The organism is Psychrobacter sp. AOP7-B1-24, from assembly GCF_052376215.1.
Taxonomy (GTDB): Bacteria; Pseudomonadota; Gammaproteobacteria; order Pseudomonadales; family Moraxellaceae; genus Psychrobacter.
The window spans coordinates 1-87,511 of record NZ_JBQSVL010000007.1; the positions used below are offsets into that span (position 1 = coordinate 1).

The 87,511-nt window shown below is 41.9% G+C and carries 78 protein-coding genes and 3 tRNA genes; 39 read left to right on the plus strand and 42 right to left on the minus strand.

From position 1 onward, the window contains the following. Positions 1-149: 149 nt before the first annotated feature. The 10 genes from ACT3QP_RS02575 to ACT3QP_RS02620 all read right to left on the minus strand — a co-directional run bounded on the left by ACT3QP_RS02575 (position 150) and on the right by ACT3QP_RS02620 (position 9,495). Positions 150-566: a F0F1 ATP synthase subunit epsilon gene (locus tag ACT3QP_RS02575; protein ID WP_021812807.1), complete on the minus strand. Its 417-nt coding sequence runs from the start codon at positions 564-566 to the stop codon at positions 150-152. A gap of 105 nt (positions 567-671) precedes the next feature. After that, on the minus strand, positions 672-2,105 hold the full coding sequence (gene atpD, locus ACT3QP_RS02580; protein ID WP_444524361.1) for a F0F1 ATP synthase subunit beta: 1,434 nt from the start codon (positions 2,103-2,105) through the stop codon (positions 672-674). A 38-nt stretch (positions 2,106-2,143) separates the two neighbouring features. Then, positions 2,144-3,025, minus strand: a complete 882-nt coding sequence (gene atpG, locus ACT3QP_RS02585) for a F0F1 ATP synthase subunit gamma (protein WP_192518626.1) — start codon at positions 3,023-3,025, stop codon at positions 2,144-2,146. Between the two features lie 218 nt (positions 3,026-3,243). Then, the gene (gene atpA / locus ACT3QP_RS02590; protein ID WP_192518627.1) at positions 3,244-4,788 is read right to left on the minus strand and encodes a F0F1 ATP synthase subunit alpha; all 1,545 of its coding nucleotides are present in this window, start codon (positions 4,786-4,788) and stop codon (positions 3,244-3,246) included. A gap of 95 nt (positions 4,789-4,883) precedes the next feature. After that, positions 4,884-5,507 (minus strand): F0F1 ATP synthase subunit delta, encoded by a 624-nt coding sequence (locus ACT3QP_RS02595; RefSeq protein WP_444524362.1) that lies wholly within the window; start codon positions 5,505-5,507, stop codon positions 4,884-4,886. 13 nt (positions 5,508-5,520) lie between these two features. Next, on the minus strand, positions 5,521-5,991 hold the full coding sequence (locus tag ACT3QP_RS02600) for a F0F1 ATP synthase subunit B (RefSeq protein WP_192518629.1): 471 nt from the start codon (positions 5,989-5,991) through the stop codon (positions 5,521-5,523). 117 nt (positions 5,992-6,108) lie between these two features. Beyond that, the gene (gene atpE / locus ACT3QP_RS02605; protein ID WP_010197960.1) at positions 6,109-6,357 is read right to left on the minus strand and encodes a F0F1 ATP synthase subunit C; all 249 of its coding nucleotides are present in this window, start codon (positions 6,355-6,357) and stop codon (positions 6,109-6,111) included. Between the two features lie 36 nt (positions 6,358-6,393). Beyond that, positions 6,394-7,260: a F0F1 ATP synthase subunit A gene (gene atpB / locus ACT3QP_RS02610; protein ID WP_192518630.1), complete on the minus strand. Its 867-nt coding sequence runs from the start codon at positions 7,258-7,260 to the stop codon at positions 6,394-6,396. Between the two features lie 687 nt (positions 7,261-7,947). Beyond that, positions 7,948-8,346, minus strand: coding sequence for an ATP synthase subunit I (locus tag ACT3QP_RS02615; protein WP_444524363.1), 399 nt, complete (start codon positions 8,344-8,346; stop codon positions 7,948-7,950). A gap of 264 nt (positions 8,347-8,610) precedes the next feature. After that, the gene (locus ACT3QP_RS02620; protein ID WP_444524364.1) at positions 8,611-9,495 is read right to left on the minus strand and encodes a metal ABC transporter solute-binding protein, Zn/Mn family; all 885 of its coding nucleotides are present in this window, start codon (positions 9,493-9,495) and stop codon (positions 8,611-8,613) included. Positions 9,496-9,664: 169 nt separating this feature from the next. Between ACT3QP_RS02620 and ACT3QP_RS02625 the strand changes: the two genes are divergently transcribed. The 6 genes from ACT3QP_RS02625 (at position 9,665) to gluQRS (ending at position 15,606) form a co-directional block, all read left to right on the plus strand. After that, positions 9,665-10,228 (plus strand): transcriptional repressor, encoded by a 564-nt coding sequence (locus tag ACT3QP_RS02625; RefSeq protein WP_444524365.1) that lies wholly within the window; start codon positions 9,665-9,667, stop codon positions 10,226-10,228. 128 nt (positions 10,229-10,356) lie between these two features. Next, on the plus strand, positions 10,357-11,163 hold the full coding sequence (locus ACT3QP_RS02630; protein ID WP_444524366.1) for a metal ABC transporter ATP-binding protein: 807 nt from the start codon (positions 10,357-10,359) through the stop codon (positions 11,161-11,163). A 99-nt stretch (positions 11,164-11,262) separates the two neighbouring features. After that, positions 11,263-12,081: a metal ABC transporter permease gene (locus tag ACT3QP_RS02635; RefSeq protein WP_444524367.1), complete on the plus strand. Its 819-nt coding sequence runs from the start codon at positions 11,263-11,265 to the stop codon at positions 12,079-12,081. Positions 12,082-12,529: 448 nt separating this feature from the next. Continuing rightward, a complete protein-coding gene (locus tag ACT3QP_RS02640) occupies positions 12,530-13,378 on the plus strand; it encodes a metallophosphoesterase (protein WP_444524368.1) in 849 nt (282 codons plus the stop codon). 579 nt (positions 13,379-13,957) lie between these two features. Beyond that, positions 13,958-14,395, plus strand: a complete 438-nt coding sequence (dksA, locus tag ACT3QP_RS02645) for an RNA polymerase-binding protein DksA (RefSeq protein WP_444524369.1) — start codon at positions 13,958-13,960, stop codon at positions 14,393-14,395. Positions 14,396-14,664: 269 nt separating this feature from the next. Beyond that, positions 14,665-15,606: a tRNA glutamyl-Q(34) synthetase GluQRS gene (gene gluQRS, locus ACT3QP_RS02650; protein ID WP_444524370.1), complete on the plus strand. Its 942-nt coding sequence runs from the start codon at positions 14,665-14,667 to the stop codon at positions 15,604-15,606. A 104-nt stretch (positions 15,607-15,710) separates the two neighbouring features. On the opposite strand, the gene ftsW is transcribed toward gluQRS, so the two are convergent. Both ftsW and murD read right to left on the minus strand, forming a co-directional pair. Further along, entirely contained in the window at positions 15,711-16,907 is a 1,197-nt protein-coding gene (ftsW, locus tag ACT3QP_RS02655) for a putative lipid II flippase FtsW (protein ID WP_444524371.1), read from the minus strand. A 253-nt stretch (positions 16,908-17,160) separates the two neighbouring features. Beyond that, positions 17,161-18,582, minus strand: a complete 1,422-nt coding sequence (murD, locus tag ACT3QP_RS02660; RefSeq protein ID WP_444524372.1) for a UDP-N-acetylmuramoyl-L-alanine--D-glutamate ligase — start codon at positions 18,580-18,582, stop codon at positions 17,161-17,163. A 646-nt stretch (positions 18,583-19,228) separates the two neighbouring features. On the opposite strand from murD, the gene ACT3QP_RS02665 reads away from it, so the two are divergent. The 4 genes from ACT3QP_RS02665 (at position 19,229) to ACT3QP_RS02680 (ending at position 23,901) form a co-directional block, all read left to right on the plus strand. Then, the gene (locus ACT3QP_RS02665; protein WP_444524373.1) at positions 19,229-20,728 is read left to right on the plus strand and encodes a SulP family inorganic anion transporter; all 1,500 of its coding nucleotides are present in this window, start codon (positions 19,229-19,231) and stop codon (positions 20,726-20,728) included. Between the two features lie 153 nt (positions 20,729-20,881). After that, on the plus strand, positions 20,882-21,736 hold the full coding sequence (locus ACT3QP_RS02670) for a universal stress protein (protein WP_444524374.1): 855 nt from the start codon (positions 20,882-20,884) through the stop codon (positions 21,734-21,736). Positions 21,737-22,220: 484 nt separating this feature from the next. Beyond that, positions 22,221-22,559 carry a P-II family nitrogen regulator gene (locus tag ACT3QP_RS02675; RefSeq protein WP_010197981.1) on the plus strand — a complete coding sequence of 113 codons (339 nt, stop codon included), beginning with the start codon at positions 22,221-22,223 and terminating at the stop codon, positions 22,557-22,559. 79 nt (positions 22,560-22,638) lie between these two features. Beyond that, positions 22,639-23,901 carry an ammonium transporter gene (locus ACT3QP_RS02680; protein WP_444524375.1) on the plus strand — a complete coding sequence of 421 codons (1,263 nt, stop codon included), beginning with the start codon at positions 22,639-22,641 and terminating at the stop codon, positions 23,899-23,901. Between the two features lie 113 nt (positions 23,902-24,014). Here the strand turns inward: ACT3QP_RS02680 and ACT3QP_RS02685 are convergent, their stop codons facing one another. The 3 genes from ACT3QP_RS02685 to ACT3QP_RS02695 all read right to left on the minus strand — a co-directional run bounded on the left by ACT3QP_RS02685 (position 24,015) and on the right by ACT3QP_RS02695 (position 25,840). Further along, a complete protein-coding gene (locus ACT3QP_RS02685) occupies positions 24,015-24,398 on the minus strand; it encodes a DUF2147 domain-containing protein (protein ID WP_444524376.1) in 384 nt (127 codons plus the stop codon). A 266-nt stretch (positions 24,399-24,664) separates the two neighbouring features. Then, positions 24,665-24,928, minus strand: coding sequence for a hypothetical protein (locus tag ACT3QP_RS02690; RefSeq protein ID WP_444524377.1), 264 nt, complete (start codon positions 24,926-24,928; stop codon positions 24,665-24,667). Between the two features lie 63 nt (positions 24,929-24,991). Then, positions 24,992-25,840 carry a DNA/RNA non-specific endonuclease gene (locus ACT3QP_RS02695; RefSeq protein ID WP_444524378.1) on the minus strand — a complete coding sequence of 283 codons (849 nt, stop codon included), beginning with the start codon at positions 25,838-25,840 and terminating at the stop codon, positions 24,992-24,994. A 177-nt stretch (positions 25,841-26,017) separates the two neighbouring features. Between ACT3QP_RS02695 and ACT3QP_RS02700 the strand changes: the two genes are divergently transcribed. From ACT3QP_RS02700 to ACT3QP_RS02730, 7 genes are all read left to right on the plus strand, one after another. Then, a tRNA-Ser gene (locus ACT3QP_RS02700) sits at positions 26,018-26,108 on the plus strand. 253 nt (positions 26,109-26,361) lie between these two features. Next, complete coding sequence (locus ACT3QP_RS02705) at positions 26,362-26,736, plus strand: hypothetical protein (RefSeq protein WP_444524379.1); 375 nt, start codon at positions 26,362-26,364, stop codon at positions 26,734-26,736. A 135-nt stretch (positions 26,737-26,871) separates the two neighbouring features. Continuing rightward, positions 26,872-27,471, plus strand: coding sequence for a hypothetical protein (locus ACT3QP_RS02710; RefSeq protein WP_444524380.1), 600 nt, complete (start codon positions 26,872-26,874; stop codon positions 27,469-27,471). A 21-nt stretch (positions 27,472-27,492) separates the two neighbouring features. Beyond that, positions 27,493-28,482: a WG repeat-containing protein gene (locus tag ACT3QP_RS02715; protein WP_444524381.1), complete on the plus strand. Its 990-nt coding sequence runs from the start codon at positions 27,493-27,495 to the stop codon at positions 28,480-28,482. A 110-nt stretch (positions 28,483-28,592) separates the two neighbouring features. After that, complete coding sequence (locus tag ACT3QP_RS02720) at positions 28,593-29,306, plus strand: hypothetical protein (protein ID WP_444524382.1); 714 nt, start codon at positions 28,593-28,595, stop codon at positions 29,304-29,306. Between the two features lie 211 nt (positions 29,307-29,517). Then, complete coding sequence (locus tag ACT3QP_RS02725) at positions 29,518-30,060, plus strand: peroxiredoxin-like family protein (RefSeq protein WP_444524383.1); 543 nt, start codon at positions 29,518-29,520, stop codon at positions 30,058-30,060. Between the two features lie 226 nt (positions 30,061-30,286). Continuing rightward, positions 30,287-31,081, plus strand: coding sequence for a YdcF family protein (locus tag ACT3QP_RS02730; RefSeq protein WP_444524384.1), 795 nt, complete (start codon positions 30,287-30,289; stop codon positions 31,079-31,081). A 45-nt stretch (positions 31,082-31,126) separates the two neighbouring features. On the opposite strand, the gene ACT3QP_RS02735 is transcribed toward ACT3QP_RS02730, so the two are convergent. The 7 genes from ACT3QP_RS02735 to rsmH form a co-directional block, all read right to left on the minus strand. Beyond that, on the minus strand, positions 31,127-32,053 hold the full coding sequence (locus ACT3QP_RS02735; protein WP_444524385.1) for a putative RNA methyltransferase: 927 nt from the start codon (positions 32,051-32,053) through the stop codon (positions 31,127-31,129). Between the two features lie 210 nt (positions 32,054-32,263). Continuing rightward, positions 32,264-33,382 carry a phospho-N-acetylmuramoyl-pentapeptide-transferase gene (gene mraY, locus ACT3QP_RS02740; RefSeq protein ID WP_444524386.1) on the minus strand — a complete coding sequence of 373 codons (1,119 nt, stop codon included), beginning with the start codon at positions 33,380-33,382 and terminating at the stop codon, positions 32,264-32,266. Positions 33,383-33,385: 3 nt separating this feature from the next. Beyond that, positions 33,386-34,852: a UDP-N-acetylmuramoyl-tripeptide--D-alanyl-D-alanine ligase gene (locus ACT3QP_RS02745; RefSeq protein WP_444524387.1), complete on the minus strand. Its 1,467-nt coding sequence runs from the start codon at positions 34,850-34,852 to the stop codon at positions 33,386-33,388. Between the two features lie 97 nt (positions 34,853-34,949). Beyond that, complete coding sequence (locus ACT3QP_RS02750; RefSeq protein WP_444524388.1) at positions 34,950-36,614, minus strand: UDP-N-acetylmuramoyl-L-alanyl-D-glutamate--2,6-diaminopimelate ligase; 1,665 nt, start codon at positions 36,612-36,614, stop codon at positions 34,950-34,952. Positions 36,615-36,697: 83 nt separating this feature from the next. After that, positions 36,698-38,803, minus strand: a complete 2,106-nt coding sequence (locus tag ACT3QP_RS02755; protein ID WP_444524389.1) for a peptidoglycan D,D-transpeptidase FtsI family protein — start codon at positions 38,801-38,803, stop codon at positions 36,698-36,700. Next, a complete protein-coding gene (gene ftsL / locus ACT3QP_RS02760) occupies positions 38,800-39,300 on the minus strand; it encodes a cell division protein FtsL (protein ID WP_444524390.1) in 501 nt (166 codons plus the stop codon). The genes ACT3QP_RS02755 and ftsL overlap by 4 nt, the downstream gene beginning before the upstream one ends. 242 nt (positions 39,301-39,542) lie before the next feature. Continuing rightward, positions 39,543-40,619 (minus strand): 16S rRNA (cytosine(1402)-N(4))-methyltransferase RsmH, encoded by a 1,077-nt coding sequence (gene rsmH, locus ACT3QP_RS02765; RefSeq protein WP_444524391.1) that lies wholly within the window; start codon positions 40,617-40,619, stop codon positions 39,543-39,545. A 297-nt stretch (positions 40,620-40,916) separates the two neighbouring features. On the opposite strand from rsmH, the gene gltX reads away from it, so the two are divergent. From gltX to ACT3QP_RS02790, 5 genes are all read left to right on the plus strand, one after another. Continuing rightward, positions 40,917-42,443 carry a glutamate--tRNA ligase gene (gltX, locus tag ACT3QP_RS02770; RefSeq protein WP_444524392.1) on the plus strand — a complete coding sequence of 509 codons (1,527 nt, stop codon included), beginning with the start codon at positions 40,917-40,919 and terminating at the stop codon, positions 42,441-42,443. A 143-nt stretch (positions 42,444-42,586) separates the two neighbouring features. Continuing rightward, positions 42,587-42,964: a hypothetical protein gene (locus ACT3QP_RS02775; protein WP_444524393.1), complete on the plus strand. Its 378-nt coding sequence runs from the start codon at positions 42,587-42,589 to the stop codon at positions 42,962-42,964. A gap of 201 nt (positions 42,965-43,165) precedes the next feature. Further along, positions 43,166-45,151, plus strand: a complete 1,986-nt coding sequence (locus ACT3QP_RS02780; RefSeq protein ID WP_444524394.1) for an oleate hydratase — start codon at positions 43,166-43,168, stop codon at positions 45,149-45,151. A gap of 215 nt (positions 45,152-45,366) precedes the next feature. Further along, positions 45,367-45,442: transfer RNA gene (locus ACT3QP_RS02785), tRNA-Ala, on the plus strand. A 158-nt stretch (positions 45,443-45,600) separates the two neighbouring features. Beyond that, positions 45,601-45,676, plus strand: a tRNA-Glu gene (locus ACT3QP_RS02790). 131 nt (positions 45,677-45,807) lie between these two features. Here ACT3QP_RS02790 and ACT3QP_RS02795 read toward each other — a convergent pair. Together ACT3QP_RS02795 and ACT3QP_RS02800 are read right to left on the minus strand one after the other, a co-directional pair. Next, entirely contained in the window at positions 45,808-46,350 is a 543-nt protein-coding gene (locus ACT3QP_RS02795) for a hypothetical protein (RefSeq protein ID WP_444524395.1), read from the minus strand. A 96-nt stretch (positions 46,351-46,446) separates the two neighbouring features. Continuing rightward, positions 46,447-46,746, minus strand: coding sequence for a hypothetical protein (locus ACT3QP_RS02800; protein WP_444524396.1), 300 nt, complete (start codon positions 46,744-46,746; stop codon positions 46,447-46,449). Between the two features lie 284 nt (positions 46,747-47,030). On the opposite strand from ACT3QP_RS02800, the gene ACT3QP_RS02805 reads away from it, so the two are divergent. Together ACT3QP_RS02805 and ACT3QP_RS02810 are read left to right on the plus strand one after the other, a co-directional pair. Beyond that, on the plus strand, positions 47,031-47,684 hold the full coding sequence (locus ACT3QP_RS02805; RefSeq protein ID WP_444524397.1) for a LysE family translocator: 654 nt from the start codon (positions 47,031-47,033) through the stop codon (positions 47,682-47,684). Positions 47,685-48,099: 415 nt separating this feature from the next. Next, on the plus strand, positions 48,100-49,095 hold the full coding sequence (locus ACT3QP_RS02810) for a hypothetical protein (RefSeq protein ID WP_444524398.1): 996 nt from the start codon (positions 48,100-48,102) through the stop codon (positions 49,093-49,095). Positions 49,096-49,156: 61 nt separating this feature from the next. Here the strand turns inward: ACT3QP_RS02810 and acnA are convergent, their stop codons facing one another. Both acnA and ACT3QP_RS02820 read right to left on the minus strand, forming a co-directional pair. Then, the gene (gene acnA, locus ACT3QP_RS02815) at positions 49,157-51,985 is read right to left on the minus strand and encodes an aconitate hydratase AcnA (protein WP_444524399.1); all 2,829 of its coding nucleotides are present in this window, start codon (positions 51,983-51,985) and stop codon (positions 49,157-49,159) included. 325 nt (positions 51,986-52,310) lie between these two features. Beyond that, positions 52,311-53,321: a DUF3025 domain-containing protein gene (locus ACT3QP_RS02820; RefSeq protein WP_444524400.1), complete on the minus strand. Its 1,011-nt coding sequence runs from the start codon at positions 53,319-53,321 to the stop codon at positions 52,311-52,313. A gap of 127 nt (positions 53,322-53,448) precedes the next feature. Between ACT3QP_RS02820 and ACT3QP_RS02825 the strand changes: the two genes are divergently transcribed. Both ACT3QP_RS02825 and ACT3QP_RS02830 read left to right on the plus strand, forming a co-directional pair. Beyond that, entirely contained in the window at positions 53,449-54,165 is a 717-nt protein-coding gene (locus tag ACT3QP_RS02825) for a metal-dependent hydrolase (protein ID WP_444524401.1), read from the plus strand. 190 nt (positions 54,166-54,355) lie between these two features. Continuing rightward, positions 54,356-54,934, plus strand: a complete 579-nt coding sequence (locus ACT3QP_RS02830; RefSeq protein ID WP_444524402.1) for a YchJ family protein — start codon at positions 54,356-54,358, stop codon at positions 54,932-54,934. A gap of 9 nt (positions 54,935-54,943) precedes the next feature. On the opposite strand, the gene ACT3QP_RS02835 is transcribed toward ACT3QP_RS02830, so the two are convergent. The 4 genes from ACT3QP_RS02835 to ACT3QP_RS02850 all read right to left on the minus strand — a co-directional run bounded on the left by ACT3QP_RS02835 (position 54,944) and on the right by ACT3QP_RS02850 (position 58,039). Next, a complete protein-coding gene (locus ACT3QP_RS02835) occupies positions 54,944-55,852 on the minus strand; it encodes a class II glutamine amidotransferase (protein ID WP_444524403.1) in 909 nt (302 codons plus the stop codon). Then, positions 55,853-56,215: a hypothetical protein gene (locus ACT3QP_RS02840; protein WP_444524404.1), complete on the minus strand. Its 363-nt coding sequence runs from the start codon at positions 56,213-56,215 to the stop codon at positions 55,853-55,855. A 61-nt stretch (positions 56,216-56,276) separates the two neighbouring features. Next, positions 56,277-57,458: a homoserine kinase gene (locus tag ACT3QP_RS02845; RefSeq protein ID WP_444524405.1), complete on the minus strand. Its 1,182-nt coding sequence runs from the start codon at positions 57,456-57,458 to the stop codon at positions 56,277-56,279. 116 nt (positions 57,459-57,574) lie between these two features. After that, a complete protein-coding gene (locus ACT3QP_RS02850) occupies positions 57,575-58,039 on the minus strand; it encodes an HAD domain-containing protein (protein WP_444524406.1) in 465 nt (154 codons plus the stop codon). 129 nt (positions 58,040-58,168) lie between these two features. Here ACT3QP_RS02850 and hisF point away from each other — a divergent pair, with 129 nt between their 5' ends. The 7 genes from hisF to glmS all read left to right on the plus strand — a co-directional run bounded on the left by hisF (position 58,169) and on the right by glmS (position 66,223). Then, positions 58,169-58,951: an imidazole glycerol phosphate synthase subunit HisF gene (gene hisF / locus ACT3QP_RS02855; protein WP_444524407.1), complete on the plus strand. Its 783-nt coding sequence runs from the start codon at positions 58,169-58,171 to the stop codon at positions 58,949-58,951. A gap of 218 nt (positions 58,952-59,169) precedes the next feature. Beyond that, positions 59,170-59,691, plus strand: a complete 522-nt coding sequence (gene ribH, locus ACT3QP_RS02860) for a 6,7-dimethyl-8-ribityllumazine synthase (RefSeq protein WP_192519630.1) — start codon at positions 59,170-59,172, stop codon at positions 59,689-59,691. A gap of 306 nt (positions 59,692-59,997) precedes the next feature. Then, entirely contained in the window at positions 59,998-60,840 is an 843-nt protein-coding gene (nusB, locus tag ACT3QP_RS02865; protein ID WP_444524408.1) for a transcription antitermination factor NusB, read from the plus strand. Positions 60,841-60,842: 2 nt separating this feature from the next. After that, positions 60,843-61,883 (plus strand): thiamine-phosphate kinase, encoded by a 1,041-nt coding sequence (thiL, locus tag ACT3QP_RS02870; RefSeq protein ID WP_444524409.1) that lies wholly within the window; start codon positions 60,843-60,845, stop codon positions 61,881-61,883. Between the two features lie 3 nt (positions 61,884-61,886). Beyond that, a complete protein-coding gene (locus tag ACT3QP_RS02875) occupies positions 61,887-62,468 on the plus strand; it encodes a phosphatidylglycerophosphatase A family protein (protein ID WP_444524410.1) in 582 nt (193 codons plus the stop codon). 189 nt (positions 62,469-62,657) lie between these two features. Beyond that, entirely contained in the window at positions 62,658-64,034 is a 1,377-nt protein-coding gene (gene glmU / locus ACT3QP_RS02880; RefSeq protein ID WP_444524411.1) for a bifunctional UDP-N-acetylglucosamine diphosphorylase/glucosamine-1-phosphate N-acetyltransferase GlmU, read from the plus strand. Between the two features lie 344 nt (positions 64,035-64,378). Then, the gene (glmS, locus tag ACT3QP_RS02885; RefSeq protein WP_444524412.1) at positions 64,379-66,223 is read left to right on the plus strand and encodes a glutamine--fructose-6-phosphate transaminase (isomerizing); all 1,845 of its coding nucleotides are present in this window, start codon (positions 64,379-64,381) and stop codon (positions 66,221-66,223) included. A 233-nt stretch (positions 66,224-66,456) separates the two neighbouring features. Here glmS and ACT3QP_RS02890 read toward each other — a convergent pair whose 3' ends face one another. Beyond that, a complete protein-coding gene (locus tag ACT3QP_RS02890) occupies positions 66,457-67,275 on the minus strand; it encodes a hypothetical protein (RefSeq protein ID WP_444524413.1) in 819 nt (272 codons plus the stop codon). Between the two features lie 539 nt (positions 67,276-67,814). Further along, positions 67,815-68,732 carry a LysR family transcriptional regulator gene (locus tag ACT3QP_RS02895; protein WP_444524414.1) on the minus strand — a complete coding sequence of 306 codons (918 nt, stop codon included), beginning with the start codon at positions 68,730-68,732 and terminating at the stop codon, positions 67,815-67,817. Positions 68,733-68,836: 104 nt separating this feature from the next. Here ACT3QP_RS02895 and ACT3QP_RS02900 point away from each other — a divergent pair, with 104 nt between their 5' ends. The 3 genes from ACT3QP_RS02900 to ACT3QP_RS02910 all read left to right on the plus strand — a co-directional run bounded on the left by ACT3QP_RS02900 (position 68,837) and on the right by ACT3QP_RS02910 (position 70,544). Beyond that, complete coding sequence (locus ACT3QP_RS02900; protein WP_444524415.1) at positions 68,837-69,283, plus strand: VOC family protein; 447 nt, start codon at positions 68,837-68,839, stop codon at positions 69,281-69,283. Then, positions 69,270-69,863: a glutathione S-transferase family protein gene (locus ACT3QP_RS02905; RefSeq protein WP_444524416.1), complete on the plus strand. Its 594-nt coding sequence runs from the start codon at positions 69,270-69,272 to the stop codon at positions 69,861-69,863. The genes ACT3QP_RS02900 and ACT3QP_RS02905 overlap by 14 nt, the downstream gene beginning before the upstream one ends. Positions 69,864-70,313: 450 nt before the next feature. Then, positions 70,314-70,544 (plus strand): hypothetical protein, encoded by a 231-nt coding sequence (locus ACT3QP_RS02910; RefSeq protein ID WP_444524417.1) that lies wholly within the window; start codon positions 70,314-70,316, stop codon positions 70,542-70,544. A gap of 229 nt (positions 70,545-70,773) precedes the next feature. On the opposite strand, the gene ACT3QP_RS02915 is transcribed toward ACT3QP_RS02910, so the two are convergent. The 4 genes from ACT3QP_RS02915 to ACT3QP_RS02930 all read right to left on the minus strand — a co-directional run bounded on the left by ACT3QP_RS02915 (position 70,774) and on the right by ACT3QP_RS02930 (position 74,317). After that, positions 70,774-71,589 (minus strand): sulfite exporter TauE/SafE family protein, encoded by an 816-nt coding sequence (locus tag ACT3QP_RS02915; protein WP_444524418.1) that lies wholly within the window; start codon positions 71,587-71,589, stop codon positions 70,774-70,776. Between the two features lie 59 nt (positions 71,590-71,648). Beyond that, positions 71,649-72,152, minus strand: a complete 504-nt coding sequence (locus ACT3QP_RS02920; protein WP_444524430.1) for a flavin reductase — start codon at positions 72,150-72,152, stop codon at positions 71,649-71,651. An 82-nt stretch (positions 72,153-72,234) separates the two neighbouring features. After that, a complete protein-coding gene (locus ACT3QP_RS02925) occupies positions 72,235-73,266 on the minus strand; it encodes a methionine synthase (protein WP_444524419.1) in 1,032 nt (343 codons plus the stop codon). Positions 73,267-73,294: 28 nt separating this feature from the next. Further along, positions 73,295-74,317: a DUF1852 domain-containing protein gene (locus ACT3QP_RS02930; protein ID WP_444524420.1), complete on the minus strand. Its 1,023-nt coding sequence runs from the start codon at positions 74,315-74,317 to the stop codon at positions 73,295-73,297. A gap of 435 nt (positions 74,318-74,752) precedes the next feature. On the opposite strand from ACT3QP_RS02930, the gene ACT3QP_RS02935 reads away from it, so the two are divergent. Further along, the gene (locus tag ACT3QP_RS02935) at positions 74,753-76,081 is read left to right on the plus strand and encodes an esterase-like activity of phytase family protein (RefSeq protein ID WP_444524421.1); all 1,329 of its coding nucleotides are present in this window, start codon (positions 74,753-74,755) and stop codon (positions 76,079-76,081) included. Between the two features lie 394 nt (positions 76,082-76,475). Here the strand turns inward: ACT3QP_RS02935 and ACT3QP_RS02940 are convergent, their stop codons facing one another. Next, complete coding sequence (locus tag ACT3QP_RS02940; protein WP_444524422.1) at positions 76,476-78,653, minus strand: heavy metal translocating P-type ATPase; 2,178 nt, start codon at positions 78,651-78,653, stop codon at positions 76,476-76,478. Positions 78,654-78,809: 156 nt separating this feature from the next. Between ACT3QP_RS02940 and cadR the strand changes: the two genes are divergently transcribed. Further along, positions 78,810-79,223, plus strand: coding sequence for a Cd(II)/Pb(II)-responsive transcriptional regulator (gene cadR, locus ACT3QP_RS02945; protein WP_444524423.1), 414 nt, complete (start codon positions 78,810-78,812; stop codon positions 79,221-79,223). Positions 79,224-79,280: 57 nt separating this feature from the next. On the opposite strand, the gene ACT3QP_RS02950 is transcribed toward cadR, so the two are convergent. Together ACT3QP_RS02950 and ACT3QP_RS02955 are read right to left on the minus strand one after the other, a co-directional pair. After that, positions 79,281-79,826, minus strand: coding sequence for a rhodanese-like domain-containing protein (locus ACT3QP_RS02950; RefSeq protein ID WP_444524424.1), 546 nt, complete (start codon positions 79,824-79,826; stop codon positions 79,281-79,283). 191 nt (positions 79,827-80,017) lie between these two features. Then, entirely contained in the window at positions 80,018-80,710 is a 693-nt protein-coding gene (locus tag ACT3QP_RS02955) for a peroxiredoxin (RefSeq protein ID WP_444524425.1), read from the minus strand. Positions 80,711-81,085: 375 nt separating this feature from the next. Here ACT3QP_RS02955 and ACT3QP_RS02960 point away from each other — a divergent pair, with 375 nt between their 5' ends. Continuing rightward, a complete protein-coding gene (locus ACT3QP_RS02960; protein ID WP_444524426.1) occupies positions 81,086-83,464 on the plus strand; it encodes a TonB-dependent receptor in 2,379 nt (792 codons plus the stop codon). A 109-nt stretch (positions 83,465-83,573) separates the two neighbouring features. Here the strand turns inward: ACT3QP_RS02960 and ACT3QP_RS02965 are convergent, their stop codons facing one another. The 3 genes from ACT3QP_RS02965 to ACT3QP_RS02975 form a co-directional block, all read right to left on the minus strand. Beyond that, positions 83,574-85,412, minus strand: a complete 1,839-nt coding sequence (locus ACT3QP_RS02965) for an FAD-binding protein (protein ID WP_444524427.1) — start codon at positions 85,410-85,412, stop codon at positions 83,574-83,576. A gap of 44 nt (positions 85,413-85,456) precedes the next feature. After that, the gene (locus tag ACT3QP_RS02970; RefSeq protein WP_444524428.1) at positions 85,457-85,672 is read right to left on the minus strand and encodes a 4Fe-4S dicluster domain-containing protein; all 216 of its coding nucleotides are present in this window, start codon (positions 85,670-85,672) and stop codon (positions 85,457-85,459) included. A gap of 74 nt (positions 85,673-85,746) precedes the next feature. Then, positions 85,747-87,180, minus strand: a complete 1,434-nt coding sequence (locus tag ACT3QP_RS02975; protein WP_444524429.1) for a ferredoxin reductase family protein — start codon at positions 87,178-87,180, stop codon at positions 85,747-85,749. Positions 87,181-87,511: the final 331 nt, after the last annotated feature.

Below are 87,511 nucleotides of genomic sequence, written 5' to 3' on the forward strand. Positions count from 1 at the left end.
AGTCGTTCACTGAACAATACATGGTTATACACACTTGTATCAAAACCATATTGAACAAACTAATTATTTCAAGCACCATCAAATGATAAATATCAAGCATAAAAAAACAGCCCATGATGGACTGTTTCTTAATTATAAATAATATTAAATTAAGCGCGATTTTTGTACTTACGAATAGTCTGTAGCTGTGCAACAGACTCTGCCAATGAAGCCAAAGCAGCATTTGTCTGTACCGTATCAGACTGATTAACCAGCATTTGCTCAGCTTTTTTGCGTGCTTCAACGATTTTACTTTCATCAAGATTATGTGCACGCATAGCTGTATCAGCTAATACAGTAACCATCTTAGGTTGTACTTCTAAGACACCACCTGATACATAAATCACTTCTTCTTCACCATTTGGTGTTTGCACACGCATCGCACCCGGTTTTAGCAAAGTAATAAGCGGTGTGTGACCTGGCAATACACCAATCTCGCCTTCGGTACCCGTAGCTATTAACATGCTAATTTCGCCTGAATACAACTCTTCACGAGCACTTACGACGCGACATTGTAACGTTGCCATACTTAACTCCTTACCATCAAAATACAATCAAAACTGCGATGCGTAACTTAATGGCAAATAAGTTTATGATAACCTATTTACCTTTTAGAAAATGCTAACACAATTTTACGCTGCAGTAGATTTCATCTTCTCTGCTTTAGCAACAACTTCATCAATGCCACCAGCCATATAGAAGGCTTGTTCTGGTAGGTCATCGTATTCACCTGCAATGATCGCCTTGAAGCTAGCAATGGTATCGCGTAGAGCAACATATTTACCAGGTGCACCAGTGAATACTTCTGCTACATGGAATGGCTGTGACAAGAAGCGCTGAATCTTACGGGCACGGTAAACAACCAGCTTATCTTCTTCTGATAGCTCATCCATACCCAAGATAGCGATGATGTCTTTAAGCTCTTTATAACGCTGTAGAACTTCCTGAACACCACGAGCCACATTATAATGATCATCACCAATTACTTGTGGATCTAGCTGACGTGACGTTGAATCTAGTGGATCAACTGCAGGATAGATACCTTGTGATGCGATATCACGGCTTAGTACAACCGTTGCATCCAAGTGAGCAAACGTTGTCGCTGGTGATGGATCGGTCAAATCATCCGCAGGTACATAAACCGCTTGAACTGAAGTAATAGAACCTGACTGAGTTGAAGTAATACGTTCTTGTAGTAAGCCCATCTCTTCAGCAAGTGTCGGCTGATAACCAACTGCTGATGGCATACGACCAAGCAGTGCTGATACTTCAGTACCGGCTAGCGTATAACGGTAGATGTTATCAACAAACAGCAATACGTCACGACCTTTGCCAGTAGCAGGATCTTTAGTATCTCGGAAGTATTCAGCCATAGTCAAACCAGACAGTGCAACACGTAGACGGTTACCCGGTGGCTCATTCATCTGACCATACACCATTGCAACTTTAGATTTGCTAAAGTCTTCAGTGTTTACAACACCAGCTTCTTGCATTTCATGATAGAAATCGTTACCTTCACGAGTACGCTCACCAACACCAGCAAATACTGACAAACCTTCATGCTTTAGAGCGATGTTGTTGATCAGCTCCATCATGTTAACGGTTTTACCAACACCAGCACCACCGAACAGACCAACTTTACCACCTTTAGCAAACGGGCAAAGTAAATCAATTACTTTAATACCAGTTTCTAGTAGTTCAGTGCTGTTTGACTGATCAGCATAACTTGGCGCATCGCGATGGATAGACCATTTCTCGTCTGCTGCAACAGGACCTTCTTCATCAATAGGACGACCAAGAACATCCATAATGCGACCCAGTGTTCCTGTACCTACTGGTACAGAAATAGCTGCACCAGTATTGGTAACAGGTAGGTTACGCTTTAGGCCTTCAGTTGATCCCATAGCAATAGTACGTACGATACCATCACCTAGCTGTTGCTGTACTTCTAGGGTAGTTTCGGTACCATCTACTTGCAAGGCATCAAAAATCTGAGGAACTTCATTACGGTTGAACTCAACGTCAAGAACCGCGCCAATAATCTGTACAATACGACCGCTACTCATTGCGTTCTCCTTGAACTTCTATATATAGGTGTAGTCAATTATGAAACAGCAGCAGCACCGCCAACGATTTCCGAGATTTCTCGGGTAATCGCCGCTTGACGCAGCTTGTTATAAACCAACTGTAAATCGTTAATAAGGTCACCAGCATTATCTGTAGCCGCTTTCATAGCAACCATACGTGACGACTGCTCAGAAGCGATGTTTTCCATTACCGCTTGATAGACAATCGACTCAATATAACGGCCAAGTAATTCATCAATCAATGTCTTGATATCAGGCTCATAGATATAATCCCAGCTGAGCTCTGTTTGTAAGCCACTTTCGTCTTCATCAAATGACTGCTCTGGTAAAGGAACCAATTGATTGACAGTCGGCTTTTGAGTCATGGCATTAACGAATTTGTTATAGACCACATAGATGCGATCTATATTACCGTTACTATAATCCTCAAGCATGGCTTGAACAGGTGCGTTTATTTGCTCAAACGTTGGCTTATCACCATAATCGGTCACTGCCGAGGTAACATTACCACCAAAATTTTTGAAAAAGCTCACACCTTTAGCACCAATGGCTGCAAACTCAGTCTGTACAGACTGATCTTGATATTGCTGGATACTCTTAGATAAAGCTTTAAATAAATTGACGTTCAAACCGCCCGCTAGACCACGGTCAGAGGTAATGACAATATAGCCAACCTTATTGACAGGACGCGATACCATATACGGGTGTTTGTAGTCAGATGAAGCATGTACCAAATGTGAAATAACCCGACGCATACTATCAGCATACGGGCGACCCACTTCCATGCGTTCTTGTGCACGGCGCATTTTACTTGCTGCAACCATTTGCATTGCGCGAGTAATTTTTTGGGTGCTTTTAATACTGGTGACTTTGGCACGTATCTCTTTTAAGCTTGCCATAATGATTCCAATATGAGAGGGTTAAAAAGCATTGGCGCAAGCGACAATCATTTGATATATGAAATTAATCTGGCAGAATAACATTCTATATCTTGTGCATTACGCGATCTAATGCTGCTAGTGGTTAAAACAGTGGCGCAAGTATCTAATAAGACAATGTGCCACTTTTTATTGACTATCACAGATAGCCGTAACCAAATCCGGCTTAACCCGTGAAATTAATAACTGTGATTTTGTTTAAAGGTCTCTAGAGCTGACTTTAAACGACCTGCGATATCATCGTTGTAGTTCGCAGTGTCATCAATCTCACGCATCAATTCACTCTGCTCATCATGCATATAGCGTAAGTAAGCTTCTTCGAAAGAACCAATCTTTTCAACAGGCACATCCGATAAGAATCCTTCATTTGAAGCATAAATAACAGCTGCTTGCTCAGAGATAGACATTGGCTGATACTGCTTTTGCTTCATCAGTTCAGTCACACGCTCACCATGATCAAGCTGTTCGCGAGTTGCGTCATCAAGATCTGATGCAAACTGAGCAAATGCTGCTAGTTCACGATATTGAGCTAGAGCAGTACGAATACCACCAGATAGCTTTTTGATAATCTTAGTCTGTGCTGAACCACCAACACGAGATACCGAGATACCAGCATTTACTGCCGGACGGATACCTGAATTGAATAGGCTAGACTCTAAGAAGATCTGACCATCAGTAATTGAAATCACGTTAGTTGGTACGAATGCAGATACGTCACCAGCTTGTGTCTCAATGATTGGTAGCGCCGTTAAAGAACCGGTTTTACCTTTCACTTCACCGTTAGTGAACTTTTCTACATAGTCAGCATTTACACGTGATGCACGCTCAAGTAAACGTGAATGTAAATAGAATACGTCACCAGGATATGCTTCACGACCTGGCGGACGACGTAGCAATAGTGAAATCTGACGATAAGCTACTGCTTGCTTTGATAAGTCATCAAATACAATCAGTGCATCTTCGCCACGGTCACGGAAGTATTCACCCATCGTACAGCCTGAATATGGTGCAATATACTGTAGAGCTGCAGGCTCTGATGCTGAAGCAACCACAACAGTGGTATATTCTAGTGCGCCAGTTTGTTCAAGCTTACGTACTACGTTAGCGATAGTCGAACGTTTCTGTCCGATAGCGACGTATACACATTTAATGCCAGAAGCTTTCTGTGCAATGATCGCATCGATAGCCATCGCTGTTTTACCAGTCTGACGGTCACCAATGATAAGCTCACGCTGGCCACGACCGATTGGAATCATGGTATCAACGGCTTTATAACCAGTCATTACTGGCTGATCTACTGACTGACGATCGATAACGCCTGGAGCGATTTTTTCGACTTTATCAGTCATTTTGGCATCGATAGGACCTTTGCCATCAATAGGATTACCCAAGGCGTCAACAACACGACCTAGCAGCTCAGGACCTACTGGTACTTCAAGGATACGACCAGTACAATAGGCTTTTTGACCTTCTTGCAGCTTTAGGTAATCACCAAGTACTACCGCGCCGACAGAATCACGCTCTAAGTTAAGCGCCATTCCATAGATTTCGCCTTCAAACTCAATCATTTCGCCGTACATGGCATCTTCAAGACCATGAATCTGCACGATACCGTCAGATACTTTGACAATCGTGCCTTCATTCTTTGCAGTTGCACCCGCATCAAGGTCTTGAATACGCTGCTTAATCAGGTTACTGATTTCCGCTGGATTCAATTGTTGCATTGCCTTGTTTCCTTTAATTTATGATAACCCGCCCACTGACTTAAATGCTCTTACTATCATGCAGCTCTCATTATAGAGCTGCATGATAAATGGCACTAGGCAGTTAGCTGTGTTTTTAACTGTTGTAACTTGCCGCGCATCGAATCATCAATGACTTTGTCACCGACTTTTATCGTAGCGCCTGCCAATAGACTTGGATCGACCGACTCATGAATCACGACACTACCATTTAGTGATTCGGCAAGGCGCATCTTAATCGTTTCACGCTGAACGTCAGTCAATGGGTAGGCAGTAGTCACATATGCGTCAAGCTGCTTTAAGCTTATGGCCTTGTGATGACGATAATGCTCATAAACTTCAGGAAGCAGCGCTAGACGCTCTTGACCTGCCAGCTGCTTAATAAAATTATTGAGCGCTGGTGATACTTTAGGATAGCTAATATTATTGCCATAACGAGAGCCTTTGCTCTCACCTAATAGCTGTTTAAAAGCAGAACTATTATCACCAGCCACTTGTGAGTCATAAAGATCAACCAAAGTAGCTGACTTATGCTCAGCCGTAACAGCTGGATTTTCTAGCCAAGTACGAAAATCTTTGTCATTGACAACTGTACTGGCGATAAACAAGAAATTTTCCCACTCATCTACAGCACCGTTTTCATTGGCATAGTCAAACGCGGCTCTAGCGTAGGGTCGTGCTAAGGTTGATAAGTCAGCCATTATATCCTCACAGTTACAGCTTCGCCGCCAGTTGATCTAGCATACTGGCATGTTTTTGCACATCGACTTTGTCTTGCAAAATCTTTTCTGCACCAAGCACAGCCAGTTCAGCAACTTGAGCACGTAATGACTCACGTGCTTGATTGATTTCTTGGTCGATAGACGCTTGCGCCTGTTGACGAATGCGCTCGGCTTCCGTTTGGGCTTGCATTTTTGCATCTTCGACAAGCTGATTGGCACTCTTGTTTGCTTGCTCAATTAGAGCAGCAGCTTTAGTCTTTGCAAGATCAAGCTCCTGCTGGACATCTTGCTCCGCGGTCGCTAAATCTGCTTTTGCTTTTTCTGCGGCACTCAAGCCTTCAGCAATTTTACGCTGACGCTCATTAATGGCGCCGATAAGTGGTGGCCACACGAATTTCATGCAAAAAACCACAAATATTGCAAAAGCAATGGCTTGACCGACGAGTGTAAAATTGATATTCACGTGATCACCTCTTTGTTAATGAAAAATCAGTTTCATTGATCATGTTTGGTAGTCAAATCTTGACTATATTTGATAGAAAACTTCCGAATACCAAACATTTACAACTGAGCTTTCGGATTAACCTGCTAGAGGGTTAGCGAATAACAATAGCATAGCAATACCAACACCGATCATCGGAATAGCATCAAGAAGACCTGCTACGATGAACATACGAGTTTGCAATTGTGAGCCAAGTTCTGGCTGACGCGCAACACCTTCTAAGAACTTGCCACCTAGAATAGCAAAACCAATACCTGTGCCAAGTGCGCCAAGACCGATAAGTAGCGCTACTGCGATAACTGTGTAACCACCTAATACTGGATCCATTGATGTATCCTCATTTACCTATTGAATAATGTCTAATTAATGTTCAGTTGATGATGCAAGCGACATGTAAACTATCGTCAGCATCATAAATACGAACGCTTGAAGTGTAATAACTAAGATGTGGAAGATAGCCCACGGTACCGATAACGCCCATTGAATCCAAAACGGCATTAGAGCAATCAGTATAAAAATCAATTCCCCAGCATACATATTACCGAATAGACGCAAACCAAGTGATACTGGCTTAGCAATCAAAGTAACAGCTTCTAAAATGAAGTTGATGGGGATTAAAATAGCTTGGATAATTGGGTTTTTGGCACCAAATGGGTGTAGTGTTAACTCACCTATAAATCCGCCAAGACCTTTTTCTTTAATACTATAAAATATGATCAATGCAAAGACAGAAAATGACATGCCAAGCGTGATATTAGGATCGGTTGTTGGAACAATCTTGAAGAACACGTGATGAGGATCATGACCCATTGCAGCACCAACTTGTCCTGCAAGACCTGGAATGAAGTCAACGGGTATTAAATCCATCAAGTTCATTAAGAAGATCCACACAAAAATGGTCAACGCTAGTGGCGCAATCAGTTTTGAAGTACCACTGTACGAATCACGAACGTTGTTATCAACAAACTCAACGATCAATTCAATCGCTGCCTGAGTTTTGCTTGGCACGCCTGAAGTGACTTTTTTGGCAACCATCCAAAAGATGGCACAAAATAAAATACCCAGACCAACTGACCAAAGCATAGAATCAAGATGGATAGCATTAAAACCCATTGCCCCTGCTTCTTCAGCAGTATGGGCAACTTTCCAACCTTCGCCCGGCAAATAGCCATACGTCCAATTCGTTAAGTGGTGAGAGATATATTCTGATGATGTTTGCTCGGCTGCCATAATGTAAGCTTCTTATTAATCAACGATTTAATCAACTACCAAAAATATGGTTGTCATCTGATGAGGTTTTAGCGTGCTATCTAACATGCTGATAAGCCAGCAAATAACTGACACTAAAGCGCTCATGTAACCAATAACATCCAACCCATAGTTCTATTACTAATGTACGGATTTGATAGCCGCAAATGAATTTTAGCTATCAAAAAAGGGCTTATGATAATTCAGTAATAGCCCTTGCATATGTACGCAAAATTATTATATATGTGTTCACTTACTGTCGTATTTTGACGACTAACGCCTTGTATAGCGTTCATAAGCAAAATATTTAGCTGTCTATCTTAATGCAGCGTTGTATTCGTGTAAAGTCAATTATTAAATTTTTATTCGCTGTATGAATAAGTTAGCTATTGCTAATATTTTCTAACATAGCTTTGTGTCTATAATCTATCTGCAAAAAATTTCTGATAAATAATAACAGTAGCTTAATTTGCTCTACCCTATCACTATATTTTGACACACTACGTTCATTTCGAATAATTATACAAAATTTTTACGATCGCTAGCACTGTCTTAAGACAGACTTTTATGTTTTGACATTTTAGAACTAGTCATAGAGAAGTTGGACGGCAGGGTGGTTTTCATAAAAATATTAATCATATGACTATATCTATAGTTACATAGTTAACACTAACGTATATACCACAACATCCAACTGTGACTAATTTGCATTACCATAAAACCGATAAACAGCGCAGGCGCAGATAGGGGTTGTACGGTAATAAAAATTAGTGCGAAACCCAACATGGCTAATAGCCACTTGGCCATCTGTCCTCGATATAGCTGGCTAACAATATGTTGGCGCGCGCGATATCCAGTATACCAAAAAATAAACCCAGCAAATATAGATTGGCTAGAAAAGCTAAGTAACGCGCCGAGAGCAGCACTTTTTGTTACGGCAAGCTCACTATGCAACCAAACAGCATCTATGATCCAAGCAATAACTATGAGAATAAATAATATCCATGCTTGGCGTTTGATATAGATGCCAATCTTATCTTTTTGCGTGCGTTTAGCAGGCTTGGTCATCAGTATTCCTATAGCCTTACAACATTAGGATAATTTAGCATGCTTCTGATACTTTTATCCGTGAATCGTTTACCCTACAGGTATTACCTTTATAACCAAAATCAAACGCCACTTATTATAAGGAGCATGTGCGTGTTAAGCAAGTAAAATCTGAAACTTGTCAACTATTTAGCAGACACATGACTCAAGATAGATTATTCTGAAGTTCAAAGCACTATATTTGAGTCATGGTAATATTTATTTGGTGAACACTTATGCCTATTCTTAGTTACCATCAATACAATTATTAATTTGTTGCGCCATACTCATCCACCCTTCTACGAAGTCTTTGCTAGAGCTCATATCTTCGATTTGTATGGTTGTTTTCACAGGCTGTAGCTTGGCAAGTAGACCTTTCGGAACAGTGCCCTGATTGACCATACACATCTGATCAACAGGACGATTTTCATTCAACCAGCGTAACTGACTGGCTTTTGGAGAAAGGTGATGATCTGGGCTCAAACTACCTGCTAACTTTATATGAGCAGCTTTTTCGATATATTGATAGGCATCATGATAAACCCAGTAAGGACGGTTTTTCTGAGCGTCCTGTTGTATATCAGCAACAGCTTTATCCATGCGTTCAGCAAACTTTTTAACATTAGATTGATAGGTATCTGCATACTCTGGATTAGCGCGGCTATGTATCACTGCTAGTGCACGAGTGATGGCTTTGGCGTTTTCAGGATCTAACCAAATATGCGGATCAAGTGTACCCTCAATCGGTACGCCCTTCACATCACGCAGCGGATAACGATTAAAAGCATTAAAATCAAACATAGCAATCGCGTTGGGGGCGGTTTGTAAGCTACCCGTTAGACTGTTTTCTAATGATGGTCCAAACCAAACGACAAACTTACTGTCTTTAATGGCCTTGATATCGCTTGGGCTGACGCTCCCGTGATGCCCTACATCGCCTGCTTGTAGAATTCTATTGGCTGATGGTGTTCCTTCAGTCACCGCTTCACTGAGTAAGAACATCGGATAGTTGCTCACACTAACCGTTGCTGCTTGGGCATTTAGCGTTAAAAATCCTAGTACTGCTCCAGAAATTAGTAGACGTTTTATCTTGATAACTGGACGTAATAACTGATTGAAAGCTGATTTCATAATAGATGTCTTTGATATATGAGTAATGGTTTGTAAATATTATATTTGATGCAAACTAAAGGTATGACAGATACACTAAGGTCGCTTATCTGCCTTGCGTTTTATTATGTTATACTATAACAATAAAAAATATAATAAAACAGCCATTTTATTTTTAGGAGTTCGCACTATGTCTACCCATTCATCAGATTGTGAACATTTACATGATGCGCAAGATTTAACACAGCATGACGTTGTCGAGCGTTTAACCGCAGCAAAGGAACAATGTCAGTTAAGTGGTGCACGCTTTACTTCTTTACGTCAGCAAGTATATCAATTGGTATTAGAAGCCAATAAACCCATCGGTGCCTATGACTTGATCGCTCAATTACAGAACATGCGATTATCAGATACTGATAGTGTTGATGATACAAAAGAGGCTCACTCGCAAACACCATCACAAACAAAAAAAACCACAAAAAACGTCGCGCCACCAACAGTTTATCGCAGTTTAGAGTTTTTATTAAGCGAAGGTTTGATTCATCAATTAACATCTATCAACGCTTATATTCCTTGCTGTCATCCAAGAGCACAACATACAGCCGCTTTTCTAATCTGTGATCAGTGTCAGCGTGTGCAAGAGTGTAGTAGCCTACCAGTACAAGAGATGATGAGTTTTGCTGAGCAAGATGTTGGGTTTGTCGTAGAACATAGTGTCATTGAACTTAGCGGTCGGTGCAAAGCTTGCCAGTAATGCCTTAGCTCTCAAATCCTAATATTAACCCTTAAAGCTTCATATCTGGATTTCATATTTTTTTATTGGTTTGTTATGCCAGTATTCTGATTATTTTTATCTTTTACTTATTCATTCGTTGTCATATTATGAGCCACTCTTCTACCTTAATATCTAATCAGCCACTCTCTCCTAATGCTGATCACCCTACCACGAACGATACTAACCAACTGCTAAGTTTAAGCAATATCAACTACCGTGTCGGACCGCAACATATCCTCTCAAATATCAATATTGATATTAATATCAATGAGACGGTGAGCCTCGTTGGGCCTAATGGTGCTGGTAAATCAACGCTAGTCAAACTAATTTTGGGTTTAATTGAACCCACTCAGGGCAACATCACTGCGCATCAACCACTGCAACTTGGCTATGTGCCGCAACGATTTACCGTCCCACCAATCCTGCCATTACGCGTCAGTGACTTGCTAGGTCAAGCAAATAAAAACCGGTTAACCGCAGAGCAACGCCAGTTTATATTTGATAATTTAGCATTGTCGCATTTATTATCACGGCAACTGCTTCACCTATCAGGTGGCGAAACGCAGCGGGTTTTATTAGCCCGAGCCTTATTGGATAAGCCCAATTTATTGATTTTGGATGAGCCTATGCAAGGGCTTGACCCTGATACTGAGGTTTGGCTGTACCAATTCATTGATAAGCTCCCAGATTTCTTGCATTGTGCCATGCTAGTGATATCCCATGATTTACACTGGGTAATGAAAGGTAGTCGACGCGTTATTTGCCTCAACAAACATATTTGCTGTGAAGGTCAACCAAGCGATCTGGCTATTAGTACTGAATTCAAGAAACTATTTGGTCACTATTATGAGCAACCTTATGTGCATCAGCCACATGCTTGCCAGCATCACGCACCAAATGAGCTTGAGCCCTAATTGTCAAAATTAAATATATTATCGCTGTGTTTAGTAACGTGTTTTTGACATTTACTGATACTGTTTTGAGTGTTTTTAAAAATTTTACGGATATTTATTATGACCACTTGGTTAGCCATTATCGCTCCTGCTTGGATCGCTGGCAGTATTTTAGCATTATTATCAGCACCTTTAGGGTGTTTGGTATTGTGGCGCCGTATGGCCTTTTTTTCCGATGCTCTAGCACATGGTACTTTACTTGGTGTGGCTTTAGCCGCCTGGTGGCAATTACCGATGGGCATTGGTGTGCTGCTAGTCAGTTTTATGGTGGTGTTAGGACTGGTATTGATTGATGATGAGCGTCTACCTGCAGATGCCGTACTGGCGGTCGTAGCAGTATCCTTGCTGTGCTTGGGTTTGTTAACCTTGACACAGCTAACAGATCAACAATCTAACGTGTTGGGGTTCTTGTTTGGTAACCTATTAGAACTCGATTGGGCCGACTTACCTTTGCTAGCAGGTAGCGTACTAGTGGGTCTAGGTTTACTACGTTATATCTGGCCTGCACAAATTAAGCTGGCGACTCATGAAGCATTAGCACGTATCCAAGGTATCAACCCTACACGCCAGCGGCTGTTTTTTATGGGAATATTGGCAGGATTCTGTGCTGTTGCGCTACAAGCAGTTGGTAGTTTACTGATCAGTGGTTTGTTGGTATTGCCAGCACTAACTGCGCGCTTATGGGTGACCTCACCAAAACAAATGGTCGTCATATCGTTACTTATCGCGCAGCTTGGCGTCACGTTGGGCGTTTGGGGTAGTATTTGGCTAGATATTCAGACTGGACTCTCTATCGTATTAATATTAGCTATTTTGTTTTTTTTGGCTCTGATTCTGTCAAAGTTAATAGCCTCAAAATTTCGGGTAGCACGCCCTTAAAGGGTGTCCTCAGTTTAATTGATAGTCGTTTAAACAAGCCAAACATCGTTAAATAGCAGGGCAATATCCTGATAATATCGATTTATCCGTTCTATTTTCTTATGTGACGCTGGTTTATCTCATTTTTACCCCTACTTTTAAAATGGAGAATACGCTCTAGTTACTGAGTAAGTATCATAAAACCATTTTTTATTATATTATTCGACTTTATTTTATTAATATTGCTAGAGCTTTGATTCACTTTATGTTATAAACTTTCCCTAATATTATCAGTATCATAATGAATAGAAAGCTGCCTATAATGATGGTTGCAAATATAGTGTGGTAACTGCCATTAACTACCATGTCGAATGGGAAAAATAAGTAGTGAAAACAAATAACAGCGACTCATTTATTTACAGTGATTTTGGCAGTGTGAATTGTTCTGATTCAATAAGGAACTGGCCCAATGCCAAGCTATCCTGTCAATAAAATCAGCACGCCAGATAAGCAGGTCAATGTCTTACAGGTCACTGATTTGCACTTATCGACGCCTGTTGACTTTATGACTGACAATGATAGTAGTAATCTTGACGAATCTACTATTTATCAACATAGTTTTGAGAAAGTACTTCAACAAGCATTAAGCGCAGATATGCGCTGTGATTTAATCTTGGTAACTGGTGACTTAGTTAATGAAGTTAAGCCCGTCATTTATGATCATATCTTCAAAGTGTTGCAAGCAACCGATATTCCTTTTGCTTGTATTGCTGGCAATCATGATGTGACTGACGAGGTCGGCAGTCATTTGCCCTTCCTTCAGCGCACACTGGTCGGACGCTCTACCGATCCTCGTTTATTAAGTCAACATGTTATCGAAACCGATCATTGGCAGTTATTGTTATTAGACTCCTCTATTACGGGTGAAGTGGCAGGAGAAATAACCCCTGATGATATTGACTGGTTGTGCAAGAGACTCAGTGCCTGTGATAAACCCGCATTGATCGCCCTCCACCATCATGTCGTACCAGTAAACTCTGCATGGATTGATAACCATATGGTAGAAAACAGCGAGAGGTTTTGGCAATATATGGCAGCATTTGAGCATCTAAAAGTAATCATCAGCGGACATATTCATCAAGAGCAAGTTCGCTATCGTCAAGGCGTTACCGTCTATAGCACACCATCTACTTGCTATCAGTTTATGCCTAATGAAGATAGCTTTGCCTACGATAGTGACGCTCTACCTGGTTATCGTTGGTTGCAATTAGGCAACAATGGAAAGGTTGCAAGCTGGATTGAAAGACTAGATACTTGACCCCCAGATTTATTGCTCTAAATACCAATTAAATCTGTTTTATATCAATATTTTGGTTGATATTTCTTGATCAAATATATAATAATCAGCCAAGTAAAGTTGCTATTAAGATGAAAAATGACTTCATTATTATTAAAAACAATGATACAACTTATAAAATAAAGCGAAGACCACCTAATATTTGATATTAGGCAAAATCATAATAGCTAGGATGGCTAAGTTGAGTAAAGGGGGTCGTTTTTTCCGTCAGCAGTTGGTGACATATTTTAGGCATTGCGATATCTAGTCAGCTCCATGTAACTTAGATAGAAGGAAGGCGAGTGAACGCTCGGCAAGTAGGCTAAACAAGCCTGACAAAGTATATTTTTTATCTGGCACTGACTATACTTAAATAAAACAGGTACACGTATATGTCTGACTATCGATATATTCATACTATTAGATCAGCTGTGTTACTTGAGTTACCAAGTGGTGAAACGTTTTATAAATGGACCACATTACAACGTTCGTAAAATTAATAACGTACTATCTGTTGATACATCGTTTTATTGAATTAATTTGAAAAAGTAGGATACCCATATGAGCACCGTGACCACGAACCCGAGTGAAGTGAAGTTTACTCCTTATGTGCCAGCCAAAGACGAAGAGTATATGTCTGATGCTCAATTAGAGCATTTCAGGGCTATTCTGTTGGACTGGAAAAATCAATTGATTGGTGAAGCAGACCGTACCAAGACTTATATTCAAGATGAGTCAAGCGCCATGCCAGACATCAATGATCGTGCTACCCAAGAAGAAGAGTTTGCCTTAGCATTGCGTACACGTGACCGTGAACGTAAGCTCATTCGCAAAATCGATAAATCGATAGCAGAAATAGAAAATGATGACTATGGCTTTTGTGAGACTTGTGGTGTAGAGATTGGTCTTCGTCGCTTGGAAGCACGCCCAACAGCCACTCAATGTATTGACTGTAAGACATTATCTGAAATTAAAGAACGTCAAAACCAAGGCGCTTAAATAAGGTATTGTGCATGACTATCAATTATCAGTAGTAAACATTGACAGCAATAAAAAATCTAAACATAAAGATGAGCGACCATATATTGGTCGCTCGTTGCGTTTTAGGCTATCGCTTTTTTGGCCTATGGCTTATAGTAATCATTACAAATGTAAGCCCCAATAAAATTGATGCATTTAATAAATATCTTTTTTGACTCATCTTTATTATCCTAGTGGTATAACACTACTATCGATAACCCCTTATTTTGAAAAGTATCTAGACACCTATGTCCATTGCAACCGTATCCACTCAGCCTATTGGCCGATTTGCACCCTCACCTACTGGCGAACTACATCTTGGCTCTTTAACCACTGCTATTGCTAGCTTTTGCCATATAAAATCACTCGGTGGGCAGTGGTTGTTGCGTATCGAAGATACTGATACTGAACGCTGTGACAGGCAGTTTGCTGAGCAAATTTTGATCGATTTGGAAGCGCTTGGACTACAATGGGATGGCGATATCATTTATCAGTCTGAGCGTATCGACATCTATAATGACTATATCAATTCAGCCCTACGGCCGCTCACTTATGGCTGCCAATGCTCACGTAAAGACTTAGAGCAATATTGGTCACAAGAGCAACAACGCCCACATTGTACCCACAACCGATTACCACCAAATAGACATCGCTACCCACGTTGCTGTGTCACAGCAGATCTTGATAGACAACAACATAAGCTGCGCATACAGCTACCGAATTATAGGATTGGCTTTAATGATGGTATTCAAGGAATACAGTGGGACAATCCTCAGCAAACACTAGGTGATATGGTGGTACGTCGCCAAGACAATATGATCAATTACATTTTGGCAGCCAGTCTTGATGACGGGCTGCAACAGATTACACATATCATGCGAGGATTGGATATCTTACCCATGACCACCGCACAAATCAGTATCATGCAAGCAGCTGGTTTACCCGCTGTCGATCATTGGTATCATCTACCATTAATATGTAATCCTGATGGGCAAAAACTCTCCAAACAAAATCTCGCACAGCCAATTGATACACGCAATCCAAGTCAATTAATCGCTCATGCATTAAAACTATTGCAACAGCCAACTGTCGATAGAGATACACCTGAAAACATGCTCAAGCAAGCAATTACTCAATGGGACAATACACCGTTACAACACAAACACCAGTTAAACTTGCCTAACTTATAAGAAAAGATACTTAAAAACAGACAACAAAAAGCGCCACTAGCTAGCGGCGCTCTTTAAGAGAATCGCATGACACCAAACGTTTTTCGTTGAGTGCTCAATGCGTGCTAATAATAACGACATTGATTTTTTTCTATCTCAGGACTTTCTTTATATATTTTTAGCAACAGCGCAACCATGACTAAACTAATCAACATAGAGGAACCACCATAACTAAAGAATGGCATGGTCAAACCTTTGGTCGGAATCGCACCCATATTCATCGCCGCATTAATGATAGTCTGTGCAATAAATACCACACCAATACCAAAAGCTGTATAGCTCATACGCATCTGCCGACGTTTTAAAGCATTATAGCTAATACGCATCGCACTACCGATAATCAGTGCTTCAAGAATGAGTATCATAGTGACCCCCACAAAACCTAACTCTTCACCGGTAATAGCCAATAAAAAATCCGTATGCGCTTCTGGCAAATGCGATAATTTTTGTACACTCTCCCCATAACCCACACCCGTAAACTGGCCACGACCAAAGGCGATCAAACTACGTGCTAGCTGATAGTCTGTGTCTTGTACATCATCAAATGGATCTATAAATGACATCACACGTACCAATCGGTATTGCGCTGTTGTTACCATTAAAACTGCACCACCAACAGCAGCCGCAGCCAGTGCTAAAAAGTGCTTATAAGGCGCACCAGCAATATAAAAAATCGCAAAAATAGTACCCAAAATCACGACAAAAGAACCAAAATCCGGCTGTGACAATAGCAACATAGTAATGAGTGCGACCACCAGCATAATCCGTAAAAAGCCATCCAAGCCATTACGAACCTCAAACGAGCGACGCACCACAAAATCAGAGACAAAAACAATCATGACCAACTTGGCCAACTCTGCCACCTGAAAGTTAAACACGCCCAAATCTAACCAACGCTTAGAGCCATTAATCGGCGTACTAAACAAGGTTGCAACTAGCAACACGCCTGTAATACCTAATAAAATAAACTGCGTTTCGGTCTTATATAGCGTTCGTAAAGACACCGTATAGTAAGGAATAGCTGCGATAATTAGCCCGATTGTCATGTACAACAGCTGATTTTTAAAGAAATGCAGCTCGGTCATACCACGACTAAGCGCAAAAGGAATAGAAGCAGAAGCCACCATCAATAAACTGAGTACCAGCATACAGCCGACGCTTGATATTAAAACAGCGCGTGCGGATGGCATAGAAAGAATACCATCAGAGCCAGTAGCTTGTTTTGATTGAGAAGAGAAACGAAAAAAAGAAGAGATCGCCATAATTTTATATACACTAACGAACGAAAAACACGGCGTCTATAAAACGCCACCGTTTAAAAAAATATAAGATAGATCAAACCAAAGTAAATAATTTGGCATATTACATGATTAACTGGTTATGATTGACAGTAGCAGTAATCTATAATCAAAACAATCGTTTATACAGAAAATGCCTGCTTAAGATAAAGAACCGTTAAATAGCAGATCATCACGTCATTTAATTATTCATCAAAATACCTAGTGGACAATCATACTAACCTGTTCGCACATCTGCCAGTTGGCTAACCAATTGACTAAAATGCTCACCACGAGCCACAAAGCCACTATATTGATCAAAGCTCGCACAGGCGGGTGACAATAATACGGCTTGCACTTGCGATAAGCTACTCGATGTCACTTGCTGAATCACGGCAAAAGCATTTTCTAAGTTTTGGCATTGATGTAGTGCCACGTCAGCACTTATATCAGTGTCTCGAAGATGCTGCTCAATCAATTGCGAGTCTTCACCAATGAAGAGCACTTGGCTAACGTATTTATTAATAAAGGGAGTCAACTCACCAAATTGTTGACCTTTACCTTGTCCACCTAAAATCAATAATAGCTTACCGTCTTTTGGAGCATAAACAGCGCCTAAGCCTTCGATGGCGGCCATGGTTGAGCCAATATTAGTGCCTTTTGAATCATTAAAATAATCAATATCAGCAACCGTTGCCACATATTGACAACGGTGTTCAAGGCCTGTGAACTGCTGCAAGGTATTCAGCATACCATCAATGGGTAAGCCAACAAGCTCACCAAGTGCTAATGCTGCCTGTGCATTGAGTAAATTATGACGTCCTTTAATCAACAGTTTATCTGCCGATAGTAGCCTTTCTGTACCCTGAGCAAGATAAATTTGACCTTCAGGGTCAGTAATGAGTCCATAGTGCCCCTTATCAGGAGCATGAATACCGGTGCTCACTCTCGGTAAATTATCGGCAACCAATGGGCGCGTTAATGCATCTTCACGATTAACGACGACAGATTTAGCACCCTGGAAGATACGATGTTTGGCTTGGTGATAACCAAGCATATCACCATGACGATCTAGATGATCGGGTGACATATTCAGAACTGTCGCTACCTGTGCACCTAGATTGGTTACCGTCTCTAACTGAAAGCTAGACAACTCAAGTACTGCCAACTCCATATCAGGATTGTCCAATAATTTAAGTGCAGGTATACCAATATTACCGCCGACGCCAACATTGACGCCCGCATCCGCTGCCATCTGCCCAACCAATGTGGTCACGGTACTTTTGGCATTAGAGCCTGTAATAGCCACTATCGGTACTGTGCAAGCTTCACAAAATAGCTGGATATCACTAACCACTGGAATATGGGCTTGACGTGCCGCAGCAACAGCTGGCGTAGCAAGAGAGATACCGGGACTGATAATGATACGAGCCGCTTGCTGTAAAAGCTCAGCATCAATCTCGCCAAATTGGCGAATATCAATCTCAGCTGGTAATTGATCCGCTAATTTAGGAGCGGTCTGAGTATCAGTGACTGCTACCTGATAACCTTGATTGGCCAAATAACGTGCTACGGACAACCCGGATTGACCCAAGCCAACCACGACTTGTAGACCACTACCCTTATGAAGTAAAGCATCAGTTGCAGTATTAGCGGTCATATTTATTCCTTTTATTGGTCGGACAAAATAGCATTAAATAAATCGAGTTTATAAAAAAGCAAAAGATGCCATCGATATGAGAAACATGATAACGGCATCCTCCAGATTTCGGTACTGATTTTTGATAACTTTATGCTATTACTCGCCTGTTTTTATATTGAGTGGCTAATGCTATAATAACCGCCCTAATCTGTATGTGACTGGGTATTGAGCCAGGTCTTTTAGTTTAGCATGTTGTCATATTCAACATACAATTGTCACATCTCTTTTAGCAACTATTCGTACTGAGGTAATGCTATATCAGATAGCAATTTTTATTTAACAGATTGCTCATCACCCTCTACTGTGACAAGTCATTGCTCATTTCACCAGTTGTTATTGTAGGTATAATCTTCAATCACCTTACACTAAACAATCTGCCTTGAGTTATGGTCAAGTGTTTAATATACCCTAATTATTGGCAAGCGTATTTGTGACGCCAGTAATAAATCAGTAGACATAGTTCTTATCAATTTTTAATAATTCAATGCCCCCACATGATTCCATGCATGTCGTGGCATAAGAAAGATGGATAGCTACCTTTGTAGCGACGCGATCATTTTATTAATGATTACTTCTTTTGCCCCTAACCCTATGCAGTTTACTTATGACATCTTTTATTGATAATTTACGTGATGAATGGTTTTCCAATATTCGCGGTGACGTCTTATCAGGTTTGGTGGTCGCACTAGCACTCATCCCTGAAGCCATTGCCTTTTCTATTATTGCTGGTGTCGATCCAAAAGTTGGCTTATATGCCTCATTTTGTATCGCCGTCGTCATCAGTTTCGTCGGTGGTCGCCCAGGTATGATTTCGGCAGCGACTGGGGCGATGGCACTGGTGATGGTTGATTTAGTTGCCGATCATGGTTTGCAATATTTACTAGCCGCAACTTTATTATGTGGTGTGATTCAAGTTGTGATGGGTATATTAAAACTCGGCAACTTAATGCGTTTTGTCTCACGTTCAGTAGTCATTGGCTTCGTCAATGCACTAGCAATATTGATATTTGCCGCACAGCTGCCTGAGCTTAATCCGATGACTGAGCGTGTTGGTATGACGGTATATATCATGACAGCCGCAGGCTTAGCAGTTATTTATCTGTTTCCGCTCATTCCAAAGATTGGTCGCGTGATTCCTTCTCCGCTTGTCTGTATCGTTGGCTTGACCGCTGTTGCCATGTACATGAACCTCGATATTCGTAATGTTGGTAGTATGGGTGATTTACCAGATTCATTGCCAATGTTTTTACTGCCTGATATTCCATTGAATCTAAATACCTTGCTCATTATCGCGCCTTACTCTATCGCATTGGCTGTCGTTGGTTTATTAGAGTCCATGATGACTGCGACAATCGTCGATGAACTAACCGATACGCCAAGTGATAAAAATAAAGAGTGCCGTGGTCAAGGTATTGCCAACGTAGTATCAGGTTTCTTTGGCGGCATGGCAGGCTGCGCAATGATTGGGCAGTCGATGATCAACGTCAAATCTGGTGGACGTACGCGTTTGTCCACCTTGATTGCGGGTGTGGTCTTATTAATTATGGTGGTATTCCTAAGTGAGTGGGTCAGCCAAATTCCAATGGCAGCATTGGTTGCCGTCATGATTATGGTATCTATTGGTACCTTTAACTGGCAATCTCTTCGTGAATTCAAAACCCACCCAATGTCGTTTAACATTGTTATGCTAGCGACTGTATTGACCACAGTATTTACACACAACCTAGCTTATGGCGTGGGTGTCGGTGTCCTATTATCTGCTCTGGCCTTTGCTAACAAGATTGGTCAATTCTTAACCATTTTTAGTGAATATGACGAAAACTCTAATATCCGTTATTATTATGTACAGGGACAAGTATTCTTTGCATCTACCACACAGTTTTTGAATAGCTTTGATACTAAAGAAGCCTTAGATAATGTACAGATTGATGTTAGTCAGGCCCACTTTTGGGATGTTAGTGCGATTGATACATTAGACAAATTGGTCATGCGCTTGCAGCGTGAAGGGATTGATGTCAAAGTAGTAGGACTCAATAAAGCCAGCCGCACGATGATTGATCGCTTCTCTGTTCATGATCGACGAGATATTGGCCTATTAGATTAAGCAACGCTGCACTTACCTTATAAAGTCAGTGCTGACTAATTACTAAGTAATTTAAGAAACAGCTGTATTGGTTGATAGAGTTGGGTAAATATTGACACCCCATTCTGACACCAAACAGCTGTATTTTTATGACTAGAATGATTTGGTATTCTTATGAGTAATTTGAAACTAGATAGCGTAATCGCCTGCTTGGACTGCCCTGATCATGTACAAGCAGTACTAGAAGCTAGCATGTGGGCATCTACGCGCTTACAAGCACCTATTGGACTACTGCACTCTGTACCGAGCTTGCAACAAAAGGCGGCGGTAAATTATTCTGGCTGTTTAAATGTCGATGATGAAAACACCCTGCTCGAGCAATTTACAACCAAAGAGAACTTAGGTAACTATGAGCTAAAGTCACAAGGTAAATTACTCTTACATCAAGCCACTACCTACTGCGATCAGCAGCACCACAAGCTCACAACTTATACCTTACATCGGCATGAAAACCTCAACGAGAGTATCGATTATGTCGATGATAAGGCGCAACTCATCGTTATAGGTCACAATGTCACCTGTAAAGCAACTTTGAGCCAACTGATTCGAGTCAGTCACTGCCCCATTTTGGTGACTCATGCACCATTTTTGCCCCCTACTAATGCTTTGTTTGCCTTTGACAACAGCCCAACCTGTCATAAGCTGCTCAATTGGCTATGCAAAACAGCACTTATTCGTGCACTCACCGTTCACATTGTTATGGTAGGCAAAGAAAATTCTGAGAATTGTGATGCCCTGCGTGAAGCCTATGCAAGGCTCAAACAAGCAGGCATTAAAGCAAAAAAAGCATTGCTTGACTGCCGCGATGTCACTGCTGCTTTGAACTATTATCAAAATGAAAATAATATCGGCTTACTCATGACCGGAGCTTTCGGCCAGTCTCGTATTCGTGAGCTATTACAAGGTAGCGACACAAAAAAGCTACTGGGCAGCACCAAAACACCGTACCTCCTATTTCCTAAAGGCTAGGCACACATTAGCCTATCACTGAACTGCTAACTATCTTCGTCTTTTCAGGTACAGCGCATGAGTACATATATCAAGCGCTGCAACCTATTAATGTTACCTATCACTTGTACTCTCTAAAGCTTTTGCTAAGCCGAACTTTCAATGCATTTTTATATAGTGAATCAATTTAGCAAATCATCACATGAAATACATAGATCGTCTCCCCAAGCACCTAAAAAGTTAGTTATAATAAAGTTTTCGTTGATTCAACGCCAAAGGTTGATACACGCTATTTATGCTCATAACGATGGTGCTTACCGTGGTAGCATAGCTTGTACTCCCTGCCATAAAAATAAAAGTTTTTGAGCACAAATTTCCAATCTTACCTATCCCCCTTGAGTAAATTGGCACAGTTCTTGAATAACTTATTAGTAAGCATGGCAGCGAGACGATGTACCACAATGCCTCTATCAACCTGCAGCATCACACAAATAAGGAATATTTTATGAAGCTAATCACTGCGATCTTAAAACCGTTTAAGCTCGATGATGTACGTGAAGCGCTTTCTGACATCGGTGTCAAAGGTGTCACCGTAACTGAAGTTAAAGGTTTCGGTCGCCAAAAAGGTCATACAGAACTTTATCGTGGCGCAGAATACGTGGTGGACTTTTTACCTAAAGTGAAAGTCGAAGTGGCTGTTATCGATGAGATGGTCGAACCTGCTATCGAGGCGATCACTCGCATTGCTAGCACTGGCAAAATTGGTGACGGAAAAATCTTCGTTACCGCGCTTGAACAAGTCATTCGTATCCGTACGGGCGAGACAGGTCCTGATGCTATTTAAAGCATATGACTAACCTATAAATATAGAATTATAGAATCACACCGATAGCTATATTGCATCAATTCAAGGGGGAATTAATATGCAAAATCAAATCTTCGAGCTCCAGTACGCACTTGATACGTTTTATTTTTTGATATGTGGGGCGCTAGTCATGTGGATGGCAGCGGGCTTCACTATGCTAGAAGCTGGTCTAGTTCGTTCAAAGAACACCGTTGAAATCTTAACCAAAAACGTCGCACTTTTCTCTATCGCTTGTACTATGTACATGATATGTGGCTATGCCATTATGTACGGTGGTGACTTGTTTTTAAGTGGTATCGCAGGTGACGATACATTAGTAGCCAGTGCTTTAGCTACTTCAGCTGAAAACGGCTTTGATGGTGACTCTGTCTACTCTGCTGCATCTGACTTTTTCTTCCAAGTGGTATTTGTCGCAACTTGTATGTCAATTGTTTCAGGGGCTGTGGCTGAACGTATGAAGCTTTGGGCCTTTTTGCTATTCGCTGTGGTTATGACTGGTGTCATCTATCCATTAGAAGGTAGCTGGACTTGGGGTGGCAATGATGTGTTTGGCATGTTCAACTTAGGCGACATGGGCTTTTCTGATTTTGCAGGTTCTGGTATCGTTCACATGGCAGGTGCTGCTGCGGCATTAGCAGGCGTATTACTATTAGGAGCACGTAAAGGTAAATACGGTCCTAACGGCGAAATACGTGCTATTCCAGGTGCCAATCTACCATTAGCAGCACTTGGTACTCTCATCTTGTGGATGGGCTGGTTCGGATTTAACGGTGGTTCAGTACTCAAACTTGGCGATATCGCTAGCGCAAACTCGGTTGCTATGGTCTTTTTGAATACTAATGCAGCTGCGGCTGGTGGTGCAATTGGTGCTTTAATCATAGCGCGCATTATCTTTGGCAAAGCTGATCTAACAATGCTCTTAAATGGTGCACTTGCGGGACTGGTTGCTATTACAGCAGAACCATCTACTCCATCTGCATTACAAGCAACACTCTTTGGCATAATTGCTGGTGTTATCGTGGTACTATCTATTTTAGCCTTAGACAAAATAAAAATAGATGACCCAGTCGGTGCTATTTCAGTGCATGGTGTTGTTGGTCTATTCGGTTTACTTATCGTACCGATTACCAATCCAGCGGCTTCGTTCGTAGGTCAGATTGCTGGTGCTGCTACTATCTTTGTTTGGGTATTTGTTGCTAGCTTAATCACTTGGGCAATTATCAAAGCAGTCATGGGCATCCGTATCTCTGAAGAAGATGAGTATGAAGGTGCAGATATAGCAGAGTGTGGTATGGATGCATATCCAGAGTTTGTAAGATAAGAACTTTAAGCTTATCTTAAAATCTATACAATAAAAAATCCCGCATAACCAAAAGGTGTTGCGGGATTTTTTATTGCTCGAGCCTACTATCGATAAAAAGGCTCTAAGCTAGACTATTTCTTTTTCCATGTTTGACTGCGTGAAAATGGACCAAGATAACCTTTTAGACTTAGGGTACTACCCTTTAAGCTTGCAGTCATACGATAGTCTTTCCCTTTCTCAGGATCAGTGATTGTACCACCACTATATTTACCACCGCCATCAGCCTTCAACCCTTTAATGACTCTCGTACCAACATATTTTTTGCCTGTCGATGAATTAGTCGCGATAAGTGTACCAGTTAGTACGCCATTTGATTCAGTAATTTTTACGGTGCCTTTTGGCTTGCCTTCATCAAACGTTTGCCAAGTCGTATTGGCTAGCGGATCAGCGGCAAATGCCATACTGGCTAAACTAATACCTGCAACGGCTAATGTGGTTTTTGTAAAAAATTTCATAGATTGACTCCCTTCATACAATGATTGCTCGAAACATTATGTTCCTGCTATTCTACGCCTATCCTTTGCTAGAATCTTTTCTTACAAGCTTTGCGCTCTGAGATTAATTGAAAGCAAACAGCCATTATTACTTATTGAATTATATTTACTAAACAGCTTTTAGCAAAAATAAGCGCTGCCTTGCCTCATTATAAGCAATTTTTGTATTTTGCCTAGTAATTTTTTATAGTTTATAATTCCCATAAAAATAAAACTATATCAAATAGTTATAAAAAAGGATTGTCTATATCCTTATCTGATTGGTCATCATTTTCTTTTGACTTGTTCTCACTCTTACTATAAAAGCGATTGTCTTCAAAAGCTTGCATAATTTTAGTAGTCAGCTCATGTAACTGCTTCGCTTGTTGATATCCAGTGTCGTCGAAAGTCACATCGATATCACCGTAAATGATGATTTTGTCTTTTTGATTTTCTATGACAAGGTCACCAATTTGCATACTTTGGTGATTGTTAGCAAATGGTTCAATCATGTGGTCACCGCTCCTATTAATAGCATTTTATTGTTCAGTATGACACCCCTTCATTTAGGTGCTCTACGCTTGTAACTGTACCAGAAGCCATTTAATAATCTCCCAAATAAATAGCATCCAAGTAGGTTCTTCTTCTGGCTCAGCAGCAGGGAGAACCGAGCTATCACCAGCTTTTAATGGCAAATCAAAGGCTTGTGCTTTAGTTTGCGAGTCAAGCACGGGTAATACATCAATACCAATTTCACTAGCCAACTCATTAACACTGATAATTTCTATACGCTCTGATTCATCATTTGGTGCGTAGTACACACCTGCTTGATTGGTCGCTGGAATATAGACGGCCTTAAAAAAATGACTGGGTACAAGCACACGATCAGCGAGCTGCTTGGTTTTTTTGTCAGTAAAGGCAACCCCTGTAACCGTATACACTTCACCATATTGCTGGGTCATATAACGGGTCGCTGATTCGATATTGCGCCAGATATAACGATTGTTGCGCGGTGACTGCGGTGCAATATTGGCCAAACTAAAGCTGTCATATTGCTGACTGCGATTGGCCATGTCGGCATTGGGCGCTAAATGTCCACGATCATAGCCAGAGCCTGAGTAGTCTGATAACGAAGCACGTGCTGAATCTGGTAACTTACTTTCTTCGTGAAAGCTGTCTTCGCGGTCAATCTCTTCGGCTTGCTGTAGTCGCTTGCGGTCTAAATGCTCTGCCGACCACAGTGGTGTGCGTGATACCCCTGAATACATAACTGCAAAGCCGTCCATGCATAGCTCTTGTGTCTTGTTGCTGAGTTTATCATTGGTAAATTCGGGATAAACACCACCATAAAAAGACTCACTACACTGGGTAAAATCATCAGCATGTGCTGAAGCTATACTAACAGCAGCCGTCATCACGGCCATGATGACGCTGTTTTTAAAACTATATTTAAGCCTATCAAAACTTATCATTCAACTTTCAACCATCTGTGCTTGTTATTACGGATACGCTATCCTAGCAGGCGCTTGCAAATAAAGAAAGATAAGGTGTAAGTGATGACATTTTAAACAGTATCCGCTATACTGAGCCAGTCAAAAAACGGTGAAGTGGGTGAGTGGCTGAAACCGCACGCCTGGAAAGTGTGTATGCGTTAATAGCGTATCGAGGGTTCGAATCCCTCCTTCACCGCCAATCTTATTCTGCTTAATCAAAGCATCAGTTTTCCTATCTTGTACTACCCTGTCCTAAGTACCCATTAGACCTTTTAAAAGTAAGACTTTCAGTCTCTACTTATTATCTACTGCTGTCCAAAATATTCCCGTTCAATTTCTTTTACTGCCGTACACTTCACGTGTTGTGTTGATTTAGTATTTAATTATGGAATTCTCTTAAAATAGTGTAACATTTGTTGATTAGTTTTTCTAAAATAGAAAGAAGACCATTGATGATTAGAGATAACACAAAACTTATAAACGTGGAACAATTAATATCCAAAAAAGAGTTAGAGATCTGGCTAAATACCTACCAAGACTATCAAGAAAAAGAAAAACAGCTGCGGATTGTTGGGTTTACGGTTATGGCAGGTTATGGACTTACTCAAGCGTTCTTCAATTCATGGCAAACCAAAGAACTATTTATTGGATTAAGCTTAATATTGCTATGTGTCTTAATCTACCCTATTTTTATATCTATAAAATCATCCATATCTGTAAATAAAGTTATAAAAATCTTGGCAGAAGAGAAAGGACTTGATCATAAATTATTGCGTAAAAGTTTTAGTCAGTATGCAATAGATACCGTTGGTGGCAAAGGGATTTAGACCGAACATCAAATATTTTATGGTAAGGAGTCATAAGTGAAAATATTAGGATTATACATAGCAGTAGCATTAACGCTAACAGCATGTGCCACAAGTACGAATACGGAAATAACAAGTCATAGTGGCAGGCAAACTATGATTGAATTCCCCGTTGAGACCGCCCTGCTGAATATTTACACCAAAGCGCGTACTGATAAACTGATACAAGCTAATGACAATCAAAATACAGTGCTTGAAATAAAAGTCGTTCCCAAAGGGAAAATGACATTCAACAATCAGCAAGTACAAGGTGCCGAAACTACTTATACCACCAAATCAGATGGCACCACTGATCAGCAGCTAATATCCGTCAACTACTACACCCTAGACCCTGTAAAGTTCTATGGCTTTACCGACAATCTAGGGCTATATTCCGTAGCTAATCAAGCTGTTAGTATGCCTAAGATGGCTGCTGTAGGCGAGTCTAGTCAGTTTATTACTGAGAATGTCTATAACAGTAGCGAGCAAGACGCACTGGTCGATAGCTACACCCAGACATGGTCACTATCACGTGCCAGTATAGATACCGCATGGTTCTGCATAACCCTTTTAGCTAACCCAGTAACACGAGATCCTCATAGCAAAAGCTCAGACTGCTATCTAATCAATGCTCAAGGGGATCTATTGAGTAATAAGTTCATAGACACCTACCTATCAGATAACGGTATTGAGAAAATAAGTTATAACAGTCAATAATAGCGACTGACAAGGATTGATATGGAAGTCATAGGATTGTGTACATTATTAGCTTTCTTAATAAACTGTACAGAAGCAGAAGCCTCAAATAACCATTTACCGTTAGAAACTTCCAGTACCATAACAGATGGCTCATCCGCTTTCACAGGTGACAGAGCACGCGATGCAGATCTTAACTTGCCCATTACCTATTATAAATCGGTAGAAGACCATGATGATACCTGCGGATTCAAAGATCATACAGGACGTATCATCACCCCTGCTATCTATGATCACTGCGGTGAGTTCTATGACGGCATGGCTTATGTGACACACGGTTATGACACTGTCGGTTATGTCAACATGCAAGGTGAGGTCGCAATATCTGTTATTCACCCTATCTTTTTTGACTTCGTACCTGACATTCGGAACTTTAGCGAAGGTCTGGTTGCCACGTTTAAAGGTGACAAATGGGGCTATATGGACAAGCAAGGCAATCTGGTTATTCCTTATCTCTATAATCATGCAGGTGATTTTTCGAATGCACTAGCAACGGTGTTGAAGGACGGAAAATTTGGTGCAATTGATTATAATGGTGATACTGTTATTGATTTTCGCTATGAGAATCTAGGCAATTTCAAAGAAGGTTTAGCCACTTTTCGACTGACCGATGGTGATAAGGTTGGCTTTATAGATACTAAGGGCAAAACAGTCATTTTGCCTATATGGGATGCAGCATTAAGTTTCTCTGAAGGCTTATCAGCAATAGGTGTGGGAGAAAATGATAGTTTAAAATGGGGATTTATCGATAGCACTGGCAAAGTTATTATTGAACCGCAGTATGACGAAGTTCAGCCTGATGTGGGTGATGTATTTTTATATACAGATAACAGCTATTTCAACAATGGCTTGGCTACCGTTTACTTGGAAGGTAATAAGGTGACTGAGCTTATTATCGATAAAGAAGGCAATGAGAGACAACGCCAAGTTTATGACAGCTATGAGAATATACTTGGTGATAGTCTTTATTAGATAAGCTAATTGATAGCATAGGCTACTCTACATCGCAGATGTCATTGCTCAAAAATTCAATTATAGTAGACATCTATAATATTTGATAAGACAAACCGAGGAACTAGATTATGAAAACACTAGGATTATGTATTGCAGCAGGACTCAGCTTAAGCGCCTGTGTCACAATCAATACACCCATGGATAACACTGGTAATGATAACAACAGCGCTGAAAATACAGTCACACAATATCCTGTTGAAACTGCGATGCTCAATATCTATACCAAACAACGTAGTGAGCAATTGGTTGCCGTTGTAGGCAATCAAAACGTCTCAGTAAACATTCAAGTCATCCCTAAAGGCAGTATGCGGTTCAATGATAAAAGGGTACAAGGTGCCGAAGTTAATGCGATCAATAAAGTGAACAACCAAATTACTGATCAATCGGTGGCTATTAACTACTTTACTCTAAACCCATTAGTATTCCATGGCTTCACAGATAGTACGGGCCAATACTCACTATCAACCCAGACGGCCACCATTCCTAAGATGGCGACTGTGGGCGACTCAAGTAAGCTGGTTACTGAAAATGTTTATACTGATAGCAGTATGAATAACCAGATAGCGACGTATAACCAAGACTGGTCTCTCACTAAAGACACCAATAACACAGCATGGTTCTGCATAGAAACATCAGACAATCTATTATCAAGCGCTGATATTAACGGCACTTCATCAGAATGTTATAAGATCAATGCCAAAGGCGATATCTTAGCGAGTAAGGTGATATTGAGTCAGCCATCGGCTAACAGCACTCAAACCATAATATTTACTAATAAATAATGTGTGAATACATAGAATCTAGGACGCGTCATAATTTTGAGAAAAGATTAAACATAAAAAATATACCGACAGCCATAAAACCTTGCACTCACTAACAAAAAGCCAACTTCATTATTAAGCATTTATTTGTAGTATCGGTACTCATCATATTGAACGATCAATCAAATTCAATATGTACGGCTTTTTAATAAAAACGACAAGGATAAAAACAATGTCAACAGACTATACTCAAAAGCTTCATGCTGGCGTAAAATTCCCAGATATAAACGTAACCATGCTAAATGGTGAGGTTAAGCCATTAGGGACGCCTGAAAACGGTCATGACTGGAAACTGGTCGTCATTTATCGCGGTAAACATTGCCCAAAATGTACTCAATACCTCACTCAGCTTGAATCTATCAAAGAGTCGTTTGCTAAGGTAGGCGTTGATATTATCGCCGTATCGGGTGATAGCAAAGAGCAGTTAAACACGCATTTAGAAGAGCTCGATATTAACTTCCCTATCGCTTACGGTCTAACCGTTGAGCAAATGCACACGCTAGGTTTATACATCTCTGACCCACGCTCAGAGAAAGAAACCAACCATCCATTCGCTGAACCTGGTCTGTTCGTTATCAATGCAGAAGGGAATATTCAAATCCTCGATATCTCAAATGCCCCATTTGCCCGTCCAGACCTAGAAGTCCTCGCTGGTGGCTTGGAATTTATTAGAAACCCAGAAAACAACTATCCTGTCCGTGGTATGCATCGCTAGAGATTGCTTCAATAGTGGTTTATAAATATCGTTCAAAAAAAAAGCTCCCAATTTGGTGAGCTCTTTTTTTGCACTAATTGATGACACCCTGAAAAATTCAGGTGTAATGAACAAAATTCATAATCTATCCATCTATAGTAATATACGACTGTGCTAATCTAAGATTTGACACCTTTAAAACTATTATCCAATATATTGATTATCTACATACAAGCGTATTTTATCTATGTCCAAAATCCTACTTACCACTACTCGTACCGTTTTGACCGTTATTGGTCTCGTGATTATTGTTGATTGCGTGGCGTTAATGGCTGTCGGTAAAATCAATTTTGGCTCGGTAGTGCCTTTTTTAGTGGGTAGTGTATTTGTCGCTCATGGACTATTTTGGCAAGCCATTCGCAAGTTTTTTGGCCGAAGCCCTTGGTTAAATCGTTTATGGTATGCGCTGTGGGGATTATTCGTGATTTGGCTCATCAGCTTTATAGTATTTATCTACTCCTTACAGCAACAGATTAAACTCAGTCAGCAGCCTGCACCTAGCGTTGCAGCCATTATCGTATTGGGTTCAGGAACAGTCGCAGGCAAGCCCACACCAACCCTCGCCAAAAGATTGGATACGGCTGTACCGCTGATAGAGTCACAGCCAAATGCAGTGGTGATAACCAGCGGCGGCGTTGGTTTTCAGCGTACTCGTAGCGAGGCGGATATTATGGCAACGTACTTGCACGAAGTACACAACATCGAATTTGAACGCATATCACAAGAAGGCAAAAGCACCAGTACAGAGGAAAACTTAGCCAATAGCCAAAGTATATTAGAAGAAAAAGGGCTATCTATCGCTGAGCCTATCGCTATCGTTACTAGTGACTTTCATACCATTCGTGCAGCCAGTATTGCTAAGCATCAAGGTTATCAGCAACCTATCACCGTCGCTAGCCCTACGCCTTTGTCCATTCGCTATAATGCGTGGTTCCGCGAGTATTTTGCCTTTGTGAGTGGTTGGCTATTGGGAGAGTACTAATGCTAACTGCATTATCAGTACGGTATGTTTGTATATGATAAGCGCCTATTTATCGGCTATTTTTCGCAAAACATAAACCACAAATTTTGCCTCAGTATTAAATGCGTTCTCCTTCACTGCTATCAGAAGCGCTTGTCTTTTTTCGCTACGCGCACGATACGCATAAGGGGTCATGGTCATTAAATCAGCCAAATCACCTGCTGATAGCGTCAGTTCTGTATTGATACGATGAGTATCTAATAGCGTGAAATACGGTGACAACTCTGTCAGAAATTTATCAGAGTCATGCTCACGCACATCATCAAACAGTGCATCACGCATCGTTGCTAGGTGCCCGACATCAGGTTTGGCAATGATCAGATAGCCATCATCAGCCAACACTTCAGCAAAAGCCTCTGGCAAAATAGGGCTAAAAATACTACTGATACCTGTCACACTACCTGCGCGTAACGGTAAGTGCGCTGCGCTGGTTACCAATGGGTAAATAGCGGTCGACTGAGTAGCTGACTCTTTATCCTGCTGATACCAGAGTTTGCTTTCAGCTTTACTGGTTCTAGCAATCTCCATCACGGCAGGCTTACTGATATCTGCTGCGATGAGCGTATCCATAACATCCGAACCCAATTGTGCCATCGACTGGGTGTAATACCCTTCACCGCAACCAATATCCAACCAATTCACCTGCCCAATTGACGATAATAACGCTAGCATTTTTTGGCAAATCAAATCATTTAACGGCTGATAATGTCCCGCATGCAAAAATCGCTTGCGCGCTTCAATAGATGCTTGGCTATCTCCAGGTGCTTTCGATTTTTTTTGCTGGACTGGTAGCAGATTGACATAACCCTGACGCGCCACATCAAACGGGTGATTGGTTTGCTTTGGGTTTAGGCTACCATCACAGCGCCACGTATCAGCAGCAGGTGTTAAAGGTGACTGGCAAAGCGGACAAATAAACAAAGACACAAGCATCTCAAAGTCATAGCAATATATTGCATATTTTACCAAAAATCACGCTTGCTAAGTAATAAAAGCTAAGATAAGACATAAGATAAAAGCTAAGATAAGAAATGTGACAAAGCAGCCAATAAAAAAGCCACCTCAAATTGATTTGAAGTGGCTTTTGAGTAAAAAATCTCAATTTATATCAATCATAACAAACGTATGAACGTAGCTTTAAGCTTAACGTAGCTTCAAGGTCATGAGTCCTAGAATCACAAGGATAATAGCGATAATCCAAAACCTAGTAACCACTTGGGTTTCTTTCCAGCCAATCTCTTCAAAATGATGATGTAATGGGGCCATGCGAAAGACGCGTTTTTTGCGCAGCTTATACGAGCCAACTTGTAGCATGACTGACAATGCTTCAGCGACAAACAGACCGCCCATAATGGCAAAAGCGATTTCTTGGCGAGTCATCACCGCAATCGTACCTAGCATCGCGCCAAGGGCAAGCGCACCGACATCACCCATAAATACTTGTGCCGGATGCGCATTAAACCATAAGAAACCAAGCCCTGCCCCAACCATCGAGCCACAGACGATAATCACCTCAGAGTTGTAAGCGATATAAGGCACATGCAAGTAATCGGCAAAGCGTACGTCACCTGATACATAAGCCATAGCCCCCAAACCTGCAGCGACTAAAACTACTGGCAAGATGGCCAAACCATCTAAGCCATCGGTTAAATTGACAGCATTGGATGCGCCATTAATTACAAAGTAGGTAAAGATAATAAAGCCAATACCGAATGGCACTGCCGAAAACGGAATCACCCAATCTTTAAAGATAGGAATCAACAAATCCTGCATCTCACGCGTGGTATTGATATCTGGCTGTAGCGTGGCTATGTAGTATAAAGACCCTCCAACGAATAGAGCGCCCATCGACAGCCAAAAATATTTTTTGCGCGCGATGAGACCTTTGGGATCTTTATATTTAATCTTGAGCCAATCATCTGCCCAACCCACCGCACCAAAGATAACCATAACCACGAGTAAAATCCACACATAGGGATTATTTAAACGTGCCCACAGCAGTGTCGATACACCAATTGCGCTCAAAATTAATACCCCACCCATAGTCGGAGTACCAGTTTTGGCCAAATGTGATTGTGGACCATCATTACGAATGGCTTGACCATATTTCAATGCTCGTAGATGCCGAATGACCGGCCCACCAAACATCATACTAAAGGCAAGCGCGGTCACAACCGCAAGTAACACCCGTAGCGTCAATGAAGAAACCGCAGAAAACGGCGTATAATACTGGCCAAGCCAGCCAAACAACCAAACTAACACCGCCTACTCCTCGACTAGCGCATTGATAAGTGTTTCCATCTGCATGGAACGAGAGCCTTTAAACAACACAGTACAAGGCTGAGCCTGTTGCGCTTGTAAATATGGCTGTAAGTACTGCAACAAACTGTCTTTATCAGCGAATGCATGGGCACTGATATCAGAAATCTCTTTTGCACCTGCTACAGTATAAGGCGCATACTCACCCACACACAGTAAAGCATCAATACCCGTAGTCGCTATCGTACGTCCCAAACTTTGATGTTCGCTAACTGCCGCATCACCCAGTTCTGCAATATCACCTAAAACCATGACTTGCGTCCCTGTTTGCGCCGCCAACACCTTGGCAGCTGCACGGACTGAATGTGGGTTGGCATTATAAGTGTCGTCAATCAATCGATGCATGCCGAGCAGCTGACTGTTCAAACGACCTTTGGCTGGACGGGCATTTTCAAGCCCAATGACAATATCGTCTACCGCGATATTTAAGGCATGCGCGCATGCTGCAGCTGCTAAAGCATTATTGACATTATGCTCGCCTGCTAACGGCAAAGTGATATCCTGTACTTGGTTACCAATGTGTAGCTTAAACTCACTGCGTTCAGGCTCAACATCTAAATGACTTGCACTCACACTCGTGTTACCAAAACCAATCACATGTGAGGTATGCTTTTCAGCGATACGACGCAATTGATTGGTAAAGTCATCTTTATCAGGCACGATGGCAAACTGAGCATCGGTTAATGTACTATAAATCTCCGCTTTGGTCTGACAAATACCTTCACGGCTACCAAACTCACCCAAATGCGCAGTACCGATATTTAAGATACAAGCCACATCAGGCTGAACAATTTCAGTCGTATAAGCAATTTCACCAATATGGTTAGCACCCAACTCTAAGATCGCATAGCGATGGTGATCCGACAGCTCAAGGAGCATCATCGGCACACCCAAGTCATTGTTTAAATTACCACGAGTAATCAGCGTTGGCGCCAGTCTGCCAAAGATACTACCAAGCATCTCTTTGCAGGTGGTCTTACCGCTAGATCCTGTAATCGCAATCACTGTGAGGTCAGTATGCTGCTGACGACGATAGGCAGCCAACTGCCCTAACGCCAGACGAGTGTCATTCACTATCAGCTGTGGAATGCTATTTGAATCGGTGATAGTGATAGGCCTCGATACGATAGCCGCCACTGCACCTTTTGATGCAGCCAAATCGATATAATCGTGGCCATCAAAGTTATCACCGCTGAGCGCTAAAAATATATCACCTGCTTTTATCGTACGGGTATCAGTGGCAATACGGTTACTACTGACCGCATCTTTTGATAGTACTGTCCGCCCTGCGCTTATTTTTTCTGGTGATAGCTGCCAATGACCATCAAGCGATGCTGTCGCGGCAAGTAAATTATCCACTTGCCAGACATACAGCCCTTGTGCCTGAATGGTATTATCGTCGTCGGCTGTCATAGTGATTACCTTATATGATGACTACTTAGTTTTTATAAAAATCAAATCTTCAGATACTGATGAGGCCGTCAAAAATATTGAGACATATGCCAACTTGCTATGCTCGTCCGGCTTGCTCTAGTGTTTGCCGCAATACAACACTGTCATCAAAATCATAACGAATATGGTTTATTTCTTGATAGGTTTCATGACCTTTACCAGCGATAACGACAATATCGTCAGCCGCTGCATGACAGACGGCATATTCAATTGCTGCTTGACGAGCAGGTTCGATATGGGTGCGTTGGTATTGCTCAGCGCTCATTCCCACCTGCATATCTTGCAAAATTACATTAGGGTCTTCAGTACGTGGGTTGTCCGCTGTCAATATGACCTGGTCTGCACCTGATAGTCCTGCTTGCGCCATCAATGGACGCTTGCCCGCATCACGATCACCCCCACAGCCAAACAAGGCCCACAACTGTCCTTTGCAATGCGTTTTCAGACTGGCTAGTACTTGGCTCAACGCGTCAGGCGTGTGCGCATAATCCACGATAAAACAGCCGTCGTTCGAGGGCACTCGCTGCATGCGACCCACAGCGCCTTGTAACTTTGGAACCACTGTGGCAATACGCTCCAAATCAGTTCCTAAAGCAACCACGGCACCAATAGCAGCAAGCAAGTTTGCCACATTAAAACGTCCCAATAGTGGACTAATAATATCTGTACGGCTTTGGTGTTCATCACCAAAATCAGCACACAAACAAACTTCAACACCTTGTAAGCTCGGTTTGATTTCAGTCGCTACAAAAGTTGCTGTTTTTGATGGATCTAAACTATAAGTCCAGACCGTTAGACCGCTGGCATTTGCTGTATCGATCATTACCTGTGCATACTCATCATCAATATTGATAATGGCATGGGTCAAATCAGGAAAATGTCTGCTATCAAAAAGCTTGGCCTTTGCCGCTGCATATTCTGCCATATCAGCATGATAATCTAAATGGTCGCGACTCAAATTGGTATAAATCGCCACAGACACTGGCATGCCTTGCAAGCGCTGCTGATCTAACCCGTGCGAACTGGCTTCCAAGGCTAATATCTCAGCATTCTCTGAACCCATTTGATATAAGAATTGCTGGACAGCCAAGGCGTCACCAGTGGTATGACTGGCTTGTTGCAGAGCACCAAGTCGACCATTACCTGCTGTCCCCATCACGGCACTACTCATGCCCGTCAGCTGTGTTAATTGTGCTACCAATTGACTAATAGTGGTTTTACCATTGGTGCCTGTCACTGCAACGACATCGGGTAAATCGACTGGTTGCTGATATTGCAAACGCGCTTGAATCAAATCACCTAAAAAATCGCGGATATTCGATACATACAATACAGGACAAGGTAACGCGGCTAATGACTGCTGCTCGCTAGGGTCATCAATCATAGCGAGTAATATGACAGGATCTATTTCTGATAGGACAAAAGCCGCATTCTGAGCGGCTTGATATAAGTAGTCACGACTTCTTTGATCATTTGACGTCTGGCTTTTTAACAGGACAAATACATCACCTGTCTCTAACTGACGACTATCTAAACGAAACTGCTGAAATGGGATGTTGATCGCCATGTCCATATGGTTAGATGTATCTTGAATCACTATATGTGCTTTAGATGCCGCTACTATCGCCATTGATAACTGCTGTAAACCATGTTTGCCACTGTCACTAGATTGAATCAGTTGTTGCAAGGTAACAGTCGTATTGTTGGGCGATAAGATAGTCATCGGCAAATCCTAAACGGTTAAAACAAATTAAAAAGTTAAAGGTTAAATATTAAAAAATCTTCATAAACCCACATCTAAGATCATCAATTTTCAGTTTTTAATGGCTTATCTAAAGGTACATTGTACAAACGCAGCGCTTCCTTCATGACATTATGAAAGACCGGAGCAACTGTCAGACCAGCATAAATCTGACCACGTGGATCTTCGATCAGCATCACGCCGACGAGCCTTGGATTGGACGCAGGTGCTATACCAGCAAAGACGTTACGATATTGATCGCTATAGTAGCCACCGTCTGGATTGATACGACGTGACGTTCCTGTTTTACCAGCGACACGATAACCGTCGATAGCGGCGGCTTTTGCTGTACCACCTTGCTCAGTGACACTTTCCAGCATTTGAACAATCGACATCGCTTGTTCATGCTCCATGATACGTTTGCTTGGCTGCGTCTTATCATCTTTGATTAATGTCAGAGGATGCATCACACCGCCTGCAGCCAATGCTGAGTATGCTTGCGCTATCTGTGCCACAGTTACTTGTAGACCATAGCCATAACTGACAGTTGCGCGCCTTGCCGTTTCTTTTTCTTTTGGTGTAACGACCATACCTTTGCCTTCACCAGGGAACTGAAGTGTTGTCTTTTCGCCAAAGCCAAACTGCCTTTGCATGTTGGTAATAGCATCAGCTGGTAGCGACAATGCAATCTTAGTAGAAGCGACGTTACTAGATTTCTGTAATAGCGTGGCCAAATTAATCATGCCCAGGTTATTATGATCACGAATAGTATAACCACGTACACGGATAGATCCAGGATTGGTATCGATTAAAGAAGTCGGCGTATACTTACCAGAATCTAAAGCAGCAGCAACCGTAAATGGCTTCATGACTGATCCAGGCTCAAAGACATCTAACACTGCTCTATTACGCTGGTTTTCACCGGTCATCTCATTCAAATTATTGGAGTTAAATGATGGCCAAGTCGATAATGCCAGCACCTCACCCGTTTGTACATCAACGATCATTCCTGTCGACCAACGTGCCTTCTGTAAACGCCCTGCTTTTTCTAGTTCTTTATAGAGCAAGTACTGCAAACGCGAATCAATAGTCAATGCCACATCTTTGCCAGGAATTTCTGGCTCAATTTGTTTGATCTCTTTCAAGCTGTTCTGTTTGGCATCTTTTAATACCAATACTTGACCATCCTCGCCTGCTAGCTCTTTTTCGTACTGACGTTCGATTCCAGCACGACCTTCATAGCCCCCATCAGGGTCATTGGCGTTTTGGCCCATAAACCCAAGCAATTGCGAGTTCGGTTGTGGCTGCGGATAATAACGCTGAAAGAAGCTTTTTTCATAGACACCAGGAAAATCAAGCGAACTGACACTCTGAGCAATCTCAGGCGTAACTTTATTCAATAGCGGTAGATAATGAGATCCCGGACCAGAAGGCAGTACTGTCTTAACAGCAGCTTCATCGGTAACATCTATACTGTCATCGATTGCAGTGACTTTTTCTAGCTTACTGACTGAAATATTCGCGGCCGCGGCCAGTTTGGTTAGATCCATACCGTCTAAGCGCTTTTGCATACGAGCAATCAGTTGCGGACTATCAGGATTGGTCAGAATAATACGTTTTAGCTCGTAATATTCGCGAGCATAATCATGCGGGCTAAAAGAAACGGTGGCTAGTGGTGCACTGACGGCTAACGGTAAGTTATTACGATCTGTAATCATGCCACGATAGGATTTTTGTGTGCGTGTGCTGGTGATGAGCTCATCGCCTTTATCTTGATAGAACGGCGCATTAGCGACTTGTAAATAGTAAGCTCGAGCGATCAGCAAGCCTAATATAATAAGTGCAATAGCCCAAATAGTACGAAAACGGTTTTTATCCTGATCGAAGCCACCACGCGAAGAAGCCCCTGACGCCTTACCCAAAAACCCTCTTTTGCTTTTTTGGTTTTTAACACTGGTATAAGCACCTTCTGTATCATTCTTTTTTAGACGATCAAATAACTTGGCTTTACGGTTGCCAGATCCTTTACGTTCAGACTTACTGCTGGTTTGCCCAGATTTAGCCGCGCTTGCAGGACGCAGTGGTTTGGTGACTTTGCCACTAGCGGATTTTTTTCTAGGCGTCTTTGCTGTGCCTTTGCCTTTCGGATTATTGGATTTTTTATCACTCATTGTCCTGCCTCCACTGAATCAGAATCAGAATCAAGCGAATCATCTGCTTCATAAACATCTGAATCATTTGTAGTAGAGACACCTGGGATATCGGGAACAGCCGTTTCGTCAACCACTGGTACTACTGCAGTTGCAGTCCCTGGTTGGATAATAAGCTTGTCTTTGAGTGTTGGTGAAAACATGCCTAACTCAGATACTGCCCGGCTGGCGATTTGCGGGGTAGCACTAAACGTCTGTTGCTCAATGAGTAAACGTTGGTGCTCAACTTGTAGCTTGCGCTCTTGTTTTTTCATGTCTTGCAAGGTTTTATAATCCTGATGGTATTGCTGGACGCCTTCGGCAGTTTTAATACCGCTCCATACAATCGCTGCTGCTAGCAGCAATAGCACCACCGCATAAATACTAACCACGTTAAATCGGCGAACAAACAATTCGCCGATATCGGGGTTATAAGATGATGCAGCGCGACGGTTTGTCGGTTTGTCAGATATTGCCATGACGATCTCAAAAAGTGAACTTCAAAATGTAAAAAGCGATAATCGTCTATGAGTGATAAAAAACTCATTAGCCGTCAGCACCATCAAAATATAAACAAACAAGAAAGCAATTGCCGAGCCTATCAGATAATGTTTACAGCTTTTTAACAGCTGCGTAATCATTAGGACAACCCGTCACGTGCTAGAAACAACAAACGCCCCAGTACTTATTATTCAAGCAAGAATTATTGTGCAGTGACAAATTATTGTTCAGTGACAGGTAAATAGTCGATATCTGTACGAGTTGCCAGTCGCAGCCATGCACTACGCGAGCGTGGGTTTTGACTGGTTTCAGCTTTGCTTGGGCCCACACGTTTAGGCTTACTAAAGTAACGCGGGCGATTGGGCGGCATCGGTAGATTTTCGTCTTCTGGATATTGCCCTTTACTATGGCGTTGCAAAAACTGCTTAATGCGGCGATCTTCTAACGAGTGAAAGCTAATCACCGCCAATTGTCCGCCTGACTTTAAAATCGGAATGCTTTGTTCTAAAAAGGCATCGACATCGCCAAGCTCATTATTAATAAAAATTCGCATGGCCTGAAAGCTCTGAGTCGCGGGATGTTTGCCGCGTTGCCAATTAGGGTGCGCAACTTTAATGACTTCTGCTAACTCAAGCGTCGACTCATAACTGTCCATCTGCTTGATCGCACGCGCGATGCGGCGGCTGTGACGCTCTTCGCCGAACTCATAAAGCACATTGGCCAACGTTTCGTCATCGACTGTTTCTAACCATTGGGCGACCGACTGGCCACGACTGGTATCCATACGCATATCGACCGCGCCATCACGCATAAAGCTAAAGCCACGACTGCCATCATCAATCTGCGGTGAAGAAATCCCCAAATCCGCCATTAACCCATCCACCTCAGTGATACCCATGGCTGCTAAGCTGTCTGTCAATGTCGCAAAGCTGTCATGAACCACTTTTACGCGGCTATCAGTATTTGCCAATTCTTGAGCCACGCTAATGGCTGTCGGGTCTTTATCAAAAACAATCAGCTGCGCATCATCGGCAAGTTGACTCAATAGCAACCTGCTATGTCCACCGCGCCCAAAGGTTGCATCGACGTAAATGCCGCTTACCTTCAAGCTATTCTGGTCGTCATTGCCTGTTTGCTTCGGCAATGATTTAACACCCAGTACTGCCGCGACGGTTTCTGGTAGCAGCACAGCATCATGAACAAAACTTAATTCGTCAGCGTTGGTATCGTCAGTAGTTTCAGAATGATTTACGTTAGATAGTGGTTTTTTTTCTGGCTTATTATTTAATAGTGACACAAACGACTCAGTAGATGGCGACCATATTGGCCAGTAATAGTAAAAATCAGATGAAAATAAACAAGTTATGTCTTGTCTAGCATTATTATCGCAAGGATATATCTGTAGTCAAGCGCTAGAAGGGCTTTTCATTAAAAATATCCCATCTCTCTGTTATACTAGCGCTATATTTTACGCTATTTTTCAGTTTTGACTGCTACTGTTTTACCCGTATTTTTTATTCAATTTTGTCACGTATATTTGTCATTACTGTTTTTCGCCGCCATCTTCTATAAATAACAACACTTTGAGATTCCTATGACGCAAACATCGACCCAAGCACCAACGCGCCCTATTCGTACTCGTATCGCGCCTTCACCGACTGGCTTTCCTCACGTAGGAACGGCTTATATCGCACTATTCAACTTAGCCTTTGCTAAAGCGCATGGCGGCGAGTTTATTTTGCGTATCGAAGACACTGACCAAACGCGCTCAACTGAGCAATCTGAACAAATGATTTTGGATGCGCTGCGTTGGGTAGGACTCGATTGGGCAGAAGGTCCAGACATCGGTGGTCCACATGCACCTTATCGTCAGAGCGAGCGTGGCGATATCTATAAAAAACACGCTGAGCAACTGCTAGACAGTGGTCATGCTTTCCGCTGTTTTTGTACCAGTGACGAGCTAGATGCGATGCGTGCGGCACAAATGGCCAATGGCGAGACTCCTCGTTACGATGGCCGTTATGCCAACTTATCACGTGAAGAGTCAGACAAAATGGTCGCCGATGGCAAATCATACGTCATTCGTATGCATGTACCAACCGAAGGCACTTGCCAAGTACATGACATGCTACGCGGTACGGTTGAGATTCCTTGGGCACAGGTCGACATGCAAGTGCTGCTCAAAACTGACGGCATGCCTACTTATCACTTAGCCAACGTCGTCGATGACCACTTAATGGAAATCACCCACGTTATGCGCGGCGAAGAGTGGCTAAACTCTGCGCCTAAGCATCAATTGCTATATGAATATTTTGGTTGGGAGATGCCTACCCTTTGCCATATGCCATTGCTGCGTAACCCTGACAAATCAAAGCTGTCTAAGCGTAAGAACCCAACCTCTATCACCTATTATCGTGATGCAGGCGTGTTGCCAGAAGCGCTGCTAAACTACCTCGGCCGTATGGGCTACTCGATGCCTAATGATGCTGAGCAGTTTACCTTAGATGAAATGATTGCCAGCTTTGATATTCAGCGTGTGTCACTGGGCGGCCCTATCTTCGATATCGAAAAACTGAACTGGCTAAATGCCGAATGGCTACGTGCCCTCACGCCTGAGCAACTAAAAAACAAAATCCTTGAATGGGCAAGTAATAGCGACAAGCTAACGGCTATCGCAGCAGCGATTCAGCCACGTATCGAGCTATTGTCTGATGCCGTTAATTGGGGCGGTTTTTACTTCCAAAACTTACCTGATATCAGTGCTGAGAGCTTTACTCATAAATCACTTACGCCTGAGCAAATCATCGAGATGCTACAGCTGTCATTATGGCAGTTAGAAGTCTTGCCAACTTGGTCGGAAGAAAATATCTACGCCACGCTAAAAGGTCTGGCGGCTCACCTTGATATTAAGATGCGTGACTTTATGGCGCCGTTCTTTATCGCTATAGCTGGTAGCAGCTCATCGACGCCAGTGATGAACTCTATGGCAATTATCGGTGCTGATATGACCTTGACACGCTTGCGCCATGCAGTTGATGTATTGGGTGGTCTGGGTAAAAAGAAACTAAAAAAATTAGAGAAACAAGCTGCTGAGTTGCCAGACTTTTTGGCAGCTGAATAACTTATCTACTAAACAGTCGATTAGCTGAAATTTATGAATTTAGAAGGGTCAGGCCAGTCCTGACCCTTTTTTTGTTATTGATAGGTATTACCACCCTTAAACTATTAAATATCTTTTACCAAACCTTTTAACTGGAAACAAAAATGGCCGCCAAAACCGTCACGATAGAAAGCAAAGATTATGTCTTTAACACGCTCAAAGAAGCGCAGAAATACTATAATGCCATCGTCAAAGAGCTTTATGATGCAAAACTTACTCTGACAAAAGGTCAAGATTTTGAAGATTTAAAATGGATATACACCACTTACTGTGGTTATACCAAGCATAATCTAGACAAATTAAGCGATTTTGAAATTACTGGCTTCAAAGGTATCAGAACCGTCAGAGAAAAAGGCGGTCAATATGTCCCTACTGAGTGCTGTGTAATCATATTTTCTGATAGTAACTCTAATAGTACTGAAGAAGAGTTTTATACTGATAAAGCCATCAAAGAGATCGCTCTCAAGCAAAACCCACGCTAGTTAGTGCTCATCATGCTAACAAATCTAGCGATATTCAGGCATCGCACATCAAAAGCATTAAAATTACTCATAAAATCAATCTGATAACAAATGTAAATACTATAGTTTAAAACAGGAGTGTTAGAAGGTAACTATTAGGCGTATTATTAAGTTGTCATGAAGTAATAATTCATTTTATTTAATCCGTAATGGAGCGAAGCAATGAGTGATAACCAAAACAACTTTAATGAAAACTTAGCACTAAATAATCATAATAATAAAACCAAAAATTTTATACATCAGCCTGATGCTAGTAGCACTTATTTTCATAACAGCCCCTCGCAAAGCCTACCTTTCGCGGACAAAATCGGTAACTATCAGCGCAATATCGGCAGACCGACTGACGCCTATCAAGACAGTAAGGTTTACATTGTAGGTAGTGGTATCGCAGGGCTAGCAAGTGCCTACTACAGCATCAGAGACGGCAAAGTTCCTGCAGAAAACATCACTTTTTTAGAGAAATTAGACATAGCTGGTGGTTCACTGGATGGCAAGGGTACAGCAGAAAGCGGTTATATGGTTCGCGGTGGTCGCGAGATGGAGTTTACTTACGAGAATTTTTGGGATTTATTTCAAGACATACCCGCACTGGAAATGCCTGAGCCATACAGTACGTTAGATGAATATCGCATGGTCAACGACGATGACCCCAACTACTCTATTGCTCGTTTACTACATAATCAGGGTGAGATAAAAGATTTTAGCTATTTCGGCTTAGCTAAAGCAGACCAGTTAGCAATCATCCGACTACTACTAAAACGTAAAGAAACTTTGGATGATCTGAAAGTTGAGGACTACTTTAGTGAGCGTTTTCTTACCAGTAATTTTTGGACATTTTGGCGAACTATGTTTGCCTTTGAAAACTGGCATAGCTTACTGGAATTAAAGCTTTACATGCACCGGTTTTTACAGGACTTAGGTGGTCTCCATGATATGTCTGCACTGGTATTTCCAAAATACAACCAGTACGATGGTTTTGTAGTACCGCTACGTAACTACTTGATCAAAAAAGGTGTCAACTTCCAATACGACACGCTAGTGACCGACTTAGACATTGATGTTGATGTTGATGTTGATATTAACCGTACCGATGACGAAAATGCGAAAAAACAAGTTCGTACCATTATCGCTCAAACAGCAGGCAAACCGGCCAATATCTCAATAACGGATAAAGACTTTGTCATTGTGACCACCGGCTCAATGACTGAAGACACGCGTTATGGCGATAACAATAACTCACCAAAATTAGACTTCAATAAAGACACCATGGGTCAATCATCTGGTTGGCAACTGTGGAATAACTTAGCGAAAAAATCTACAGTCTTTGGGCATCCTGAAAAATTTAATACTCACGTCGATCAGTCTTCTTGGATGTCAGCCACATTGACCTGCAAGCCTTCAGCGCTGACTGATAAGCTTAACACCTTATCGGTTAATGACCCCTACTCTGGTAAAACAGCAACAGGTGGCATCATTACCTTTACGGATTCGAACTGGCTCATGAGTTTTACTTGTAACCGCCAACCACATTTCCCTGATCAGCCAAAAGACACCTTAGTGCTTTGGGTATACAGTTTACTGATGGATAAAGAAGGCAATCATGTTAAAAAACCTATGCCTAAATGTACGGGTAGCGAGATTTTAAGCGAGCTTTGTTATCACTTGGGAATCAGCAGTGAGAGCGATAATGTCATAGACAATACCATCGTCAAAACGGCATATATGCCTTATATTACCTCAATGTTTATGCCTAGAGCCACAGGTGATCGTCCCGATATTGTACCCAAAGGCTGTACCAATTTAGGATTGGTAGGGCAGTTCGTCGAAACCAATAACGATGTGGTGTTTACTGTCGAAAGCTCTGTCCGTACGGCTCGTATTGCTGTTTACTCATTACTTGATGTCAAAAAACAAGTGCCAGATATTGATCCTTCACAATATGATATCCGTCACTTATTGAGAGCGGCGCATACACTCAATGATGGTAAAGGCTTTATTGGAGAAAGCATATTGCGTCATCTCCTCAAAAACACTTACTATGAGCATGTCCTACCGCCATCTGACTCAACAAGTAATAAAAACGATAAACCCAGTAATCCTTTATTCTCTCAACAGTGGGAAGCTATCAAAGGGCTGTGGAACAAATAACGCTATTAAACTGGTTTTAATATTACGGTTATCTTGTATAGCCGTAATATTTTGCTAGGGCGTGTTCTCAATTTAAACTATAAATGGGCTAAAAATGGCCAAATTAAGCCCTATCAACCCCCTGAAAACCCTTATTTTGATTATTTTTGCATTATTATTAAAATAGTAGTTGACAAGGCTGCTGCTCTTACATAAAATACGCACACTCTTAGCGAGGGGCTATAGCTCAGTTGGTAGAGCACTTGCATGGCATGCAAGGGGTCAACGGTTCGACTCCGTTTAGCTCCACCATACTTATTTATAGCAACGCTCAGTACTACTGAAACGTAACTTTAAATACTCGCTAGTAGGACTATATCAGCACCTAGGCAATGCTTGTTCTATTAATAGATAAGCTATCTGATATTGTGAAGTACCGTTGTAGCCTTTTTGGTTATAACACTCTATGCGTCCCCATCGTCTAGAGGCCTAGGACACCGCCCTTTCACGGCGGTAACGGGGGTTCGAATCCCCCTGGGGACGCCACTATTCGGCGTCACTTATTAGCACTTTTGCTTAGTATCAGATCAGACTAATAAGCGAACAATAAAAAATCCCAGTCATCATACGGTGATTGGGATTTTTTATGTCTGTTGGTTTTTATTTAAAAATATCAATCAACATTGCACTAGCACTCTAACAGCAACCAGCTTGTTGTCTAGGAAACTTAGGTATAGCAGGTCATCACTCGTCTTTTCATAGATGGAATACATCGTATCGTAAGCTGTTTTTATATCAGTGGACTTTATACTAACGGTGTTGTCTGAGGCAGTCGCTTTATATTTATCAACTTCAAATTGTTGAAGGCTTAAGCTTTTGGGATTGAAGTTGTTATCGAAAAATAATTCATGGTATCTAATATGAAGCCCGTCGGGAATGCCCACTATTTTCATGATAGCACCCTGATCACCTGTGATATCAACTTCCATGTTGCCATACTGATAAATCGCTTCGTCGTAACTCTCGCCTATTTCTTCTTCGGTAAAAAACCCGCCACACTCAACGTTATAAAGTTTCTTAAACTCACCGCCGAACGTGGTCATGCTTTTAATTTTCTCTAGACTAAAAGATTTACCAATCTCGATTTCTCTTATATTTGCGTCAGAGTGTTTCTCGATTTTTATACTACTGTCAGAAGCTTCTGCGTTTGCTGTGTTCATACCCGTGCTACACGAGCAAATCAAAAAAGACATAGCAAATAAGAACACATACTTATAAATCACATGACTATCCTCTAAAATCGGTAAATTGTCATATCAACGATCATAACAAGAGACAAACTCTCTAATCGCCCAGCCCCAGTGCCTGTATTCGCCCTTGTAGTAGCCTTCTAAATATACCCACGGACGGTTTTTATTATCATAAGTGGTATCTGTGACATACACCTCGCGATCATTACGCAGCTTATTAATAACCTTGCCATTAGGCTCGTCGCGGATATTTAATGGTGTTTCAGTCGGATCTGTTACTTTGCAAACTCTTTCGGCATGTGCGGCACTTAGCCCAACAGTTGTGGCCAAAACAGATACAGCAACGGTGCAAGCCAAACGTTTCATTTTAAATCCTCATTATCAACAAATGTTTTATCCAATCTTTATATATTATCAGAATTGGTATTGCCTATCTGCAATTTCTATAAGGTATTTACGTTTTATCCATTTCACAGGTGCTAAATATAAAATGTGTCTTATCATTTCTGAGATTAATATTTATTGAGTATTTTACTCTATTGCCAACCCAGTCAATGCTCGCTACTATCTACCCTATAAGCATTTTATAAAATACATAAAAGCTTTATTACACATGGAAAATTAGGGTTATCAAAAGAAAGGGATTTGCGATGTTTGGTATCGAGAATTATCTAGGGTTTATCTTAGCCGCTATTTTATTAAACCTAACGCCAGGCACGGATAGCATGTATATCATCACCCGTAGCGTTTCGCAGGGGCAAACAGCAGGGTTTTATTCTGTTCTTGGCATTACTTCGGGTATTTTGGTACATACGTTATTGGCGGCGCTAGGATTGTCCGTGTTGCTTGCCAACTCCCCGACTGCTTTTATGATTGTCAAATACATTGGGGCAAGCTATTTGTGTTATCTAGGCTTTAAGATGCTGACGAGTAAAAACTCTAACTCAATAGCGAACAGTTTGTCCAAAGATAAAGGCGTGACTAGCCAAAAGGCTGTAGATGGCTGGCAAATATACAAGCAGGGTGTGTTGACCAATGTGTTCAACCCAAAAGTCGCTTTATTCTTCTTGGCCTTCTTCCCGCAGTTTATCGACGCTAGTTACGCTTATGGCATGCTATCATTTTTGATGCTGGGACTGACTTTTGCGACTACTGGCTTTATATGGTGCTTGTGTTTGGCGCTACTGGCGGCGCGGTTTAGTACACGCTTGCGTGAAAACCCCTCTATTGAAACCATGTTAAACAGAATCAGTGGTGTGGTGTTTATTGGGCTGGGAATTAAGCTGTTGACTGATAAGGGTTAAGTATAAGTGTTTAAATTATTCATTTGAATTAAGCTATGCTGATCATCTGTATCGGCTAAGGTATAAATTTATGAGCGCTTCTAATCAAGATATTGAGGACTTAAACTTCATTATAACTGAAGGAGTAAGGATCAATAAATTATTTAGACTAGATCCTGAGTTGTACAAAAGTGATTTTAACAATGATATGGACTGCATGTTTTCTTCTTAAGAACCACCGCAAGACATAGGTAAAATTGATTACACGTCAATTCAATTCAATTTTTCATCAGCTGCTCAGAGAGTATTAAAAAATATCGCTAAAAGGCATCATAGAATTGCTGAAGGTATAACAGTAAATGCGTTAGAAACTGAAATTAAAAATTCCATATATATACATTTAGAAAGTCATAGTAATTTTGATCCACCCGGTTGTATGAAATTACTCGCAAGAGCGCATAAACGAGCAAGGAGAAGTAGGAAGCAGATTACTTACTTTTTTCCGTTTAATGCAGCTGGTCTGAATCCTGAAAAAGAAATAAATATTAGAGATTTAAAGATAATTCATAAAGATAGTGTTTATGCCAAAGTTAACGATGATAACCATCATCGTTTCTTTTTAAAGAGTAATGAAGATAGCTTCAATTGTCTATTACATATACCTATACCAGAGAGCTCTAGTAAGCTGAGTAAGCACAGAGCAGTGAGCGTCGCAAACTTCATATATGGAGTTATTAGGGTTTTTGCCACATCCTATCACTATAAAGCCGATCAAATAATATTGTTGAATCATTCTTTTCATAAAGATACTACTCATTATATAGCTAATAGCAATGATGATTATTGGATTGAAGGATCCTATTCGTTCAATGAAGATTTAAAGGGATTTTGGGGCTTATTCGAAGAAGACTTAAAGTCTGATATAGGAACTGTTATAAGCAAGCTTGCTAATCATGCAATCTCTATCAATAGCAACGAGTGCTTAGCAGACCGTTTGATTGACGCATTCTACTGGTTTGGAGAGGCAGCAAAAGATAATAATGAAAACACTCAAATTATTAAACTTGTCACTGCGATGGAAAGATTAGTCACTTTATCTGACAAAGATATAACAAAGAATTTCTGTAACCGTATAGCTTGTACCATTGCTACTTATCATGGTGATCTAGATAGATGGAAGAGTGATTTGAGCAAAATATATGACCTCAGATCAAACTTGGTTCATGGTTCTCGAAGTCTATATAAATCATATGATTTACCATTAGATTTTAATCCGTTTCAACTAGCTTACCGCGCTATACTTTCTACTTGTATATTGTTTGATAAAGTAGGTTTGGAACTTTCGGTGAAAGAGAGTAAATTGAAAAATATATATGCTGAACTAATTGAGATTGGTAAAGACGATAAATATAAGCAGAAGAAGAGTCCATAAAAAAGCCCAACCCCATACTTTGAATGGGATTGTGCTTTTTTATATCAAACTTAATTAAACACTAACCTGCGTCTTTACTCTCCGCAGCTAGCTGACGTAGCACATAGTGCAATACCCCACCATGGCGCACGTATTCACGCTCTTTTGGTGTTTGCAATATGACATTAACATCGAAGCTCTCGGTAGAGCCATCAGCACGTGTAGCAGTAACCGTAGCAGTTTTGCTCTCGCCATTTTCTAAACCAGTGATACTCAATACCTCTGAGCCATCTAGGTTATAAGTGGCTGCATCTTCACCGTCTTTAAAGGTCAATGGCAGTACGCCCATACCCACTAGGTTTGAACGGTGAATACGTTCAAATGAGCTGGTCAATACTGCTTTTACGCCGAGTAAAATTGTACCTTTGGCAGCCCAGTCACGACTAGAGCCAGAGCCATACTCTGATCCACCAAGTACCACAAGCGGACGCTTATCTTCTTTATACTTCATAGCTGCGTCATAAATGGCCATTTCTTCGCCATCTTGTAACGTAGCGCTATCACCATTGAAGTAATAGGTATAGCCGCCCTCTTTACCAGCCATCATCGTATTTTTGATACGGATATTGGCAAAGGTACCGCGCGTCATGACCGCATCATTACCACGGCGTGAGCCATAGCTATTGAAGTCCGCTTCCAGCACACCGCGTCCTTGTAGATACTTGCCTGCTGGCGAGTCTGGATCGATATTACCCGCTGGTGAGATATGATCGGTGGTGATTGAATCACCAAACAGACCTAAGATACGCGCACCTTCGATATCAGGAATGCCTTCTGGCTCCATGGTCATACCATCAAAGAACGGTGGGTTCTTAATGTAAGTCGACTCTTCACTCCATGGATACAGCTGACTATCCGCTGAACTAATGGCGTTCCATGCTTGACTACCCGCAAACACTTCACCGTAATTTTTGCGGAACATGTCAGCATCGATATTATTAGCAATCAGCTCATTGATCTCTTCTGAGGTTGGCCAGATATCTTTTAGATAGACATCATTGCCGTCTTGATCCTGCCCAAGTGGATGCGTCGTCATATCGATATCCACCGTACCTGCCAGCGCATAAGCCACGACGAGCGGTGGTGACGCCAAGTAACTGGCTTTGACGTGTGAGTGGATACGACCTTCAAAGTTACGATTGCCTGACAGCACCGCTGACGCAACGAGATCATTCTCTTCAATGCCTTTTTCGATGCTGTCAAGCAATGGCCCTGAGTTACCGATACAAGTGGTACAGCCATAACCAACCAAATAAAAGCCTGTTTTTTCCAGCTCGTCCATCAGTTTGGTTTTTTCCAGATAATCGGTCACGACTTTTGAGCCAGGTGCTAATGACGTTTTGACCCAAGGCTTAGCTTTCAAACCTTTTGCCGCTGCTTTTTTCGCAACCAAACCTGCACCAATCATGACCGCTGGGTTTGAGGTGTTGGTACAAGAGGTAATGGCTGCAATCACAACCGAACCATCACGGATTTTATGGTCTTTGTCATCAATACTCACGGTAGAGAAAACGCCATTGGCAGGTTGATAGCCATCGTCTTGATCCTCGTCAACCTTAGGCTGTGCGGCTAACGTTTCCGCTTGTTCTTGCTCGCCGCCTTCTTGGTCGAAGCGTACCTTGCCTTCTACTTCTGACTTACGGTCTTTATTCATTTTTGCTAACGTTTCGCCAAATTTTTCATGCATATCAGACAGATTGATACGCTGCTGCGGTAAGTTTGGACCCGCTAGTGCCGGTTGTACTGACGATAAATCCAGCTCTAGCTTGCTTGAATAAGTCGCCGCTGGTGTGTCAGCATCGTGCCATAACCCTTGCGCCTTGGCATACTGCTCGACCAGTTTAATTTGTGATTCTTCACGACCAGATAAACGCAAGTAATCAATCGCCATTTGATCAATCGGGAAAATACCACAAGTCGCGCCGTACTCAGGTGACATATTGGCAATAGTGGCGCGGTCTGCTAGCGGCATACTGTGTAAGCCTTCACCATAAAACTCAACGAACTTACCGACCACGCCATGCGCACGCAACATCTCGACCACACGCAACACCAAATCGGTTGCCGTGACGCCTTCGGTCAGCTTGCCTTTAAGCTCAAAACCGACCACTTGCGGAATTAGCATTGATGAAGGTTGACCTAACATCGCCGCTTCTGCTTCGATACCACCCACGCCCCAGCCAAGCACGCCAATACCATTAATCATGGTGGTGTGACTGTCCGTACCGAATACGGTGTCAGGATAAGCAATCAATTCACCATCAACATCAGCCGCCATCACAACACGAGCCAGATACTCAAGGTTTACCTGATGCACGATACCAGTGGCTGGCGGTACGACCACAAAGTTTTCGAACGCTTGCTTGCCCCAATGCAAAAACTCATAACGCTCATTGTTACGCTTAAATTCAATTTTTTCGTTCAAATCTAGCGCATCTTCGCGGCCGTAAGCATCGACTTGTACAGAGTGGTCGACGACCAGTTCACTAGGAATAAATGGGTTAATCTGCTCAGCCTTACCGCCCAGCTCAACCACTGCATCACGCATCGCTGCCAAATCCACAACCGAAGGCACACCAGTAAAATCCTGCAAGACCACACGGGCTGGCATAAAGGCAATCTCTTTTGATGCCTCTGCACCAGCATCCCAATTGGCAACGGCTTCGATATGGTTTTTGCCAACTGACTGACCGCCATCTTCATTACGTAATAGGTTTTCTAATACAATTTTCATGCAAAACGGCAGCTTGCTGATGTTCTCATAAGTTTTGGTTAGCGCTGGCAGGCTATAGTAGGCATGTTCCTTGCCATCGACCGTAATCGTGTCTTTTACATCAAAAATATCGCTCATAGTAGCTTCCTTATCATTGTTATATATCCTGAACATAAACGCTCTAACGCTTATGCTGATAATTGGTGGCTAGATAAACCTTTTATCACTTATTGTTAAGAGCAATCGCAGGTTGAAGCAATCAACCTACAATTGCAATTAATAGAATGGTGAAATAAATAAAATAGCTAGGTGCCTTTTTAACTCATCTCTCTATCTTTCAACAATAACGTCCTTTTACCATAACAAAGATGTCGACCTTTGTTAACGCCTAGACGTAGTCAAATCGTGGCACAATCGTAAACGTAACAAAGGCTTAGATACGCACTGCTCTCTATCGCTCTTATTACTTTGCGTTCATTATTTTCTTGCGACGGCCACTGCGAAACACATAGTTATCATCGTAAAAGCGCGGATCAATATTTTTTGACCAAAAGTGTGGCACACCTAAAATAGGCAGTGGCGCAAGCTGACGCGGTGTAACGCCCTCTTTTGATAATAACGTATTCATGTATTCGGCAACCTTATTATCCAAGCGGCTCATACGCTCAGCTAATGATAAGGCAAAAAACGCTTGTGAAACATGAATGACAATGCTGTGAGCGCATAGAGGTTTGCGTGGATGTATCAGTTGCTCAAGTAAGGCATGACCAAAGATATAGACTGCGGCTTGAGCACTCGAACTTGGTTGTTTTGGATTGTCCCATTTAGCACGTGGCGCCACCAAACTTGCCTGCCAATTAAAGTCAATCAACGCTTCGCCGATATTTGGATCTACCGTGACGAGTACGGCGCCATTTTCATCAAATACAGTGATAGTATCTCGCACACGCCCTCGATGCTCACTGACTCCTTGTGCTGCTATCTCTAACATATGATAATAATTGAGCAATGCTTTTGTCTTTGGAAAGGTTAACCAAATACTGCCATTAAATAAATCATGCAAATTATCCCGCGTCGGAATATGACCAGTCGTTGCAATAAAAATTTCATACGCCTCGCCTTCAGGTAGCGCATCCTGCGAGACAAACTTTAAAGCGTGCACTTGATTGTCTTCAGTCGGCTTGGTAGTAGGTAGAAACTCCTGTATCTCTTTCCTCTGCCGATTAAGCGCAGTATTTAATACATCAGCGATGACATCTATTAGCGGCTTTTCATTCACCGCATCTCCTATTACGTTTTCTGGTGCTGTTATGGTGCTTAGATTTTGAATGGTTTCACTGATACTGCTCAGTTGATTAAGGTGGCACATCCATGGTGACTGCCAATCAATCTCAGCAAAGTCTTTATCAAGCACGGTAGCGCTCTCAACACGGACATCAGAGTCAAGAATGACAGGTAAATCATTAGTAGACATAAACGCTTTCTCTTAAGGGTTGTCTATATTAAACGTATAAGCGGGCTATGGTATCATGGTGCCCTTTTTTACTACTAGATGAGCTGCTCGAAAGGTCTTTTTGAGCGCGATGGATAAATGAGTTTGTATGGCTAATTTTAATACCCACCTAAATGTTGCATTTATGGTCAGCGGCACGATGAGTCTAACGGTTTATAAAGCTGGATTACTCAATGATTCAGGGTTTTTGGTGTGCGTGGCGCTTGGCACTATCGGTGGGCTGTTACCGGACTTGGACTCGGATAATTCGACACCGATTAAACTTGGTTTTAACATTACTTCGTTTATTTTCGCCTTCGGTTTAGTTATGCATTGGCGCAGTGAGCTGAGTTTATTATCATTGATGGCGTTATGGCTAGCAGGCTATGGCTTTATGCGCTATGTGGTGTTTTATGTATTCACCAATATGACGGTGCATCGCGGTGTGATTCACTCCGTTCCTTATATGGCCATATTAGGACTGGGATTAACTTATCTCAATTATTTTGTACTACAGCTGCCACTGACGACCAGCTGGTTTTATGGTTTGTTTTTATTTGGTGGGGCTATGGTACATTTAACCCTAGACGAGCTTTATAGCGTTAACTTATCCAATATGAAAATGAAGCGCTCATCAGGTACTGCGATGAAGTTTTATCAGCATGATGACAAATGGTGGTACTGTCTACTGTACATTATCCTTTTGCTGCTGCTATATGTTGCCCCGCCTTTTGAGCCGTTTTGGCAACAGCTCCGTGATCCAGCACCTTGGGCACAGCTCAAAGTCGGTATATTGCCAGATATGATAGAGAGTATGCGACGTTAAAGTCTTGTGGTGTTATAGTTTATCCACTATAAAATAAGTACAGCGATACGGGTTAGGTTTTGCGCAGCCTCTGTCTGCGTAGGCACAGCAAGCAAGAAAAATTTAACCCGTATCGTATGGTTATATCTCTTTTATTTAGGACTAACTATATAAACTACAGAGCTAAATTCAAAAAAACCTTGAGTAAAATATGCATCCTTTCCTACAGACTTGCCCTTGCCAAATCAATCCAGCATCAACATCGGTAGGCTCAACGCCACTATCCTATCAAGACTGCTGCCAGCCTTATCATGATGCTTTTTATAATAACGAAACTGATCGAGCAGGTAATATCTATGCAGAATCTGCTGAGCGATTGATGCGCACGCGTTATAGTGCCTTTGTGTTGGTTAGGCCAGAGTATATCGTCAAGACTACGCTGCCTGCGCAGCAAGATTTGCTTGACGTAGAGGCAATTGAGAGCTGGGCAAAAGAGACGGACTGGGCAGGACTAGAGATTGTGGAGCACACACCAAAGCTTGGTAAACGTCATGCCAAGGTGGAATTTAAGGCGTATTTTAATACCAAAAACAATATAGAAGGTTTAGCAGAGAAAACACAGGCGCATCATGAGCTGTCTGCCTTTGTAAAGGTAAAAAGCAAGGCTGATAACGACGCGCGGTGGTACTTTTTAGACCCAACGGTCGCGATGACTATTAGCCAAAAGCAACCGTGTATTTGCGAGTCTGGTGAGAAATTTAAGCGGTGTTGTGGGAGTTATTTGGGTTAGTATTACGCCCTAAACACTCGCCCCAACCGCTCGTGCAATCGCAATCCCTTCATCAATCGTCAAAAACTTGCGCTGGCTTGGGCTGTCTTGATAAATGACATCGCCATCTTGGAATATTAAGCATTCATTGACAGCCAATTGTTGCCATTTCTCATTTTCAGTCAATGGTACAGTGACCAAAATAGTGACTTTGTCCGTATCTGTGGTCACATCGCCGAAGTTAATCGCCATATCATCATCAGCCAGTTTTGCTTCACCAAACGGTGCTTTACGCGTGAGATAAAACAATAAACTACCCGCATAAGCCAGTTGCCACTTACCATTTGATATCAAGCAATTAAATAGTCCATTAGCAGACAGGTAGCGGCATTGCGTGGTCAAAAAGTTAAACAACGTTTTGTCATCAGGACGGGTTTTAAAGCTGCTTTTAAGACGATTGACCAAATAACAAAATGCCATTTCAGAGTCAGTTGAGCCGACAGGCTGACAATGCGCGGCATTACCATTGTCTTGCAAGCGTTGACAGCGTTTAATGAACTCGCTATTCATCTGTCCATTATGCGCAAACACCCACTGCTCGCCCCACACTTCACGCACGAACGGATGCGTGTTGGCCAAGCAATTTTGCCCTTGCGTCGCTTTACGGATATGCGCAATGACATTCATGGCTTTGATTGGGTAGTTATTGACCAAGTCGGCGACTGGTGACAAGTGGCTTGGGCGATTGTCATGAAACAGACGCAGACCTGTTGAGTCATTTACCGTTTCGTCATTATTCACACAGTCACTTCGTTCAAAGAAGGCAATACCAAAACCATCTTCGTGACTGTCGGTCATACCACCGCGCTTGCGAAACCCTGCAAAGCTAAAACCAATATCCGTTGGGGTGTTGCAATTCATTCCTAAGAGTTGACACATTTAGTCGTTACCGCCGTTGTTGTTTGCAATCGAATCATCGTTTATGCTCGGTTCACCATTTGTTATCGGGTTGCCTTGAGTAGGATTACTTTGAGCATCAGATAGCGCATCAAAGTCAGCATCACTCATTTCATCAAGCAAAGCAGCTCCATCAGCTGGTATGGTCTCTAAAATACGCTGAGCTTCTGCTAAATCCGTATCTTGCACCCAGAGCACCGCGCCTGAATTCATGCCTGGAATACTACTCAACGCTTGCATCGATACCGTGATGTTATTATTTCTCAGCAAATTGGCATGCAATTCGCCCTGCATATTGGTATCGTAGCGTGCCAGTTTGTGCCAGTTATCAACTTGATCAGTCATGGGTTCGCCTCTGAGGTTTTGATGCTCGATGTTGGTGCAAGAATAAATGAATCAGCAATGCTTACGATAATTGGTTTAGCGTATATTCTTTGATGGTAAGCTCACTGTTATTGTTTATGCTATCAAGCGCTTGCTCGGCTTGCGTAATATTTCGAAAGATACCGACAATTTGATTGTCCTGTTTGTTTAATAATACAAATACGGTATTTTGCGCCTTTTCAACATGAGCCCAATGGTAAGAGGCCAGACGCTTCATCAAGTCAGGATTTTTGACCATGATATTATCCCCCGTACGCCCTTCAGTACGGTTGTAATGAATCACATTTAAACGCAACAACCAAAAAATCACCGCAGCTTTGGCAAGCATCACAGGCAATGCCCGTTTTTCATCATCGCTCATTGGGCGTGTAGACTCATACCCTTGTAAGAATGCCGCCATTTTACTACGGTCAAAATTCACCGATTCGCCTTGCTCAGCCATGCCCCAAGTGGTACAAAAATCATTGATAGTAATGGCAATATCCATCACATAATGCTCGACACTGACCTCAGTAAAGTCCAATAAACCAGTGAGACGCTCTTCCCCTTTTTGTAGGTTCCATAAGGTATTGTCCGCAAACATATCCAAATGACACAAACCATTCGGCAAAGTTGTCAGTGGCAATTCACTATATGACTGCCAAATATCACTCATCAACTTGGCTTCGTCACCTGGCATAAACTGCATTTCTCGGTCGCGTACGTCTGCCCATGGGTATAGAGGCACACCATATTGCTCAGCTGGCTGTAACGCCTGCAATGTCTCATGCAGCATCGCCAATGCCGCGCCGATATCATGACACATCGCTGGTGTGGTTTGCTCTGGATGCGACCCTGCTAAGCAAGGCACTAGCGTAATGGCTTTGTTTTCATAATGAATCACATAGCTTTTTTCGCTATTTGTGCCGCTATTTGTATTAGCATCAGCGGTATCAGATTCAATCACAGCCAGTGGCGCGGCAACTGGTAGCTTGCCATCTAATTGATTAAGAATAATCGCCATTTTTTCGATATCAGCCGGTGGACGCTCTTCAAATAACGTCAACACATAAGAGTATGCACCGTCTACATCGTCAGTTGTTTGAATAAACCAGTTTGAGTTTTTTATGCCTTGGGTAATCGGAATGGCACGCACAAATGATACGCCAAAGCTTTGGCAAAAGGCGGCAAACTGGTCATCGGTTAACTGGGTATAGACGGACATAAGCTTCTCTTTAATAGGTTTATTCAAATTAGCATGACACTTTCACATTTCATTATACCGAAAATCTATTGAACAGCATCTAGCAAGTTAAACTGATTCACTTCTCAAGTTTAACTCTAATCATTACTTAGTAAAATACTAAGAGCTTGCTTGCTACCTTTTTCCGTCAATCCTTTATGAAATTTAGTCTCAACCCATCGATCCTTTATCTCAATAGGTAAGTCTCGTAACGACTTATCATCATCAATAATGACGTAATTCTCATTTGGATTAGCAGTTACCCATTCCAAAACCTCTATGCATCGAACTGATAAGTCAGTAAAAGTACGTGCTTGATTAACCTTACTGATGCTATCTGTCATTACTCCTCGAGTATATAAAATCTGATGCCACTGTTTTTCGTTATAATGGATACGGTGAGTAGTCGTCAACACGATATCCGCTGAAGTCGCAAATAAAACGTCTGCTAATTTTTCGACACAAGACTCGTTAAATGCCATAAAACCATCGTCTAAATGTTCAACTTTTTGCCAAGCGGGTGTTGTCACCATCACCCCATCAAAATCTAGTAAAATTTTCATTGCTCAAACTCTAGAATAAAGATATTAAGATAGATTATCACGATATAGGCTTTTTAATTTTGTTAGAATGTATTGATAAAATATTGCGTTAATTTTTAATATATGGATTTAATACATAAGTGAGGCGGCATGTTAGCAAAGCGTATCATCCCTTGTTTGGACGTGGACAATGGCCGTGTGGTCAAAGGCGTGCAATTTGTCGATATCAAAGACGCAGGCGATCCTGTCGAAGTGGCCAAACGCTACAACGAACAAGGCGCTGATGAAATTACTTTTTTGGACATTACGGCGACCAACGATGAGCGCGACACTACTTATCATACCGTCGAGCGTATGGCCGAGACCGTATTCGTCCCGCTCACTGTCGGCGGCGGCGTGCGTAAAATCGCTGATATCCGTAATCTGCTCAATGCTGGCGCGGATAAAGTCGCGATCAACTCAGCCGCCGTGTTTACCCCAGAGTTCGTTGGCGAAGCCGCGCAAAAATTTGGCAATCAATGTATCGTCGTTGCCATCGATGCCAAACGCGTCGCCGATATCAATGTGAATGGTATTATCGTACCACGTTGGGAGATTTTTACTCACGGTGGGCGTAAACCAACGGGGATTGATGCGGTGGCTTGGGCCAAAAAGATGGCTGATCTGGGCGCAGGTGAATTACTGGTCACCTCGATGGACGGTGATGGCACCAAAAAAGGCTATGACTTAGCATTAATGAAACAAATCACCAATCAAGTGAACATACCTGTGATCGCCTCAGGCGGTGTTGGAAACTTACAACACTTGGCAGAAGGCGTACTAGAAGGCGGCGTCGATGCGGTACTCGCAGCCAGTATTTTTCATTTTGGTGAATACACGGTGCAAGAAGCCAAAGAATATATGGCAGCGCAAGGTATACAAATGCGTCTTTAGTACGCTTGTAAAACACAAATAAAACAGAAAAAAATGTTATCATAGCGCTAACCACTTATTTTCGTTCATTTAACTGTCAGCTTCTTTGGTTATCAGTGCCGATTGAATCACAAACCAAACAATCAAACTTGTTATTTGAACGTATCTATTATAGTTAACCGCACATTTATACTTACTCCTATATTTATATTAAAAGCCCATTAGGCAAAGGATTTTTTATGTCAAATTTACAACAGCAACGTAATGACGTGACTCATATCGATGGCAACCTACATCAAAACAAAGACGTTCGTATCGGTATCGTAGTCGGTCGCTTCAATGGTTTTGTCGTTGAGTCATTGGTAGATGGTGCTATCGATGCATTGCTCCGTCATGGCGTATTAGGTAGCAATATCACCGTTGTTCGTGTGCCTGGTGCCTTTGAATTACCATTGGTTGCCCAGCGCGCTGCTGAATCGGATCGCTTTGATGCCATCGTTGCTTTGGGTGCGATTATCCGTGGTAGCACGCCGCATTTTGACTTTGTTGCAAACGAATCAGCCAAAGGTTTAAGCGCTGTCGCTATGGATTACAACATCCCAGTCGCAAATGGTGTATTGACCACTGATAGCATCGAACAAGCCATTGAGCGTGCTGGCACCAAAGCAGGTAACAAAGGCTCAGAGGCGGCGATGGTCGTGATAGAAATGCTTGCCGTGCTGTCACAGCTAGATATTGATGATGACATCGATGACGCGTAGTTTTATTGCTCTCTAATTTGTTGCTCTCTAAATAGAGAAGCAGACTAGACAGATACAGAACCACACTGTTTATGAATTTAATTGGGGTTATGGTTATTGCTATAGCCCTGATTGGTTAAATTAAATATTTAACTTAAGTGTTTAACTCAAATACTTAAATTAAATATTTAACCTCAGCACTTAGCTTAAGTATTTAGCTTCGGTACTTAGCTTTAATATTTAAACCAAGATCCAAAACTGACTGGTAATACATGCCAGCCGACCACTATTTAACATTCTATTTCAAAACTCAGGTATTGACCCCTTATGACTGACCAACTCAAACACGCTATTAATGCTGCAAAAACCGCACAAATCAATGATCAACAAGCGGAAGCTACCCGTATAGCAAGCAGCAGTGCGGGTGATCAAACCTTCGACATGAGTGAGTCTTCTTATAAGACCAGTCACACCGCTATCCGTAAGGCGCGCCGTTTTGCTATGCAAGGCCTGTACGAATGGTTGGTCACGGATCGCCGTTTTGATGTAGATGGCAAACTTGGTTGGAAAGCCAATGCACCACATGATATCGCTGCCCGTACGCGCGCGACCAATGCGATGCATACCGTACACATTGGCTATTATCACGAAATGATGCGTGATATCCCAGAACAGATTGAAGCTTTAGATGCGCTAATCCTTCAGAATCTTGATCGCGAAATCAATAAATTAGACACTGTTGAACACGCTATTTTGTTAATTGGCACCTACGAGCTTCAAAACCGTTTAGAGATTCCATATAAAGTCGTTCTAGATGAGGCGATGAAACTGAATAATCACTTCGGTGCCACTGACGCGCATAAACTGATTAATGCGGTATTAGATAAGATGGCAGTTGAACTACGTGCGACTGAAGTAGCATCAGACAGCAAAGCCAACCTACGTACCTCACAAAAAGCCTCTGCTAAACCTGTTGTAAAAACAACTGCTAAGATAGACAGCAGTGTCGATTTAGAGTCAATCGAAGAAAAACCAACCGCCTCAAATAAGCCACGTATCAGTGCAAATAACGCCAGTGTTAAACGCAATAGCGCTAGTAAAGCCAGTGCAAATATCAGTGACTTTAAAGCGAGCAAGAAAAACGCTGACGATGCTAAAAACCAAGACTAACCATGAATGAATTTGAGCTGATTGAGCGTATATTTGTCCAAATGCAGGCCACGCAGCCAGCATCAGACTATGTCGAAAAAGGCATTGGTGATGATGCAGCGGTGACAGCACTGCCTATAGGCGCACGCTTGGTCAGCTGTATTGACACATTGGTTCAAGGTCGGCATTTTAGCGCTGACTGGCAACAAGTTGATGAGTTGGCGTTTGCCATTGGCTATAAAACTGTCGCTGTCAATGTCTCAGATATCGCTGCGATGGGCGCGACTCCGCATAGTATTTTATTGGCATTAGCACTGCCTAAGCGACTTGCCAATGAGGAATGGCTCACCGAATTTGCCAAAGGTTTGTTTCATGCCTGCCAGCTATTCGGCGTGACGCTGATTGGTGGCGACACCACACGCAGTGATAATTTAGTATTGAGTGTCAGCGCGCAAGGACTGCTTGCCGCAGACACAGATGCTGTATATCGCTCAGGCGCGCAGGTAGGCGATAAAGTCTATGTGTCGGGCACGCTTGGTGATGCCAATTATGCACTATTGCATCCTGATAATGCTCAAGGTATCGAACTGGCTCATCGTCTGCATATGCCAACCCCTCGTATCGCTTTAGGTGCAGCATTGGCCAAAAGTGGCGCAACAGCGATGATAGATATCTCTGATGGTTTGTATCAAGACTTAGGTCATATCTGCCAACAAAGTGCAGTCGGCATACGCCTAAACGTAGAGCACTTGCCGACCAGCCGCTCACTGGCTCACATTGATCTGTCTGAGCGCTTGCTGTGTCAATTAACAGGTGGTGACGATTATGAGCTGGCGTTTACTTTGCCCGCTCACCTAAAGCCACCAGTCAATAATAGCAGCGACACGCCAGTGACCTGTATCGGTGAAGTGGTTGCACTGGCAGACGATGTGAAAACAATGGCAAACAAGCCTATAGCACTACACCCTGAGCTGTATTATCAAAATCAGCCCATCACAGCGGCGCATCCCGCACCATTTACCACATGGCCCAGTCTTACTGGCTACCAACACTTTTCAGGTTGACCCATGACTGATCATGACCTCTCTAAGCCCGACATTCGTAAAGCCAATGACTGTCCACCGCTACCAGAAAATGCCACTTCGATTGACCGTATGGTCTACTGGCTTGGTCTTGGTTTGGGCAGTGGCCTGCCTCGCCGTGCGCCTGGTACTTGGGGCACTGTTGGCGGCTTAATCGTCGCCATACCACTGCTGAGCTTAGGCTTCGTACCATTCCTGATTATTACCATTCTGTCCTGTCTGGTTGGTAACGAGATATGCGGTCGCACATCTAATCTAATGGGTGGGCATGATAACCCGCATATCGTTTGGGATGAATGGGCAGGTATCTGGATTACCTTGCTACCTTTGTCTTATATGGGTATTGCTGACAGTAATTTTTGGCAAAACATCTCACAACCCTCTTCTGTCATCGGCATCCTCATTGCTTTTGTTCTCTTCCGATTTTTTGACATCATCAAGCCGCCACCGATTGGCTGGGCTGACAAAAAAGTCGCTGGTGGTTTGGGTATCATGCTCGACGATATTATCGCTGGTATTATGGCGGCAGCAGTTTGGGTCCTTGTGATGCTCATTCTACCTTTTTAATAAAAATACCGTATGTTTGATAGATATACGGTATAAATCTGACAGATTTTTTGAGTTTATATATACTTTTACTACCTTATATGCTAATTATTGAATATAATTTACAAAGCCTGCACATCACCGTATTTTTCTGAATGAACATTTGCGCTATAATCAGGTATTATATTTTGTTACATTTATAAGGTTATTATGACTTCTCCTCTCTCTGTGATCATCCTCGCTGCTGGTAAAGGCACGCGCATGCAGTCGGCTAAACCAAAAGTGCTTCAGACCTTAGCTGGTAAATCGTTATTGGGCCATGTACTAGATACTTGTCATAAAATGACAGTTGATGAGACCATCATCGTTCATGGTTTTGGCGGCGATCAAGTGAAGTCAGAAATTACTGACCAGTACTCACAATCATCCATCACTTGGGTCGCCCAAACCGAGCAGTTAGGCACTGGACATGCGGTAAAAGTGACGCTGTCTGACTTGCCAAAAGACGGACAAAGTCTCATTCTCTATGGTGATGTGCCTTTGGTGAGCGCACAGACGTTGGCTGCTTTGCAAACAGCAAATACCAATGGCATGTCTATGCTGACGTTGACAGTGGACAATCCATTTGGACTCGGTCGTATCAAGCGAGATCACGTCGGTAATATTACTGCTATCGTTGAACAAAAAGATGCCGATACTGACGAGCAGCAGATTCGAGAAATTAATAGCGGTATTTACTGCGTCGATAATGCCCTACTTCACAAATACCTACCTGAGCTCTCTAACGACAACGCGCAACAAGAATACTATCTGACCGATATTGTCAAAATGGCCGTCGCTGATGGCATCACCATTGCAGCGATTGAGCCTGAGCATACCTTTGAGATTGAGGGCGTCAATAATCGCCAACAGCTTGCCAGTTTAGAAAGAACTTGGCAGGGCAAAATAGTCGCTGACTTACAAGAAGCTGGTGTGCAGTTCGCCGATCCTACCCGTGTCGATATCCGTGGTACGCTCACGGCAGGTCAAGACGTGTTTATCGATGTTGGCGTCGTATTCGAGGGTGACTGCACCTTGGGAGACAATGTTTATATTGAAGCAGGCTGTGTTATTAAACACTCACAACTGGGCAATGCCTGCTATATCAAACCATACTGCGTCATTGATCATGCCGAGGTCGGTGCTGGTGTCGATATTGGTCCATTTGCCCACTTGCGTCCTGAGACCGTGTTGTCTGACAACAGTAAAATTGGTAATTTTGTCGAAATCAAAAAATCAACTATCGGTCACGGCAGCAAAGTGAACCACTTAAGCTATGTCGGCGATGCCACCGTCGGAACTGGCGTCAACATCGGTGCTGGCGTGATTACTTGTAATTATGATGGTGCCAACAAATCGCAAACCACCATTGAAGATAATGCCTTTATCGGCTCAAATGCCAGCTTGGTAGCACCAGTGACGATTGGTGATACAGCAACGGTTGCAGCAGGCTCTGTGATTACTAAAAACGTGGATGCCAGCGCATTGGCCTTTGGTCGCGCTCGACAAACACAAAAAAACGACTTTCAACGACCCACTAAAAAATAGTCGCTTTGTTAAGAGTTAGGTCAATCATAGTATTTTTAAAAAAACTTAAGCAGTACGGCAATTTTTGTGGTGCTGCTTTATCATATTGATATAGTCAGTCCTAAATAAAACAGTTACAAATATAACCATGCGACACTGGCATACATTTTCCTTGCTTGCTGTGCCTGCGCAGACAAAGGCTACGCAAAATGCACCCAGTATCGCTGTATTTATTTTATAGTGGATCAACTATAGCGCGATGAAATAAGTTGCTTAGCAGTCAACCACATTATTGATTGGTCAAACCTCTCTATATCAATCGGTCAAAACATAAAAATATCAAAAATTAAACTTAAGGAATAGCCATGTGCGGAATTGTAGGGGCAGTTGCTGAACGTAATATCGCCAATATCTTACTCGAAGGTCTTAAACGTCTAGAATACAGAGGCTATGATTCTGCGGGCTTGACTGTCATCCGTAATGGTGAGCTACATCGTGAACGCCAAGTCGGTAAAGTACAAGCATTGGTCGATGCAGTCGCCGTGAATCCAGAATTCTTTGACGGTCATATCGGTATTGCTCATACTCGCTGGGCAACTCATGGCGAACCTGCGCAGCGTAATGCCCATCCACATGTTTCGGGTAAAGTTGCCATCGTGCACAACGGTATCGTCGAAAACTATGCTGAACTCAAAGAAGGACTCATGGCGAAAGGCTATGAATTTACGTCGCAGACAGATACCGAAGTGGTCGCGCATCTCATTAATGACATTTATCAAAACACACCAGATCTGTTAGAAGCTGTGCGTAAGGTTATTCCATTGTTACATGGTGCATTTGCCCTTGGTGTCGTACATATTGACTGTCCAGATGAGCTGATTACGGTGCGTCTGGGCTCACCGCTAGTGATCGGTGTGGGTATCGGCGAAAACTTCATCGCATCAGATCAGTTGGCACTATTGCCAGTTACCAACCGCTTTATGTATTTAGAAGAAGGTGATATCGCTAGACTAACTCGTAAAACGATTCAGGTGTACGCTGACGGCGTTGAGGTCACACGGCAAGTTCATGAGATTGATGCGGCACAGCATAATGCCGATAAAGGTGAGTTTAAGCATTATATGCTCAAAGAAATCTATGAGCAGCCAGATGCCGTTGCTCGTACGATTGAGATGGCCGTCGACAAGAGTGAAACCTCTAAATTACGCGATGATTTTTTGCAGCGTCACGAATCGCAGCTATCGGGTGTTCGTAATGTACAAGTTATCGCTTGTGGCACCAGCTATCACTCAGGGCTGGTCGCAAAATACTGGTTTGAGAGCCTTCTACGTATCCCTTGTTCAGTTGAAGTGGCTAGCGAGTTTCGTTATCGCAATCCAGTCGTCGTCGATAACACCTTAGTAATTTGTATTTCTCAGTCTGGTGAAACCGCTGATACGTTGTCTGCGCTCCGTGATATTCAAAAACATACGCCAACAGGTCTGGTCAGCTTAGCATTGTGTAACGTACCTACCTCGTCATTGGTACGTGAGACAGATGTTTTCTTACCGACGCTCGCAGGCCCAGAGATTGGTGTCGCCTCTACCAAAGCATTTACTGCACAGCTTATTGCTTTAATGCTATTAGTACTGAAAGTTGGTGTCGTACAGCAGCGCATGACTGGTGAGCGCTTGAGCGCAATGATTGCGGAGATACAACGACTGCCTGGTCAACTGCATGCCAGTTTAAACCTCGATGCACCGATTAAAACCATGAGCGAAAGCTTTGAAGAAAAGAAAAGCTGCTTGTTCCTAGGTCGCGGGTTACAGTTTCCTATCGCCTTAGAAGGTGCGTTAAAGCTTAAGGAAATCTCTTATATTCACGCAGAGGGTTATGCCGCAGGCGAGCTTAAACACGGCCCATTGGCATTGGTCGATAAAGACATGCCAATCGTCGTACTGGCACCTAAAGACAGCATGTTTGATAAGCTAAAAGCCAACATGCAAGAAGTACATGCCCGTCATGGTGAGCTGTTCGTATTTGCTAGTGAGTCTAGCCAAATGATCGCAGAAGACAGACTACATGTGGTCTATGTGCCTGATGTGTGTGAGACGCTAGCGCCTATCGTCTATAGTGTGCCCGTACAGCTACTGTCATATCATGTGGCAGTAATGCGCGGCACAGACGTCGATCAACCACGTAACCTTGCAAAATCGGTGACTGTGGAATAATTTATGCTATAAGTTTTTGAAAACTTGTACGCGAGTAATAAAGTATCATCCTGAACACTAAAAGTACAACCCTAACCCCTTGCCATCTTGTATTAATGAGATGACAAGGGGGTTTTTATGCCCTCAAAAAAACAAAAGAAGTGGCTTAAAGAAGGTAGAGGTCAATAATAAATCTATGCTAAATTTTCTAATTCTACAGAGTTTTTAATACTTCAATACTTTTTCAACTGATCCTAAATGGTTTCATAAGAAGTCTTGTCAATGACGGATATTTTTATCGCAGATATAAATTTATTACTTATCAAGCAAAAAACGATCTGATGTCCTATAGCATAATTCAACTTTTTTGTGATTACAGTTAGAGTATTTGAGCTCTCAGATTCAACACGTATATTTATTACATACTCCAGCCATGCCTGTTTAGGCAAAAAATATTTTTTACCCGAATTGAAATTCAAAATATAGTTCGGTCTGTATGTAAAATCAGTACCAAAAAATACGGTTCCTTTTATTTTTATTGATGATGTAAATCCTCCTAAGTGAGTTAGGTGACGTTTTACTAACTTGCAATGGTTAGCATTTATTATAAATTCATCTAAATATTTATTACTATCACCTGTAGAAACTAAGTATCTATCGTTTTCGATATTGATAATGTCGTGTATATGATATATACCAAGATCATTTCTGTATGGATCATAAATATTATTACTATCTGATGATGTATATACTAAGCGAGCACCAGGTTGACCGTATTCAGCATATACTTTCTCAAGTCCATTACAGGACACACTACGACAAATTAAATTTTCTTTATTTATACAAAGACTTGTAAGCATAGAAAATTCGATTTTCTCCAAATCTATCTCATAGTTAATAATCTTTTTTGGACGGTATCGACTGAAACAGTATAAGCCCCAAGAAAATTCAACAACTCTCCTCTCTCTTATAACGCCTAATAAGATTTGTAATGCTAGGAAATTAAAACCCATTATTTTTATTGCGTATTTCGGGTTTAAAATACCTTTTCCCTCATGAGGAATGCTTTTCATTAGAATTCCTTACCGATATAAAAAATAATTAGCGATAAAATATTTTTGACAACCTTATCATGATAGACTTATGTTCACTAAAGTTCAAATAAAAAGTATCCAAAGAAGCTATTTAATCATTGTAAAAGTCTAATGCTAAGGCATGCTCTCAATCTACACAATGTAGAGGCATAATTAAATTGGACCATGTTAGAGTGGAAGTAGCTAAGCTAGGATATGGAATTGATAAGTTATCGAATAATAATAGTAAAATTGTTCAACAAGCGATTAAAGAATATGAGATGAATTAAGATAGAACCTATATAGGCATAAGTGATATAAACCCCAGAAAGTGCTTAAAACATTAGTTACTCAGCTAAGATCAATGGTTTGAATATAGTGTAGATTAGTACTTTCTTAGTATGATAGGTAATTACTTAATGACAAATTTTGTAGGCGAGTAATTACTTATCATACTGAGTACTAAAAATACTACTCTAACCCCTTACCATCTTGTATTAACGAGATAACAAGGGTTTTTTATGAATGACAAAAAATAATCAATTAGAAACGGATAAATCGCTAATGCTCTTTTTGAGTGTTGGCAATATAAATTCTAAAAAAACCTTCATTTTTTGAGGTAAGTATTTTCGAGTCTTATGAAGCAGATGCACTGGGACTTTATCAGGCTCAAACTCATGAAGTATGACCTTGAGATCACCTTTATCGATAAGATCTTGCACTTGATAATGTAATTGCTGAGTAATGCCCACACCTTTTACCGCAGCTTTAACAGCAGAGTCACTGTCATTGACCGTTAGTCTAGGCAAGACATCTATGTGAACTGTTAATCCAGAGCTTGGCAAATAATAGCGCCAGTAAGGGATTGTCTTTGCCGTGTTTAACAAGATACAAGAGCGCTGGGTTAAATCATAAGGTGACTGTAATTCAGGCTGTCCAGATAAGAATAGTTGGCTTGCACAGGTCACGACTCGCATACTGCCTACTTGAGTACCTATCATGGTGCTATCTGGCAACTGACCTATTCTAATGGCCATGTCTACATCATCTTCGAACAAGTCCATGTTTCTATCTGACAATAGAAGCTGCACGTTTATGTTTGGATATAACGACAAAAACTCAATAATAATTGGTAGCACGTGCAGCCTTCCAAACATAATGGGCGCTGTTATCACCAAATCTCCTTTTGGCTCTAAATACTCTCCTTTGGCTCTACCCTCTGCTTCTTCCACCTGCTCCAATATTCTTTTACACGCGTCTATATAATCACTTCCAGAGTCTGTTAGAGAGAGTTTTCTGGTGGTTCTATGCAACAAACGAACACCCAGTTGGTTTTCAAATTCAGCTATCTTTCTACTTAAGGTTGGCAATGGCACGTTCAAATCTTTGCTTGCGGCGGAGAAGCTGCCCACCTCCACCACTTTCACAAACATAGACATTGCTTGTAGTCGGTCCATAACCCTCTCATTTATTGAAAATATCATTATCAAAATTACAGTATTATCTTTTAAATGGCAAAGTGTCATAGTAGATGTATCAAAACCGATATAGGAAACATCTTATGAGTAATGCAACTCACACAAACTCACAGGTTGCGCTTGCTTACGATCATGTTGGTATTAGAGTGAGTAATAGGCACGAAGCTATTGCTTTCTATGAGCGTCTTGGATTCAAAGAAACCTACCGCATACCCGAAGGTGAAGCAAATGAGATGATGACATCAGCAGGTGTAAGAATTAATCTGATTTTTAATGCAGCAAAAATAACAAACAGAAGAAACCTTCTACTCGATGAAGCCATTAAAAAACCTGGTATGACGCATCCAGCATTTATTATTGATGATATAAACGAGCTGCAAGACTGGCTCCGAAAAGAAGGCATAAGAGTTACAGAAGGTCCTAAAAAATTAGGCACGAGAAGGATTGCTTTGTTCATCCGTGATCCAGATGGAAATGTACTAGAATTTAATCAACTACTATCTGAGGAAAAAAACTATGAAACTATATGATTTAGCGCTATCTGGAAATTGTTATAAGGTAAGGCTATTTGCCTCACTTATCGACATACCGCTAGAGATTGTGCCTGTTGACTTTATGCAAGGCGAACATAAAAAAGAAGCCATGCTTAAACTAAATCCTTGGGGAGAAATCCCAGTTTTAGAAGATGGCTCGGTCATATTAAGAGATGCTCAAGCCATATTAGTATACCTAGCCAATAAGTATGGTGGTGAAGCGTGGTGGCCTAACGAAGCCCATCTGCAAGCTGATGTGATGCAGTGGTTATCTACTGCTTCTAATGAGATACAGCACGGGCCCAACGTAGCACGTTTGATCAAAAAATTCGGTTTTGAAAGTGATTTAACGCAATCTTTAGAACGTTCGTATAAAATACTAGCATTGATTGACGATCACCTTGCTCACCATAATTGGCTGGCAGCTAGCCGTCCTACTATTGCTGACTGCGCAGTTTATCCCTATATTTCAATTGCACACGAAGGAGAGGTTGCTATAGACAGCTATAGCAATATTAAGGCATGGATGAATCGCCTAGAGCAGCTGCCAGGTTATGTATCTATGCCTGGTAATTAATGATAACTGCTTAAGCGTAAGGGGCTGTATGAGGCGGTCATCACGTAGATATCTGGGTATAAGCACCCTGTTAAATAGACCCACCTATCGGAAATAATTAAGATAATAATGTCCCAATTATTTCCGATAGTTTTTTGATGAGAACAAAGAATGGTACCCTAGTGAGGACTCAAACGTTCAGCTGTGGGCTAATAATATCAATGGTTTTAACTCGCTGAGATAGCCACAGTGTACTTCGTGGCATACCTATCATACATATTCTATTCGTGATCTGTGCATTAGCGAGGACTGGTCTATACTGATGAAAGAGTCTGAGAAAATACTTGGCTATGAAAATGCTATTAAAAAGTATCAAGTGTAAGGATTAAAAAATAAGGTACTTATTATGAAATTTATGGAACTTTCTTTAGTTTAGTAAGTGCCAAAGAAAGAATAGAGTCCTTTTGCTTATTGGATTTTGAGGAGCATGAAAGTTCTTACTATGGACTTTATTATATTTATGGTAAAAAATATGAGGGTGAGAGTTTTCAAATTGTAAATAATATTGATTTGCTTGATAACGAGCCATTAGAAGAAGGCGGCTTTCCTGTAGTTTTGTATGTTAATAATACAAATTCTGATCAAAATGAAGTTTTTGCAACGTTGGAAGATTTTGTTTTAATTTCTAGAGAGCATTTTTAAGAAAACTTAATTTAACAGAATTACCAACCTAAAAACTGAGCCGCCCCAAATATATCGGAGAGTAGCTCTTTTAAAAGATAATAGCAATTTGGGTATACCCCAATGGAACTAGCCATCTCACCTCAAATCCTATTAACAGACTACTTAAAATAGATGCCTAAGCCATTAAAAATAAAGGTCACGAACCAATGCTGTTCGTGACCTTTATCTCTGACACCGCTACCAATACTTAACGCAGCGCTTTATAAAGAAAATAACACCCTACTATGGTCAGCAATACCGCAAAACATTTTTTTAATAGCTGCGGTGATAATATATGAGCCACTTTCGCCCCTATCTTTGCAGTGAAAAAGCTCATGATACTAATGCCCAAAAAGGCATAAACGTGGACAAAACCAATCGTATTGGGCACATCTACTTGCTGCTTCATTCCAAAAAACATAAACCCTAACGCACCAGCAATCGCAATAGGCAGGCCGCACGCCGCTGACGTACCGACTGCCTTCTGCATAACCACACCATAACGCGTGAGATATGGCACTGTTAGACTACCACCGCCAATACCAAAGATGGCAGAAGCGATACCAATAACCCCACCTGCTGCCAGTTGCTTGGGTTTTGAAGGCAATACTGTATGAAGATTATTGGTATCGTTAGTTGTTTTCTTTTTGCCACCGGTAAACATTTTAAAGGCAACCCACAGCAAAAACACACCGACGATGAGCTGAAGATATAACCCAGATATCTGCCCTGCTATCCCTGCCCCTAAAAAGCACCCTATCGCTAAGCCAGGTGCTAAATTTTTGAAGACAGGCCACATGACTGCGCCTTTTTTATTGTGTGCCATTAAGGAGCTAATAGACGTCACAATAATGGTCGCAAGTGACGTACCTAACGCCAAATGCATGATGTTGTCAGGACTATACCCCATCTGAGTAAAGACAATAAATAATAGTGGCACGATGATAGTTCCACCGCCCACACCAAAAAGCCCCGCAGCAAATCCTGCGAGGGCACCTATGACTAAAAAAATGATTAATTCCACGGGATATTTACTTCTTAGTTAAATTTAGTTAAATGGTTGGCTGACGATGAATAATGGACTTAAGCTATTTCTGCTTGACCAACGCGAGAATAAGCACGATTAAAGTAAACCAAACTTTCCTCCTGCCCTCTGTGTTGTTTCGTTTGTTTGACTGCGACAACACGGCACATAAACACACTATGCGTACCCACTTCCTGCACTTGCTCAATCTCACAGTCAAAACTGACCAATGCATCTTCTAAAATAGGAGCACCAGTCGCTAATCGAGTCCAAGAACCCTGTTTAAAGCGCTCTTCTGAATTTAATTTAGAAGCAAACGCATTGGATATTGATTCATGATGAGCGCCTAACACATTGACACTCAACGTTTTGTTTTCGATAAAATGCCCATGTGAACGCGACGTCTGGTTCATACAGACGAGCAAAGTTGGCGGTGTATCTGTGACACTACATACTGCCGATGCTGTAAACCCATGAACGCCAGATACACCTTCTGTGGTGACAACGTTGACCGCAGTCGTTAACAAAGACATGGCATCTCTAAAATCGGTTGCTTCAATCATATCTTTAATCATTGCTGAGATCCTAAATTTTGAATTCTAAAACGGCAGTTACCATTACTGATTGCCTACAGATAGATAAGCCCTACGCAGTCAGCTCTTGGCGAACAATCTGTGCGCCTGCACTTAATGCATTTAGCTTGCCTCTTGCAACTTGGCGAGATAACGGAGCCATACCGCAGTTAGTCGCAGGATAGAGCTTGTCAGCATCGACAAACTGTAACGCTTTGCGTAGTGTATTAGCCACTTCTTCCGGTGTCTCAATAGTATTGGTTGCCACATCAATGGCACCAACCATTACCTTTTTACCGCGAATCAATTCGATCAAATCCATCGGCACATGTGAGTTTTGACATTCCAGTGAAACAATATCGATCTTAGACTGTTGCAGCTGAGGAAAGGCTTTCTCATATTGACGCCATTCTGAGCCCAGTGTCTTTTTCCAGTTATTATTGGCTTCAATACCATAGCCGTAGCAAATGTGTACTGCGGTTTCGCATTTTAGACCTTCAATAGCCCGCTCTAACGTGGCAATACCCCAGTCATTCACATCATCAAAGAACACATTAAAAGCAGGCTCATCGAACTGGATAATATCAACACCAGCTGCCTCTAGCTCTTTTGCTTCTTGGTTCAGGATTTTAGCAAATTCCCAAGCCAGTTTCTCACGACTTTTATAATGACCGTCATACAGCGTGTCAATCATCGTCATTGGACCTGGTAAGGCCCATTTGATTGGCTGATTGGTTTGCTGACGTAAAAACTTCGCATCTTCTACAAATACTGGTTTTTGGCGGCTCACCGCACCGACCACTGATGGCACGCTTGCGTCATAGCGATTGCGGATTTTTACGGTTTCACGATTTTCAAAATCAACACCGTCGAGATGTTCGATAAACGTGGTCACGAAATGCTGACGGGTCTGCTCGCCATCGCTTACGATATCAATCCCTGCATGTACTTGTTCTTGCAGTGACAAACGCAATGCATCCTGTTTGGCTTCAATCAGCTGATCCCCTTCTAATGCCCAAGGTGACCAAATTTTTTCAGGTTCTGCCAGCCAAGAAGGTTTCGGTAAGCTGCCAGCAGTTGAGGTTGGTAATAATAGTTTTGTCATGGTGGGTAATCTTCTCTAATTTGGACAGTTAAGCCGCATATTTATTATTGGTTTGTTTTTTATCCGCTTGGCTATCAACGGTATAGCTTGCCGCCCACTGCTCAAGAATCTCCTGATAAGGCTTGATAAACGTTTCTTCCGTAAACTTACCTTGTGTCACTGCCATTTGGCTGCGCTCTTCACGGTCATATACAATTTGCGTCAGTGAGTAATCTTGATACTTAAGGCTTGGTTGATACACCTGACTCGCTGTCGAGTTGGCATTGTAAATTTCAGGACGGTAGATTTTTTGGAACGTCTCCATCGTACTGATTGCGCTGATTAGCTCAAAATCATTGTAATCACTTAACAAATCACCGGCAAAATAAAACGCTAACGGCGCGACACTACCTACAGGCATGAAGTAACGAACGGTTAAGCCCATTTTGTGGAAATACTCATCGGTCAGTGAGTATTCATCTTGTCTATATTCAACCCCTAATACAGGGTGATGATTGGCTGTACGCTGATACGTCTTGCTGGTTGAAACACTGAGGCAAATCACTGGTTTTTTATTAAATTGTGCTTTGTATGCCTCTGAATTCAATAAGTCTTGAAACAACTTACCATGTAAGTCACCAAAGTTTCCTGGCACCGGCTCACCTGGTTTTTTATCAAAATGATCTAACAGTACGATACTAAAATCATAATCGCGTACATAAGAGGAAAAACTGTTGCCAATCATGCCCTCCATACGGGTGTTGTCTTTATGATCGGTAATCGTTGTTTTTAAGGTTTCAATAATAGGAAAATTATTGCCGCTGCCTTCGATATCCATGTTTACAGAAATAATATCCACGTCAACAGAATAGCGGTCTGCTGTTGGGTTGTCCCAATGCGCCAGTGCGTTAAAGCGATTGTTTATCATTCTTAATGTTCTGCGTAAGTTCTCTTCGCGATGTTCACCACGCGCCAAGTTTGCAAAATTAGTCGTCAGACGCGTGCTGTCTGCAGGTTGATAGTTTTCATCAAAACGAATGCTCGAAACTGAATAGGTAAACGGTGTACTCATGGTGATTGACTGCCTTAATCTGTTCTCAATATCTGAGATAAAACCAAATTTGTGTATGAGATGAATCATACCTAAATCAGAACATGAATAAAAACGATACAATTTAAACAAAAGATGAATTTAATTCATCTTATTAAGGTTCTTGGATAAAAAAGAAGTTAACTAACAGATATTTTGATGAGCTATTTGATGAACAACTACGCTTATATGTTTATCGCTGGAGCAAGCTTATAGACATAAACCTTCATAACCATATCTCTCTTTCATACTTTCATGAATCACCTTAAATAGCCTATTCAGCATGAGTATTAGTGTCATTAAATAGACATACTTTACAGCCATAATTCAGTCTTCCTCATTAACTATCAACAATAATAAATTGAAAAATTGGAGTAGAGAATGTACGTGATAAAGGCTAATTTGTTGAGAATAAGTATGGCTATCATCGCGACCGCCAGTATCAGTCAGTTAGCAATAGCAGCGGATGCTTATCCTGCCGAATTGGTCTCACATGCCCTACTACCGTCTCAAACATTTATCTCGGCTCCGAGTGATGCACCTAAAGATTTGCAAGTCAGTGGTAAATACACTACTGGGAAATTGATTGAAAAACTTGGCAGTGTAGAAGGTAAGTCGGCAGGTCGTCCCACAGGTATCAAACTGCCATTTCCGGGACAACCTGTACAAGGACATTCTGGTATTCAATACATGCCTGATGGCAGTTATTGGATACTGACGGACAATGGTTTTGGTAGTAAAGCCAACTCGCCAGATGCCATGTTATTCATGCGTCAGTATAAAATTGATTGGGATAAAGGCGTTTTTGAACCTATAAAGACTATTTTTTTTAACGATCAGAATAAAGTGATATCTCACCGAATTACGCAGCAAGACAGTGACCGTCGCTATCTAACAGGGTCTGATTTTGATCCTGAAAGCTTTCAGATTATTAATGGGGATATTTGGGTGGGTGAAGAGTTTGGCCCATGGTTACTAAGATTCGATAGCGAAGGCACACTTAAGACCATGTATGACACAAAAGTAGATGGGAAAACAGTATATTCTCCAGACCATCCTACATTACAACTACCAAGCAAACCTGATGATAAATTACCGCTATACGATATCAAGCGCTCTAAAGGTTTTGAAGGCATGGCATCTGCACCAGATGGACGTTATTTATATCCAATGTTAGAAGGCCCTGTTTATAACCACAAACGTCAACAATATGATTCAGTCGATGGTCATGACTTCTTACGTATCTTGCAGTTTGATACCAAGCGTAATGCCTATACTGATAAGAGTTGGAAATACGTACTTGATGATAACGAACATGCGATCGGAGATTTTAATATGATCGATGATACTTATGGTTTGATTATTGAACGAGATAATTTAGAAGGTGTCAGTGATAAAGCTTGTCAAAAACCAGCTGTAGATACAAGTAAATGCTTTGACAAACCAGCAGTATTCAAACGTATATATAAAGTCAAATTAGACCCTAAAAGTGAGATCGCTGAAAAGGTCGCCTACATTGATTTGATGGCCATTAAAGACACCAAGGGCGCGGCTAAAAAATCTTTAGTAGATGATAAATTTGTATTTCCATTTTTTACTATTGAAAATGTAGACATCGTCGATGAAAGCCACATCGTGGTCGGTAATGATAACAACCTGCCTTTTTCCTCTAGCCGAGACCCAAATCGAGCAGATGATAATGAGTTGTTGTTATTAGAGATCAAAGATTTTTTGAAAGCCAAATAAATTGTCATTAGGGCTTAGGGTCTGTTGAACATTCAAACGAGAAGTTAGAAAGGCTTTAGCTATTAAACGCCAAAATAAACCCCTGTTATTTTCAATATTAGCAGGGGTTTGTTGTCTATTAAAAAGAGCTATAATCTAGGCCGTGTCCTCATTTCAAAAATGGAGATAAAAATAAGATAAATTGCCGTCAAACGAGAAGAATAGTGTAGATAATATCGAGATATTGACCAGCTATTTGACGATGTTTGGCAAGATTTAGCCATTTTTAGCCCAGTTAGATGACTATCGCTTGAATTGAGGACATGCCTTAAATACTCTCAGCTCACACATTGAATTTACCCGTCAAAGTAACTCCTTTCAAGCATCCTCAACGAAACTCAAGCGACTAGCGTATTTACCTTTTTTTAGTCTTATCTCTCAACGTTTTCGGCCCTTTGAAGCCAAGCAATCGCAACGCATTCAGTGTGACCAGAATGGTTGCGCCAGTGTCCGCTATGACAGCGATCCATAGACCAGTCATACCCAGTACGGTAGTGATGAGAAAAACACCTTTTAGACCCAGCGCAAAAATCACGTTTTGATGAATATTAGACATGGTTGCTCGCGACAGTGCGACTAGATGAGCGACATCGGTCACACGGCTTTTTAATAAGGCGACATCGGCTGTTTCGATGGCCACATCAGTACCACCACCCATTGCGATGCCGATATCTGCGGTGGCGAGCGCTGGAGCATCATTGATACCATCGCCCACCATCGCTATTTGGGTATTGTCCCTCATCTCGTTTAGCAGGCGTAACTTGTCTTCTGGCCGCAGCTCGGCTTTCCATTCTATGTCTAAGTTGCTAGCGAGTGCCTGCGCAGTGCGATGATTATCACCTGTGAGCATGATAGAGCGTATACCCATTGCTTTAAGCTGTACCACCCCTTCTTGCGCATCCTCTCGCAACTCATCTCGTAGCGCGACCAATCCAAGGACTTCACCGCTTTGCTCATCAAACAGAACCGAGACCGTCTTGCCTTCATTCTGTAGCGACTCAATGTGTGCTTGTTGTTTGGGCGACAGCAACGCGACATCAGCAGCATAAACAGGCGAACCAATGGTTAGAGACTGCTCTGCGACCGTAGCATGCACCGCTTTACCAGCAGTCGCATAGGCATTGGTGGGCGCAGGTACAGCAACTTGATTGACTTTCGCATACTCGACGATAGCTTTGGCAAGTGGATGATTAGAGCCAGACTCTACACTAGCAAAGAGCGCCAATACCTCATGTTTAGATTGAGAAACCATATCCTCTTGTATAAAAGAAACAACGTCGGTAACACAGGGCTTGCCTTCGGTTAAGGTACCAGTCTTGTCAAAAGCAACTGTGCTCACACGACCAATCGCTTCTAAGGCGCTACCACCTTTGATCAGCAAGCCACGACGCGCAGCGACTGCTAGACCAGAGGCAACAGCGGCTGGGGTTGACAAGACCAAAGCGCACGGGCAAGCAATGAGCAAGAGTGCCAAGCCACGATACAGCCAAGTGGCCCACTCGCCGCCTAGGGCTAACGGTGGAATAATAATAACCAATAAGGCAATCGCCATCACTGCGGGTGTGTAGTATCGACTGAATTTTTCGATAAAACGCGCAGTCGGCGCTTTGGAAGCCTGCGCCTGCTCTACCAGCTCAATAATGCGTGCAATCGTGTTGTCCGCTGCTGTTTTCTGTACACGTACGTGTAGCGCGCCATCTATGTTAATTGACCCTGCAAACACATCATCACCTACCATTTTAGCAACTGGTACAGACTCGCCTGTTACTGGTGAATCATCAAGGCTAGACGTACCTTGCTCGATGATACCATCGGCAGACACTCTATCACCAGGGCGCACGAGTACGAGGTCATTTACCTGCAACGATGAAGCCGAAACGTCACGCTGCTCACCATTTTTATCAAGTAATACTGCCGTTTTTGGCACCAGTGATGACAGAGCTCTAATACCAGCACGTGCGCGATCAGCAGCCACGCTTTCTAATAGCTCACCAATCGAAAATAAAAACACAACCGCAGCAGCCTCTTCCGCTTCCCCAATAATAAGCGCGCCAATGGCAGCAACAGACATCAGCATTTCAATCGAAAAAGGCGAACCTGACATCGCTAGCGCAAAGGCTTTTCGGGAAAATGGATACACACCAGCAATCACCGCTACCGCGAACACCCATATTTCATAATCTGGAAACAGTAATGCGAGTGCATATGCGACAACCATCAAAATACCAAGAACAACCACTTGCTTGCCTTTTAGAGTTTGCCACCAATGCGATCGTAGTGCCTCTGATGAATCATCACCACCCGTATTTGAGGCGATTGATGAATCTGTATAGTCAGATATACCAAAGCCAAGTCGTTTGATGGTTTTTTCGATATCACTGAGTTGAGTGGTCGAATCAGCCGCCAACGTCAATGATAACTTTTCCGTCGCAAAGCTCAGCTCTATATCGTCAACACCCGGCATACGGGTGAGCGCCTTTTCAATCTTGCTAACACAGCCAGCACAGTCCATACCTTCAATATGATATTTCATAATAATTTATCCTGCCTTAGGGCATTTTTTAATAAATATATTATGAACCCTATAGTAGCTTTAGAGTCAAGGCTGTTTGTATCTAACCTGAGAAAGTTGATTTATTTACGATCAGACCTCATAGTTACTTTAAGGTTATAGATAAGAGAAGTTACGATGGCAATCAAAATTGGAGAACTCGCTAAACGAACAGGTGCCACAGTAGAGACCATTCGGTATTACGAAAAGGAAGGTTTATTGCCGGAGCCATCTCGTAGCGCAGGTAATTATCGCTTATACCGCGAAGACCATGTCGAACGCCTACAGTTTATTATGCATTGCCGGACGCTAGACATGACATTGAATGAGGTGCAAACACTACTTGGGTACTGGGATGAACCTGATAAAGACTGTGCAGATGTAGACCATTTGTTGGATGATCATATTCATGCTGTCGAGATACGCATGCAAGAGCTGGCACAGTTAAAGCAGCATCTAACTGTTTTACGGCAAAAGTGCATTGGCAATACATCAACGGTATCGTGTGGAATTTTACAAACTCTTGCGGATAACTCTTGTCATCAGTCGTAATATTACTCAGGTGTGTCGTCATTCTAAAAAACACACCTTTATCATTCCTAGCAAAGCTTATGGCTTATTGATTTTGTCAGTATTAATCTTTGACGACCAAGGTAAATCTGAGCTTTGCCAACCATTCACCACACGAAACCCTTTCATATTACCTTCTTTTACCGTACTACCCTGAAAGCCATGGTCAATATATTTAACATTTGAAAACCCTTGCGATAATAGATAATCAGCACTGGGCTTGCCTCGCGCAGAGCCAGATCGGCACATAGTCACAATAAGTGCATCATTACCCAGACCTTTGGCTTTTAATGCTTTTTTTACATCAGAGGCAAAGTTTGGATTGCTCTGCATGGCAAAACTGCCTTTACTTTCATTAAACTGAGTACGATCCACGAGCTTAAAAGGAATATTAATATCCACGGCATCTGTAAAACCGATAAACATGATTTCTACTGGATCACGCACATCAATAAACAACAGCTCGTCCGGAGCTTCTTGTACGAGATTCCAAACCTCCTGTGGTGGCACAGATAGCGCATCTTCCGCACTTGCATAGGAAGTCAATCCAAACAGAATGAATAATGACAATATAATCGTTTTCATTTTTTCTCCTTGGAGCGATAAAATTTTTGAGATTAGAATGTTCAAGACGATCATCAGTATCAGTAGTCGATAACATAAATAGAAATCGTAAAAAACGGTGGAGGCTTAAAAAGGTAAAAAATTAGGCGTATTGAATCATCAACACGCCTATATTTACTCAATATCCACTATCAAAATAACGCTCACGTCTATTAGAGTGTTTTTTTACTAAAATACCAGTCCGTATAGTCATAACCTTCGTCCACACGACTTTCGGCTTCTGTAGCGGTACGTGGTGGTGGTACGATAACAGGATCCCCTGCTTGCCAATTCTCTGGGGTAGCGATATTGTTTTCATCACTGGTTTGTAGCGCCTCAAGCAAGCGCAAGAATTCATCAACAGAGCGGCCATTACTCATTGGATAGTAGATCATTGCCCGCAATACACCTTCAGGATCAATAATAAAGGTGGCTCGTACGGCCGAGGTATCACTAGCACCAGGCTGAATCATGCCATAAGACTTGGCAACCTGCATCGATAAATCAGCAATAATAGGAAAGGTGATCTCTACACCAAAATTTTCTTTGATATTACGCATCCAAGCAATATGCGAATGTACACTATCAATAGATAGTCCTAATAACTCACAGTTTTTGGCACGAAAATCTGCCGCTTTAGTAGCAAATGCCATAAATTCAGTGGTACATACAGGGGTAAAATCCGCAGGATGAGAAAATAGTACTAACCATTTACCTTTATAGTCAGCCAATGACTTCATACCATCAGTCGTTAACGCTGTAAAATCAGGTGCTGGCTGGTTCAATTGAGGAAAAGCTGGCGCACTAACTGTTGCTGTATCATTATGGCACGAATGATTTTCACATGAATGTTGACGGTTTCTCATATCAATCTTTCCTTATTGTTGGTTGATAGTAATGTATTAACTATAGCACATTAATATATATATAAACATTATATAAATAAACATTATTAATTTTTTGAATACTTAGTGCGCGAGCTTTTGAACTGTATCGAACCACTATCATATAAAAAATCAGTACTGATAATATTGAAATGATAACCAACTATTTGATGGTTTTTAGACCATTAAAACGGCTATGACTGGATTGAGAATACAAAACCTGATACAAAACAAATAAGTATAGAAACAAAAACCATTATCATTTACAATACTATTCACAATTTTAGTGTCCCTAGCATCTCTATCTCAGCATAACCAATACCGATATTTGCCCAACCAACTAAATGAAGTGAAACTATGAAAAGTCGTCATCAACTTGCTTTATCCGTTTTGACTCTTTGTATCAGTCAACAGTTATACGCTCAAACCAATATCAACGACAGCACTGACAATATTGTTGATGCGCCAGAAGTGTCAGCCTCAAGCGCAACTTCTGCTGAAGAACCAAGCGTTACTTTGGATGCCATCACAGTGACTGCAAACGCTCGAACCGGTACGGCACTGGCGCAAAAAATTAGCGAAATGCCTGCTGTCACTCAAGTGCTTACTGAACAAGAGATTCAGGTACAGGCCACAGGTGATCGTACTACTGGTGACATATTGGCACAGCTGATTCCGAGCTTAGGTACCAGCAGCGGCTCAACTAGTAACTACGGCACCACTATGCATGGCCGCCCAGTACAGTTTTTACTCAACGGCGTACCCTTAAGCAGCTCACGCAGCCTCTCACGAGAACTGAACAGTATTGATCCTGCTCAGCTTGAACGAGTAGAAGTATTATCTGGTGCTACTAGTATTTATGGTGCTGGTGCAGCTGGCGGTCTAATAAACCTAGTGACCAAATCAGATGTGGGCTATGGTCCTATCAGACAAACCCGATTAGGCATTAGTAGCAGTCGAAACTTTGATTCTGAATCGTTGGGTTATAGCGTTGGGCAAACCTTAGGTTATGGTGGCGAGCGAGTATATGGACGCTTAGACGTGGATTACGGTAGTACCGGTGGCAAATTCGATAGCCATGGTGACCGTGTCAGTCCAGATGTCAACCAAACGGACCAACAAGATACCGAGTCTTTAAGCGTGAACGCCAGCTTAGGTATGGAACTGACTGATACTCAACGTCTTGATCTTGCAGTCACTTACTATAATGATGAGCAAGATACTGACTACGGTCCAGATTATGGTGATGGTTTAGCAGTATTATTTGGCGCGACACCTTCGTTAAACGCTATAGATGGTGCCGATATTGAAGATCAACCATACACCACAAAGACATCGGCCAACTTAAGCTATAACGACGATGACTTTTTAGGCTCGAACTTAAATGTGACCGGTTATTATAGAGATGAAAAAGGCCGTTTCTACCCTTCTGCCAAGAGCGCAGCAACCCAAGCAGCTGAAGTATGGCAAGACAATGGTCTAACTGATCAAAGTACAGTAGACCAGCTTAGCAGTGCTGCAGTGTTTGTGACTCAGTCAGAAGCTGACATCGAAGTCATGGGCTTGCGAGCAGCGATGCAAACAGAGACTGAACTTGCTGGCAAAGACGTACTACTGAGCTACGGCGCTGATTTCGAACGCGAAAATAGTGAGCAAACGTATTATGGTCAAGATCTAAATGTGTTTCTTGCTAGTAATGGCTTGACCGCCCAAACCAACGGGCTTACCTACAACGGTGGGCCAGATACTACTATTGATAAATTGGGTGCTTTTGTCAATGCAGACATAGATATAACCGACAAGTGGCATACCAGTGCGGGCGTGCGTTACCAAAACCTGAAATCGGAGACTGATGCCTTTACGCCCATCTATGAGCAACTGCTCGAAGAATATTTTAATAACCCTGCTATCAGTGGCGTAAGCAATGCTTATGGCATCGACTATCAAGCAGGCGACGTAGAAAAAGGTAATACCGAACATGACAAAGTCCTATTCAATCTTGGTACCAGCTATCAACTAACACCGAACGATCAGATTTTTGCTAATTTTTCACAAGGGTTCACGACAGCAGATATCCAACGTGCGCTGCGTGATGTGCGTGCAGGTTATGTGGTTAATTCAGACAATGTTCAGCCGATTACAACCAATAACTACGAGTTTGGTTGGCAAGGCAAACATGGCGATACCGCAGCGCGTTTGAGCGGTTTTTATAATGAGTCAGATAAAGTTGTACGTTTCACCGATAGCTATACTGTAGAAGTCGTCGATACTGATGAGCGCGTCTACGGCGTAGAAGGCTCATTGACCCACGATCTCAACGATAAATGGCAAGTGGGCGGGACTGTCGCTTACACCCGTGGTCAATATAACAAAGATGGCGACTGGTTGGAACTCGATGCCGTGCGCCTAACCCCATTGAAAGGTACTGCGTTTGCTCAATACAACTTTGATGGAGGCAGTAACTTACGTCTACAAGCATTAGCAATAGGTGGCAGCGACACAGCCTATAAAGACCAACAAAACGATCCAGATTCTAGCGCTTTACCTGTCACGGGCTATATGACGCTTGACGTATTAGGTCAAGTTAAAATGCCAGTAGGCCGAATGGATTACGGTGTTTATAACGTGCTTAATAAAGACTACCTAACGGTCTATCATCAAACTACTTATTCAGACATGAATCGTCTGCCGGCTTCTGGCACTACTTATGGTCTAAGCTATACGATTGATTATTAATAACTGTCTAAAAACAATCAGTTAAAACAGAACGGCCCTAGATAAAAAGTCTAGGGCCGCTCTTATTTTGATCATAAAACTTTGGTAGTAGCACTGTCTCGACTAACACTTAAGCAGGAAATTTTGGCCACATTGTAAAAGGCTGTTTTTCAAACTGCATCTCACCATCACTACCTTTAAAAATATTAATCCACACATCCCAATTCTCTCTATCCATATCAGGATAATCTAACCGATAATGGCTACAACGGCTCTCTTTACGCATGATAGAAGCTTTCAACTTCATCTCTGCGGTAACAATCATATTATGGGTTTCGTGTGCAATACGTAGTTTATGCAAATCCTCAGCCATCAGCATTGGACTATGATGATCTCTTAACTCTTCGATATAAGCCAATGCCGCTTGTAACATACGCTCTTTTTTGATGTACAGGACAAAGTTTGGAATCATGATGCCTTGCAGCACCTGCGTTACCCACGCAGGACTATAACCACGATCTCGCAACAGTGGTGCTAATACTTGCTGTTTATTTTTCTCTCGATTGGTTTTGCTGATAGGAATCTGGGTTAGGGTCAAACTTTTTTTCGCAGCAGCTTCACCTGCTATCGCGCCTTGTACTGCTGAGCCTGCTACAGAAGAGCCTACTTGAGTGTAGATACCTCCTGACATATATGACCCTAGTGCATCACCCGCCGCATATAACCCTTCAATGGTACTAAGCCCTGTTTCATCAATAGGCACCAGTCCTTCTGATTTATGAATCGCCATACCAGCCGTAGAGCCCCCTACGGATTCACCACCCATGCCAGGCGGCGCACCTTCGCGACCTGGGCCTTTATCACTAAACAAGCTTGCTAATATAGAACCATTTTCTTTTGGTGGCATTTCCATCTCAAGGTTCTTGAACTGCTCTGGTACGGCAGGGCCGCCATTAACTTTTATTGACTCTGAAGCGCCTGGCGGTCCCATCGAGATAGGCCCTCCTAATTGATATGCTTGATAATTTAAATCTACCCCTAAGTCGTGACGCACACCCACACCAGTTATCTGAACCGTCTCTTCAATCTGTCCATGCCAGTTGTCATAGCATGAGCCTGAGTTTACTGCAGAGCCAGGGTGTCCATCATTCCACTCTTTACCTGTCACCTTGGCTCCGATGTCATAAGCCATAATGCTACCGTCATGAGTCAAGTCACATAGCGGAAAACCACTCGACTTAAAACCACCGGAGCCGGTACACAACACCACTGTTTTGGCATTGAAATGCAAGACTTCAAGCTTATCTAAGCTAAAACCTGAGGCGCCGACTACTCTACCATTTTGCTTAGTTAGTTGCGTAATCATGACTCGCTCAAATATAGGGATTTTGCGCTCCATAATGGGTCTCATAAATGAGTCATTACACAACGGTGAATCAAAAAACCCCCATTGTTTAAGCTCCTGTACTCTGTCATACGAGTGCTCAGCCAATTGACGAGTAAAGACTGGATTATTAGTATTATAAGCTGACTCAGAAACTTGTTTTACAAAGTCATCAATACTGACATCACTATTGTTTTTATCGTAACTAAAAATGCCCTTAGCAAATGGTGTCAATCCAGAGCTACCTACTCGACCTTTAGAAACGATAGCTACTTTTGCGCCTGCATCATGGGCTTTTACTGCAGCAAATAGCCCTGCCATACCGCCGCCAATCACCAATACATCCATGACATAGTTGTCTGAGCGAAAATCTGCTTCTTCTATCGTACGATTGTTCTCTTGTGGTGGGCTGCTAAATAAATCTCCACCAAACTTATAAGCACTGACTGCAACGCCTACACCTACGCCGGTAGCACCTAAAAACGCCCGTCGAGATAGACCTTGTTTTTTAGATGTTTCAGACAATGTTGAAGATACTGTTTCAGCCGGAGTTGCTTGGGTTTTATCATCATGTTGATTGTTCATTATCCAGTTCCTCTTATATTACACCTATCATTATTTATAGAGTGCTATCGCCAAGACACCATCACAGGTATGCTTTTTTCTGGTGTGATAGTAATGGCACCAACCGGACAATATAGGCGACATAAATGACAAATTTGGCAGTCTTCAGGATACATAATGACCGCTTTTTTGGTTTTTTCATCGAGTTGAATAACATCCGTCGGACAACTTTTAATACATGATTCACAACCAATACACCCTGAAATTTGATGAATAGGCATAATGATTCTCCTTATTATTATTTTTTGGCTACATGAGCTTATTTAATGCGCTCAGCTATTAGAATCGCTGATAACTAAAAGACAAACTTTTCATAATGAATATGAGCGCTACTCATACCAAGCTTGTTAAGATTGGCTTGTACGCTATCCATCATTGCTTGTGGACCGCATAGATACACAGCCCACTCGTCAAGGATTAAGCGATTATCCGTCACTAGCACTTGAGTGAGCACTGTCTTATCAATAACCCCTTGATATATCTCTGTACTATGAATCACCTCTTCACACACCAAGATTAATTTAAAATCCATAAGGATTGTCTGAAAAGTACGAAGCTCATCAAGTAATACCATTTGTTGCCATTGCTTATTACCATAAACTAAGCGTATAGGACGAGTATCGCCACTAGCAACCAACTGCCGTAGCAAACTTAGCATGGGTGCAAGACCTGCTCCACCAGCTATCAAAGTAATCCCACGCGCTTTACGACTTTCATCTAGCGTCATCTGTCCAAAAGGACCATCTACATATACCATTTGCCCAACTTCTAGACTGCCTAGCTGATGAGTATAATCGCCAAGCTCACGGATAATAAAAGACATATTAGGCAAATCAGAACGGCAGGAAGCAATAGAAAATGGATGTGTGTCTAGATCGTATGCTGAGTGATGACTATTAATCCAAACAAACTGCCCTGCATCAAAACTAAATTCTTTTGCTGTATTACTGTCTGTATTTAGCGTTAACATCCAATCACTACTGCTCACCTTTTTCACTGATTGCACCGTAAAAGCAGTATTTTTTATGGCGCTAGGTTTAAATGCAAAGTCATAAATAACACCCGCAATAGCAAAAGTGCACAGCACCCAAAACACCACGTTAAATGCATCTTCAAACTGCCCATGACTACCCACAGAAGTGACATGCACTGTCGCTAAAAATGCAATGATCACAAAACCCAAGCTATGTATAAACCGCCATGTTTCATAGCGCATAGGTAGCTTATTTTTAAAGATGGACATCAACACCCATACCACAAACAATACCCATGCAATCAATCCCGTCAGCATCTCAGAGGCCATAATAACGGTCAATACAGATCGCCAACCATCTGCCGTAGATAGCTGTAGTTTTGGTGCGATAATGAGAAAAGGATGTAAGAAAAAAATACCACCAATCCAATAACCAATGGTTTTATGCTTGGCGATGGCCCAATCAATATTTTTGAATAAAGGTGTGTTTTTAAGCCTACCAGCCAATGGAAATTGAAGATAAAACGCTGCAATACCAGTTAAATTTAAAAGGATGACTAGGTTGACATACCAACCCTTGTCATCCATAGGTAACGCAAATGAAGCAAGGTATAAAACAACCAATAATAAGCCATAGATTACGGTCAACCTTGCTCTTCTTGACAGGTTTGATAAGGTGCTAAACTGAGTAAATAATTTATTATAAAGCGTAGAATAACGTTGAGACTGCGTGGTTTTAGGAGAAGTTAAATTCATAATTAGTGATCCCTATTACCTGCTGCTGTTAACTTTGAACTCATGACTAGCTGGGTACTAGACAGTGGCAGATTTCTTGCTTTCGGTTTACTAATTATAGTAATAGGCAGTATCAAAAGGGATTAAGAAAATTTAAGAAAGGTTACATCTCTTGCATTGGCAGTTGGTGCATGTCATTATTTAGCTACTGAGGCTTAAAGTGAATAAAATGGCAGTGAGACAAAGAAAAGAAATGCTCGCCGTACATATGACTATAAAAATAGAACAACTGAATGCGAAAAAATAATGCAAGCGAGAGTGATACTATCATCTCTTTGTAAAGCCATAAATC

Excerpts from the sequence above, each read along its gene's own strand:
- ACT3QP_RS02575 (WP_021812807.1), bottom strand. The coding sequence starts at position 566 with ATGGCAACGTTACAATGTCGCGTCGTAAGTGCTCGTGAAGAGTTGTAT.
- atpD (WP_444524361.1), bottom strand. The coding sequence starts at position 2,105 with ATGAGTAGCGGTCGTATTGTACAGATTATTGGCGCGGTTCTTGACGTT.
- atpG (WP_192518626.1), bottom strand. The coding sequence starts at position 3,025 with ATGGCAAGCTTAAAAGAGATACGTGCCAAAGTCACCAGTATTAAAAGC.
- atpA (WP_192518627.1), bottom strand. The coding sequence starts at position 4,788 with ATGCAACAATTGAATCCAGCGGAAATCAGTAACCTGATTAAGCAGCGT.
- ACT3QP_RS02595 (WP_444524362.1), bottom strand. The coding sequence starts at position 5,507 with ATGGCTGACTTATCAACCTTAGCACGACCCTACGCTAGAGCCGCGTTT.
- atpE (WP_010197960.1), bottom strand. The coding sequence starts at position 6,357 with ATGGATCCAGTATTAGGTGGTTACACAGTTATCGCAGTAGCGCTACTT.
- atpB (WP_192518630.1), bottom strand. The coding sequence starts at position 7,260 with ATGGCAGCCGAGCAAACATCATCAGAATATATCTCTCACCACTTAACG.
- ACT3QP_RS02615 (WP_444524363.1), bottom strand. The coding sequence starts at position 8,346 with ATGACCAAGCCTGCTAAACGCACGCAAAAAGATAAGATTGGCATCTAT.
- ACT3QP_RS02620 (WP_444524364.1), bottom strand. The coding sequence starts at position 9,495 with ATGAAATCAGCTTTCAATCAGTTATTACGTCCAGTTATCAAGATAAAA.
- ACT3QP_RS02625 (WP_444524365.1), top strand. The coding sequence starts at position 9,665 with ATGTCTACCCATTCATCAGATTGTGAACATTTACATGATGCGCAAGAT.
- ACT3QP_RS02630 (WP_444524366.1), top strand. The coding sequence starts at position 10,357 with ATGAGCCACTCTTCTACCTTAATATCTAATCAGCCACTCTCTCCTAAT.
- ACT3QP_RS02635 (WP_444524367.1), top strand. The coding sequence starts at position 11,263 with ATGACCACTTGGTTAGCCATTATCGCTCCTGCTTGGATCGCTGGCAGT.
- ACT3QP_RS02640 (WP_444524368.1), top strand. The coding sequence starts at position 12,530 with ATGCCAAGCTATCCTGTCAATAAAATCAGCACGCCAGATAAGCAGGTC.
- dksA (WP_444524369.1), top strand. The coding sequence starts at position 13,958 with ATGAGCACCGTGACCACGAACCCGAGTGAAGTGAAGTTTACTCCTTAT.
- gluQRS (WP_444524370.1), top strand. The coding sequence starts at position 14,665 with ATGTCCATTGCAACCGTATCCACTCAGCCTATTGGCCGATTTGCACCC.
- ftsW (WP_444524371.1), bottom strand. The coding sequence starts at position 16,907 with ATGGCGATCTCTTCTTTTTTTCGTTTCTCTTCTCAATCAAAACAAGCT.
- murD (WP_444524372.1), bottom strand. The coding sequence starts at position 18,582 with ATGACCGCTAATACTGCAACTGATGCTTTACTTCATAAGGGTAGTGGT.
- ACT3QP_RS02665 (WP_444524373.1), top strand. The coding sequence starts at position 19,229 with ATGACATCTTTTATTGATAATTTACGTGATGAATGGTTTTCCAATATT.
- ACT3QP_RS02670 (WP_444524374.1), top strand. The coding sequence starts at position 20,882 with ATGAGTAATTTGAAACTAGATAGCGTAATCGCCTGCTTGGACTGCCCT.
- ACT3QP_RS02675 (WP_010197981.1), top strand. The coding sequence starts at position 22,221 with ATGAAGCTAATCACTGCGATCTTAAAACCGTTTAAGCTCGATGATGTA.
- ACT3QP_RS02680 (WP_444524375.1), top strand. The coding sequence starts at position 22,639 with ATGCAAAATCAAATCTTCGAGCTCCAGTACGCACTTGATACGTTTTAT.
- ACT3QP_RS02685 (WP_444524376.1), bottom strand. The coding sequence starts at position 24,398 with ATGAAATTTTTTACAAAAACCACATTAGCCGTTGCAGGTATTAGTTTA.
- ACT3QP_RS02690 (WP_444524377.1), bottom strand. The coding sequence starts at position 24,928 with ATGATTGAACCATTTGCTAACAATCACCAAAGTATGCAAATTGGTGAC.
- ACT3QP_RS02695 (WP_444524378.1), bottom strand. The coding sequence starts at position 25,840 with ATGGCCGTGATGACGGCTGCTGTTAGTATAGCTTCAGCACATGCTGAT.
- ACT3QP_RS02705 (WP_444524379.1), top strand. The coding sequence starts at position 26,362 with ATGATTAGAGATAACACAAAACTTATAAACGTGGAACAATTAATATCC.
- ACT3QP_RS02710 (WP_444524380.1), top strand. The coding sequence starts at position 26,872 with ATGATTGAATTCCCCGTTGAGACCGCCCTGCTGAATATTTACACCAAA.
- ACT3QP_RS02715 (WP_444524381.1), top strand. The coding sequence starts at position 27,493 with ATGGAAGTCATAGGATTGTGTACATTATTAGCTTTCTTAATAAACTGT.
- ACT3QP_RS02720 (WP_444524382.1), top strand. The coding sequence starts at position 28,593 with ATGAAAACACTAGGATTATGTATTGCAGCAGGACTCAGCTTAAGCGCC.
- ACT3QP_RS02725 (WP_444524383.1), top strand. The coding sequence starts at position 29,518 with ATGTCAACAGACTATACTCAAAAGCTTCATGCTGGCGTAAAATTCCCA.
- ACT3QP_RS02730 (WP_444524384.1), top strand. The coding sequence starts at position 30,287 with ATGTCCAAAATCCTACTTACCACTACTCGTACCGTTTTGACCGTTATT.
- ACT3QP_RS02735 (WP_444524385.1), bottom strand. The coding sequence starts at position 32,053 with ATGCTTGTGTCTTTGTTTATTTGTCCGCTTTGCCAGTCACCTTTAACA.
- ACT3QP_RS02745 (WP_444524387.1), bottom strand. The coding sequence starts at position 34,852 with ATGACAGCCGACGACGATAATACCATTCAGGCACAAGGGCTGTATGTC.
- ACT3QP_RS02750 (WP_444524388.1), bottom strand. The coding sequence starts at position 36,614 with ATGACTATCTTATCGCCCAACAATACGACTGTTACCTTGCAACAACTG.
- ACT3QP_RS02755 (WP_444524389.1), bottom strand. The coding sequence starts at position 38,803 with ATGAGTGATAAAAAATCCAATAATCCGAAAGGCAAAGGCACAGCAAAG.
- ftsL (WP_444524390.1), bottom strand. The coding sequence starts at position 39,300 with ATGGCAATATCTGACAAACCGACAAACCGTCGCGCTGCATCATCTTAT.
- gltX (WP_444524392.1), top strand. The coding sequence starts at position 40,917 with ATGACGCAAACATCGACCCAAGCACCAACGCGCCCTATTCGTACTCGT.
- ACT3QP_RS02775 (WP_444524393.1), top strand. The coding sequence starts at position 42,587 with ATGGCCGCCAAAACCGTCACGATAGAAAGCAAAGATTATGTCTTTAAC.
- ACT3QP_RS02780 (WP_444524394.1), top strand. The coding sequence starts at position 43,166 with ATGAGTGATAACCAAAACAACTTTAATGAAAACTTAGCACTAAATAAT.
- ACT3QP_RS02795 (WP_444524395.1), bottom strand. The coding sequence starts at position 46,350 with ATGAACACAGCAAACGCAGAAGCTTCTGACAGTAGTATAAAAATCGAG.
- ACT3QP_RS02800 (WP_444524396.1), bottom strand. The coding sequence starts at position 46,746 with ATGAAACGTTTGGCTTGCACCGTTGCTGTATCTGTTTTGGCCACAACT.
- ACT3QP_RS02805 (WP_444524397.1), top strand. The coding sequence starts at position 47,031 with ATGTTTGGTATCGAGAATTATCTAGGGTTTATCTTAGCCGCTATTTTA.
- ACT3QP_RS02810 (WP_444524398.1), top strand. The coding sequence starts at position 48,100 with ATGAAATTACTCGCAAGAGCGCATAAACGAGCAAGGAGAAGTAGGAAG.
- acnA (WP_444524399.1), bottom strand. The coding sequence starts at position 51,985 with ATGAGCGATATTTTTGATGTAAAAGACACGATTACGGTCGATGGCAAG.
- ACT3QP_RS02820 (WP_444524400.1), bottom strand. The coding sequence starts at position 53,321 with ATGTCTACTAATGATTTACCTGTCATTCTTGACTCTGATGTCCGTGTT.
- ACT3QP_RS02825 (WP_444524401.1), top strand. The coding sequence starts at position 53,449 with ATGGCTAATTTTAATACCCACCTAAATGTTGCATTTATGGTCAGCGGC.
- ACT3QP_RS02830 (WP_444524402.1), top strand. The coding sequence starts at position 54,356 with ATGCATCCTTTCCTACAGACTTGCCCTTGCCAAATCAATCCAGCATCA.
- ACT3QP_RS02835 (WP_444524403.1), bottom strand. The coding sequence starts at position 55,852 with ATGTGTCAACTCTTAGGAATGAATTGCAACACCCCAACGGATATTGGT.
- ACT3QP_RS02840 (WP_444524404.1), bottom strand. The coding sequence starts at position 56,215 with ATGACTGATCAAGTTGATAACTGGCACAAACTGGCACGCTACGATACC.
- ACT3QP_RS02845 (WP_444524405.1), bottom strand. The coding sequence starts at position 57,458 with ATGTCCGTCTATACCCAGTTAACCGATGACCAGTTTGCCGCCTTTTGC.
- ACT3QP_RS02850 (WP_444524406.1), bottom strand. The coding sequence starts at position 58,039 with ATGAAAATTTTACTAGATTTTGATGGGGTGATGGTGACAACACCCGCT.
- hisF (WP_444524407.1), top strand. The coding sequence starts at position 58,169 with ATGTTAGCAAAGCGTATCATCCCTTGTTTGGACGTGGACAATGGCCGT.
- ribH (WP_192519630.1), top strand. The coding sequence starts at position 59,170 with ATGTCAAATTTACAACAGCAACGTAATGACGTGACTCATATCGATGGC.
- nusB (WP_444524408.1), top strand. The coding sequence starts at position 59,998 with ATGACTGACCAACTCAAACACGCTATTAATGCTGCAAAAACCGCACAA.
- thiL (WP_444524409.1), top strand. The coding sequence starts at position 60,843 with ATGAATGAATTTGAGCTGATTGAGCGTATATTTGTCCAAATGCAGGCC.
- ACT3QP_RS02875 (WP_444524410.1), top strand. The coding sequence starts at position 61,887 with ATGACTGATCATGACCTCTCTAAGCCCGACATTCGTAAAGCCAATGAC.
- glmU (WP_444524411.1), top strand. The coding sequence starts at position 62,658 with ATGACTTCTCCTCTCTCTGTGATCATCCTCGCTGCTGGTAAAGGCACG.
- glmS (WP_444524412.1), top strand. The coding sequence starts at position 64,379 with ATGTGCGGAATTGTAGGGGCAGTTGCTGAACGTAATATCGCCAATATC.
- ACT3QP_RS02890 (WP_444524413.1), bottom strand. The coding sequence starts at position 67,275 with ATGAAAAGCATTCCTCATGAGGGAAAAGGTATTTTAAACCCGAAATAC.
- ACT3QP_RS02895 (WP_444524414.1), bottom strand. The coding sequence starts at position 68,732 with ATGGACCGACTACAAGCAATGTCTATGTTTGTGAAAGTGGTGGAGGTG.
- ACT3QP_RS02900 (WP_444524415.1), top strand. The coding sequence starts at position 68,837 with ATGAGTAATGCAACTCACACAAACTCACAGGTTGCGCTTGCTTACGAT.
- ACT3QP_RS02905 (WP_444524416.1), top strand. The coding sequence starts at position 69,270 with ATGAAACTATATGATTTAGCGCTATCTGGAAATTGTTATAAGGTAAGG.
- ACT3QP_RS02920 (WP_444524430.1), bottom strand. The coding sequence starts at position 72,152 with ATGATTGAAGCAACCGATTTTAGAGATGCCATGTCTTTGTTAACGACT.
- ACT3QP_RS02925 (WP_444524419.1), bottom strand. The coding sequence starts at position 73,266 with ATGACAAAACTATTATTACCAACCTCAACTGCTGGCAGCTTACCGAAA.
- ACT3QP_RS02930 (WP_444524420.1), bottom strand. The coding sequence starts at position 74,317 with ATGAGTACACCGTTTACCTATTCAGTTTCGAGCATTCGTTTTGATGAA.
- ACT3QP_RS02935 (WP_444524421.1), top strand. The coding sequence starts at position 74,753 with ATGGCTATCATCGCGACCGCCAGTATCAGTCAGTTAGCAATAGCAGCG.
- ACT3QP_RS02940 (WP_444524422.1), bottom strand. The coding sequence starts at position 78,653 with ATGAAATATCATATTGAAGGTATGGACTGTGCTGGCTGTGTTAGCAAG.
- cadR (WP_444524423.1), top strand. The coding sequence starts at position 78,810 with ATGGCAATCAAAATTGGAGAACTCGCTAAACGAACAGGTGCCACAGTA.
- ACT3QP_RS02950 (WP_444524424.1), bottom strand. The coding sequence starts at position 79,826 with ATGAAAACGATTATATTGTCATTATTCATTCTGTTTGGATTGACTTCC.
- ACT3QP_RS02955 (WP_444524425.1), bottom strand. The coding sequence starts at position 80,710 with ATGAGAAACCGTCAACATTCATGTGAAAATCATTCGTGCCATAATGAT.
- ACT3QP_RS02960 (WP_444524426.1), top strand. The coding sequence starts at position 81,086 with ATGAAAAGTCGTCATCAACTTGCTTTATCCGTTTTGACTCTTTGTATC.
- ACT3QP_RS02965 (WP_444524427.1), bottom strand. The coding sequence starts at position 85,412 with ATGAACAATCAACATGATGATAAAACCCAAGCAACTCCGGCTGAAACA.
- ACT3QP_RS02970 (WP_444524428.1), bottom strand. The coding sequence starts at position 85,672 with ATGCCTATTCATCAAATTTCAGGGTGTATTGGTTGTGAATCATGTATT.
- ACT3QP_RS02975 (WP_444524429.1), bottom strand. The coding sequence starts at position 87,180 with ATGAATTTAACTTCTCCTAAAACCACGCAGTCTCAACGTTATTCTACG.